The 109,914-nt window shown below is 64.4% G+C and carries 116 protein-coding genes, 1 tRNA gene and 1 pseudogene (1 of these 118 running past the window's edge); 68 read left to right on the top strand and 50 right to left on the bottom strand.

Going from position 1 to position 109,914, the window contains the following annotated elements:
• Window positions 1–92: 92 nt before the first annotated feature.
• A complete protein-coding gene (locus tag ACVMB1_RS15450) occupies window positions 93–1,067 on the bottom strand; it encodes an IS481 family transposase (protein WP_456814455.1) in 975 nt (324 codons plus the stop codon).
• 237 nt (window positions 1,068–1,304) lie between these two features.
• Entirely contained in the window at window positions 1,305–1,781 is a 477-nt protein-coding gene (locus ACVMB1_RS15445; RefSeq protein WP_057020794.1) for a winged helix-turn-helix transcriptional regulator, read from the bottom strand.
• A 109-nt stretch (window positions 1,782–1,890) separates the two neighbouring features.
• Between ACVMB1_RS15445 and ACVMB1_RS15440 the strand changes: the two genes are divergently transcribed.
• Window positions 1,891–2,664: an SDR family NAD(P)-dependent oxidoreductase gene (locus ACVMB1_RS15440; RefSeq protein WP_229163205.1), complete on the top strand. Its 774-nt coding sequence runs from the start codon at window positions 1,891–1,893 to the stop codon at window positions 2,662–2,664.
• A gap of 254 nt (window positions 2,665–2,918) precedes the next feature.
• Window positions 2,919–3,077 (top strand): hypothetical protein, encoded by a 159-nt coding sequence (locus tag ACVMB1_RS15435; protein WP_092078167.1) that lies wholly within the window; start codon window positions 2,919–2,921, stop codon window positions 3,075–3,077.
• 57 nt (window positions 3,078–3,134) lie between these two features.
• On the opposite strand, the gene ACVMB1_RS15430 is transcribed toward ACVMB1_RS15435, so the two are convergent.
• Window positions 3,135–3,743 (bottom strand): FMN-dependent NADH-azoreductase, encoded by a 609-nt coding sequence (locus ACVMB1_RS15430; protein WP_076834471.1) that lies wholly within the window; start codon window positions 3,741–3,743, stop codon window positions 3,135–3,137.
• A 99-nt stretch (window positions 3,744–3,842) separates the two neighbouring features.
• On the opposite strand from ACVMB1_RS15430, the gene ACVMB1_RS15425 reads away from it, so the two are divergent.
• Window positions 3,843–4,253, top strand: coding sequence for a winged helix-turn-helix transcriptional regulator (locus tag ACVMB1_RS15425; protein ID WP_038380388.1), 411 nt, complete (start codon window positions 3,843–3,845; stop codon window positions 4,251–4,253).
• A gap of 167 nt (window positions 4,254–4,420) precedes the next feature.
• Here ACVMB1_RS15425 and dprA read toward each other — a convergent pair whose 3' ends face one another.
• Both dprA and ACVMB1_RS15415 read right to left on the bottom strand, forming a co-directional pair.
• Window positions 4,421–5,512 carry a DNA-processing protein DprA gene (dprA, locus tag ACVMB1_RS15420; protein WP_310885943.1) on the bottom strand — a complete coding sequence of 364 codons (1,092 nt, stop codon included), beginning with the start codon at window positions 5,510–5,512 and terminating at the stop codon, window positions 4,421–4,423.
• A gap of 41 nt (window positions 5,513–5,553) precedes the next feature.
• Window positions 5,554–6,471, bottom strand: a complete 918-nt coding sequence (locus ACVMB1_RS15415) for a hypothetical protein (protein ID WP_456848738.1) — start codon at window positions 6,469–6,471, stop codon at window positions 5,554–5,556.
• 188 nt (window positions 6,472–6,659) lie between these two features.
• On the opposite strand from ACVMB1_RS15415, the gene ACVMB1_RS15410 reads away from it, so the two are divergent.
• The gene (locus ACVMB1_RS15410) at window positions 6,660–7,640 is read left to right on the top strand and encodes an IS1595 family transposase (protein WP_310885864.1); all 981 of its coding nucleotides are present in this window, start codon (window positions 6,660–6,662) and stop codon (window positions 7,638–7,640) included.
• Here the strand turns inward: ACVMB1_RS15410 and ACVMB1_RS15405 are convergent, their stop codons facing one another.
• The 3 genes from ACVMB1_RS15405 to ACVMB1_RS15395 all read right to left on the bottom strand — a co-directional run bounded on the left by ACVMB1_RS15405 (window position 7,641) and on the right by ACVMB1_RS15395 (window position 8,960).
• A complete protein-coding gene (locus ACVMB1_RS15405; protein ID WP_310885865.1) occupies window positions 7,641–8,138 on the bottom strand; it encodes a hypothetical protein in 498 nt (165 codons plus the stop codon).
• A 2-nt stretch (window positions 8,139–8,140) separates the two neighbouring features.
• On the bottom strand, window positions 8,141–8,440 hold the full coding sequence (locus ACVMB1_RS15400) for a hypothetical protein (RefSeq protein WP_456814454.1): 300 nt from the start codon (window positions 8,438–8,440) through the stop codon (window positions 8,141–8,143).
• Between the two features lie 67 nt (window positions 8,441–8,507).
• A complete protein-coding gene (locus ACVMB1_RS15395; protein WP_310885867.1) occupies window positions 8,508–8,960 on the bottom strand; it encodes a hypothetical protein in 453 nt (150 codons plus the stop codon).
• Between the two features lie 105 nt (window positions 8,961–9,065).
• Between ACVMB1_RS15395 and ACVMB1_RS15390 the strand changes: the two genes are divergently transcribed.
• Complete coding sequence (locus ACVMB1_RS15390) at window positions 9,066–9,308, top strand: DUF6471 domain-containing protein (RefSeq protein ID WP_310885868.1); 243 nt, start codon at window positions 9,066–9,068, stop codon at window positions 9,306–9,308.
• Between the two features lie 96 nt (window positions 9,309–9,404).
• Here the strand turns inward: ACVMB1_RS15390 and ACVMB1_RS15385 are convergent, their stop codons facing one another.
• Window positions 9,405–9,530, bottom strand: coding sequence for a hypothetical protein (locus ACVMB1_RS15385; RefSeq protein ID WP_375167150.1), 126 nt, complete (start codon window positions 9,528–9,530; stop codon window positions 9,405–9,407).
• Between the two features lie 125 nt (window positions 9,531–9,655).
• On the opposite strand from ACVMB1_RS15385, the gene ACVMB1_RS15380 reads away from it, so the two are divergent.
• A complete protein-coding gene (locus ACVMB1_RS15380; protein WP_141341915.1) occupies window positions 9,656–10,894 on the top strand; it encodes an amidase in 1,239 nt (412 codons plus the stop codon).
• Between the two features lie 125 nt (window positions 10,895–11,019).
• Here ACVMB1_RS15380 and plsY read toward each other — a convergent pair whose 3' ends face one another.
• The 3 genes from plsY to ACVMB1_RS15365 form a co-directional block, all read right to left on the bottom strand.
• Entirely contained in the window at window positions 11,020–11,616 is a 597-nt protein-coding gene (gene plsY, locus ACVMB1_RS15375) for a glycerol-3-phosphate 1-O-acyltransferase PlsY (RefSeq protein WP_310885869.1), read from the bottom strand.
• 220 nt (window positions 11,617–11,836) lie between these two features.
• Window positions 11,837–13,138, bottom strand: coding sequence for a dihydroorotase (locus ACVMB1_RS15370; protein ID WP_141341912.1), 1,302 nt, complete (start codon window positions 13,136–13,138; stop codon window positions 11,837–11,839).
• A 5-nt stretch (window positions 13,139–13,143) separates the two neighbouring features.
• Window positions 13,144–14,097 carry an aspartate carbamoyltransferase catalytic subunit gene (locus tag ACVMB1_RS15365; protein WP_026192854.1) on the bottom strand — a complete coding sequence of 318 codons (954 nt, stop codon included), beginning with the start codon at window positions 14,095–14,097 and terminating at the stop codon, window positions 13,144–13,146.
• Between the two features lie 268 nt (window positions 14,098–14,365).
• On the opposite strand from ACVMB1_RS15365, the gene ACVMB1_RS15360 reads away from it, so the two are divergent.
• From ACVMB1_RS15360 to ACVMB1_RS15350, 3 genes are all read left to right on the top strand, one after another.
• A complete protein-coding gene (locus ACVMB1_RS15360) occupies window positions 14,366–15,100 on the top strand; it encodes a M15 family metallopeptidase (protein WP_076834461.1) in 735 nt (244 codons plus the stop codon).
• A gap of 227 nt (window positions 15,101–15,327) precedes the next feature.
• Complete coding sequence (locus ACVMB1_RS15355; protein WP_456848736.1) at window positions 15,328–15,741, top strand: hypothetical protein; 414 nt, start codon at window positions 15,328–15,330, stop codon at window positions 15,739–15,741.
• Between the two features lie 32 nt (window positions 15,742–15,773).
• Window positions 15,774–16,226 (top strand): hypothetical protein, encoded by a 453-nt coding sequence (locus ACVMB1_RS15350; RefSeq protein ID WP_168858162.1) that lies wholly within the window; start codon window positions 15,774–15,776, stop codon window positions 16,224–16,226.
• Between the two features lie 28 nt (window positions 16,227–16,254).
• On the opposite strand, the gene ACVMB1_RS15345 is transcribed toward ACVMB1_RS15350, so the two are convergent.
• Genes ACVMB1_RS15345 through ACVMB1_RS15335 form a run of 3 tightly spaced genes read right to left on the bottom strand, consistent with a single transcriptional unit; the run spans window position 16,255 to window position 20,779 of the window.
• Window positions 16,255–18,180, bottom strand: coding sequence for a glycosyltransferase (locus ACVMB1_RS15345; RefSeq protein WP_456848734.1), 1,926 nt, complete (start codon window positions 18,178–18,180; stop codon window positions 16,255–16,257).
• The gene (locus ACVMB1_RS15340) at window positions 18,180–19,403 is read right to left on the bottom strand and encodes a hypothetical protein (protein WP_456848732.1); all 1,224 of its coding nucleotides are present in this window, start codon (window positions 19,401–19,403) and stop codon (window positions 18,180–18,182) included. The genes ACVMB1_RS15345 and ACVMB1_RS15340 overlap by 1 nt, the downstream gene beginning before the upstream one ends.
• On the bottom strand, window positions 19,400–20,779 hold the full coding sequence (locus ACVMB1_RS15335; protein WP_456848730.1) for an HlyD family efflux transporter periplasmic adaptor subunit: 1,380 nt from the start codon (window positions 20,777–20,779) through the stop codon (window positions 19,400–19,402). The genes ACVMB1_RS15340 and ACVMB1_RS15335 overlap by 4 nt, the downstream gene beginning before the upstream one ends.
• A 553-nt stretch (window positions 20,780–21,332) precedes the next feature.
• Between ACVMB1_RS15335 and ACVMB1_RS15330 the strand changes: the two genes are divergently transcribed.
• From ACVMB1_RS15330 to ACVMB1_RS15315, 4 genes are all read left to right on the top strand, one after another.
• Complete coding sequence (locus ACVMB1_RS15330; RefSeq protein ID WP_456848728.1) at window positions 21,333–22,976, top strand: acyl-CoA dehydrogenase family protein; 1,644 nt, start codon at window positions 21,333–21,335, stop codon at window positions 22,974–22,976.
• Window positions 22,977–23,104: 128 nt separating this feature from the next.
• Window positions 23,105–23,875, top strand: coding sequence for a CPBP family intramembrane glutamic endopeptidase (locus ACVMB1_RS15325; protein WP_141341898.1), 771 nt, complete (start codon window positions 23,105–23,107; stop codon window positions 23,873–23,875).
• A 66-nt stretch (window positions 23,876–23,941) separates the two neighbouring features.
• The gene (locus ACVMB1_RS15320) at window positions 23,942–24,685 is read left to right on the top strand and encodes a CPBP family intramembrane glutamic endopeptidase (RefSeq protein ID WP_456848726.1); all 744 of its coding nucleotides are present in this window, start codon (window positions 23,942–23,944) and stop codon (window positions 24,683–24,685) included.
• Between the two features lie 214 nt (window positions 24,686–24,899).
• Window positions 24,900–26,111, top strand: a complete 1,212-nt coding sequence (locus ACVMB1_RS15315; RefSeq protein WP_456848724.1) for an ABC transporter substrate-binding protein — start codon at window positions 24,900–24,902, stop codon at window positions 26,109–26,111.
• A 272-nt stretch (window positions 26,112–26,383) separates the two neighbouring features.
• Here ACVMB1_RS15315 and ACVMB1_RS15310 read toward each other — a convergent pair whose 3' ends face one another.
• Window positions 26,384–26,767 (bottom strand): hypothetical protein, encoded by a 384-nt coding sequence (locus ACVMB1_RS15310; RefSeq protein WP_456785106.1) that lies wholly within the window; start codon window positions 26,765–26,767, stop codon window positions 26,384–26,386.
• A gap of 18 nt (window positions 26,768–26,785) precedes the next feature.
• On the opposite strand from ACVMB1_RS15310, the gene ACVMB1_RS15305 reads away from it, so the two are divergent.
• Window positions 26,786–27,580: a GNAT family N-acetyltransferase gene (locus ACVMB1_RS15305; RefSeq protein WP_307720416.1), complete on the top strand. Its 795-nt coding sequence runs from the start codon at window positions 26,786–26,788 to the stop codon at window positions 27,578–27,580.
• A gap of 44 nt (window positions 27,581–27,624) precedes the next feature.
• Here the strand turns inward: ACVMB1_RS15305 and ACVMB1_RS15300 are convergent, their stop codons facing one another.
• The 3 genes from ACVMB1_RS15300 to ACVMB1_RS15290 form a co-directional block, all read right to left on the bottom strand.
• Window positions 27,625–28,551: an AEC family transporter gene (locus ACVMB1_RS15300; RefSeq protein ID WP_456848722.1), complete on the bottom strand. Its 927-nt coding sequence runs from the start codon at window positions 28,549–28,551 to the stop codon at window positions 27,625–27,627.
• 2 nt (window positions 28,552–28,553) lie between these two features.
• Window positions 28,554–29,036 carry a Holliday junction resolvase RuvX gene (gene ruvX / locus ACVMB1_RS15295; protein ID WP_028341005.1) on the bottom strand — a complete coding sequence of 161 codons (483 nt, stop codon included), beginning with the start codon at window positions 29,034–29,036 and terminating at the stop codon, window positions 28,554–28,556.
• A 76-nt stretch (window positions 29,037–29,112) separates the two neighbouring features.
• Window positions 29,113–30,003, bottom strand: coding sequence for a LysR substrate-binding domain-containing protein (locus ACVMB1_RS15290; protein ID WP_456848720.1), 891 nt, complete (start codon window positions 30,001–30,003; stop codon window positions 29,113–29,115).
• Here ACVMB1_RS15290 and ACVMB1_RS15285 point away from each other — a divergent pair.
• The 10 genes from ACVMB1_RS15285 to ACVMB1_RS15240 all read left to right on the top strand — a co-directional run bounded on the left by ACVMB1_RS15285 (window position 29,972) and on the right by ACVMB1_RS15240 (window position 40,008).
• Window positions 29,972–31,108: an NAD(P)H-dependent flavin oxidoreductase gene (locus ACVMB1_RS15285; RefSeq protein WP_456848718.1), complete on the top strand. Its 1,137-nt coding sequence runs from the start codon at window positions 29,972–29,974 to the stop codon at window positions 31,106–31,108. The genes ACVMB1_RS15290 and ACVMB1_RS15285 overlap by 32 nt on opposite strands.
• Before the next feature lie 151 nt (window positions 31,109–31,259).
• Window positions 31,260–32,339, top strand: coding sequence for an NAD(P)H-dependent flavin oxidoreductase (locus ACVMB1_RS15280; protein ID WP_076834440.1), 1,080 nt, complete (start codon window positions 31,260–31,262; stop codon window positions 32,337–32,339).
• A gap of 360 nt (window positions 32,340–32,699) precedes the next feature.
• The gene (gene gatC / locus ACVMB1_RS15275) at window positions 32,700–32,987 is read left to right on the top strand and encodes an Asp-tRNA(Asn)/Glu-tRNA(Gln) amidotransferase subunit GatC (RefSeq protein ID WP_057020773.1); all 288 of its coding nucleotides are present in this window, start codon (window positions 32,700–32,702) and stop codon (window positions 32,985–32,987) included.
• 78 nt (window positions 32,988–33,065) lie between these two features.
• Window positions 33,066–33,296 carry a hypothetical protein gene (locus ACVMB1_RS15270; RefSeq protein ID WP_456848716.1) on the top strand — a complete coding sequence of 77 codons (231 nt, stop codon included), beginning with the start codon at window positions 33,066–33,068 and terminating at the stop codon, window positions 33,294–33,296.
• Window positions 33,293–34,768 (top strand): Asp-tRNA(Asn)/Glu-tRNA(Gln) amidotransferase subunit GatA, encoded by a 1,476-nt coding sequence (gene gatA, locus ACVMB1_RS15265; protein WP_076834438.1) that lies wholly within the window; start codon window positions 33,293–33,295, stop codon window positions 34,766–34,768. Before ACVMB1_RS15270 ends, gatA begins: the two co-directional genes overlap by 4 nt.
• Before the next feature lie 3 nt (window positions 34,769–34,771).
• Complete coding sequence (locus tag ACVMB1_RS15260; protein ID WP_253590054.1) at window positions 34,772–35,062, top strand: hypothetical protein; 291 nt, start codon at window positions 34,772–34,774, stop codon at window positions 35,060–35,062.
• Between the two features lie 156 nt (window positions 35,063–35,218).
• A complete protein-coding gene (locus tag ACVMB1_RS15255) occupies window positions 35,219–36,580 on the top strand; it encodes a patatin-like phospholipase family protein (protein WP_168858152.1) in 1,362 nt (453 codons plus the stop codon).
• A 116-nt stretch (window positions 36,581–36,696) separates the two neighbouring features.
• Entirely contained in the window at window positions 36,697–38,184 is a 1,488-nt protein-coding gene (gene gatB, locus ACVMB1_RS15250) for an Asp-tRNA(Asn)/Glu-tRNA(Gln) amidotransferase subunit GatB (RefSeq protein ID WP_057020769.1), read from the top strand.
• A 30-nt stretch (window positions 38,185–38,214) separates the two neighbouring features.
• Window positions 38,215–38,637 carry a hypothetical protein gene (locus ACVMB1_RS15245; RefSeq protein ID WP_141341872.1) on the top strand — a complete coding sequence of 141 codons (423 nt, stop codon included), beginning with the start codon at window positions 38,215–38,217 and terminating at the stop codon, window positions 38,635–38,637.
• A gap of 1,104 nt (window positions 38,638–39,741) precedes the next feature.
• Window positions 39,742–40,008, top strand: coding sequence for a hypothetical protein (locus ACVMB1_RS15240; protein ID WP_057020768.1), 267 nt, complete (start codon window positions 39,742–39,744; stop codon window positions 40,006–40,008).
• Window positions 40,009–40,048: 40 nt separating this feature from the next.
• On the opposite strand, the gene ACVMB1_RS15235 is transcribed toward ACVMB1_RS15240, so the two are convergent.
• From ACVMB1_RS15235 to ACVMB1_RS15220, 4 genes are all read right to left on the bottom strand, one after another.
• Entirely contained in the window at window positions 40,049–40,813 is a 765-nt protein-coding gene (locus ACVMB1_RS15235; protein ID WP_456848714.1) for a sulfite exporter TauE/SafE family protein, read from the bottom strand.
• A 72-nt stretch (window positions 40,814–40,885) separates the two neighbouring features.
• Window positions 40,886–41,608 (bottom strand): helix-turn-helix domain-containing protein, encoded by a 723-nt coding sequence (locus ACVMB1_RS15230; protein WP_253623792.1) that lies wholly within the window; start codon window positions 41,606–41,608, stop codon window positions 40,886–40,888.
• Window positions 41,609–41,677: 69 nt separating this feature from the next.
• Window positions 41,678–42,940, bottom strand: a complete 1,263-nt coding sequence (locus ACVMB1_RS15225; RefSeq protein WP_456848712.1) for an MFS transporter — start codon at window positions 42,938–42,940, stop codon at window positions 41,678–41,680.
• Window positions 42,937–43,443: a PaaI family thioesterase gene (locus ACVMB1_RS15220; protein ID WP_082654056.1), complete on the bottom strand. Its 507-nt coding sequence runs from the start codon at window positions 43,441–43,443 to the stop codon at window positions 42,937–42,939. Before ACVMB1_RS15220 ends, ACVMB1_RS15225 begins: the two co-directional genes overlap by 4 nt.
• Before the next feature lie 185 nt (window positions 43,444–43,628).
• Between ACVMB1_RS15220 and gcvA the strand changes: the two genes are divergently transcribed.
• Window positions 43,629–44,528, top strand: coding sequence for a transcriptional regulator GcvA (gene gcvA, locus ACVMB1_RS15215; protein ID WP_057020764.1), 900 nt, complete (start codon window positions 43,629–43,631; stop codon window positions 44,526–44,528).
• A 215-nt stretch (window positions 44,529–44,743) separates the two neighbouring features.
• Here the strand turns inward: gcvA and ACVMB1_RS15210 are convergent, their stop codons facing one another.
• A complete protein-coding gene (locus ACVMB1_RS15210) occupies window positions 44,744–45,532 on the bottom strand; it encodes an AraC family transcriptional regulator (RefSeq protein WP_057020763.1) in 789 nt (262 codons plus the stop codon).
• A gap of 96 nt (window positions 45,533–45,628) precedes the next feature.
• Between ACVMB1_RS15210 and ACVMB1_RS15205 the strand changes: the two genes are divergently transcribed.
• Window positions 45,629–46,534, top strand: coding sequence for a DMT family transporter (locus ACVMB1_RS15205; protein WP_456848709.1), 906 nt, complete (start codon window positions 45,629–45,631; stop codon window positions 46,532–46,534).
• A gap of 426 nt (window positions 46,535–46,960) precedes the next feature.
• On the opposite strand, the gene ACVMB1_RS15200 is transcribed toward ACVMB1_RS15205, so the two are convergent.
• Together ACVMB1_RS15200 and ACVMB1_RS15195 are read right to left on the bottom strand one after the other, a co-directional pair.
• Complete coding sequence (locus tag ACVMB1_RS15200; protein WP_141341851.1) at window positions 46,961–47,242, bottom strand: hypothetical protein; 282 nt, start codon at window positions 47,240–47,242, stop codon at window positions 46,961–46,963.
• A gap of 163 nt (window positions 47,243–47,405) precedes the next feature.
• Entirely contained in the window at window positions 47,406–48,080 is a 675-nt protein-coding gene (locus ACVMB1_RS15195) for a hypothetical protein (RefSeq protein ID WP_456848707.1), read from the bottom strand.
• A gap of 749 nt (window positions 48,081–48,829) precedes the next feature.
• Here ACVMB1_RS15195 and ACVMB1_RS15190 point away from each other — a divergent pair.
• Together ACVMB1_RS15190 and ACVMB1_RS15185 are read left to right on the top strand one after the other, a co-directional pair.
• Entirely contained in the window at window positions 48,830–49,087 is a 258-nt protein-coding gene (locus tag ACVMB1_RS15190) for a hypothetical protein (RefSeq protein WP_456848705.1), read from the top strand.
• A 239-nt stretch (window positions 49,088–49,326) separates the two neighbouring features.
• Complete coding sequence (locus ACVMB1_RS15185; protein ID WP_210262909.1) at window positions 49,327–49,635, top strand: hypothetical protein; 309 nt, start codon at window positions 49,327–49,329, stop codon at window positions 49,633–49,635.
• Window positions 49,636–49,876: 241 nt separating this feature from the next.
• On the opposite strand, the gene ACVMB1_RS15180 is transcribed toward ACVMB1_RS15185, so the two are convergent.
• Both ACVMB1_RS15180 and ACVMB1_RS15175 read right to left on the bottom strand, forming a co-directional pair.
• Window positions 49,877–49,970, bottom strand: a tRNA-Ser gene (locus ACVMB1_RS15180).
• A gap of 239 nt (window positions 49,971–50,209) precedes the next feature.
• On the bottom strand, window positions 50,210–52,690 hold the full coding sequence (locus tag ACVMB1_RS15175; RefSeq protein WP_456849906.1) for a transglycosylase SLT domain-containing protein: 2,481 nt from the start codon (window positions 52,688–52,690) through the stop codon (window positions 50,210–50,212).
• Window positions 52,691–53,021: 331 nt separating this feature from the next.
• On the opposite strand from ACVMB1_RS15175, the gene dapA reads away from it, so the two are divergent.
• From dapA to ACVMB1_RS15155, 4 genes are all read left to right on the top strand, one after another.
• Window positions 53,022–53,912, top strand: a complete 891-nt coding sequence (gene dapA / locus ACVMB1_RS15170; protein ID WP_076834417.1) for a 4-hydroxy-tetrahydrodipicolinate synthase — start codon at window positions 53,022–53,024, stop codon at window positions 53,910–53,912.
• A 59-nt stretch (window positions 53,913–53,971) separates the two neighbouring features.
• Complete coding sequence (gene mscL, locus ACVMB1_RS15165; protein ID WP_057020874.1) at window positions 53,972–54,388, top strand: large conductance mechanosensitive channel protein MscL; 417 nt, start codon at window positions 53,972–53,974, stop codon at window positions 54,386–54,388.
• Between the two features lies 1 nt (window position 54,389).
• Entirely contained in the window at window positions 54,390–54,863 is a 474-nt protein-coding gene (smpB, locus tag ACVMB1_RS15160; RefSeq protein WP_076834415.1) for an SsrA-binding protein SmpB, read from the top strand.
• A 113-nt stretch (window positions 54,864–54,976) separates the two neighbouring features.
• Window positions 54,977–55,558 carry a peroxiredoxin gene (locus tag ACVMB1_RS15155; protein ID WP_456848703.1) on the top strand — a complete coding sequence of 194 codons (582 nt, stop codon included), beginning with the start codon at window positions 54,977–54,979 and terminating at the stop codon, window positions 55,556–55,558.
• Between the two features lie 211 nt (window positions 55,559–55,769).
• On the opposite strand, the gene ACVMB1_RS15150 is transcribed toward ACVMB1_RS15155, so the two are convergent.
• A complete protein-coding gene (locus ACVMB1_RS15150; protein WP_456848701.1) occupies window positions 55,770–56,429 on the bottom strand; it encodes a uracil-DNA glycosylase in 660 nt (219 codons plus the stop codon).
• On the bottom strand, window positions 56,410–57,042 hold the full coding sequence (locus ACVMB1_RS15145; protein ID WP_016844002.1) for a LabA-like NYN domain-containing protein: 633 nt from the start codon (window positions 57,040–57,042) through the stop codon (window positions 56,410–56,412). Before ACVMB1_RS15145 ends, ACVMB1_RS15150 begins: the two co-directional genes overlap by 20 nt.
• Before the next feature lie 361 nt (window positions 57,043–57,403).
• On the opposite strand from ACVMB1_RS15145, the gene rpoZ reads away from it, so the two are divergent.
• From rpoZ to ACVMB1_RS15085, 12 genes are all read left to right on the top strand, one after another.
• On the top strand, window positions 57,404–57,796 hold the full coding sequence (rpoZ, locus tag ACVMB1_RS15140) for a DNA-directed RNA polymerase subunit omega (protein ID WP_016844003.1): 393 nt from the start codon (window positions 57,404–57,406) through the stop codon (window positions 57,794–57,796).
• Window positions 57,797–58,006: 210 nt separating this feature from the next.
• Window positions 58,007–60,298, top strand: a complete 2,292-nt coding sequence (locus ACVMB1_RS15135) for a RelA/SpoT family protein (RefSeq protein ID WP_057020754.1) — start codon at window positions 58,007–58,009, stop codon at window positions 60,296–60,298.
• Between the two features lie 101 nt (window positions 60,299–60,399).
• Window positions 60,400–61,173, top strand: a complete 774-nt coding sequence (locus ACVMB1_RS15130; RefSeq protein ID WP_141342645.1) for a pyridoxine 5'-phosphate synthase — start codon at window positions 60,400–60,402, stop codon at window positions 61,171–61,173.
• On the top strand, window positions 61,170–61,586 hold the full coding sequence (gene acpS, locus ACVMB1_RS15125; RefSeq protein ID WP_021078359.1) for a holo-ACP synthase: 417 nt from the start codon (window positions 61,170–61,172) through the stop codon (window positions 61,584–61,586). The genes ACVMB1_RS15130 and acpS overlap by 4 nt, the downstream gene beginning before the upstream one ends.
• A 283-nt stretch (window positions 61,587–61,869) precedes the next feature.
• A complete protein-coding gene (lepB, locus tag ACVMB1_RS15120) occupies window positions 61,870–62,631 on the top strand; it encodes a signal peptidase I (protein ID WP_028333840.1) in 762 nt (253 codons plus the stop codon).
• Window positions 62,628–63,449 (top strand): ribonuclease III, encoded by an 822-nt coding sequence (rnc, locus tag ACVMB1_RS15115; protein ID WP_057020752.1) that lies wholly within the window; start codon window positions 62,628–62,630, stop codon window positions 63,447–63,449. Before lepB ends, rnc begins: the two co-directional genes overlap by 4 nt.
• A complete protein-coding gene (era, locus tag ACVMB1_RS15110; protein ID WP_057020751.1) occupies window positions 63,442–64,365 on the top strand; it encodes a GTPase Era in 924 nt (307 codons plus the stop codon). The genes rnc and era overlap by 8 nt, the downstream gene beginning before the upstream one ends.
• 14 nt (window positions 64,366–64,379) lie before the next feature.
• Window positions 64,380–64,760: a hypothetical protein gene (locus ACVMB1_RS15105; protein ID WP_057020750.1), complete on the top strand. Its 381-nt coding sequence runs from the start codon at window positions 64,380–64,382 to the stop codon at window positions 64,758–64,760.
• A gap of 56 nt (window positions 64,761–64,816) precedes the next feature.
• A complete protein-coding gene (gene recO / locus ACVMB1_RS15100) occupies window positions 64,817–65,566 on the top strand; it encodes a DNA repair protein RecO (RefSeq protein ID WP_456848698.1) in 750 nt (249 codons plus the stop codon).
• Window positions 65,567–65,638: 72 nt separating this feature from the next.
• Window positions 65,639–67,894 carry a DNA topoisomerase IV subunit A gene (gene parC, locus ACVMB1_RS15095; protein WP_076834399.1) on the top strand — a complete coding sequence of 752 codons (2,256 nt, stop codon included), beginning with the start codon at window positions 65,639–65,641 and terminating at the stop codon, window positions 67,892–67,894.
• A 172-nt stretch (window positions 67,895–68,066) separates the two neighbouring features.
• Complete coding sequence (locus ACVMB1_RS15090) at window positions 68,067–69,017, top strand: cation diffusion facilitator family transporter (RefSeq protein ID WP_456848696.1); 951 nt, start codon at window positions 68,067–68,069, stop codon at window positions 69,015–69,017.
• Window positions 69,018–69,166: 149 nt separating this feature from the next.
• Window positions 69,167–69,973, top strand: coding sequence for an N-acyl homoserine lactonase family protein (locus tag ACVMB1_RS15085; protein WP_456849904.1), 807 nt, complete (start codon window positions 69,167–69,169; stop codon window positions 69,971–69,973).
• On the opposite strand, the gene ACVMB1_RS15080 is transcribed toward ACVMB1_RS15085, so the two are convergent.
• Window positions 69,964–70,782 carry a helix-turn-helix domain-containing protein gene (locus tag ACVMB1_RS15080; RefSeq protein WP_456848694.1) on the bottom strand — a complete coding sequence of 273 codons (819 nt, stop codon included), beginning with the start codon at window positions 70,780–70,782 and terminating at the stop codon, window positions 69,964–69,966. The two genes, ACVMB1_RS15085 and ACVMB1_RS15080, sit on opposite strands and share 10 nt — an antisense overlap.
• A gap of 79 nt (window positions 70,783–70,861) precedes the next feature.
• On the opposite strand from ACVMB1_RS15080, the pseudogene ACVMB1_RS15075 reads away from it, so the two are divergent.
• Window positions 70,862–71,740: pseudogene (locus ACVMB1_RS15075) on the top strand (DMT family transporter).
• On the opposite strand, the gene ACVMB1_RS15070 reads toward ACVMB1_RS15075, so the two are convergent.
• Window positions 71,741–71,932, bottom strand: a complete 192-nt coding sequence (locus ACVMB1_RS15070; protein WP_057020744.1) for a hypothetical protein — start codon at window positions 71,930–71,932, stop codon at window positions 71,741–71,743.
• 174 nt (window positions 71,933–72,106) lie between these two features.
• Between ACVMB1_RS15070 and ACVMB1_RS15065 the strand changes: the two genes are divergently transcribed.
• Window positions 72,107–73,363 carry an adenylate/guanylate cyclase domain-containing protein gene (locus ACVMB1_RS15065; RefSeq protein ID WP_456848692.1) on the top strand — a complete coding sequence of 419 codons (1,257 nt, stop codon included), beginning with the start codon at window positions 72,107–72,109 and terminating at the stop codon, window positions 73,361–73,363.
• 180 nt (window positions 73,364–73,543) lie between these two features.
• On the opposite strand, the gene ACVMB1_RS15060 is transcribed toward ACVMB1_RS15065, so the two are convergent.
• The 4 genes from ACVMB1_RS15060 to ACVMB1_RS15045 form a co-directional block, all read right to left on the bottom strand.
• Entirely contained in the window at window positions 73,544–74,785 is a 1,242-nt protein-coding gene (locus ACVMB1_RS15060; protein WP_456848690.1) for an MFS transporter, read from the bottom strand.
• 143 nt (window positions 74,786–74,928) lie between these two features.
• On the bottom strand, window positions 74,929–76,683 hold the full coding sequence (locus ACVMB1_RS15055; RefSeq protein ID WP_456848688.1) for a flotillin family protein: 1,755 nt from the start codon (window positions 76,681–76,683) through the stop codon (window positions 74,929–74,931).
• Window positions 76,684–76,686: 3 nt separating this feature from the next.
• Complete coding sequence (locus ACVMB1_RS15050) at window positions 76,687–77,349, bottom strand: OB-fold-containig protein (protein ID WP_456848686.1); 663 nt, start codon at window positions 77,347–77,349, stop codon at window positions 76,687–76,689.
• Window positions 77,346–78,476 (bottom strand): PspA/IM30 family protein, encoded by a 1,131-nt coding sequence (locus ACVMB1_RS15045; RefSeq protein WP_253590074.1) that lies wholly within the window; start codon window positions 78,474–78,476, stop codon window positions 77,346–77,348. The genes ACVMB1_RS15050 and ACVMB1_RS15045 overlap by 4 nt, the downstream gene beginning before the upstream one ends.
• A 120-nt stretch (window positions 78,477–78,596) precedes the next feature.
• Here ACVMB1_RS15045 and ACVMB1_RS15040 point away from each other — a divergent pair, with 120 nt between their 5' ends.
• Window positions 78,597–79,970: an Nramp family divalent metal transporter gene (locus tag ACVMB1_RS15040; protein WP_076834384.1), complete on the top strand. Its 1,374-nt coding sequence runs from the start codon at window positions 78,597–78,599 to the stop codon at window positions 79,968–79,970.
• On the opposite strand, the gene ACVMB1_RS15035 is transcribed toward ACVMB1_RS15040, so the two are convergent.
• The 3 genes from ACVMB1_RS15035 to hemB form a co-directional block, all read right to left on the bottom strand.
• Window positions 79,967–80,743 (bottom strand): arginyltransferase, encoded by a 777-nt coding sequence (locus ACVMB1_RS15035; RefSeq protein WP_076834382.1) that lies wholly within the window; start codon window positions 80,741–80,743, stop codon window positions 79,967–79,969. The two genes, ACVMB1_RS15040 and ACVMB1_RS15035, sit on opposite strands and share 4 nt — an antisense overlap.
• A gap of 86 nt (window positions 80,744–80,829) precedes the next feature.
• Window positions 80,830–81,387, bottom strand: a complete 558-nt coding sequence (locus ACVMB1_RS15030) for an RDD family protein (RefSeq protein ID WP_057020739.1) — start codon at window positions 81,385–81,387, stop codon at window positions 80,830–80,832.
• 186 nt (window positions 81,388–81,573) lie between these two features.
• Window positions 81,574–82,638: a porphobilinogen synthase gene (gene hemB / locus ACVMB1_RS15025; RefSeq protein ID WP_076834380.1), complete on the bottom strand. Its 1,065-nt coding sequence runs from the start codon at window positions 82,636–82,638 to the stop codon at window positions 81,574–81,576.
• Window positions 82,639–82,850: 212 nt separating this feature from the next.
• Between hemB and ACVMB1_RS15020 the strand changes: the two genes are divergently transcribed.
• The 4 genes from ACVMB1_RS15020 to ACVMB1_RS15005 all read left to right on the top strand — a co-directional run bounded on the left by ACVMB1_RS15020 (window position 82,851) and on the right by ACVMB1_RS15005 (window position 85,186).
• Complete coding sequence (locus ACVMB1_RS15020) at window positions 82,851–83,312, top strand: DUF6163 family protein (RefSeq protein ID WP_016845013.1); 462 nt, start codon at window positions 82,851–82,853, stop codon at window positions 83,310–83,312.
• A gap of 663 nt (window positions 83,313–83,975) precedes the next feature.
• Window positions 83,976–84,494 carry a transcriptional regulator LdtR gene (gene ldtR, locus ACVMB1_RS15015; protein WP_018271925.1) on the top strand — a complete coding sequence of 173 codons (519 nt, stop codon included), beginning with the start codon at window positions 83,976–83,978 and terminating at the stop codon, window positions 84,492–84,494.
• A gap of 219 nt (window positions 84,495–84,713) precedes the next feature.
• The gene (locus ACVMB1_RS15010; protein ID WP_141342653.1) at window positions 84,714–84,944 is read left to right on the top strand and encodes a hypothetical protein; all 231 of its coding nucleotides are present in this window, start codon (window positions 84,714–84,716) and stop codon (window positions 84,942–84,944) included.
• A gap of 20 nt (window positions 84,945–84,964) precedes the next feature.
• Window positions 84,965–85,186, top strand: coding sequence for a hypothetical protein (locus ACVMB1_RS15005; RefSeq protein WP_016845010.1), 222 nt, complete (start codon window positions 84,965–84,967; stop codon window positions 85,184–85,186).
• Window positions 85,187–85,431: 245 nt separating this feature from the next.
• Here the strand turns inward: ACVMB1_RS15005 and ACVMB1_RS15000 are convergent, their stop codons facing one another.
• Window positions 85,432–85,812: a hypothetical protein gene (locus ACVMB1_RS15000; protein ID WP_141341081.1), complete on the bottom strand. Its 381-nt coding sequence runs from the start codon at window positions 85,810–85,812 to the stop codon at window positions 85,432–85,434.
• Window positions 85,813–85,998: 186 nt separating this feature from the next.
• Between ACVMB1_RS15000 and ACVMB1_RS14995 the strand changes: the two genes are divergently transcribed.
• Window positions 85,999–86,256, top strand: coding sequence for a DUF3551 domain-containing protein (locus ACVMB1_RS14995; RefSeq protein WP_141341080.1), 258 nt, complete (start codon window positions 85,999–86,001; stop codon window positions 86,254–86,256).
• A gap of 330 nt (window positions 86,257–86,586) precedes the next feature.
• On the opposite strand, the gene ACVMB1_RS14990 is transcribed toward ACVMB1_RS14995, so the two are convergent.
• From ACVMB1_RS14990 to ACVMB1_RS14960, 7 genes are all read right to left on the bottom strand, one after another.
• The gene (locus ACVMB1_RS14990) at window positions 86,587–86,760 is read right to left on the bottom strand and encodes a hypothetical protein (protein ID WP_225158918.1); all 174 of its coding nucleotides are present in this window, start codon (window positions 86,758–86,760) and stop codon (window positions 86,587–86,589) included.
• 767 nt (window positions 86,761–87,527) lie between these two features.
• A complete protein-coding gene (locus ACVMB1_RS14985; RefSeq protein WP_057020734.1) occupies window positions 87,528–87,710 on the bottom strand; it encodes a hypothetical protein in 183 nt (60 codons plus the stop codon).
• Window positions 87,707–88,012 carry a hypothetical protein gene (locus ACVMB1_RS14980; protein WP_229192341.1) on the bottom strand — a complete coding sequence of 102 codons (306 nt, stop codon included), beginning with the start codon at window positions 88,010–88,012 and terminating at the stop codon, window positions 87,707–87,709. Before ACVMB1_RS14980 ends, ACVMB1_RS14985 begins: the two co-directional genes overlap by 4 nt.
• Window positions 88,013–88,021: 9 nt before the next feature.
• Entirely contained in the window at window positions 88,022–88,345 is a 324-nt protein-coding gene (locus ACVMB1_RS14975; protein ID WP_456814444.1) for a hypothetical protein, read from the bottom strand.
• A gap of 88 nt (window positions 88,346–88,433) precedes the next feature.
• A complete protein-coding gene (locus tag ACVMB1_RS14970) occupies window positions 88,434–88,889 on the bottom strand; it encodes an Hsp20 family protein (RefSeq protein WP_057020733.1) in 456 nt (151 codons plus the stop codon).
• A 510-nt stretch (window positions 88,890–89,399) separates the two neighbouring features.
• Window positions 89,400–89,789, bottom strand: a complete 390-nt coding sequence (locus tag ACVMB1_RS14965; protein ID WP_057020732.1) for a PRC-barrel domain-containing protein — start codon at window positions 89,787–89,789, stop codon at window positions 89,400–89,402.
• Window positions 89,790–89,899: 110 nt separating this feature from the next.
• Window positions 89,900–90,133 (bottom strand): hypothetical protein, encoded by a 234-nt coding sequence (locus tag ACVMB1_RS14960; RefSeq protein WP_057020731.1) that lies wholly within the window; start codon window positions 90,131–90,133, stop codon window positions 89,900–89,902.
• Between the two features lie 331 nt (window positions 90,134–90,464).
• On the opposite strand from ACVMB1_RS14960, the gene ACVMB1_RS14955 reads away from it, so the two are divergent.
• The 3 genes from ACVMB1_RS14955 to ACVMB1_RS14945 are packed head-to-tail and all read left to right on the top strand — an operon-like array spanning window position 90,465 to window position 93,429.
• Window positions 90,465–91,433, top strand: coding sequence for a Bug family tripartite tricarboxylate transporter substrate binding protein (locus ACVMB1_RS14955; protein ID WP_057020730.1), 969 nt, complete (start codon window positions 90,465–90,467; stop codon window positions 91,431–91,433).
• Window positions 91,430–91,930, top strand: coding sequence for a tripartite tricarboxylate transporter TctB family protein (locus tag ACVMB1_RS14950; RefSeq protein ID WP_456814443.1), 501 nt, complete (start codon window positions 91,430–91,432; stop codon window positions 91,928–91,930). The genes ACVMB1_RS14955 and ACVMB1_RS14950 overlap by 4 nt, the downstream gene beginning before the upstream one ends.
• Window positions 91,930–93,429 carry a tripartite tricarboxylate transporter permease gene (locus ACVMB1_RS14945; RefSeq protein WP_057020728.1) on the top strand — a complete coding sequence of 500 codons (1,500 nt, stop codon included), beginning with the start codon at window positions 91,930–91,932 and terminating at the stop codon, window positions 93,427–93,429. Before ACVMB1_RS14950 ends, ACVMB1_RS14945 begins: the two co-directional genes overlap by 1 nt.
• Before the next feature lie 191 nt (window positions 93,430–93,620).
• On the opposite strand, the gene ACVMB1_RS14940 is transcribed toward ACVMB1_RS14945, so the two are convergent.
• Window positions 93,621–95,897 (bottom strand): TonB-dependent siderophore receptor, encoded by a 2,277-nt coding sequence (locus ACVMB1_RS14940; protein WP_456827565.1) that lies wholly within the window; start codon window positions 95,895–95,897, stop codon window positions 93,621–93,623.
• A gap of 607 nt (window positions 95,898–96,504) precedes the next feature.
• Here ACVMB1_RS14940 and glyA point away from each other — a divergent pair.
• The 9 genes from glyA to ACVMB1_RS14895 all read left to right on the top strand — a co-directional run bounded on the left by glyA (window position 96,505) and on the right by ACVMB1_RS14895 (window position 105,216).
• On the top strand, window positions 96,505–97,806 hold the full coding sequence (gene glyA, locus ACVMB1_RS14935) for a serine hydroxymethyltransferase (RefSeq protein ID WP_057020726.1): 1,302 nt from the start codon (window positions 96,505–96,507) through the stop codon (window positions 97,804–97,806).
• 26 nt (window positions 97,807–97,832) lie between these two features.
• The gene (gene nrdR / locus ACVMB1_RS14930; protein WP_016844999.1) at window positions 97,833–98,315 is read left to right on the top strand and encodes a transcriptional regulator NrdR; all 483 of its coding nucleotides are present in this window, start codon (window positions 97,833–97,835) and stop codon (window positions 98,313–98,315) included.
• Window positions 98,312–99,472 carry a bifunctional diaminohydroxyphosphoribosylaminopyrimidine deaminase/5-amino-6-(5-phosphoribosylamino)uracil reductase RibD gene (gene ribD / locus ACVMB1_RS14925; protein ID WP_253623803.1) on the top strand — a complete coding sequence of 387 codons (1,161 nt, stop codon included), beginning with the start codon at window positions 98,312–98,314 and terminating at the stop codon, window positions 99,470–99,472. The genes nrdR and ribD overlap by 4 nt, the downstream gene beginning before the upstream one ends.
• Before the next feature lie 110 nt (window positions 99,473–99,582).
• Window positions 99,583–100,191, top strand: coding sequence for a riboflavin synthase (locus tag ACVMB1_RS14920; protein ID WP_168855964.1), 609 nt, complete (start codon window positions 99,583–99,585; stop codon window positions 100,189–100,191).
• A gap of 234 nt (window positions 100,192–100,425) precedes the next feature.
• On the top strand, window positions 100,426–100,917 hold the full coding sequence (gene ribH / locus ACVMB1_RS14915) for a 6,7-dimethyl-8-ribityllumazine synthase (RefSeq protein ID WP_076834363.1): 492 nt from the start codon (window positions 100,426–100,428) through the stop codon (window positions 100,915–100,917).
• 2 nt (window positions 100,918–100,919) lie between these two features.
• Entirely contained in the window at window positions 100,920–101,414 is a 495-nt protein-coding gene (nusB, locus tag ACVMB1_RS14910; RefSeq protein ID WP_016844994.1) for a transcription antitermination factor NusB, read from the top strand.
• A gap of 150 nt (window positions 101,415–101,564) precedes the next feature.
• On the top strand, window positions 101,565–102,566 hold the full coding sequence (gene thiL / locus ACVMB1_RS14905; protein WP_168855937.1) for a thiamine-phosphate kinase: 1,002 nt from the start codon (window positions 101,565–101,567) through the stop codon (window positions 102,564–102,566).
• A 285-nt stretch (window positions 102,567–102,851) separates the two neighbouring features.
• A complete protein-coding gene (locus ACVMB1_RS14900; protein ID WP_076834360.1) occupies window positions 102,852–104,972 on the top strand; it encodes a sodium-translocating pyrophosphatase in 2,121 nt (706 codons plus the stop codon).
• Between the two features lie 88 nt (window positions 104,973–105,060).
• Window positions 105,061–105,216: a hypothetical protein gene (locus ACVMB1_RS14895; protein WP_167350400.1), complete on the top strand. Its 156-nt coding sequence runs from the start codon at window positions 105,061–105,063 to the stop codon at window positions 105,214–105,216.
• A gap of 42 nt (window positions 105,217–105,258) precedes the next feature.
• On the opposite strand, the gene ACVMB1_RS14890 is transcribed toward ACVMB1_RS14895, so the two are convergent.
• Together ACVMB1_RS14890 and ACVMB1_RS14885 are read right to left on the bottom strand one after the other, a co-directional pair.
• Window positions 105,259–106,266, bottom strand: coding sequence for a Bug family tripartite tricarboxylate transporter substrate binding protein (locus ACVMB1_RS14890; RefSeq protein ID WP_141341073.1), 1,008 nt, complete (start codon window positions 106,264–106,266; stop codon window positions 105,259–105,261).
• Between the two features lie 157 nt (window positions 106,267–106,423).
• A complete protein-coding gene (locus tag ACVMB1_RS14885; protein ID WP_018271914.1) occupies window positions 106,424–106,900 on the bottom strand; it encodes an outer membrane protein assembly factor BamE in 477 nt (158 codons plus the stop codon).
• 137 nt (window positions 106,901–107,037) lie between these two features.
• Here ACVMB1_RS14885 and ACVMB1_RS14880 point away from each other — a divergent pair, with 137 nt between their 5' ends.
• The 4 genes from ACVMB1_RS14880 to ACVMB1_RS14865 all read left to right on the top strand — a co-directional run.
• Window positions 107,038–107,589: a ubiquinol-cytochrome C chaperone family protein gene (locus ACVMB1_RS14880; RefSeq protein ID WP_141341072.1), complete on the top strand. Its 552-nt coding sequence runs from the start codon at window positions 107,038–107,040 to the stop codon at window positions 107,587–107,589.
• Window positions 107,586–108,179: a YceD family protein gene (locus tag ACVMB1_RS14875; RefSeq protein ID WP_456848684.1), complete on the top strand. Its 594-nt coding sequence runs from the start codon at window positions 107,586–107,588 to the stop codon at window positions 108,177–108,179. Before ACVMB1_RS14880 ends, ACVMB1_RS14875 begins: the two co-directional genes overlap by 4 nt.
• A gap of 309 nt (window positions 108,180–108,488) precedes the next feature.
• The gene (gene plsX, locus ACVMB1_RS14870; protein ID WP_076834353.1) at window positions 108,489–109,550 is read left to right on the top strand and encodes a phosphate acyltransferase PlsX; all 1,062 of its coding nucleotides are present in this window, start codon (window positions 108,489–108,491) and stop codon (window positions 109,548–109,550) included.
• Window positions 109,547–109,914: the start of a beta-ketoacyl-ACP synthase III gene (locus ACVMB1_RS14865; RefSeq protein ID WP_057020717.1), read on the top strand. Its footprint extends 610 nt past the window's final position; the window shows 368 of its 978 coding nt (coding positions 1–368); it begins with the start codon at window positions 109,547–109,549; its stop codon lies off the right edge, out of view. Before plsX ends, ACVMB1_RS14865 begins: the two co-directional genes overlap by 4 nt.

The following is a 109,914-nucleotide window of genomic DNA, read 5'->3' as shown; positions in this document are numbered from 1 at the left end:
TCGCGCCACATCCACCGCCGTCGTCCCGGCGAAGGCCGGGACCCATACGCCGCGGCGGGTGTTGAGAACGGGACTCGTCGTCCCAGCATCGTTCAACAATCCGCATTTGTGGTTATGGTCCCTGCTTTCGTGTTCGGTCCCGTGTGATTGGCGAGGGCCTGGATTGGCGCCAGGTAGCCGAGGCATTTGAGGCGGGTCCGATTGTAGTCGTGGACGAACTTGGCGATGAAGGCGTCGCGGTCGGCGTGGTTGACAAAGGTACGGCGGGCGCTGCCCCGTTTGTGTTCGCGGCCAATGGCTTCGGCGATGCGCCGGTTGAAGCGTTCGACGAGGCCGTTGGTCTGCGGGTGGTAGGGCTTGGTCAGGCGATGCTGGATGGCGCGCTGCTTGCAGAGCCGATCAAAGGGGTGGTCACCGGAAGGCTTCCCGACCGGTTTGTTCTTCTTGTCGACGGCGAAGCGGTCGGTGAACTCGGCTCCGTTGTCGGTCAGGATGGTGTGAACACCGTGCGGAAAGTCGGCCAGGAAGCGCTTAAGGAAACCGGTCGCGGTCGCTCCGTCCCGCCTGGAATGGACCTCGACAAAGACGTAGCGGGTGGCGCGATCGATCGCGACAAAGGCATAGCTGGTGCGGCGTTGCAGCGCGGGCAGATACTTCACGTCGATATGAATGAAGCCGATGCTGGCGCTTTCGAAGACGCCGGCCCTGGGCTTGTCAGGCTTGGCAAGCCGGCTGATGCCGTTGCGCTGCAGGCAGCGGTGGATCGCGCTGCGGGACAGCTTGGCATTGATGCACCGCTGCATCACCTCGACGATATCGTCCAGCGGCAGCTGCAGCGATGTCCGCAGCTCACACACTGCCCGTTCCTCAAGGGCGGACAGGCTGGTCGTGAGGTGCTTCGGCCGATGCGAGCGATCCTCGACCGTGCTGCGACCGCGCCAGCGATAGATTGTGGTCTCGCTGACCCCCAGCTCGGCCGCCAATTGGGCGACCGACTTCCTGCTGCGCTGGATGTAGGCACGCGTCTTCGGTGTCGTCGTGGCGTTCGCATGCAGGCTCAGTTCCATGACGCGAAGCGCTCCATGATAAAAGCCACGCCTCGTTCTACACCGATTCCATCCAACCAATCAGCAGGGACCAAACACGAACGCAGGGACGACACCCAATATGGGTCGTCGTATGTGAGTCATACATCCGCATCCTCGCGACGCGAGGCGTATTCGGATAAAGCGAAATATTTTCGCGGGCGAGGATTGACAAGTTTTTGGTGAGTTGCCCGTCGTGTCGTACCAGCAACACCCGTCCTACGCACTCACGAGGCGCCGCGCGCGCTTCGCTGCAGGCCGCGGCTTCAGCGTCGTATCCGCGGCACCCAGCACGCGTCCATCCTGCGAATAGAGCGCGAGCTTCTTCACCGGCTTGCCCTTGTCGCGGTCGACCAGGATGGTCGCGATCTCGTCCGGATGCTCGTCGAATTCCTCGGTCCATTGCCGCAACGCGACCAGGATCGGAAAGATGCCGTGGCCCTTCGGCGTCAGGACATATTCCTGATAGGCGCTGCCGTCGGAGGCGGGGACCGTCTTCAGGATGCCGCGTTCGACCAGCGTGCGCAGCCGTGTGGCAAGGATGTTTTTGGCAAGCCCGAGGCTCGCCTGGAATTCGCCGAAGCGGCGCCGGCCGAGGCTGGCGTCGCGGATGATCAGGAGCGACCACCAGTCGCCGAACACGTCGAGCGCGCGTGCGACAGGACAGCTGTCGCCTGCAAGGCTGGTTCGTTTCACCGGCTGTCTCCAGGAGTTTGGGCCATCACGACCTTGTGTGGTTGCAATATTAAACCGTATGCCTTAGCTAGGCAAAGAAGTTTAATAATGCAACCAACTGGAGGCGGACATGAGACTGGCGAACAAGACGGCGTTGATCACCGGCGGCAACAGCGGCATCGGGCTCGCGACAGCGAAGCTGTTCGTGGCGGAGGGCGCCAAGGTCGTCATCACCGGGCGCAACAAGGAGACGCTTGCGGCGGCATCCAGGGAGCTCGGGCCGAACGCGCTCGCAGTGGTGGCTGATGCCACCGACGTCGCGGCGCTGGAAGCCGCGGTGAAGCAGGGCGCCGAGAAGTTCGGCAAGTATGACGTTCTGTTCGCCAATGCCGGCATTCCCGGCCAGACGCCGGTGGGCGGCACCACGCTGGCCGCATTCGAGAATGTGATCCGGACCAATCTCACCGGCGTGTTCTTCACGGTGCAGGCGGTCGCGCCGTACCTCAACGACGGCGCATCGATCATTCTCAACGGCTCGGTGATCTCCGTGCTCGGCAATCCCGGCTACTCGGCCTATGCCGCGAGCAAGGCCGGCGTGCGCGCGATGGCGCGGGTGATGGCGTCAGAATTCTCGCCGCGCAACATCCGCGTCAACGTGGTGGCGCCGGGCGCGGTGCGCACGCCGATCTGGGGCGCGGCGATCGCGACGCCCGAGGCCGAGAAGATCTTCGAGCAGCGGATCGGCAAGACCACGCCGCTCGGGCGGATCGGCGAGCCCGATCACATTTCAAAGACCGTGCTGTTCCTGGCGTCCGACGACGCCGCGCATGTGCAGGGGCAGGAGCTGTTCATCGATGGCGGTGCAACGGCATCACCGGCGGGCGCGCCGATCTATCGCGGATAGAGCCTTTCCGTTCCGATTAAATCGGAACGCGGCTCTGGTTTTATTCTGACGCGTTTTCTTCACGCGAACCGGTATCCACTTCGCTCGAAAACGCTCTGGTTTGTTTCTCATTGTATCGAACGGCCGGTGTGAAGCGTTTCATACCGGCCGGTTTGGCTTGCGACTATCATCGCGCGCATTGAACCTTTGACGTACTGCCCGGACTCCTGAATGGGCGGGGAATTTTTCACCACGGAATCATTTGGAGTGCCGCCATGCCGAAAGCAGCCCGCATTTCGACGTCGATCCCGGTTTCGCCCGCATCCGAAAGTTCAGATACGACGCAGTTTGTGACGGTCGCGCTGTTCTCCGGCATCGGCCTGTTGATTTCGCTGGTCGCCGTCATCCTCGGCATACAGGGCGTCTGGTTCTGAGTTCGTCCACCTGAACGGCCTGCCGCCGCCAGGCGACGGCAGGCACTTTGAATCACATCAGGCTGCGTTCAGGCTGCCGGCGGCCTGCAGCGCGCCCGCAACCGCCTTTTCGCGATGCTCGGGGCCGACCTGGATGCCGTCGGCGGGGATAAACTCGACATTCCTGACGCCGATGAAGCCGAACACGCCGCGCAGGTAGGTCTCGAGGTGCTCGAGCGCGGCCATCGGCGTGTCGGCGCCGTAATAGCCGCCGCGCGAGATCGCGATGATGACGCGCTTGTTGCCGGCCAATCCCTCGACGCCGCCGGTGCCATACTTGAAGGTCTTGCCCGCGACCAGGATGCGGTCGATCCAGGCCTTGAGCTGGCTCGGAATCGTGAAATTGTACATGGGCGCGCCGATCACGACGATGTCGGCGGCGAGGAACTCGTCCAGCACCGCCTGGCCGGTCGCGATGTCGTCGCGTACCGACGGGTCCGGCGCCGCGCCCTGGCTGGCGGCGAGGTGCAGGCCGGAGAGGTGGGCGAGCGGCGTCTGGCTGAGGTCGCGGTAGCTGACGACGAGGCCCGGATTGGCCTGGCGCAGCCGCTCGACGGCAGCGGCCGAGACCTGGCGGCTGACGGAGTGGGGGCCGAGGACCGAGGAATCGATGTGCAGAAGTTTCATGGCTGGGGTCACCTTTGGTATAGGTTTGTAACTGGCGCTATATGAGTCACCGCCCTAAATCTCCGCAAGAACGCACATTTTTGAAACCCGAGCACACCAATGGAACCCGAGCACATCGATGTAACCGCCGAAACCGGCCTGCCGCGTGGTCCCGGGACGCATCAGGACTGCCGCGGCGTGGCCTCGGTGCTGTCGCGGGTCGGCGACAAATGGAGCGTGCTGGTCATCATGCTGCTGCGCGATGGACCGCGCCGCTTCAACGAGCTGAAGAGGATGATCAACGGCATCTCGCAGCGCATGCTGACCTTGACGCTGCGCGGCCTGGAGCGCGATGGCCTGGTGACGCGCACGGTGTTTCCGACCATTCCGCCGCGGGTCGACTACGAGCTGACCGATCTCGGGCGCGGACTGGCGGTGCCTGTGATGGCGCTCGGCGAATGGGCGTTCGCGCATCTGCCAGAAATCGAGGGCGCGCGGAACGATTTCGACGCGCGGAATGGCGAAGGCTGAGTTCGGAGCCTTCGCGTTCGGACAAGCAGACCCGTCATCCTGAGAGCCTGCGTAGCAGGCGTCTCGAAGGATGCACGGCCACCAGTCGAGCCGTCGATCCTTCGAGACGCGCTGCGCGCTCCTCAGGATGACGGACAGGCGTTTGCGCGAGCGAGATATTCAGCTCGTCAAATCATCGACACCAGCCCGCCGCCGTGGCGTTCGAGCCTGCCGGCGAGCTCGAGCTCGAGCAGCACGGCGCGGACAACGGCCGGCGACACGTCAGCCATCCGGATCAGATCGTCGATGCTGATCGGGCTCGGCCCGAGCAGGTCGATGATGCGCGCGCGATCGCCGCTATCAGTGGCAAAGTCCAGCGGCTCGTCGTCCTCGCGCGCGCCAAGCATCACCGGCCGCTCCATGATCGGCGTCACCGCGCTGATGACGTCGGCGGCTTCGGTGACCAAGGTGGCGCCTTGCTTGATCAGATCGTTGGCGCCGGCGGCGCGCGGATCGATCGGCGAACCCGGCACGGCGAACACCTCGCGGCCCTGTTCGGCCGCCATCCGCGCCGTGATCAGCGAGCCCGAGCGATGCGCGGCCTCGACGATCACGACGCCGAGCGAGGCGCCCGAGATCAAACGGTTGCGACGGGGAAAGTCGCGCGCCCGCGGCACATGGCCGAGCGGCATCTCCGAGATCGCCGCGCCGCGCTCGAGCAGGGCGGCCAGCAGATCCTCGTGCTCCGGCGGATAGATCCTGTCGTGGCCGCCGGCGAGCACGGCGACCGTGCCGCTGGCAACGGTGGCGCGGTGCGCTGCCTGATCGATGCCGCGGGCGAGGCCCGAGATCACGACAAAGCCGGCATCGCCAAGATCGCGCGCCAGGGTGCCTGCAAATTTCAACCCGGCGCCGGAGGCATTGCGGGAGCCGACGATCGCGATCATCGGCCGCGTCAGGGTATCGCGCGCGCCGCGCACGGCAAGCAGCGGCGGCGCGTCGTCGATAGTGGCAAGCCGCGCCGGATAGTGCGCTTCCTCCGGCGCGACGAGATCGATGCCGAATTTGCGGCAGGCCGCGAGCTCGGCGGCGGCGTCGGCCTCGCTGCAGATCCGCCCGGGGCCGGAGGCGCCGCCGCGGCGCGCGAGGTCAGGCAGGCGCTCCAGCGCGTGCGCCGCATCGCCAAAATGGCGGAGCAGCGATGCAAAGGTGCGCGGGCCCGGTATTATGGCGCAAACGCCACAAGGGCACGCGCCTAATGCCGTCCATTTGAAAGGAATGGACGATGCGCGGCGCACGAGCGGCTTGGGCCGCAATGTTTTTAGGTACCGTCGTTTCCGGTGGGGTACTGTTCTGGAATCATAGTTGCGGCATCGGGTCCGTAGGACACATAAACGAAGTCAGTGTGCCACTCGTTATTGAAGATGTCCCTGTAATAGACGCGACCGCCTACGCACAACCTGCTTGCTCCCGAGAGAACGGCGTCTATTTCCTGCTGACTGAATGTCCGATCAGCGTTTTTATCAACTTTGATCTCATTGGCGAAATAGGAGTTTCTAGAATTTGGCTCGCTTCTGAGCTGGTCGGACGTTGGCTTGTCAAACGCGGGGATATATCCGCGAGGTACTACTATGACTCCAGTACCCATGATGACCCCGTGGGGAGGCGTTTGGCCGACGTTACGGATGCTAAAGTGACCCAAAGTAGTCTTTCCCGCCTCGAAATTCGAGAACGGCAAAGCTTCAACAACGAGATAGGCCCGCAATTGGCGCTGGGCCGTGTCCCGCATGGATTCCAAAGTGGCCTTGGCGACATCTGCCGACTCCTTCGCCGTGTCGGCAGATTTTCGAGTCAGTTCGAGCTGCCGTTCGCCCGCCTCATACAATTTGAAGGTGGCCTCTCTCAGCCCAGCGGTCTCCTTAAACAGGCCGGCCGTTTTGACCGCCAAGACAACAGTGAAAAGCGCAATGATCGCGTCCGAGAGCTTAATATTGAGAAATTCAAGTGCGTGCTCGGCCGCCTGTGCCTGTTTCTCTTTGCGCTTGGTTGCCTGTTCGGAGGCATGAGACTCATCGAGGGTGGCCGGCGCAACCTCGGCACCTCGCTTTGCACCCTCGGCCCTATTGTGCTGTTGCTCGCTTGGAATTTGCTGTGAGGCCGTAAGCGCTTCGAATCCTAGCGGTAAGGCTACGGCGAAGAACAACAATATCCAGACAGCATTCCAAAATGACTTTGGCACCATTTGCCCCAAGTGCGGTGCGAATATCCCTCAATACTACCTGTTGGGGTCCAGCGGGCGCAATACACCTAAAGGGTACTACTGCGTTTCACCTAACGAATTCGTGACCTAACGGAAACGATAGATTTCTTGACCCAAACAAAAAACCTATCATATTCGTTACCTATCGTATTCGTTAGGTAACGGCTGTGTCTCAACACTTCCTCCTCAGCAAAGCGGCAAAGACCCTGAGCCTAGCTCAGGTCTTCCGCATGTCTGACGCGGAAGCCGAGATGGCCTTCAAGGCTATCCGTTGGGCTTCGACCGCTGGCGCTCCGATTTGCCCTTCCTGCGGCTCCGTAGAGGCTTACGAAGCCCGCCGTCCGAACGGCTCCCTGCGCTTCCGCTGCAAGGGCTGCAAGAAGGACTTCACCATTACCAGCGGCACCCTGTTCGCAAGCCACAAGCTGCCTCTGCGCGGCTATCTGGCGGCCATCGCAGTGTTCTGCAACGAGGTGAAGGGCAAGTCCGCGCTGGCGCTCAGCCGTGACCTGGGCCTCTCCTACAAGTCCGCTTTCGTCCTCCTACACAAGCTGCGCGAGGCAATGGCGGAAGAAATGAAGGGGCGCGTCATCGGCGGCGAGGGCAAAACGGCTGAAGTAGATGGCGGCTATTTTGGAGGTTATGTAAAACCAGCAAACCAGAAAGAATATCGCCGCGACCGCCGATATGCCCGCAATCAAAATGGGAAACGGAAGGTCGTCGTCGTCGTCCGTGAGCGCGGCGGCAATTCTGTGCCAGCGGTTTTTGGCTCTGAAAGCCAAGCCGCCGCTTTCATTCGTGCCCGCATTGCGAAGGGGACTGTCGTTCATGCCGACGAAGCCGCTTCTTGGGATGGATTACACGAACGTTTTGAAATGAAACGAATCAACCACCAAGAAGCTTACTCCTTCGACGGCGCCTGCACTAATCAGGCTGAGGAGTATTTCAGCCGTTTGCGTCGGGCGGAGATCGGTATCCACCATCATATTGCTGGCGCGTACCTGCTTCGTTATGCGCAGGAGTCCTCATGGCGCGAGGACAATCGCCGGGTCTCGAACGGGGATCAGGTGAATCGGATTGCCGCGCTTGCATTGAAACGCGGCAAGTCGGTGGACTTCACCGGCTACCGGCAGCGGCACGCGCGCTAGCTATGTAGCTTTGGCACCATGCGCGCCGCCGCCATTTTGATCTCCAGCCAAACAAGAGGAGATGGCTGCGATAGAGGCGGAGAAAGCAAGCGCAATCAAAACTAGCGTGGCAAACAGAAGCGCCGCAGCCGGGCTATTGCCTACCGTCGCGATCATCCAGTTAATGATAAACCGCGCAAAGTCCTTTTGGAATTGATGCGGGATGCCGTCTCGGACGACTGGCATACGGGGACGACGAAACGGAAGCGTGAGCGCCACCTCAAACATCCAAAACGTCAGCTTCCACGCTTGCCAGTTGCTGTAAACTTCATCCAAGCGACGGTCGAGTTGGGCCTTGCGCGCCTCACTCACTTGCGACGAATGAAAGAGCCTTTCGGCAATATCCAAGGCCTTCTGGCGGCTTGGCTCGGTTGCCCTAAAAAGTCCGCGCGACAAAAGTGCGTAAAACAAAACGCCGCCAAGGATAAACAGGGCGGCACGAATAAGATCGTAATCCATCGTTACCTCCTCAGCTTAAGACGCCGCTCGCCGTACTTACGTTTGGACTTTGCCTTCGGTTCCACAACTATAAGTGCCCAAATGAAAGCCGCAAGTGCGCATAAGATCGCATAGCCCGGCCAGTATTCGGCCAGAAGATACATTAAATAATTGAGGGAATTGACTAACTTTTCGTGAGATGCGGGGTATTTGGTGGCAAAACCCGTCTTATTGGCCGCTTCGAGCAATGCAAAAATGCTGCCCGTGGCGCCGGGAACTGCCGCCAAAAAGACGGCCCAATAAGTCAACCAACTACGCAACATTCCAAAATCGTCCCGACAATCTGAGGTTTATTACTCAAGATTCGCTCGGAACGGAAGAAAGTTCCCTTTAGCCCTTTAGTCGCCACCTCGCCGGACTGCTCTCGCCAACCCGCTCCACGGCTTTCCCCTCATGGTTCTTGAGGCTGTGTTGGATACCCAGCGCGATGCCCTGCACGTCGTCGCCGGTAGCGTCCTGCACGCCATGGGCGGCAAGAACGGCCTTCGCCAGTTCCGTCGTCGTCATTGGCTCCGTGGCCGTCCTGAGCACGTCCAGCGCCCTCCTATAGAGGGTGCCGCGCTTGAACCACGGGTTGGGCTTCCGCCGCTTCACCGCGATCCGCCCCAGGTTGTAGCTGGGGTCCAGCATCTTAATGACGGCCTCGACGTGCCGCATCTGCTCGCTGAGCGCGTCGTGCTGTTGCCGGTTGGCGAGTATCTGCCCGCCTAGCTCCATATGGAGCCGTTCAAGGGTGTTGATGGCCGGTCGGGTGTGAGGGTCTTTCGTCGGTCTGCCGCGCATCGCCGCATCCTATCGAATATGATAGCTAACGGATATGAAGGGTTTGACCGGAAGTCAAGGCCGGTCTATCATATTTGTTAGCTCACGAAATCGATAGGAGATGCCATGGTCCTACCCAAGGCGGAAGAGGAATGGGGCCAGCGAGCCAGTGCCTTCCTCAAGGCGGAAATGAAGAAGGCTGACGTGACCTATGCCGAGTTGGTCAAGCGGCTAAAGAAGCACGGCCTCAAAGACGAGACAGAGGCAGGGATCACCATGAAGCTCAAGCGGGGGTCGTTTTCGGCGATCTTCTTTCTTGCGTGTGTTGCAGCGCTAGAGCTTGAACAGGTGGCACTGGAAGAGATTTAGACTGGCACAAACTGCGCATATCAAACTTCTTTATGAGAACACTAAGTTGTTCTCGTCCGGAGAACTCCGGATGCAGTTTGTGCCATAAGCTATTCGTTAATTGGCTTGTGGCGTTTGCGCCATAATACCGCGCGGGCCGACATTGTCGGAGCGGATCAGCCGCAGGCGGTTGAGCCGTTCGGTGTCGGTGAGTTTTGGAGGGCTGGGCGAGCGGTCATGCATACGGGGCCTAGCTTCGCCCAACCTGAGATTGTGATCAACTGCGACATTGGCGCAGCCGCGCGCGACGCGCTAAAAGCGCTTGGCAAGAAGCCGCCAAAAACCGTCAAGAAACAGGAAGTCCGCCGATGATTTCGCTTGCCGATCTCCAACGCCGCATCGCCTCCGGCGAATTGTCCACCGATGTCGCCATCACGCAGACGCGGGACGCCATCGCGGCGCAGGACAAGACCATCGGCGCCTTCGTCCGCCTCGACGAGACGGCGCGTGGGCAACAGGCCGGGCCGCTGCGTGGAATTGCAGTCGGCATCAAGGACATCATCGATACCGCTGACCTCCCGACCGAGATGGGCGCCGCGATCTATCGCGGGCATCAGCCGCGCGCCGACGCGCCGGTCGTGATGGCGCTGAAGCAGGCCGGCGCCACCATCATCGGCAAGACCACGACAACGGCATTCGCGGCGAACGATCCGACCGCAACGCTCAATCCGCACAATCACGCGCACACGCCGGGCGGATCGTCGTCGGGCTCGGCCGCCGCGGTCGCCGCCGGGATGATCCCGCTGGCGCTCGGCACGCAGACCGGCGGCTCGGTGATCCGGCCGGCCTCGTTCTGCGGCGTCGCCGCGATCAAGCCGAGCTACCGGCTGCTGCCGACCGTCGGCGTGAAATGCTTCTCCTGGACGCTTGACACGGTGGGGCTGTTCGGCGCCGGCGTGCGCGATGTCGCGCTGGGGCTCGCTGCGATGACCAGGCGACCTGAACTGGTGGTGCCGTCGAAGGTTTCCGCGCCGCGCATCGGCGTCGTGACGCAGGCCTTCGCCGGTTCGCCTGAACCTTCCGGCGCGGAGGCGTTGCAGAAGGCCGCGCGTGCGGCGGAGCAGGCCGGAGCGACCGTGCACGAGTTCGCTGTGCCCGAGATCATCGCCGAGGCGTGGCGGATCCATCCGGTGGTGCAGGAGTTCGAGGCGCATCAGTCGTTCGCCTGGGAATACGGCCGGAACTACGATGCGATGCCGCCGCTGCTGCGCGGCCGGCTCGACGAGAGCAGGGGTGGCACGCCGGCCGAATACGACGCAGCGATAGACGTCACGCTGCGCGCACGGCTGGCGCTGGCCACGATCCTCACCGAGGTCGACGTGCTGCTGACGCTGTCGGCACCGGGCGCGGCACCCGAGGGTTTGGCGTCGACCGGCGATCCCCGTTACAACCGGCTCTGGACCTTGATGGGCGTGCCCTGCGTCAACGTGCCGACACTGACCGCCGAGGGCGGATTGCCGGTCGGCGTCACCGTGATCGCGGGGTTTGGCGATGATGCCAAAGCGCTGGCGGCCGCGAGCTTTGTCGAGGACGCGCTGAAGCGGTAGGCCTAGTCATTCCGGGGCGATGCGCCGCATCGAATCCGGAATCTCGCGCCACAACCTCTGGATTCCCCGGTGCGCAATTGCGCACCTGAGGTTCATCGCTGCACGATGCCCCGGAATGACATACGTCACTTCCGCTCGCCGATCTTGCCCTCGGTACCGGCCTGCAGGCGCTGGATGTTCTCGCGGTGCATGTAGAACAGCAGCAGCGTCAGCACGGCGAACAGCGAGGCGAGCGCGTTATGGCCGAACCACCACAGGAACAGCGGCGTCACGAACGCGGCGATCAGCGCCGACAGCGACGAGTAGCGCGTGGTGTAGGCGGTGCCGAGCCAGATCACGGCGAAGATCAGCGCCGCCGGCCAGAACAGGCCGAGCAGCACGCCGAGATAGGTCGCGACACCCTTGCCGCCGCGAAACTTGAGCCAGACCGGGAAGAGGTGGCCGAGGAAAGCCCCCAGCGCCGCCAGCATCGCCGCGTTCGGGCCTTCGATGGTGCCGGCGATGATGACGGCGACGGTGCCCTTCAACATGTCGCCGAGCAGCGTCGCCGCGGCGAGGCCCTTGCGGCCGGTGCGCAGCACATTGGTGGCGCCGATATTGCCCGAGCCGACCGTGCGCAGATCCTGCGTGCCGGCCATCCTGGTCAGCACCATGCCGAACGGGATCGAGCCCAGCAGGTAGCCGATCAGGAAGGCGAGCGGCAGCAGCCCATCAGCAGACATCGCAGTGGTTCCCTGGAGCGGTCCGGCCCGAACGGGGCAGTGCCGTCAATGAAATATTAACCATAAATCCGCACCATGGCCTTGGGAGGGAGCTTATCATGGCTTCTGTTCGCAGGCGGCTGGAGCAGTTTTTCTTTGTCGTTTACGTCGCGGCCATCGTCGTTGGCACAACGATGGAAGCGATGTCGCAACTCGCGTCGCGCTAAGTTCCACCCCAGTTTCAGACGTGCTCGTAAACGGTCCGTCCGCCGACGATCGTCCGCGTCACGCGGCCCGAGAAGCGGGCGTCGTCGAACGGCGTGTTCTTGCACAGTGATTTGAGATCGTCGCGGTCGAGGACCCAGGGCGTGTCGGCGTCGATCACGATGACGTCGGCCGGCGCGCCCGCGCGCAGCGTGCCGCCGGGCAGGCCGAGCAGCTCCGCCGGCCGTGTCGACATCGCCCGGATCAGCGTCTTGAAGTCCATCTCGCCATTGTGGATCAGCCGCAGCGCCGCCGGCAGCATGGTCTGCAGGCCGACTGCGCCGCTCGCCGCTTCCGCGAACGGCAGCCGCTTGACCTCGACGTCCTGCGGATTGTGGTCGCTCATCACGACGTCGATCAGCCCGGAGGCCAGCGCCGCGACCAGCGCCTTGCGGTCCTCCTCGGTGCGCAGCGGCGGGGCCAGCTTGAGGAAGGTGCGGTAGGGGCCGATGTCGTTCTCGTTCAGCGTCACGTGATTGATCGAGACCGAGGCCGAGACATTGTGGCCGGCGTCGCGGGCGCGCTTGAGGATCTCCAGCGACTCGATCGAGGTCAGCGAGGCTGCGTGATAGCGCCCGCCGGTCAAGCCTGCGAGCCGCATGTCGCGTTCGAGCATGATCGACTCGGCCGCGGTGGGAATGCCGGCGAGGCCGAGCCTTGTGGCGAATTCGCCCTCGTTCATCACGCCTTCGCCCACCAGATTCGGATCCTCGGTGTGATGCACGATCAGCGCGTCGAAATCGCGGGCATAGGTCAGCGCGCGCCGCATCACCTGGGCGTTGGTGACGCTGCGGTCGCCGTCGGTGAAGGCGACGGCGCCGGCGGCCTTGAGCAGGCCGATCTCGGTCATCTCCTGGCCCTGCATGCCCTTGGTCAGCGCCGCCATCGGATGGATGTTGACGATCGCGGTGTCGCGGGCCCGGCGCAGCACGAAGTCGACGGTCGCCGAATTGTCGATCACCGGCGAGGTGTCGGGCTGGCAGATGATGGTGGTGATGCCGCCGGCCGCGGCGGCCTGGCTGGCGGAGGCGAAAGTCTCGCGATGGCTGGCGCCGGGCTCGCCGACAAAGGCGCGCATGTCGATCAGGCCGGGGGCCACGATCTTGCCGGCGCAATTGACGATGTCGGTGCCTTCGGGGACGCCGGCGGCGCCGATGCCGCGCTTGGCGTCACGGATCACGCCGTCGGCAATCAGGACATCGCCCGGACCGTCGAAATCGCGCGACGGATCGATGACGCGGGCGTTGGCGAGCAGGATGGGGCGGCGGTCGGTCAGCATCGGTCTCACGCGTTCGGCAGGTTGCGGGCGAGCGCTTCCAGCACCGCCATGCGCACTGCCACACCCATTTCAACTTGTTCACGGATCAGCGACTGCGCGCCGTCGGCGACGAAGGTGTCGATCTCGACACCGCGGTTCATCGGGCCGGGATGCATCACCAGCGCATCCGGCTTGGCATAGCCGAGCTTCTTCTGGTCGAGGCCGAAATAGTGGAAATACTCGCCCGACGACGGCACGAAGGAGCCGTTCATGCGCTCGCGCTGCAGCCGCAGCATCATCACGATGTCGGCGCCGTTCAGCCCCTCGCGCATGTCGCGCGCGACCTCGACGCCCATCCGCTCGATGCCGGGCGGCAGCAGCGTGGAGGGGGCCACCACGCGGACGCGCGCGCCCATGGTGTTGAGCAGGAAGATGTTGGAGCGCGCCACGCGCGAATGCAGCACGTCGCCGCAGATCGCGATCGTCAGCCCCTCGAGCCGGCCCTTGTTGCGGCGGATCGTCAGGGCGTCGAGCAGCGCCTGGGTCGGGTGCTCGTGGCTGCCGTCGCCGGCGTTGATCACGGAACCGTCAACCTTGCGCGCCAGAAGCTCGACCGCGCCGGAGGCGTGGTGGCGCACCACCAGGATGTCCGGGTGCATCGCGTTCAGTGTCACCGCGGTGTCCATCAGGGTCTCGCCCTTGCGGGTCGACATCGATGACACCGACATGTTCATGACGTCGGCGCCCAGGCGTTTTCCGGCGATCTCGAACGAGGACTGGGTCCGGGTCGAGGCCTCGAAGAACAGATTGACCTGGGTACGGCCGCGCAGGCTGGCGCGCTTCTTGTCGACCTGGCGGTTGAGCTCGACATACTCCTCGGAGAGGTCGAGCAGGCCCGTGATGTCGTCAGCGGAAAGGCCCTCGATGCCCAGCAGATGCCGGTGACCGAGGACAAAAGTCGATTTCAATGATGGGGTCATTAAAGCGAGAGCTATAGGCGCGGATGGCCGGTGGGGCAAGCGCGAAGAGGGCTCGCGGGAGTTTTCCCCGAGTAAGATATCGCCGCCTTCCCGGCGGTCCTGCCGGGGCTCGCCGCGGGACATCCGCGCCTTGCTTTTGCGGGGGTTTCCGGAACAAGACGTGGATGGCGGGGCACAGGCGGAGCGGCAGCGACGCCGTCCTCCTGACGGGCTATACCCGGCCGTGACGCCGGAGCGAGACCTCGTGAAAATTGTCGTGATCGCATGGATGGCCATCGCATTGATCCCGGGGGCGATCTCGCCTGCCTTCGCTCAGAACTTGCCCGGCGACTTCGCGTTCCTTCGCGACATCGATCCGACCATCATCCAGGACATCCGCTACGCCGGCGCGAACAATTTCATGGGGCGGCCGATCGCGGGCTATGGCGCGGCGGAATGCGTGGTGAAGCGGGAGGTCGGGCTCAGGCTCAAGGCCGTGCAACAGGAACTGGCCCGGCAAAGACTGTCGCTGAAGATGTTCGATTGCTACCGGCCGGCCCGCGCTGTCGCCGACATGGTGGCGTGGTCGAAGAACGGCACCGAGACCGCCGCCGAGCGGCGCTACAACCCGGCCTTTTCGAAGGCGGACCTGTTCCGCCTCGGCTACATCGCCACCCATTCGGGCCATTCGACAGGGGCCGCGGTCGATCTCACGCTGGTCGATCTTGGCGCCGACAATTCGCGCAAGTTCGATCCGGCCAGGGACTATGCCGACTGCACCGCGCCAGCCGCCACGCGCGCTCCGGAGGGCAGCGTCGACATGGGCACCGGTTACGATTGTTCCGACCTGAAGGCCCACACCGCGACGGGCTCGATCACGCCTGCGCAGAGGCGCTGGCGCGCCATGCTGGTCGCGGCGATGGCCCGGCAAGGGTTCGCGAACTATGCCAAGGAATGGTGGCACTTTTCGCTGCCGCGGGCAGGCGGGCCGGCCTACGACTTCCCGATCGTCCGGGCGCGGTAGCGCGTTTTCGAGAAGTGGACGCCGGTTCGCGTGAAGAAAACGCCTCAGAACAAGAGACTGGAGCTTCGATTCTGTTTCAATCAGAGCCGAAACTCTAGGGCAGGATTTTCCTCAAATCCGAAGTATTTTCGCAAGACGACGCTTGCCATCGCAAAAGTAGCTGAGCGACCTTTCAACACTCCTTAATTGTGGCCGTATGAAGTGCCGGCAACACGGGAGCATGCAGCATGCGTTTCGCAGCCATTGCAATTGTTGTCGTCGGCGTCGCCGGCGTCTTGATCTATGATCGACACGACAAGAGCGCGAATTATCAGCGCGTCGATGCCCGCATCAGCGGCGTCAGCGAGCAATGCTATCTGGAAAAGGTCGAGCGCGGGGTCATCACCAAGACGACATCGACCTCCGATCTGACCCGCTGCGAGATTGCCGAGCTGCTGCGCAAGGAGCATCCCAAGTGGCAGGGCTATGACGTGAAGCACAAGATCGAGGTGAAGGTCGTCTATGTCTCGCCGGTCGACGGAGCCACCCACCAGTCGAGCCTGCAGATGTCCTATTTCCCCAATGACAAGCCGCTGCGCGCCGGGGACGTGTTTCCTGTCCTCGCCTCCAAGACCAAGGCGGACAAGACGCGTTCGATCTGACCGCCGCGGTTCGACAGGACGGAAGCACAACCATGCGCCTTGGCCTCTACGCTATGATCGCTGTCGCCGTCGCGAGCTTCTATGTCTATAGCGAGCTCGACAAGCGGCTGAACTTCCGGCCGATCGACGCGCGCGTCAGCAGCGTCAAGGAACAATGCTACATGGAGAAGACCGAGGGGTCGCGGAGCTCGACCTCCGATCTGTTGCCGTGCGAGCTTACCGAGCTGCTGGCACGCCATCATCCGAAATGGCAGGGCGCCGACATCAAGCACAAGATCGAGATCCGGTTTGCCTACATCTCGCCGGTGGACGGCGCCGCGCATGAGTCCAACCTGCAGTTGGCGGCCTATCCCGATAACCGGCAATTGAGCAGCGGCGACATTTTTCCTGTCCAGGCTTCCAGGAAGGAGGCGAACCGGACCCGCGTCAATGACTGGGTCGACCGCTGGCTCGGCCGCCATGCGCCCAAGCATGGCAGCATCTGAACGCGATGAGCTTGGGCGCAGGCTGGTCCTACGCGCCGATAAACCCGCGGCGCAGCAATCCGCCCAGCACACCGCGAAGACTGGCGACGGCGGCGATGTTGCCGTGCGACGCGCTGAACAGCCACACCACCAGACGCTGATACTGTTCGGCGCTCGGCTCAAGCCGCGCCAGCACGGTTTGGCGGGATCGCGAGACCATGGAAATGTCGGTCCACCCCAGCTCCTCCAGGTGAATTCTGTAGCGCCAGCCGGCAAGCTCAAGCGCCTCGCCCGACCGACCCGAGAGCCGCACCGAGTCCGGTGATATCGCGAGCAGGCGGCACGACAGGATTTTTCCTTCGCCGAAGAGCCAGACCAGTTCGTCCGTCTCGAACATGTGACCGGAGCGAGGCAGCTCGAAGCAGACCAGGAACGCGATGAAGGCGATCAGCATCGCGATCGCCGCCCACAGCATGTTGAAGAAATCGAGCGAGGAAATCTCGCTGGCGCCGTACGGGGAGACGTACGCCCACACGATGCTTGCGGCGGAGCTTGCCGCGATCAATCCGAAAATGGCGGCGAGTTTCCAATGGATGCGCGGCGCCGATCGATCACCTCCCTTGTCGGTGATCTTGAAGGGACGTCCGAACGGCTTGACGATGGCGCTGAGCAGCGTTGCGGTCACCGCAAAGCAGGTGACGGCGTGGGTGGCCTCCATGAACAAGGGCAGCGTCCGCGCGCGCGATATCCAGCTCATGTAGATAATCTGTCCGAGCAGCGCCGGCATGCCATAGCGCAGGAAGGAATGATAATCGGCTTCGAACGCGGGCAGCCCGCCGAACCAATAGATCGTCGGTGCGATCAATAGCAGCACCATGAAGGGTTTGGAGAGCCAGTTCAGCACGCCGTGCACATAGTGCCAGCGCTCGGTGAAGCTGAAGCCGCGGCCGAACAGCGGTCCGTTGCGCAGCAGGGCAACCTGTATGGTGCCAAGGCACCAGCGAGCGCGCTGAGTGACATATTCCGGGCGATAGCCGCGCGCCAGCATGGTGTAAGTGAGGTTGATATCCTCCGAGATCGCCGGTTCGGGAAAGCCGCCGATCTCGTCGAGCCGGTCGCGGCGAACGACGAAGGAGGTGCCGACGCAGAACGCGCAGCCCCACGCATCCTTGGCGGGTTGAAAGACGTCGAAGAAGAAGCGTTGATCGTCGACCCAGCTCTTCTCAGCCAGGAGATTATGCTGGATCGGATCGGCGTTGTAGTAAAACTGCGGGGTCTGCACGATCGCAACCTCCGGATCGGACAGCAGCAGGCCGACCGTGCGTTTCAAGAAGTCACGCCGCGGCGCGAAATCCGCATCGAGCACCAGAATGACCGGCGCGGCGGTCGCACGGCCAGCCGCGGCCAACCCGTTGTTGAGGTTGCCGGCCTTGGCACCCCTGTTGTCAGGCCGCGTCAGATGGCGTGCGCCGACCCGCTCGCAATAGTCCCGCAGCCAGTCGCGTCGCGTGTCATCGAGAACCCACACCGTCACATTGGCATAGTCGAGCGCCAGCGCGCCCAGGATCGAGCGCTGGAGGATTTCGAGCGGCTCGTCATAGGTGCAGATGAAGACGTCGACGGCGGGATCGCGATTGTCCGCGGCCAAAAGCTGCTGGGCGGCGTCGGCCTGCGCGGTGCGGTCGGTGCTGCGGAACAGGATGACGATCGAGATCAGCGTGTAGAGGATCGCGAGCAACTCGAACGCAATGAAGAGCCGCGGCCAAAGACTTTGCGCCGATAACTCGAACGGCGGCAGCGTATCGCTCCATCGCCACAGCGCATACATGACGAGAAGGGCCGCCGTGGTCGTCCCGAACAGCGTACGGTGGCTGGCATGCGACGGCTCCAACAGCCGAGCCATGACCAGAAGCCCGAGCAAAATGCCGACGTCGATGGTCAGGACTGACACGATATCCGCGGCGGATGGGAACATTAGCGTATCCTTTTGCCGGTGAACGGATTCCAGCCGGTTTCGGCCAGCGCGGCCCACGCCGTCGCGCCGAGATGCGGGCGGCGGTAGTAGAAAAAGTCGGGATCGCCGCCGCTGGTCGGATCGATCGATAATCCCGTCGTCAGCCGCGCCGGCCGTGACGCATTGAGCAGGCCGGACGACGTCTGGTCCGCCTTCAGGTCTGCCAGCAGTCGATCGCTCTCGTGTAGGTCGCCGCTGATCCGGTAGGCCAAGGCCGCCTGCGCGGTGCCCTCCACCCAGAGGCCGTCGCGATCGCCGTTGAAATCGAAACCGCCGTCGACCCCGAGCCGCGCTTTTGCGAAGCCGAGCGCGCTCTTCCATGCTGCGGGCGATTCAGGCATCGCCATCCACGGCCAAAGCTGCGCGTCGAGCGCGAGCAGGCCCTCGTCCGCGAGGCTGCCGTCAGGCTTCGTCCCAAGCAGGAAGTGATCGCCGCGAAAGGCGCGATCGAGCAGCCGCCGCGCCTGTCCTGCCGCGCTGTCGTATTTCCGTTCGCCAGTCAGGCGGAACAGCCAGCGAGCGGCGGCGTGAACGTCGGCGTTGTGCTCGGTCGACATCCAGGTGAGCCTGACCTGCTTCGGATCGTAGCCGTGAAAGCCGCCGTAAAAGCCATTTTCGGAAGCGGTTGCGCCGATCATCCAATCGACCAGGCGCTCCGCGTCGGCGAGATATCGAGGATCGTGGGTTGCCTGATGCAGCGTCAGCAGTGCCAAGGCAGCCCAGGCGACGTTTCCGGTCGAGGTGCCGTCCTGCGCCGGATCCTCCGCCCAGACCCTGGCATGTCCGTCCCACCAACCCGGTAGATCGGGAATAGGCTGGTTCACCGCGCCGGCATGATAGGCATTGCGCACACGGCCGTCATCGAAGCTCCGGTCGTTGCCTGCGGCGCGGCTGAGCGCGTTGCTGATTGGCCTTGCATCCGACACGTTGCCGCAGGCAACAAGCGCAATGACGGCGAGCGCATTGTCGTAGACGAACGCCGTCGTGGCGAGACCCGTGGGAAGGGCCGCTTCATCCTCGCCGGGCTCATAGCTGCGGACGAAGACCGCGTCGGCCGCGCTGCTGTGCGGCGCGACCGCCTTTTTCAGCCCGGCGCAGAACGTGCTTGCGGTTTGCGCCGTGTGGCCTGCCGCCGGCGCGCCCACGATCGCCGCGCACAGCATCATCGCGATGGCCGATTTCATTGCGATACGAGGGCACGAGTTCCGGATGGTGGTTCGTTGTCGTCGGCCTTCGGCTGCGGCGGCTCCGAGGCATGGAAAGCGTCATGCAGACGAGCGATACCGGCGCGCCGGGCATCCGCATCCGGCGGCGTCTTCTGCGCGGTATCGGCGGTGCCTGCGTCGCCGCCGATCCACGACGCAACGTAGTGGCCGAGCCGGTGCCAAGTGACCGACATCGAGGGGACCACACCATTCTCGCGCGTCACCGTCACCCATTGGCCGACCGGACAGGCGGACGCGTCGGCGGTCCCCGCTTGCTGCACCGGTCCGCCGTCGCCTGCCTGGTCCGGCGTGATGATGGCGTAGAGTTCGCGCCGCTCGGTTTGCGGGAACGGAACGGCAAAGCGCTCATCGGCTTTGTCGCTGGTCTTCGGTACGACCGCAGTGACGACGCCGGACCGCAACGAACTCCCGTCGATGCGAACGCGGGTGCCGGGCATCATGCTCTGGCCCTGCCGGTAGGAAAAGATGGCGACGACAAAGCGCTTGTCGCAGTCGATGACGGAGCTGATAGTATCACCGGCGCTGACATGCCGCCCCATCGCGGCGCCGACGCTCGAGACCTTGCCCTGGCCGCGCGCGACGACATCGGCATCCGCCAGCGTCGCCAGCCTGCGCGTTTCGGCGTCGATCAGGTGCTCGAGATCGGCAAGCACTGCGGCTTGCTGCTTTTGCTCGATTTTCATCCGCGTGGCGTCGAGATCGATGTCCCTGCGCTTCTGGGCCAGATTGTTGAGAGCAACCAGTTCCTCGCCGACATAGATACCCCTGCTCAGGGCGTTGAGCTGTGCCATCTTCTGATTCAGCTTGGCGGCCTCTGCGTCCGCACCATGTATGGTCGCGGCATATTGCTGAGTTGTCGGCCGGAGCATGTCGTTACTCGCGGCATTGCGTGTCACCATATTGGTCTGGCGGTCGACCAGGGCCTTCTTTTCACCGCTCGCGGCGTTGGATTGAGCGACACGGGCGCGAAGCTCCTCGATCCGCGACTGTAACTGACCCTTGAGCTGGCTGGTCTGGTCAGCAATCTCGCCATCGAGGGACGAAACATAGTTGAAGTCCGATTCGTGCTTTGCGCGCGTCGCATCGAGCTTCTGCCGTGCGTCGGACGCCTTTTCCTGCAACGCGATCAGCGTCCCGCGATCGATCCTTGGATTGCTGATCCGCGCCAGCGTTTCGCCATCGCGGACGTCCCGGCCCGGAAGCACCGTCAACAGGCCGACTTCGCCGCTGATCGGCGCGGTCAAAAGCGTAACGGGGGCGTTGACCACGGCACGATCGGATTGATCTGCAACGATCGGCGGCGTCACCGCGGTGAGCATCAGGACAGAGAGCAATCCGGCGACGCCGATGGCGGATATTCTCAGTATTCCGGGATGTTTCCGCACAGTACCGCGCGTTTCAGATCTATCAATCATCAGTTCTCTCTCGGTTGGGAGGGCCTAAAAGAGCGCGTCTTGGTGATTGGTTGCCTGTTTTTCCCTGCGCATGGCTAGGACTGCAACAACGCAGAGCGCATTTGGTTGCTGCAGAAACCGAGCGGAAAACCTGCAGCAGGAGCGGCGGACGCACGGAGGAACGGGTGAACGGCAGCCCGGATCGCCGGTTCCGGCCGTACGGCGGCGGCTGATGATAGCGGACAGCCCAAGGGGCGTCCGTTGATGGGCCCTGCTGCGATATCGCCCCGCGATCGGAGCGGACATCGGCTGCGCGGACCCCGATAACCCCCGATTCACCAGCACGCGGCCGAATGCGCATTTTTCGCTGCCCGGCACCGGCTCACGGGCTTATGATCCTCCGATTCCATTGCGCCGCGGCTGGCCCGTGATCCCGGCCGGAAGAGGCCGGTTGTCCAGGCCGCATGCGTGCAGACCAGTTGCCGAGGAGACCATGACGCAGGCTCCGTTTGCCACCCACGACGTCTTCAACCAATCGCCGCCGTTCGAAAATGTCGACCTGTCCACGGTGGATGCGCCGCTCGCCGCGGCGGTCGCTGCCAATGGCGGGGCGGCGGCAACGGCTGAGCTGTCCGATTTCGGCAAGCATTGGGGATCCGCTGCCATGGCGGAGCGCGGCCGCATCGCCAACGAGAACACGCCGAAGCTGCGGCTGTTCGATGCCAAGGGCAATCGCCGCGACGAGGTCGAGTTTCACCCGGCTTATCACGAGCTGATGGCGCACTCCGCGCATGCCGGCGTGCACAACTCGACCTGGAGCGCCGACGGCAAGCCGGCCGGCGGAGCGGCCGAGGTGGTGCGTGCGGCAAAGTTCTACATCGCTTCCCAGGTCGAGACCGGCCATCTCTGCCCGATCACGATGACGCGCGCCTCGGTCGCGGCGCTGGCCTCGCAGCCGGATATTCTGGCCAAGACGATGCCGGTGATAGGAACGCGCGCCTACGATCCCACCTTTGCGCCGTGGTGGAGCAAGCGCGGCATGACCCTCGGCATGGGCATGACGGAAAAGCAGGGCGGCACGGATGTGCGCGCCAACATGACGCGCGCCGAGCGCGACGGCGGGGCCTGGCGCATCACCGGGCACAAATGGTTCATGTCGGCGCCGATGTGCGACGCCTTCCTGGTGCTGGCGCAGACCATGAATGGGCTGAGCTGCTTCTTCATGCCGCGCTTTGCGTCCGACGGCACGGTCAACGCGATCCACTTCCAGCGCCTGAAGGACAAGCTCGGCAACCGCTCCAATGCCTCGTCGGAGGTCGAATTCCACGGCGCTTATGCCGAGCTGATCGGCGAGGAGGGCAAGGGCATCCGCACCATCATCCAGATGGTGCAGCTGACGCGGCAGGATTGCGCGATCGCATCCGCCGGGCTGATGCGATCGGGGCTGGCGCATGCGCTCCATCACGCGCGGCACCGCAGCGTGTTCCAGAAGCATCTCGCCGACCAGCCGCTGATGCAGGCGGTGCTGTCGGACATGGCGCTGCATGTCGAGGCGTCGATCGCGCTGGTGATGCGGCTCTGCCGTGCCTTCGATCGCGCGCCGGCCGATGCGGGCGAGGCCGCCTATATGCGGCTGCTGACGCCGGCGATCAAATACTGGACCTGCAAGAGCGCGCCCGGCTTCCTCTATGAGGCGATGGAGTGCCTCGGCGGCAATGGCTATGTCGAGGAAGGCATTTTGGCGCGCCATTACCGGGAGTCGCCGGTCAACGCGATCTGGGAGGGTTCCGGCAACGTGATGTGCCTCGACGTGCTGCGCGCGCTCGGCCGCGAGGCTGACGCCGCACTCGCGGTGCTGCGCGCGCTTGCCGAGGAGACCAAGGGCCTGCCGGGCGCCGCCGAGGCCGTTGCCTCGATCGGGCAGTCGTTCCGCCGGCCGGACAGCGAGCGCGTCGCGCGACTTGCGGTCGAGCAGCTGGCGCTCCTGGCGGCAACCGCGGCGCTCAACCAGGTCTCGCCGAAAAACGCCGAGCTGTTTGCGACGACACGGCTTGCCGAACGCCACGCCGGCATGTACGGCGCGGTGGACTTATCCGATGCCAATCAGCGCGCGCTGCTGGCGCGGGCGCTGCCATGACCACATTGACCACCGTCATGCCCGGCCTTGTGCCGGGCATCCACGTCTTTGCTTCGACAGGGCAAGGAAAGACGTGGATGGCCGGGACAAGCCCGGCCATGACGAATTGATAGAGCCGAGGTTCGCTGATGGATTCTCTCACGCCGCAAGACGCGACTGCCGCGATCGAACCGCCGCCGCTCCCCCCGCGGGTCTGGAAATTCTGGGGCACCGCGCTGTGGGGCCTGTTGATCTTCGCCGCGATGTTCGTCGGCCAGGTCACGGTCATCGTCTGGCGCATCGTCGCGCAGGGCGGCGAGGTGTCGACGGCCGGCATCACCCATGTGGTCGCCGACGGCCTGACGATCTCGCTCTCGGTCCTCGCCGGCCTGCCGATGGTGCTGCTGGTGCTGTGGTTCGCGATCCGCCGGACCCGGATCCCGTTCGCCGATTACCTCGGGCTGCGCGGGACGTCGTGGAAGAACGTGATCATCGGCATCGTCGCGCTCGTCGTGCTGGTCGGAGCCTGGGACATGGTGTCCCGCGCCGCCGGCCGCGAGGTGTCGCCGGGCTTCATGGGCGACGTGCTGAAATCGGCGCAGGAGCACAGCGCGCTGTGGCTCCTGGTGATCGCCTTCGCCGTGGCCGCGCCGCTCTGGGAGGAACTGTTCGCACGCGGCTGGCTCTACCGCGGCTGGTCGGAATCCGCGCTCGGACCCTATGGCGCGATCCTGCTGTCGTCGATCGTCTGGACGGTGATGCACCTGCAGTACGACTGGTTCTTCCTCTGCCAGGTGCTGACGATCGGCCTCCTGTTCGGCTATTTGCGCTTCCGCACCGGCTCGACCTGGCTGACCATCCTGCTGCACGGGCTGAACAATTTCGCGGCGACGATCCAGACCTGGTGGCTGGCGGGCTGAGAGTTCCCTATGCTAGGTTGAAGCTAGGCCCACCTTCGCTGCAACGTTGTTGCAGAAGAATCCCATATGTCGAACTTCGAGAATGCCAACGCGCCGGTACCGGCTTCGGCGAAATCGCCGCGGGTATGGGATTTCCTGGAGACGACGCTTGTTGGCCTTCTCGCCTACGGCGCGTTTCTTCTGACGGGAGGGCTTGGTGTTCTTGTCCTTATGCACGCGCAGTATGGGACAATCCCGATTGCTCAGGCCGGGCTCGAGGGACGCTGGCAGGGTGCAGGTCTGGTGCTCGGAAGTCCAGCCGCTGTTGCGGTGCTTTGGGTCGCCGTCCGCAAGCTCGATCGGGGCTTTTTCGAGTACCTTGCGCTCAATTGGCCCAGTTCAAGAGAGCTTTTTCTCGCATTGGCCATCGCGGCAGTTCTGCTGATTGTGGAGAGCTGTTTTCTAGCTTTCGTAGGAGCAGACACGAGTTGGGCCGCTCCCAATCTGAACGTGCAGGGGCGGGTTGGCTTGCTCACCTTCCTGATCGGCTGCTGCTTGGCCGCGCCGATCATGGAGGAGTTTGTCTTCCGCGGCTTTTTGTTTCGAGGATGGTCGCAGTCCTTCCTCGGACCAGTCGGTGCCATCGTCTTGACATCACTGGTTTGGGCTCTCAACCACACGCAGTACGATTGGTCCTATCGTTTTTGTCTATTCATTTTCGGCCTCGCTCTGGGCTACTTTCGTTGGCGCAGTAATTCGACCTGGCTGACTGTGATCGTTCACTCGGCCTTGAACATAGTCAGCTGCTTCATGATAGGCCCTTACGCTTAACGCCCCATCGCGACGACACGATCGGCAACGTGATGGCCGCCGGAGCCGTCTGCAGCGCGATGATCCGGAACAAGCAGTGGCGCATCGCCGCCCATCGGAAGGTTGACGAAGGGGATGCCAGCATCCCGTCCGAGTGCTATGATCTGGATCAATGAATGAGCGCGGGCCGGACTGAAACCAGGCAGCGGCGGCTGCCGTCGTGCGAGCTCTTCTCATGGCTATCTTGATCCGAGCAATCCTGGCCAGCATCGTTGCGCTGGCGTCTCTCGGCGCCATCACGCAGCAGGTGCGCGACCAGGGCGTTACCGACACCGAAATCCGGATCGGCAATGTCATGCCGTATAGCGGCGCGCTGGAGATTTTCGGCCAGATCGGCAAGGCGGAAGCCGCCTATTTCGAGATGATCAACGAACGCGGCGGCATCAATGGCCGCAAGATCCGCTTCATGTCCTATGACGATCTGTCGGATCCCGCCAACGCCATGGATCTCACGCGCATTCTGGTCGAAACCGACAATGTGCTCTTGATGTTCGGTTCGTTCGGCACGCCGGGGAATCTCGCGGTGCGGAAGTATCTCAACGAACGGAAGATCCCCCAGCTTTTCGTTGCTTCCGGCGATCACGAGCTCAGCGAGCCGTCGCTCTATCCGTGGACCATGGGCTGGCAGCCTTCGTATCGCGAGGAAGGGCGCATCTACGCCAACTACATCCAGGCGTTCTATCCCGGCAAGAAAATCGTGGCGCTTTGGGAGAATGACCAGTTCGGGCGCGAATTGTTCAAGGGACTGGTGCAAGGGCTGGGCGACGTCGCCCACAACATCAGGGTCGACATCGCCTATGATGTCGACGATCAGCACCTGGACGGCCACGTCTCGATCCTGAAGCAATCGGGTGCCGAGGTCTTTGTGTTTGCCGGAGTGCCGGAAAATGCCGCCAAGGTGATCCGCGCGGCGGCTGACCACGGCTGGCGGCCGGTGTTCGTCGTGAACCAGATGGCGTCATCGATCGAGACGGTGCTCAAGCGGGCCGGCACGGAGAATGCGACCGGCGTCATCACCGCCGCGTTCCTGAAGGATGCGAGCGATCCGGCCTGGAGAGCGGAGCAGGGCGCCTGGTACAGCTTCCTGGACAAGTACACCAAAGCCGGCGGCAAGGATGACGCGGCCGCAGTCTACGGCTATGCCGCCGCCGAAACGATGGTCGAGGTGCTCAGGCAATGCGGCAACGACCTGTCGCGCGAGAACGTCATGAAGCAGGCTGCGGCGCTCAGGGATTATCAGGCGTCCGCCTTGCTCCCCGGCATCAAGATCAACACCGCTCAGTTCCGACCGGTCGAGCAATTGCGGTTGCTTCAGTTCGATGGCCGTAGCTGGCAGCCGATCGGGGATGTGCTCGATACGGCGTTCGCCGGTTCGACCGGGAAATAGCGGCGATCAACATAAGCCTACGAGCCGCGCGCAATTGTTGCGGGCCTTCGCTCTTGCTGAAGCGCAAGGGCGAGTTGTGGTGCTACGTCGCTGGGACCGGCGGGCCGGTCTATTGCGGGAGGGCGCGCCGCTCGGCGCCGACGGGGCCTCGAAAGAGACGCAACTTCGAAAGTAATGACTTGTTGCGCGGATGGCACAGGAGGCCGCGGCCAAATCAGGTACATTGATACTGTATTGAAAGACTTTTCATCACCCGGAGCATTGCGTTGGCGTCAGACGCAGTCAGTCTGGCTGATACAACAAGCGTAGCGGACGCGGCGGCTGCTACAGCGCCGTTTCGCGTAAAGATCGTGACGCGCGACGAAATCGCCGGTTGTCCCGCTTGGGAGGCCAGTTTCGCCGACCTGCGCAAGGATCACCGCTACTACGAAATCCTGGAGGATACGCTCCGCGAGCGTGTCGAGTACCGGTACTTCGCGATCATCGACCGGGCAGGCTGTCTCCATGCCGTCCAGCCGTTTTTTCTTCTCGACCAGGACGTTCTCGAAGGACTTGGAGCGCAATGGCAGCCGCTGCTGGCGCGCATCCGAGGCTTCATTCCCGGGTTTCTCAAAATGCGAACCCTGATGATCGGATGCTTCGCCGGTGAAGGGCATCTTGCCGGATCAAGCACGGTGCCGTCCGGCAAGATCGCCGAGATTCTTTGCGGCGAAATCGTCACGCTCGCCCGATCGTGCGGGGCGCAACTCATCGTCCTGAAGGAATTCCCTGCGCGCTACCGGCCGGTGCTGGATTGCTTTGTCCGGCGCGGCTTCGCCCGTGCGCCGAGCATGCCGATGACGGCGCTCAATATAGAGCACGACGACTTCGATGCCTACATGCAAAATGCGCTGCCGCGATCGGCACGCTGGCAGCTCCGCAAGAAATTCAAGGCAACCGACGGCGAAACCATAGCTCTTACTGTCACCGACGACGCAAGGGATGCCGTCGACGAGATCTATCCGCTCTACCTGCAGGTCTTCGATCGCTCGAAATTCCGTTTCGAGAAACTGACAGCCGACTATCTCCGCCGGCTCGGCAGCGACATGAAGGACAAGGTTCGCTTCTTCATCTGGCGCCGTGGCGGCAAGGTGATCGCCTTCAGCCTTTGCATGGTCGAAGGCGACAGTCTGTTCTGGGAGTATGTCGGCCTCGACTATGCTGTCGCGCTCGACCTTCATCTTTATTACTACACCATTCGCGACATGATGAATTGGGCGATCGCCAACGGTTACAGATGGCTTCGAAGCACGGGTCTCAGCTACGAACCGAAATTCCGGATGCGGCATGATCTCGATCCGCTCGACCTCTATGTGCGGCTTCGCTCTCCGCTTCCGAACGCGATCTTCAGGCTCCTGTTGCCCTGGATCGTACCGGCCCGCTATGACAAGATCTTGCGCAAATTCGCGAACTATCGCGAAGTCTGGTAGCGACCGATTGCGCGGCGATATTCAAGGCCGATCGGGTACGCCTTCTAAAGCCCCACCGCGGCAATCACGATCGGCATCGTGATCGCGGCCAGAATTGTCTGCAGCGTGATGATCTGGGCGAGCAGCGGCGCGTCGCCGCCCATCTGGCGCGCCAGCACATAGGCTGACGGCGAGGTCGGCACCGCGGCGCAGGCCGCGACGATGGCGAGATTGGAGCCGGTGACGCCGAACCACATCGCGAGCGCGACCGTCAGCACCGGCATCAGCACGAGTTTCAGCACCAATGCCGCGCAGGCGGCGAGGCTGGGCCGGAAGATGCCTTCCAGATGCAGCCCGGCTCCGGTGACGAGCAGGCCGATCGCCAGCGACGAGCCGCCGAGCGCGTCGGCGACGTCATACCAGATCTGTGGCAGCGGGATGTGCGCGACATTGATGACGAGCCCGATGACGCAGGCCCAGATCAGCGGGTTCTGCACGACAGTCATCACGATGGCGCCGGTCGAACGCTTCTCGGACGAGGCATATTTCGCCAGCACGGCGACGCTGAAGACATTGACCAGCGGGATGATCGCGACCATCGCGACCGAAGCCAGGGCAAGGCCTGTGCTGCCATAGAGGTTGCGCGACACCGACAGCGCGACATAGGTCTGCCAGCGGGTCGCGCCCTGGAAGATCGAGGTGAAGGCGGGGCCGTCGACGCCGGCGCGCGCCAGCGGGCCGCGCAGCGCCAGGCAGAGCAGGCACATCACCAGCGCCGCGAGCAGCAGCGCGCCGCCGACGCCCGCGACCGGCACTTTTGTCAGATCGGCCTTCACCAGTGTCTGCACCAGCAGCACCGGGAACAGCACGTAATAGGTGAGCTGCTCAAGCCCGTGCCATTGGCTGTCGAGCGGCATCAGCGTGCGCTTCAGGACGACGCCCAGCACGATCAAGAGGAACACCGGCAGCAGCGCCGCGACCACCACCGCCATGGTCAGCGCTCCCCGCGCAGCTTCGCGAGCCGGTCCAGCGCGCCCTGCAGAATGAAGATCGCGGCGTGCTCGTCGATCACCTCGGCGCGCCGGGCGCGGCTGACGTCCATCCCGATCAGCTCGCGCTCGACCGCCGCGGTCGAGAGCCGCTCGTCCCACAGCCCGATCGCAAGCGCGGTGAGGCCGGCGAGGTTGCGGGCAAACGCCCGGGTCGATTGCGCGCGCGGGCCTTCGCTGCCGTCCATGTTGATCGGCAGGCCGAGCACGAAGCCGACGGCGTTGCGTTCGGCGGCGATCGCGAGCAGCCGCGCCGCGTCGACCTTGAACTGCTTGCGCTGGATGGTCTCGACGCCGGTCGCCAGCCGCCGGTCCGGATCGGAGGCGGCAACGCCGATGGTCTTGGTGCCGAGGTCGAGGCCGACAAGCGCGCCGCGCTCGGGCCAGTGCGGCGCAGCTTCGATCAGGGGAAGGATGGGGGCGGGCATGGCGCTAGCGCTTAGCACGCGCCCGCGCGCCGAGGCAAAGCCCGGCACTGCCGTGGCGTCCATGCGAAAAAGCCGGTCAGGCGGCGATCACCCGCTCGTCGCCACCGAGGCACGCGGCCAACCCCTGCAACGCGCTGTACTGATGCGCGGTGCGGCGCTGGATGAACAGCGTCTCGACATGCGCATGCTGCGGATTGAGCTTGTGGATGTTGATGTCGCGCTGGACATGGTCGCGTTCGACGACGGCGCGCGGCAGCAGGGTGACGCCCATGTCGGCGGCGACGCAGCCGACCATGCCGTCGAGCGTGCCCAACTCGAAGCGCGCGGCCGACGGCCAGCCGAATTCCGTGAACACCTGTTCCAGGCGTTGCCGGTAGGTGCAGCCGGTGCGGAACACCAGCGCGGTCGGGCCCGACTCCGGCGTGCCGGCGCGCAGGGCGGCAAGCGATTTCCAGCGCTGCGCGGTGACGAGCACCAGTTCCTCGGTGAAGGCTGACGTCGCGATGAGTTCGGCATGCTCGATCGGGCCGGCGACGAATGCGCCGTCGAGCGAGCCGTCGAGCACGGCGGCGACGAGATCGGCGGTCGGCGCGGTGCGCAAGGTCAGGCGCACCGCCGGATAACGGCGATGAAACTCGGCGAGCAGCGTCGGCAGCCGCACCGCAGCGGTCGTCTCCATCGAGCCGATCGACAGCGGTCCTTTCGGCTCGCCATCGTCGCGCGCGGCGAACACGGCTTCGCGCGACAGCGCCGCCATGCGCTGCGCATAGGGCAACAGGCGGCGGCCGGCGCCGGTCAGCGACATGCCGCGGCTGTGGCGCTCGAACAGCGCGGTGCCGATCTCGGCCTCCAGCGCCTTGATGCGCTGGGTGACGTTCGACTGCACCGTGTTCAGCTCGTCGGCGGCCCGGGTGATGCCGCCGAGCCGCGCGACCGTGGAAAAGGTGAGCAGGTCGGTCAATTCCATCTGGGATCACCGTTCTGATTTAGAGATGGTAGCGTTCTCTAGTATTCATTTTCACAGAATGTTAGCCCGACCTAGTCTGGTTGTCCACAAACCCCGGAGGAACGCCATGTCGATCGACACGCCGCTGACTGCGCTTTTGGGAATCCGACAACCGATCTTGCTCGCACCGATGGATGTGGTCGCGGGCGCGAGGCTCGTGACTGCGGTCAGCGCCGCCGGCGGCCTTGGCATTCTCGGCGGGGGCTATGGCGACCGGCCTTGGCTCGAGCAGGAGACGGCGAAGCTCCGGAAATCGACGACCCCGTTCGGCATCGGCTTCATCACCTGGAGCATGGCGAAGCAGCCGGAGGTGTTGGACGTCGCGCTTGCAGCACAACCGCGCGCGATCATGCTGTCGTTCGGTGATCCGAAGCCGTTCGGACCGCGGATCAAGCAAGCCGGTGCGCGCCTCATTTGCCAGGTGCAGGACGAAGAGATGGCGCAGGACGCACTGGATGCCGGCGCCGACGTCCTCGTCGCGCAGGGGACCGAGGCCGGCGGTCATGGCGCGTCGCGAACCACTCTTGATGTCGTGCCGGCGATCGTTGATCTCGCCGCGGGGCGTGTCCCGGTGGTTGCCGCCGGCGGCATCGCGGACGGCCGCGGTCTTGCCGCCATGCTGATGCTCGGCGCCTCCGGTGTGCTGCTCGGCACACGATTCTACGCGAGCCAGGAAGCCGAGATCGCTGACGAAGCGAAGCGGCGGGTCTGTGCCGCCAAGAGCGGTGAGACGGTGCGTGGCATCGTCTTCGATCTGTCACGCAACAATGTCTGGCCGGCTCCGTTCAACGGGCGCTGTCTCGTCAACGATCATGTCCAGCGCTGGACGGGACGTGAGGTCGAATTGCTCCAGAATGTGAAGAAGGTTGCCGCCGACTATGCGGAGGCCAAGGCGCGCGGCGATTTCGACGTCGCCGCCGTCATCGCGGGCGAAGCGGTTGGGCTGATCCACGACGTTCCGCCGGCGGCCGAGATTGTCGACAGGATCACGTTGGAGGCCGAACAGATTCTGCGTGGACGTCGCAACTCCGTGCTCAACCCTGCGCAGGCGCCGGCTCCTGCCTGAAAAGGCGTGAATCGGAACGCGCATCGCATAAGAGACTTGAATCCGTAGCGATCGGTGATAGTTCCGCTCGCTGGCTTTCTTATCGAACCGACCCTCTCCTTTTTGCGGAGAGGGTTCAAAACCAACAACAACCAGTTCAAGAGCAAGAAGAATGTGGCCTGATCGACGTCTAACTGATCTCTTCAAAACCGAATTCCCGATCGTACTGGCGCCGATGGCGGGCGTGATGGATGCGGAGCTTGTCATCGCAGCCGCAGAGGGTGGCGCACTCGGCTCATTGCCATGCGCGATGCTATCGGCCGAGAAGACACGCGAGCAGGTCAATATCATCCGTCAGCGCATTTCGGCGCCCGTCAACATGAACTTCTTCTGCCACACGCCGGTCGAGACCGATCGCGCGCATGAAGCGACATGGCGGCAGCTGCTCGCGCCTTACTATCACGAGCTCGGCCTCGATCCGGATGCGCCGATCAACGCGGCGAACCGCGCGCCGTTCGACGCGGCGTTTTGCGCCGTGGTCGAGGAGCTGAAGCCCGAGGTGGTCAGCTTCCATTTCGGCCTGCCGGAGCCGAAGCTGTTGCAGCGGGTGAAGGCGGCCGGCGCGATCGTGATGTCGTCGGCGACCACGGTGAAGGAGGCGATCTGGCTGGAAGAGAACGGCGCCGATGTCGTCATCGCGCAGGGCGCCGACGCCGGCGGCCATCGCGCCATGTTCCTGACCGAGAATATTTCCGAGCAGCCCGGGACGTTCTCGCTGTTGCCGCAGGTGGTCGATGCGGTGAAGGTGCCGGTGGTCGCGGCCGGCGGTATCGCTGACGGGCGCGGGATCGCGGCGGCATTCGCGCTCGGCGCCGCGGCCGTTCAGATCGGCTCGGCCTATCTGCGCTGCCCGGAATCCAAGGTAACCCCGCAGGGCCGTGTCGCGCTGGCGCAAGCGAGCGACGAATCGACCGTCATCACCAATGTGATGACCGGACGCCCGGCGCGCGGCGTCGCCAACCGCGTGATGCGCGAGGTCGGGCCGATCTCGCCGGACGCGCCGGCGTTCCCGCACGCAGCAACCGCCCTCGGACCGCTGAAGGCGGCTGCCGAAAAACAGGGCAAGGTCGATTTCACCAATCTGTGGGCCGGGCAGGCGGTGCGGATGGGCAAGGAAATGCCGGCGGCCGAATTGACCCGCGCGCTCGCCGGCGCCGCGCTGGCGCGGATGGCGGCTCTGTCTCAGGCCTGACGCGCGGCCTCGTTCAGACCAGGCAGGCCACGTAGAGGATCGCGACCCCCAGCGCCGTGCCGATCGACCAGAGGGCGGGGTCCCAGCCCTCCGGGCGGGGGCTGCCGTTGAGCATTGACATGACGCGCTCCGAACTTTTCTGTTTGGTGGAGTAGGCGCCGTGAATGTTTCGAGACGACGTCGCGGTGGCCGCGAACTGGTTTCGTCGTGCGTTTCGCAGCCGGAATGCGTGGCAGGGTGTCTTGCCCGGTCGCCGGATGGGCGCAAAGCCCCGTTGGGCGGGCAAATTCGCGCGGTTGCGGCGCAAAACCGGCCTCTGCTATACGGCAGGCTGACCTTTCAGCCCCGAGGCCCTATATAATGTCCGTAGACGCCACGACCGTCCGCCGCATCGCGCACCTGGCGCGGATCGCGGTCAGCGACGCCGAAGTTCCCCATCTCCAGGGCGAGCTGAACGCGATGCTGGCCTTTGTGGAGCAGCTGTCGGAAGTGAATATCGACGGCGTCGAGCCGATGACCTCGGTGACGCCGATGGAGATGAAGAAGCGCGCCGACGTGGTCAATGACGGCGAGATCGCCGACGTCATTGTCCGCAACGCGCCCGACACCGTGAACGACTTCTTCCTGGTGCCGAAGGTGGTCGAGTAACGCAAGCATCGCGTTTTCGAGCGAAGTGGATACCGGTTCGCGTGAAGAAAACGCGTCAAACAAAAGCGACAAAGTTCAATGTGTCTGCTGTGCGACGATGAGAAGGCCTACAAGGTCTATATGGACTTCCTCGATGCCATGGAGCGCAAGGGGAAGGTCGCCGATCCCAACGCGGCGATGGACGCCGTGCTCGACCATCTCGAGGCGCTTGACGCCGCCCGCGCCAAGGAAAATGCCAAAGCCCGGCATGACGACCCCGCCAACGACAAGACCCTGTCTCCGTTCTTCTGCAGCCCGATCAATAAATGACTGATTTGACATCGCTGACGATCGCCGAGGCCCGCGAGGGCCTGGCGAGCAAGTCTTTCACAGCCGTTGAGCTGACCGACGCACATCTCGCCGCGATCGAAGCCGCGCGCGTACTCAATGCCTATGTGCTCGAGACGCCCGACCGCGCCCGCGAGATGGCCAAGGCCGCCGACGCGAAAATTGCAAAAGGCGAGGGCGGACCGCTCGCCGGCATCCCGCTCGGCATCAAGGACCTGTTCGCGACCCGCGACATCAGGACCACTGCGTGCTCGAATATCCTCGGCAATTTCATTCCGCCCTACGAGTCGACGGTGACCTCGCAGTTGTGGCGCGACGGTGCAGTGCTGCTCGGCAAACTCAACAATGACGAATTCGCGATGGGCTCGTCGAACGAGACCTCGTGCTTCGGCCCGGTCACCAACCCGTGGCGGCGCGAGGGCTCCAACACCACGCTGGTGCCGGGCGGCTCGTCCGGCGGCTCGGCTTCGGCGGTGGCGGCTGCTCTCTGCATGGGCGCGACCGCGACCGACACCGGCGGCTCGATCCGCCAGCCCGCCGCGTTCACCGCAACCGTCGGCATCAAGCCGACCTATGGCCGCTGCTCGCGCTGGGGCATCGTCGCGTTTGCATCCTCGCTCGACCAGGCCGGCCCGATCGCGCGCTCGACGCGCGATGCCGCGATCCTGATGCGCTCGATGGCGGGGCACGATCCCAAGGACACCACGTCGGTCGACATCGCCGTGCCGGACTACGAGGCCGCGATCGGCAAGTCCGTGAAGGGCATGAAGATCGGCATCCCCAGGGAATATCGGCTCGACGGCATGCCGGCCGAGATCGAAAAGCTCTGGAGCGAGGGCGCGCAGTGGCTGAAGGCCGCCGGCGCCGAACTCGTCGAGGTGTCGCTGCCGCACACCAAATATGCGCTGCCGGCCTATTACATCGTGGCGCCGGCGGAGGCCTCGTCGAACCTCGCGCGCTACGACGGCGTGCGCTACGGGCTGCGCGAACCGGGCAGGAACATCATCGAGATGTACGAGAACACCCGCGCCGATGGTTTTGGCGACGAGGTGCGCCGCCGCGTGCTGATCGGCACCTATGTGCTGTCGGCCGGCTACTACGACGCCTATTATCTGCGCGCGCAAAAGGTCCGGACGCTGATCAAGAAGGACTTCGAGGACTGCTTCGCCAAGGGTGTCAACGCAATCCTGACGCCGGCGACGCCGTCGGCGGCGTTCGGCATCGGCGAGAAGGGCGGCGCCGATCCGGTCGAGATGTATCTCAACGACATCTTCACGGTGACCGTGAACATGGCGGGCCTGCCGGGCATCGCCGTGCCCGCCGGCAAGGACTCGCAAGGCCTGCCGCTCGGCCTGCAACTGATCGGCCGTCCGTTCGATGAGGAGACGCTGTTCTCGCTCGGCGAGGTGATCGAGCAGGCGGCCGGCCGGTTCACGGCGCCTAGATGGTGGTGAGCGATGGCGGATTTCCGCGCCAGTCTCGCTGACACCGCGCCCGATGCGGCGCTGTCGCCGCCGCTCGCCGCGTTGTGGTGGGCGAAGAAGGGCGATTGGGACCAGGCGCACCGCATCGTGCAGGATGAGGGCGACGCCAATTCGGCCTGGGTGCATGCCCATCTGCATCGCGTCGAAGGCGATCTTGGCAATGCCGGCTACTGGTATCGCCAGGCCGGCCAGCCGGCCGCAAAGGACACGCTCGAGGCCGAGTGGGAGCGGATCGTTGCCGCGCTGCTGGCGCAGCGCGGCTAAAGGACGCCGGTGCGGAGGCACCGCGAGCATTAACCCTGTTTCGGCCGCCATGCCGCCGCCCAGATTGGCCGTGATAGGCTAGTGGAACCGGGCGGGGGCCAGCGGCAAAAGAGAGTATTCGTGCGTGGGTCGGGCATAGGGGGATGGCTGTCAGCAATGCTGGTGGCCGTGGTGGCGGCGGGCCTTGCCGGCTGCGCCTCCGTCTACAATCTGCCCGGCAATGTGCCGCTCGGCGCCGCGCTCGCCGACAACAGCAGCGCTCGCGACATTCCGGCCTACGAAGATGATCTGCTGCTCGCGCTGTCGTTCTCCGGCGGCGGCACCCGCGCGGCGGCGTTTTCCTTCGGCGTGCTGGAGGAGCTTGACCACACGCGTTCGAGTGCGGCGGGCACCAAGACGCTGCTCGACCGCGTCGACTTCGTCTCCGGCGTCTCCGGCGGATCGGTCACCGCCGCCTATTTCGGATTGAAGCGCCGCGCGGCGCTCGACGATTTTCGCCAGCGCTTCCTGCTGCGCAACGCCGAGGAGGGACTGAAGACCCGGATCTCGCTCGGCAATATCGGGCGCGCGCTCGGCGGCGGCGTCAACGACAGCCAGTTCACCGACTGGCTCGATCAGAATTTGTTCGACGGCGCGCGGTTCGACGCACTGGCCGACGATCGCCGGCCGCGGGTCTGGATCAACGCGTCTGACATCTACAACCGCACGCCGTTCGTGTTCGGCAAGACGTCGTTCGATGCCTTGTGCAGCGACATCAGATCGTATCGTGTCGCCGAAGCGGTGGCGGCATCGGCCGCGGTGCCGCTGGCATTCGCCCCGATCGTGCTGCAAACCTATCCCGGCGGTTGCGCCGCGCCGCTGCCGGCCTGGCTCGAGCGGGTGCGCAACGATCCGAACGCACAGCCGTTGCTGCGCGCCTACGCCGAGGCCCAGGCACATTACCGCGACGGCTCGATGCGCTACGTCAAGCTGCTCGATGGCGGCCTCGTCGACAATTACGGTCTGTCGGGGCTGAGCATCGGCTTGCTCGCCGCGCAGCGTCCCTACGAGCCGCTGAACGAACGGCAGGCGGCCAAGCTGAAGCGCATTCTGTTCCTGGTGGTCGACGCCGGCCGCGGCATCTCAGGCGACTTCGTGCAGACGCTCGAAGGGCCGAGCGGCGTCGAACTGGTGTCCGCGGCCGCCGACACCGCGATCGATGCCAGCGTGCGCTCCAGCTACGCCGCCTTCACGGCGCTCGCCGAGGACTGGTCCGGCAAGCTGAAGCGCTGGCGCTGCGGGCTGTCGGCGGCGGAGCGCAGCCGGCTCGGCGTCGGCGCCGGCTGGAAATGCGGCGACGTCGCGATCTATGTCGAGCGGCTCGGCTTCGATCGGCTCGGACCGGACCGCGCCGGCATCCTGAACGCCATCCCGACGCGGTTGTCGCTGCCGCCGGAGCAGGTCGACCAACTGATCGCGGGCGGCGCCGACGCGCTGCGCTCGAGCAAGGCCTACCAGCAGTTCCGGCGCGGGCTCTGATCCGCCGCAGGCGACGGCGGCGGGCTGCAAGGGGACTGTAAGGCGGCTTGACTGGCGCGATCGGTTGCGCGAAGCCCAATCCATCCCAGATATCCTTTATCCGGAAACCGAGATCCATGACCGCATCTGCCGCCCCGCACAAACTGATCAAGAGCGCCACCGGCGATTGGGAGGTCGTGATCGGCATGGAGATCCATGCCCAGGTCACCTCGAACGCGAAGCTGTTCTCCGGCGCATCGACCGCGTTCGGCGGCGAGCCCAATTCACATGTCTCGCTCGTCGATGCCGCGATGCCGGGCATGTTGCCCGTGATCAATGAGGAATGCGTCCGCCAGGCGGTGCGCACCGGTCTCGGGCTGAATGCGCAGATCAACCTGCGCTCGGTGTTCGACCGCAAGAACTATTTCTATCCGGACTCGCCGCAGGGCTACCAGATCAGCCAGTACAAGTCGCCGATCGTGGGCGAGGGCGAGGTGTCGCTCGAGCTCGACGGCGGCCGCAGCGTCACGATCGGGATCGAGCGGCTGCACCTGGAGCAGGACGCCGGCAAGTTGCTGCACGATCAGTCGCCGACGATGTCCTATGTCGACCTCAACCGTTGCGGCGTTGCGCTGATGGAGATCGTCTCCAAGCCCGACATCCGCGACGCCGAGCAGGCCAAGGCCTACGTCACCAAGCTGCGCTCGATCCTGCGCTACCTCGGCACCTGCGACGGCGACATGGAGAAGGGCAATCTGCGCGCCGACGTCAACGTCTCGGTGCGCCGTTACGGCGAGACCGCGTTCGGCACCCGCTGCGAAATCAAGAACATGAACTCGGTCAACTTCATCGGCCAGGCGATCGAGTACGAGGCGCGGCGTCAGATCGAGATCATCGAGGACGGCGGCTCGATCGACCAGGAAACCCGGCTGTTCGACCCGAACAAGGGCGAGACCCGCTCGATGCGCTCCAAGGAAGAGGCGCACGACTACCGGTACTTCCCCGATCCCGATCTGTTGCCGCTCGAGTTCAGCCAGGCCTTCGTCGACGATCTCAAGGCGCAGCTGCCGGAACTGCCGGACGAGAAGAAGTCCCGTTTTATTACGGGCTTCGGCCTGTCGCCCTATGATGCGAGCGTGCTGGTCGCCGAGCGCGAGAGCGCGGAGTTCTACGAGACGGTGCTGTCGGGCCTTGCCGACAAGGCACGCGACGGCAAGCTCGCCGCCAACTGGGTGATCAACGAATTGTTCGGTCGTCTCAACAAGGAAGGCGTCGAGATCGCAGCCTCGCCGGTGTCGGCGGAGCAGCTCGCCGCGATCGTCGACCTGATCGGCGAGGGAACGATTTCCGGCAAGATCGCCAAGGACTTGTTCGAGATCGTCTGGCAGGAAGGCGGCGATCCGCGCGCGCTTGTCGAGGCGCGCGGCATGAAGCAGGTCACCGACCTCGGCGCGATCGAGAAGGTGGTCGACGACATCATCGCGGCCAATCCCGACAAGGTCGAGCAAGCGAAGGCGAAGCCGCAATTGGTCGGCTGGTTCGTCGGTCAGGTGATGAAGTCGTCGGGCGGCAAGGCGAACCCGCAGGCGGTCAACGACCTCTTGAAGTCGAAGCTCGGCATCTGAACAACAGGACAATGATGTTGTCCTTGGAGCATGATCCAGCCGGATCATGCTCCCTTGCATGCTCCTTTGCCGTCACCTTCGGTGTCGTCGCGCGCGCGTGAACGTGGCGTGATCCTGCCTCACACCCTCCGTTCGTGGCGCGCCGGCGCCACCGGCGCCGAATCGCAGAAGCCGCGATTCGTTCGCAAATCCGGTTCGGATGACCTCAAACGAGGCAAAAGCCGTCTTTCCCACGAAAATTTTTTCGTTGCCAAAAATTACGACTCGGCGTCGGCGACGTGCCGCTTTTCGTCTTCGCTCGCGACTCAGCGCAACGACGATCTCGCGTCGATCGCTTCAATGCGAATTCAAGAAAAGCCTACAACAGAAGGCATTTCCTGCAACGTTGACAAATGCCGATGTCGGCGGCTGTTGCACTTCTTGCATCGTCGCGTGAATGAAGTGTCGATTTGAACGGCGGCGCGCGCGGTGCGCGTTGCCACCGCTGCGTCAACACTTCCTTAAGCGGGACACTGTTTTTTTCGGTCTGTTGGTGTATTCGGGAAGTAGTGCATATCGATTCCCGAGTGCACGCAGCGAAGTAGAGCCATCTCACATACTGGAGGGCAACATGGCTAAGAAGGCAAAGAAGGCGAAGAAGGCGAAGAAGGCGAAGAGCGCAGTGAAGAAGACTGCGAAGAAGACCCGCAAGGTCGCCAAGAAGAAGTAAGCCTCTCGCCTCGAGAGGATTGCCGGCGGCTTGACGCCGGCACGTCGCGAGAGCCAGCGGACGGACTGCTGAGAGGCATATCCCACCCCCAAGGCTCTGGCTGACGAAAGAGGGTGTCGGCGAGACATCAGGTCAAACGGCTGGATCGAGTTTCGGAGAGGGCAACCTTCCCAAAGCCGGTCCGGCAGAAGAAACAGAGATTTCTTCGTTCGGTGCGGAGCCCGCTTGGTTCCGCAATTTCACCGGCGAGAATGCCGAGCTGAAATCTGGTCCTGACGTGTTCGCCGACCCCCTCGTTCCGGCGGCCCGCGCAGTCCGCGCCCGGCAGCCACTTTCCCCATCCATCCCCGTTCCGGATCGACGCTGGGCCTGACGGCCTCGCGTTGCTTTTGTCTGTGCACCCGACCGCACGCCGCTCCGCGGCTCGTCCATGGTCGCGCCGCCCCTCCGTCAATTTCGAAACTGATTGCCTGGTGGGACCCGCCGGCGCCGCGGCCAATGTCCGCCATGGTTATCGTTGTCCCAAACACCAGGGTAAACCGGCGTTCACGAATGCAAGGAAGTGCCTGCGGCACAGGCACTTCTGCGATTCCTCGATGCGCCCTCGGCGACGCCGATTTACATCCCGTTCATCGCGATACTTAAACCGCTCTTCAAATTTGATGGGCCATGATCATCCCAACAAGCCGGCAAACGGCACGCGGTGATCCCGAGGATCAGCGCGGGGCATGATCAAGAGATCAGCCCGGGCATGATCAAAGATCAGCCAGGGAATGACAGGGTAGTTTCAACAGTGGACGGGGGCCGCGCTCGGGGGAGGGCGGCCAGCAACAAAAAGGGGAATGAGAATGTTTCAGGGGGTCATCGATCAGGAAAGCGCTGTCCCGGTTGCCGCAACGGCGATCCAGGACGTGCTGTTCGAACGTGGTATGTATTGGGCGAGCGGCCGCTCCGGTGTGGTCAACCTCGTCGCGGCGCACAAATGGTTCAACCTGGCGGCGCTCAAGGGACGTACTGACGCGATCGCGCACCGTCGCGAAGTCGCCGAGCAGATGTCCGATGTCGAGATCGCGGTCGCCCAGCGTGAAGCCCGCGCCTGGATGACGACGCACTAAGCCAACCGATATCGATGGAGCCTCGGCTCCCTCGCTCCACCTAGAACCAGTATCGCGCCGCGTAGACCACCGTCATCAGCGCTCCGGCCACGATGACGAATTGCCGGACGGTGTGGCCGGGAAGGATCCGGATCAGGAAGCCTCCGGCATAGCCGCCGATCATGGCGCCGAGCAGCATCGCCAGGGTCTCTGGCCACCGCACCGCTCCCTGCAAGATAAAGATCAATGTGGCAGCGAGCGACACGCAGGTCGCGAGCAGGTTCTTCAACGCCTTGATCGCCCTGATGTCGCTGGGCTCGGTGATCGACAGCACCGCGGTCAGGATGACGCCGAGACCGGCGCCGAAGAAGCCTCCATAGATGCACGACAATCCCAGGACAGCACCGCTCGCGCTGGTCGAGGGCAAGGCCGCGGCCTTGTGGCGCTCGACGGTCCACCCCTGGATCTGCGGCGCGAAGCCGAACAACAGCGTTGCAAATGCGATCAAGGCCGGCACCGGCAGCAGGAACAGCCGCTCGGAAAGCAGCGACAGCACGCTGGCGCCGACCGCGCCGCCCACCGTGGCGATCACGACGAAGCTGATCGTGCGCCGCGTCGGCGGCGGCAGCTTGCCGCGATCGGCGAGCGCCGCGATCAAATGCCCCGGCGAGATCGCCACCGCATTCGACGCGTTGGCGATGACGGCCGGCAGGCCCGCAGCGAGCATCGCCGGAAAGGTGATGAGTGTGGCGCCGCCCGCCAGTGCATTGATGATCCCTCCGGCGACCCCGGCCGCCAGCAGCAGAAGACTTGTCTGGGTATCCATCCTTCACCCTCTTGAGGGTGAGGAGGCTAGCGGGCGGCGCGCCAATCGGTCTGGAACGTCTGTGACGTCACTTCAGCCGCGCCAGTAGACGCCCGGCGTCGTGCCAAAGGTGCGGCGGAACAGCCGGGTGAGGTGGCTCTGGTCAGAAAAGCCCGCATCGGCCGCGATTGCTGCGATTGGGGCGCCGGCGCGCAGCAATTGCCGGGCAAGATTGAGCCGGGCCAGCAGACGGAAGGTATGCGGCGGGATGCCGAGCTCGCGGCTGACCATGCGGCTGAAGCCTTCGCGGCTTCGCCCGAAGCCGGCGGCAATCGCTCCGATCGGCGCGACGCTCTCGGTCAGCGTGATGCCGAGCTTCGTCTTGTCGGTGCACCCGGCGGGGTGGGACGGCGCGCACGACAGGATGTCGTCGGCGATCTCGCTGACGTGCCCAGGCGAGATCTCGTCGACGTTCCGCCAACGCTGCCCGAAACGGATGATCCGCACCGATGAGCAGACGCGGCCGGCAGGAACGTAGGCGTTCAGGCAGACCGTTTCCTCGTCCGACATCGTCATCGGCGCATGCAGCATTCCGGCCGGAATCAGCGCGGCATGGCCGGCGGGCACGGTGACGGTCGCGCCGCCAATGCGAAAGGCGCGCGACCCTGACAGCACCAGCACGATCTGGTTCTCGTCATGGAAGTGCGGCTTGAGGCCAAGCGAGCCGGCGCCGCGCCACGATGCCAGCTCAACGATGTCTTCCCTGTCGGCTCGCCGATAAGTCCAGGCATTGGTCATGGCGAGGCGAGCGATCACGGAGGTCTCGAAACGATGGGGCGGTGATCTCCGAGCGTAGCACGGGGGTCACCGACCGTCATGAGGGCCTCACGCCTGCTCAACCGAGGCGATCGGCGAGGCCGTTCGCATGGTCGCCATTGCGATGAGGGCGGCGACGAGGTTGGCGGCTGCACTGATCGCCACCGGAATGAAGTAGCTGTGGCTGATGTCGTAGGCGAAGCCGGCGGCGCTCGGGCCGAGCAGCGTGCCAACCGCGACGCTGGTGTAGAGGATGCCGATGATGCCGCCGACATTGCGGCCGCCGAAATGGTCGGTGACGACAGCGGGCAGGATCGCGACCCAGCCGCCATAGAACAGGCCGAACAGCAGCGCGAAGACCGTGAGCGACCAGAAGGTGCCGGCGATCGCCCAAATCGCCAGCGAGACGGCCATGCCGAGATACATCGCGACCAGGAATGCATCGCGGCCGACGCGGTCGGCGATGCCGCCGAGGAAGAACCGGCCGGCCGTGCTGCCAACCCCGATCATCCCGAGCAACAGCACGGCCAGCGTCGGCGCCACCTGATGATCGACCGCAAACGGCACGAGGTGCACGAAGGGCACGAATACGCCGAACGCGCTGATCAGGCAGGCGGCATAGAGCCCGGCGAAGCGCGCGCTCCGTACCGCAGCGCGGATCGAGACGCCCTGGCGGAGCGGCGCGCCCGATACCGTCTCGAGCGGATCGCCGTCCGGTCCGGTGCCGTAGCGGCGCGGATCGTCCGCGATCAGCAGGGATGCACCGATCCCGGCGACGGCGGCGACAACGCCCAGCACGACATAGGCATCGCGCCAGCCGAGGCTCGTGATCAGCCAGGTCGCGAGCGGCGGCATCACCAGTGTGCCGACCCCGATCCCGCTGACGGCGAGGCCCGACGCAAAACCGCGCCGCCTGACGAACCAGCGCTGCACGGCGCCCAAGGTCGGCACGTAGGCGCAACCGACACCGGCGCCGATCCCGATGCTGTAGGCGGCATAGACCTGGAGGATGGTCTGGGCCTGTCCCGCCAGCACCATGCCGAGACCGACCAGCGCCATTCCGAGGCCAGCGAGCCTGCGTGCGCCCCAGCGATCGGCAAGCGGACCGGAGATCATCCCCAGGCCGAAATACAGGAAGCCAGCGAAGGAGAACACCAGCGATACCGAGCCGCGCGAGGCGCCGAACTCCCGCTGCAGGGACTCGACGAAGGACGAGAATGTGTAGGCGCTGCCGAAGCCGATCAGCGTCACGACGAAGGCTGCTGCGACGACGTACCGGCCGTAGAACGGCTTGGCGCGTTGATAACCGGCGTGCATGACGGCATTCCTCATGATCGTTCTCCCTGTGCCGCATGACCACCGGCCTTGCTCGGCGGGTAGAGCAGCATCTGTGTGCAGCGAAACAGCGCGATGGTCTTGCCCGTCGCCTCGGTGCGGATCTCGGCGTCCCACACCTGGGTGGTGCGCCCGGCGTGAACGAGGCGCGCCTCGCAGCTCATGCCGCCTTCGCGCGCGGCGCCGATGAAGTTGGTCTTCAACTCTCCGGTGGCGAAGCCGATGGCGCCGTCCGGCAACGACGCGAGGCAGCCGAACCCGCATGCGGTATCGGCCAATGCGACGATGCTTGCGCCGTGCAGCAGCCCGTGCGGCGAGAAGTGTTTTGCGGCAATCTCGAAGCGGCCGCGGATGTGGCCACGTCCGGCTTCGAGCCACTGAAAGTCCAGCAGGCCGGGCAGGCTGCCGGCTTGCGACGCGTTGATGCGCTCGACGAGCGGGCCGGTCTGGCCGCCGGCAGCGATCTCGCGGAGGCCGAGCTTGCTTGCGACCTCAGTCACGGCTTGGCTCCATCAAGAAACGAAGCCGTCGGGAGCGGCAAAGAAAGTTAGAAAATCTAAGTTCCATGGTTCGACTTTCTCTGCGTTGACGCAGCTTTCAGCATCGGATTAAGCTGATAGGGCGCCCCGAATGTCGAGTTGGCAAACCAGATTTGCTGGGCAATTCAGATTAGAAAATCTAAATCATGGAAAGCCGGCTTCCACCCCTGAACGCGCTCAAGGCGTTTGAATCCGCTGCTCGCCATCTCTCGGTGAAGCTCGCGGCCGAGGAGCTATGCGTGACGCCGGGCGCGGTCAGTCAGATGCTCAAGACGCTCGAAGCCGATCTCGGCGTGAAGCTGTTCGAGCGGGTTCCGCGCGGCATCTATCTCACCGACGCCGGCCGCGACTATCTGCCGTCGATCCGCAACGCGTTTCGCCAGATCGCGGATGCCTCGCGCCGCGTCGCGGCATCGGTCGATGTCGGTACGCTCACGGTGAGCGTCACGCCGTTCTTTGCGTCGGCCTGGCTGGTGCCCCGCATGGCCTCGTTCCAGGATGCGCATCCCGAGATCGATCTGCAGATCGTCACCAGCAACACAGTGGTCGATTTCTCGCGCAGCGGCGTTGACGTCGCGGTGCGCCACGGCCTTGGCCGCTATCCGGGGCTGCGCAGCGACCGCGTCGTCACCGTGGAGATGGTGGCGGTGGCATCGCCGTCGCTGGTTGAGCGACTTGGCCGGCCGGCATCTCCGGGCGAACTCGCGGGCTGGCCGCAGGTGCATGACGCCGATCGCAAGGGGTGGAGCCTGTGGTTTCAGGCCAACGGCATCGCGGAGGTTCGCACGCCGCGCGGACCCTCGTTCGATGACAGCGGCCTTCTGCTGAAGGCCGTGCTGACGGGGCAGGGCGCGGGCCTGCTGCCGGCCGCGATGGTCGCAAATGAGATCGCGAGCGGCGAACTGGTCCAGCTGCTCGAGACCGCGCATCTGGAGGAGTTCGCCTACTATCTCGTCTGTCCCGACAACCGGCAGTCGCTTCCGAAGATCGCGGCGTTCAGGGAATGGATCCTGGGACCGGAGGCTCAGTCGGCGGCGGAGCACTAAAGCGCGACGAAATTATGCCAGGCCGAGCAACGGACTCTGCTTCACCTCGCCCCGTGTGCGGGGAGAGGCCGGATCGCATGGAGCGAAGCGCAATGCGATCCGGGTGAGGGGGAATCTCCGCGAGTCTAACTCGAAGTTGTTTTGCGGATGCAGCCCCTCACCCCAACCCTCTCCCCGTAAGAACGGGGAGAGGGAGCACAGCGGCAGTGGACGGCTCACCGATAGAACGCGTTGGGCGGCACGCCAAAATGCTTGCGGAACATCGCGGTGAAGGCGCTCTGGCTGGCATAGCCGGCATCGAGCGCGACATCGATCACGCGGGCGCCGCGCGCGAGGCGTTCGAGCGCGAACAGCAGGCGGGCCTGCTGACGCCATTCGCCGAACGTCATGCCGGTTTCCCTGGCGAACAGACGATGGATGGTCTTCGACGTCAGCTTCAGCCGGCGCGCCCATTGCTCCGCCGTGGAGCCATCGTCCGGGTGGGCCACCAGCGCGGCGCAGATCCGCGCGAGCCTTTCGTCGCGCGGCATCGGCAAGTGCAGCGGCAGCACATCGACTTCGCGCAGCTGGTCGAGCAGCACGCGCATCAGGCGCTCATCGGAGGTCGCGGGCGCATAGTCCAGCGGGACGCGCATCGCGGCGACGAACAATTCGCGCAGCAGCGGCGAGACCGCGAACACGCAGCTGGCCCCCGGCAGATCGGGAGCCGCGTCGGCGTCCACGAACACGGTGCGGATCTTGACCGCGCCGCACATCCGGACCTCGTGCGCGAGATCGGCCACCAGCCACACCGCACGGTTGGGCGGCACCACCCAAGTGCCTTCAGCGCAGCGAACGACCATCACGCCTTCGATCGCATAGAGCAGCTGGCCGCGCGGATGCGCGTGCAGGCCGGTCGACGCGCCGCTCGGATAGTCGATCTCCATCGCCGCCATCGGCCGCGCCGTGGCGTGATAGTCGAGGTGCCGTGTGGTCAGCTCGTCCAACACGTCTTCATCTCGCATGTCCCAATCTCACTAGGTGAGGTCATTCTAGCGTGAGACGGACGTTAGCGCGACAGGTAGTTGCTGGAGCGTCCTTCACCAACGCGCTGCCGGGTCATGTTCAAGCAGAAAGTCGCACTTCTCTATCCCTTCGTTGCCATCGTGCTGTGGGCGGGCAACGTCATCGTCTCTCGCCTCTCGGCGCACACGATCGGTCCGCAGGCGATCACCTTCTATCGCCTGCTGGTCGCGATGCTCTTGATGTCTCCGTTTGTGGCGCGCGGCGCCTGGCGCAATCGCCGTGCGATCTGGCCGCATCTCGGTCCGCTCGCGATCCTCGGCTTCCTTGCGATGTGCCTGTTCCAGAGCCTGTCGTATCTGGCGGCCGAAACCGCCACCGCGACCAACATGGCTGTCTTCACCGCGCTGACGCCGCTGTTGACGGTCGCCCTCAGTGCCGCGCTGCTCGGCGAACCGCCGACGCTTGGCATGATCTGGGGCGCACCGCTGTCATTTGCGGGCCTCGTCTACCTCGTCAGCGGCGGCGACTTGTCGTCGCTGTTGCAGAACGGCGTGCATGCGGGCGACGCGCTGATGCTGCTGGCCGCGATCGTCTATGCGCTGTACGGCGTGCTGCTGAAACGCTGGAATCTCCCGATCACTGGATGGCAATCCACCTACATGCAGGCGCTGTGCGCGCTGGCCGTGATGTTTCCCGCGTTCCTCGCGACGCCGGCGCCGCTGCGTCAGGTCAACGCCGAGACTTTGCCGCTGATCGTCTATGCCGGCGCGCTCGCGTCGGTGGTGCTGCCGTTCCTCTGGATCCGCGGCGTCGCGCAGCTCGGCCCGAACCGCTGCGCGATCTTCATGAATCTCTTGCCGGTGCTGACGGCCGCGGCCGCGATCGTGATGCTCGGCGAGCCGGTCAGGCCGTTCCACGTCATCGGCGGCGGCCTCGCGCTGCTCGGTGTCGCCAGCGCGCAAGCCTTGCCGCGGCCGCTAAAGATCACGATCGGTGCGTGATAACGAAGTGACGGATCGCCGATCTCGCTGTTTTGATCGCATGTGAGAAGCCAGGGCAGAATACAGCGCTACGCTCGGCGATCACCTGTTCGGTGAAACGGAGTGATCGTGATGCGTGTTGCCTTGCGTGTTTGCTTGCCTGTTGCCTTAGCCCTGACGTTGCCCCTTGTGGTCCTGTGGAGTGCGGATGCTGACGCCGCAAAGGCGCATCATCGTCGCGGGCGACAGCACCTCATCATCCGTCCAAGTGAACAGGTCGTGTCTCCGGACCGGTACGTATATCCGGGCTTTGGCCCGATCCCGCCCGGCGAGAACCGAAACCTCGATCCATCCACCCGCGGCAGCGGCTGACGTCGTCGCCGCCGCACTGATGCTTCATCGCATCGATCGCTCTGCCCGCGTGCAAGGAGCTGGTCAAAGACCGAGCTATGCTGCGTCGGTCACCAGCTTGTGCTGAGATCTCTCGGCGACGCGCTTTTCGAGCGTGGCAATCGTTCCCTTGAGATTGGCGTGCCGCTCATTGAGCGACCTTGCCAAAATCGGATACCTCGCGTCCGATCGGTCATAAATTCCCACGCGCGCTTCTTCGGTCGCGATGTCGGCTTCGATCTGCCGGCAGGCCAGGACGAGATCGGACAGCATCTTGCTGACCGTCGACTCGCGTCCGCTACGTCCGCCAGCTGTCTCAAAACGATGATGCATGTTCATTTGCGTGCTCCGAATGTCTGAGTTCGGCACACCGAGAACAGCTGGCGCCGAACTATTCACGGATACATCGCAAGTTCCCTGCCAGTTGGGGGTCCGTAAGAATACTGTCGGGGCGGTGCGGCGCGGCGTGTGCCGCCGGCTGGCGACAGTCTGATGGCTCGGACTATTCTCGCCGCCACGCCGGAACGCAAGCACCTAGCGTGACGCGCTTGTAGTCTCGCGCGGCGTCCTGATCTCCTGCCTGTTCGGCAAACCTGACCGCTGCTTCCATGTCTTGAGCGGCGGACGCGCTGTCGCAGAATTGGCTGCCAATTTCAGCCCGGTATCGATATGCCCTGTAGTTCATCGGGTTGTACCGAAGCGCAAGGTTGTAGCTGTTTTGCTCCTCAGTGGCGCCTCGGCGTGCTTCATCCGACTGACTGCCGAAATTGGTTTGGCGATTGAGCGCCTGGAGTGTCCCGAGCTCCGTGTAACGCAGAGACATCGCGCCGAAACTGGCAGGAAGTGCGTCACCCGACGAAGAAGGTTGCCTCGCCGAGGTGCGTTCAATTTCGATCTTCTTGTACTTGATGGCGTTGCCGTAGTCCCGCAAGCCTTGGAAGGTGCTCGATATTTCGCCGGTGATCGACGCAAGATAAGCGGTCGAGAGGCGTCGATCGCTCAGCAGGTTGAGACACGCCCGTATCTTTGCCTGCGCAGGCAAGACGTCGCGACATTCCTTGTCAACCACACGCCACTCGTCCCGCGAATGCAGCGTCGGCGGCGTCTGCGCAGCAGGCAGAACGAGAACCAGCGCGAAACAGATCGCTAACCTGAGACCGCGACTTGGGCCATCCATCTATTTCTTCGCCTTCAGCTCGATCTCGACCGGCCGACGGATTCTTCGCGCGGGCGCCTTGATCATTTGATGCCAAATAATCAGGCCGAGGGAAAGCTGACGCGGTTCATGGATGGGCCTAAAAGTGGGGCCGTTCGTGACTGGGAAAGACCGAACGACCCCAGCCGGCCCGTAGTGCCAAAATGGAAGAAATAGGCCGGCGCTCCAGTTACGGAGTCGCCGGACAAATGGTTTCACCAGAGCCAATTGACGTCGCTACCGTACGTCCCCAATGCGGCTGCTTGCTATGAACGGGCGGGGTCGGCTTGACGGCAGGTCGTCAGGACAAACGCTGCCTTGCTACATTGCCACTCGCTGCCAAGCGCAGCGCTCGAGACCGGCCGCGGGGCAGCAGCGATCGCCAGCACAACAACCATGCAAGCCAGCGAAGTTGCGACCACGAGCCTGCCTGCCTTGGATGAGAAGCGCTGCCGTAACCAGGGACCCAAGTCGGCGGATCGGCGAAGCTGGGCGTTACGCAGAACCTGGTCGGTATCCTGGAAGTGGATGCCACTGTCTTGCTGCATGGCTTTACCCCGGAAATATTCAGGTGAAATAAACAATGCGGGGATGGTGGGCGCGGTTTGTTGCGTGCTCGCTTCGCGGAGCCGGGAATGATGTTTCATTCACGCGGAGGTGACAACCGGTCCAGGCCACGGGCCGATGCCGGCATTCCTCCAGGACGACCCTCTTAGGACCGCCGCTCAAGAGTGAGTAAAGGGCTGCTTTTTCTGCGGCTTATGGACAATACCGGGCGAACAAGAGAACTGGAAAATACTTTCGAAGTCACAGTCAGCGGTCGCACGCCAATACCGTTTTGGATGTGGGCGATTGCCTCGGCGGTCCCCCATTTCGGATGGAGCAACGGCGAAGGCATCAAAGGTGCGGCGCTCGCCGTGTTGTTCGCTGGCCTGCTCGATAGGCCGCTTCCGGATCGTCTGCCCGGCTGGGCAACCGACTGGATCTGATCAAATCCCCAAAAAGTACGCCGCCGGTCTCAAAAATACACGCCCGGCGGCGTTTCCTTCCTGAACTGGGACACTGAAATCCCCAGCACGGTCCAGAGTGCAGGCACTATGCCATCGCGGTTCGCGCCGGGGCGGCTAAGTACCCGTGTCGCGTCGCTGGATTGCTTGACCTAGATCAAACCCCACGACCGAAACACAGCCTCGCATGCGCTCCTCCTGTAATTTCAATGGAGGGTAGCATGGCAGTAGTCGTGCAGTACGTGGTCAAGCCGAATCCAGGCGGTGACCTCGCAGGAATACTCGAATTGGCAAAGGAGAGTGCCGCGCTTTGGCGCAAGCATGGTGGCAAACCAAGGTTCTGGTCTGTCGCCGTCGGTGAAGCCGGCAATTTCGTTTTCTCAGTAAATTTTGAGACGTTTTCGGCTTATGGCGCGGCGGTTGACAAGCTGAACGCCGATCCAGCTTTCCAGACCTGGCAAGCGAAGAGATTGAAAGCGGGCTTGACCACCCTTGTGCGCGCGAACATGGCAATCGAGATTGAACTTTAAGGGAGCGCCGTGCAGCACGCCAAAAGTACGCCGCCGGGCTCGAAATGGCATTGCCCCGGCGGCGCTTCTTTATCCAGCCTTGGTCATATTTGCAGTAACGGTCGAACTGATCGCCGTCTCAAGTTTCGGAAAATCGGTACGATTCTGAGAGATGAATTTGACCATGCTCTCGCACGAGGTTGTCACCCATGTCTTAGGTACGACCTGTTACCCATGTCTCCGGGCTGGACAAATAGTTGGCTGGCGGAGACGGAGGGATTCGAACCCTCGATAGGCCTTTACAAGCCTATAACGGTTTAGCAAACCGCCGCCTTCAGCCACTCGGCCACGTCTCCAATGGCGCCGATATGCCCGAGAGGGCGCTGAGCCGCAAGCGGCAGATTCAGATTGCGCCAAGGTGATTTGAGGGCAGCTCGGCCGCCGGCCGTCCCCAAGCCTTTATAAACCGCGCCGATCGGCTCGTATCGGAGCGCGCGGTTGCTTAAAATGCAAGATATAACAATAGATTAGCTGGATCTTTGGTCGAGGCTGGAAGCTGCGGTCGCCCAGCCTGTTGAAAACCCGTTGCGCCGGCTCATTCCACGCTGGCGCCGCGTCGCAAATCGGCCTCGATCTGCAATTTGGTGCCGCCGCCGAACCGGGCGCGATAGACCTGCAGGTTTTCCATGATCCGCTGGACGTAGTTCCGCGTCTCCGAGAACGGAATCAGCTCGACCCAGTCGACCGCGTCGACCTTGGGATCGCGCGGATCGCCATAGCGCTCGATCCACTTCCGCACGCTGCCGCGGCCGGCATTGTAGGCGGCGAAGGTCAGGATGTAGGAGCCGCGATAGTCCTCGAGCAGGCCGCCGAGCTCGGCGGCGCCGAGCATCGCGTTGTAGACCGGATCGGTCTTCATCCGGTTGAGGTCGAAGCCGATGCCGGCGCGCTTGCAGACGTAACGTCCGGCGTCCGGCGTCACCTGCATCAGGCCGTAGGCCTGGGCCGGCGACACCACCGCAGGATTGAACGCGCTCTCCTGGCGCGCGATCGCGTAGACGACGCTTTGCTCGACCTCCGGCCCGACCTGGCGGAACGAGGGGATGCCGTTGACCGGATAGGCGTAATGGTCGAACGGCAGTCCGCGGTTGAGCGCGGCCTTGCCCATCAGCAGCATGCCGCGGGCATCGCCGTGGCGCGCGGTGAGCTCGCCGAGGCCGGCAAGGGCTTCCGGATCGCCATTGTCGCCCATGTCGCCGAAGATCGGGATCGCGAGCTCGCGCGCGTCGATTTCGTAGAGCAGCGCTACCGCGCGTACGATCTCCAGCCGCTCGGCGCCGCGGCCGCGCGGCGCGCTGTTCAGCTCGATCTGCGGCAGGCCGAGCTTGGCGCGCGCGAGCTGGCCGTAATAGCTGGTGGACTGCTCGGCCGCGCGTCCGTAGGCGGCGCGCGCCTCCTGGCCGCGGCCGGCGGCTTCCGCGGCGCGGCCCTGCCAATAGCCGGCACGCGCCAGCGCGGTCGGGTTGGCGCTGCCGACGCCGATCCGCGCGAAATGCTGGGCGGCGAGGGCGGGATCGTTGAGGAAGCGCAGCGCGATCCAGCCCGAGGTGAATTCCTGCTCGGTCTTGTAGATGTCGCGGGCCGGCAGCGCCGCGTCGCGCGCGATCAAATAGGCGGTACGAAACTCGTTGGTGTCGATCATCTTGCGCGCCAGCAGCCGGCGCTCGATCCACCATTCGTCGACATTGTAGAGGCGGGAGGCTTCCTTCGGTGCGCTCAGCATCAGCCGCGCGGCCTCGGAGAATTTCTCCTCGCGGCGGAGCAACTGGATCCTGGCGAACAAGTAGCCGGTGTCGCCGGAGAGTTCGCTCGGCACGGCTTCCAGCAGCGCGCGCAGGTTCGAACCCTTGCGGGTGGCGGCGATGCGTGCTTTCGCGAGCGCCACGTAGCCGGAGCCAAGGCGTTTGGCTTCGCGCATGCCGGCGGCCTCGTTGTCGGTGCCGTACAGCATGGTGTCCATGCGTGCCTTGTGGTCGCCGGCAGTCAGGAAGGAGCCGAACAGCTCAAGCGCGGTGTTTTCGGTGTCCTCGCTCATCCCGTCGTTGCGCCAGGCCTCGCGGACCAGGCGCTCGGCATTGCCGCGGTCGCCGCGTCCGATCATCACCTTGGCGAGCGAGAGCCGGCCCTTGGCCGAGACCGGCGATTCATTCTGGAACCAGGCCCAGACCGCGGAGTCGTCGCGGTGGTCGTCCCACAGCGAAGCCTCGATGCGGCGACGCAGGAAGGTCTGCGACGGCCAGCTCGGATTGGCATCGAGGAAGGCGCGGTAGCGCTCGACCGAGGCGCCGTTGTCCTCGCTGCGCAGGATCAGCCATTCGGCAAGCTTGCGCGCGACCGGATCTGAGATCGAGGCCTCGGCCTCGGTGGCGTCCGCCGGCTTGCGCTTGCGCAGCAGCTCGACGACGCTTGCAAGCGCTTCCTTGTCCGACTGCGACGTCGAGGATGTCGCGGCCACGGCCGCAGGCAGCACCGGCTTGCGCGCGATCGGCGCGGCATGCTGGCGGGTTGCCGGAACCAGTGCGGGCGCGGGCACCGACCTGTTCGATACAGTTCCCGTTGCAACCGGAGCGGCGGGCTTGTTCGCGGTGGTCTTGGATGTGTTGGTCTTGGACGTGGTGCCCTTGGATTCCGTGGGCTTCGGAGCCGTTGCCTTGTGAGCTTCGGTCTTGGCAGGAGCGGCCTTGGCTCCGTCCGTCTTGACCGCGCCGGACATGGACGACGTTGCCTTGTGAGTGTCAGTCTTTCCAGCGCTGGTCTTGGCAGCGTCAGTCTTGGCCGCGTCAGTCTTGGCGGCGCCGGGTTTGGTTGCCGCTGGCTTTGACGCCGCCGCCTTCGGAGCCGTGGACTTCGGCGCGGTCTTGGAGGCGGCGCTCTTGGAAGCTTGGGCAGCGGGCTTTGCGGTTGGAGCATCCTCGGCGGCCCAGGCATCTGCCGTGATGGCGGCAAGGCCGACAACGAGCGCCAGGCTCGTCGCCAGCGCCGTCGACCGCAATGTGCCTGCACGAACGGAACGGATCACAGAAGTCCTCTGCGGCCCCGAATCATCTGGTCGTTTGGGCCATGGGTTCTTATTTGATTGAAAACGTACACAAAATACTAAGAAGCCTGCCGGTGCGGCTGTTTGCGCCAGCACAACGGCAAAATCGCGGCTGGAAACGATTTCGCGCTCCGCAGATTACCGCTGGGAATAGGTACGGTACGGCCCTTTCGCCTGTCCGCCAGACCCGATATGAATTGCCTTTCATGGCGTTTCGCAACAACCGGGTGCCGGTCGCACGGACGTGAAGCGCGCCAACAACAAAGGTCCGTCGACCTAGCCTTTAGCCTGAAGCGTTTGGAGGAAGTCCATGGCAGCCAAGACAAAATTCCGGGGATCATTCACTGCCTTGGTGACGCCCTTCAAAAACGGCTCGGTGGACGAAGCCGCCTTCCGCGGCCTCGTTAACTGGCAGATCGCCGAGGGCACCCACGGCCTGGTGCCGGTCGGCACCACCGGCGAGAGCCCGACGCTGAGCCACGACGAGCACAAGCGGGTGGTCGAGTGGTGCATCGAGGAGGCCAAGGGCCGGGTGCCCGTGATCGCCGGCGCCGGCTCGAATTCGACCAAGGAGGCGATCGAGCTCGCCGAGCACGCCGAGAAGGCCGGCGCCACCGCGGTGCTGGTCGTGACGCCGTACTACAACAAGCCGACGCAGGAAGGCATGTATCAGCACTTCAAGGCGATCAACGATGCGATCGGCATTCCGATCATCATCTACAACATCCCGCCGCGCTCGGTGATCGACATGTCGGTCGACACCATGAAGCGGCTGTTCGAGCTGAAGAACATCGCCGGCGTCAAGGACGCCACCGCGAGCATGGTGCGGGTCTCGCAGCAGCGCGCCGCGATGGGCGAGGATTTCAACCAGCTCTCCGGCGAGGACGCCACCATCATCGGCTACATGGCCCATGGCGGCCACGGCTGCATCTCGGTGACCTCGAACGTCGCGCCGCGGCTGTGCTCGGAGTTCCAGACCGCCTGGCAGAAGGGCGACGTCACCACGGCACTGAAGATCCATGACAAGCTGATGCCGTTGCACACCAACCTGTTCATCGAGAGCAATCCGGCGCCGGTGAAGTACGCGATGTCCCTGCTCGGCAAGCTCGACGAGAAGCTGCGCCTGCCGATGGTGCCGGTCACCGAAGCGACCCGCCAGGCGGTCCGCAGCGCGATGGTGCACGCCGGCCTGATCAACTAAGCCGGACCGCGACCGCCGTGAACAGTGCCGTGCGCAATGTCGAGCAGAAGGGGATGGGCATGCTGAAGGAATTCCGCGAATTCGCCATGAAGGGCAACGTCGTCGACCTCGCCGTCGCCGTCATCATCGGTGCAGCCTTCGGCGCGATCGTCACCTCGCTGGTCGGCGACATCATCATGCCGATCATCGGCGCGATCACGGGCGGACTCGACTTCTCCAACTATTTCACCGGGCTTTCCAAGGCCGTGAACGCGACCAACCTCGCCGACGCCAAGAAGCAGGGCGCGGTGCTGGCCTGGGGCAGCTTCCTGACGCTGACGCTCAATTTCCTGATCGTCGCTTTCGTGCTGTTCATGGTCGTCCGCTTCATGAATCAGTTCAAACGCAAGGATGAGGCCAAGCCCGCCGAACCGCCGAAGCCGTCCGACGAAGTCGTGCTGCTGACGGAAATCCGCGACCTCCTCAAGAAGAGCTAAAGTGGCCGAGAAGAACGAACGCCCGATCAAGGTTGTTGCCGAAAACCGAAAGGCCCGCTTCAACTACGCAATCGAGGACACGATCGAGGCCGGCATTTCGCTGACCGGCACCGAGGTGAAATCAATCCGCAACGGCAAGAGCACGATCGCGGAATCCTATGCGGATTCCAAGAACGGCGAGATCTGGCTGATCAACGCCAATATTCCTGAATATCTGCAGGCCAACCGCTTCAACCACGAGCCGAAGCGGCCGCGGAAGCTGCTGCTGCATCGCAAGCAGATCAACAAGCTGCTCGGCGCGGTCGACCGCGAGGGCATGACGCTCATTCCGCTGAAGCTGTATTTCAACGAGCGCGGCCGTGCCAAACTGCTGCTTGCGGTCGCCAAGGGCAAGAAGCTGCACGACAAGCGCGAGACCGAGAAGAAGCGCGACTGGAGCCGCGAGAAGGGCCGCCTGATGCGGGCGCGGGGATAGCGTTCAAGTCGTCATTGCGAGGAGCGAAGCGACGAAGCAATCCATCTGTCCAGTGCGCGTCTCTATGGATTGCTTCGCTTCGCTCGCAATGACGACCGAGGGAGATTTGGGTCATGAGCCAATCGAGCCTTACTGACGTCGACTGGAGCAAGATTCCGGCGCCGACGGATGACGGCGGCGCGGGGCATCTGACCGGCATGACGATCCCGCCGGTCAGGCTGCGCGCCACCGACGACACCGCGGTGGCGCTGTCGGCGCTCAAGGGCCGCACCGTGGTGTTCGCCTATCCGCGAACCGGCGAGCCCGGCAAGATCGGGCTGGTCGACGAATGGGACTTGATCCCCGGCGCCCGCGGCTGCACGCCGCAGACCTGCGCATTCCGCGACCTGTTCGCCGAGCTGAAGGCGGCCGGCGCCGCCCAGGTGTTCGGGCTGTCGACGCAAAGCAATGCGTACCAGGCCGAGATGGCGTCGCGCCTGCATCTGCCGTTCCCGGTGCTGTCCGACGAAGCGCTGGAACTGACGCACACGCTGAAGTTGCCGACGATGTCGGTGGCGGGGCTGATCCTGATCAAGCGGCTCGCGCTGGTCATCGACGATGCGCGCATCAGCCACGTGTTCTATCCGGTGTTCCCGCCGGACCGGAACGCCGGAGACGTGCTGGAATGGCTGAGGGCCAATCCGCGGACGGACTAGAGCAATACGAAGTCATGGGTCGTCGCAGGGGGCGCTGCCAAAATATCGAGAACAACCCCATGCAAAGCAGCCGGCGGCGGCCGGCCTTCACCAGGCAACTTGACACGTCGGGCAACTCAGGGATACTTTTCTATTATTCCGAAGTCGCGCGAGTGGGTACCCTTTGGCAGGCTTTGGATAGCCGTTCGCAATGCGGATACCGGAAGGGGCGCTAGCCGAGTTCCTTGCGCACGGTCGCGAACACCTTGCGGAACATATCGGTCGTCAACACGCCGGTGTTCGTGTTGTAGCGCGAGCAATGGTAGCTGTCGTAGAGCTTGAATTCGCCCGCGCTATGCACGGCACCGTGCACAAAGGGCGCGGCCGCCAAGCGAACATCCAATGCCTTGAGAGTCGATTCGTGCGCGATTCGTCCGAGCATCACGATCGCGCGCAGCTTCGGCATCGCCGCGATGGTGGCGCGGAGGAATTGCCGGCAGGTGTTGATCTCGGCCGGCAGCGGCTTGTTCTGCGGCGGCACGCAGCGCACCGCATTGCTGATCCGGGCGTCGACCAGCTTCAGGCCGTCGTCCGGCCGCGCCTGATAGACGCCGCTGGCAAAACCATATTCGAGCAAGGTCGCGTAGAGCAGATCACCGGCGTAGTCGCCGGTGAAGGGACGGCCGGTGCGGTTGGCGCCCTGCATGCCCGGCGCGAGGCCCACGATCAACAACCGCGCATTCGGATCGCCGAACGATTCCACCGGCGAGTTGAACCAGTCCGGATGCAGTGCGCGCGCCTGCGCGCGGAAGTCGGCCAGCCTGACACAAAGCTGACAGTTGCTGTCGGGGCGCGTAGCAGCAGCGACGAGATTACTCGTCGAAATCGTCATCGGCTCCCCGTGGGGCCATGGTGGTCGCGCGCTGCAGGAATTGCGGGGAGTGGTGACGCGGTTCGCGCGGGGCCGGACGTTCCGACGGATCGCGGCCGAGCTTGGATTGCAGCTCGACGAGGTCGGTGAAGACGTCGGCCTGCCGGCGCAGCTCGTCGGCGATCATCGGCGGCTGGCTGGCGATGGTGGAGATGACCGTGACGCGAACGCCGCGGCGCTGCACGGCCTCCACCAGCGATCGGAAGTCGCCGTCGCCGGAAAACAGAATCATCTGGTCGATGTGCTCGGCGAGTTCCATGGCATCGACGGCGAGCTCGATGTCCATGTTGCCCTTCACCTTGCGGCGGCCGCTGGCGTCGATGAATTCCTTGGTCGCCTTGGTGACCACGGTGTAGCCGTTGTAATCGAGCCAATCGATCAACGGGCGGATCGACGAATACTCCTGATCCTCGATGATCGCCGTGTAGTAGAACGCACGGAGCAGGGTGCCGCGACTCTGGAACTCCTTGAGGAGGCGCTTGTAGTCGATGTCGAAGCCCAGCGTCTTTGCGGTGGCGTAAAGATTCGCTCCGTCGATGAAGAGCGCGATCTTGTTGGAAACAGGTGACGACATCAAAGTGTTCTCGCGTGGTTGTTAGTGTTCTTAGCGCGGCGGTGATCAACCGCGCGCAATTTCCGGCGTTGCTGCCTAAAGTTCTGTGAATCTTTCCCCGCGACAGTCACCACCGCAATTATGGTGAGGCGAGGGCAAAAAGCCTAGACCCTTGACATTGCAATGAAGAGATTTACTCGCCTGGGACAGCAACCTGGCCATGTCGTCAGACGCTCCGGCCCTTCTGGCCCCCGTCAGACCGGGTTATCAGAGCCTGTTCGGAAGGCAAATCACAAATTTTACCTTGCGAAACCGGGGCTAGGCCTATAACTAACCCTCATAACCTACATGTTCGGTCCCTTTTACCACGGAGCGCCTCGAGATGGCTCGCGTCACCGTCGAAGATTGCATTGACAAGGTCGACAATCGTTTCGACCTCGTCCTGTTGGCCGCGCATCGCGCCCGGATGATCTCCTCGGGGTCGCAACTCACGGTTGATCGCGACAACGACAAGAATCCGGTCGTCTCGCTGCGCGAGATTGCCGATTCGACGATCTCGCCGGAAGACCTGAAAGAGGAACTCGTTCACTCCCTGCAGAAGTTCGTCGAGGTCGACGAGCCCGAGCCCGACACCGTGCCGCTGATCGGTTCCGCCGGTGCCAGCGTCGACGCCGACGACACCGAGGTGGCGGTCGAGCGGATGACCGAGGAAGAGCTGCTGAAGGGCCTTGAGGGTCTGGCGCCCCCGGAGGAGCAGCCCGAGGAAGACGAGTAAGCTCGCCGTCGTTTCGAACAGATTTGCCGAAGGCCCGGACATTGCTCCGGGCCTTTGCTTTTGTTGACAATTTTGCTGTTACGGTGCGTCCTACGCGGACGCGGGAAATTGAATGGTTCCGGGGCCCGCGCGGGGTGCTGCTTCATTGGAAAGCGCACTAGATTGAGGAAAGGTGGGACGTTCCGGTCCCGCGCGAGAGGCAGCGAGTTCATGGCGTATCGACGCCGCAGTTCCATCCAGATGCAGGCTGCAACCGAAACGGTCGCGGTGGCGCCGACGTCGTCCACGGCGGAGAGGCCGGCCAAGCCGCGGACGCGAATGATGCGACAATATGACCTTGTCGAGCGCGTCCGCTCCTACAACCCCGACACCAACGAAGACCTGCTCAACCGCGCCTATGTCTACGCCATGAAGGCGCACGGCACGCAGACCCGTGCTTCCGGCGATCCCTATTTCTCGCATCCGCTCGAGGTCGCCGCGATCCTCACCAACCTCAAGCTCGACGACGCCACGATCGTGGCGGCGCTGCTGCACGACACGATCGAGGATACCGAGGCGACGCGGGCCGAGATCGACAATGTGTTCGGTCACGAGATCGGCGCGCTGGTCGAAGGCCTGACCAAGCTGAAGCGGCTGGAACTGGTGTCGCGCGAGGCCAAGCAGGCCGAGAATTTGCGCAAGCTGCTGCTTGCGATCGCCGACGACGTCCGCGTGCTGCTGATCAAGCTCGCCGACCGGCTGCACAACATGCGCACGCTGGAATTCGTGCCGCCGGCCTCGCGCCGGCGCATCGCCGAGGAGACGCTGGATATCTATGCGCCGCTGGCCGGCCGCATGGGTATGCACGAGATGCGCGAGGAGCTCGAGGACCTGTCGTTCTTCGTGCTCGATCCCGAGGCCTATGCGGTGGTCAAGCAGCGGCTGGACTCGTTGGCCGAGCGCAACCGCAATTTGATCGGCGAGATCGAAACCCAGCTCTCCAAGAACCTGCAGAAGAACGGCATCACCGCGCGGGTGTTCGGCCGCCGCAAGCAGCCGTTTTCGATCTGGACCAAGATGGAGCGCAAGTCGGTCGGCTTCGAGCAGCTGTCCGATATCTACGGCTTCCGCATCATCCTCGACGATGTCGGCGCCTGCTACCGCGCGCTCGGCATCGTCCACACCACCTGGCCGGTGGTGCCGGGCCGCTTCAAGGACTACATCTCGACCCCGAAGCAGAACGACTACCGCTCGATCCACACCACGGTGATCGGGCCGGGCAAGCAGCGCGTCGAGTTGCAGATCCGCACCGAGGACATGAACCAGATCGCCGAGTTCGGTATCGCCGCGCATGCCTTCTACAAGGAGGGCGCGGGCTCGCCGCACGAGCGGCTGAAGCACGAGTCCAACGCCTTCGCCTGGCTGCGCCACACCATCGGCATCCTCTCGGAAAGCGCCAATCCGGAAGAATTCCTCGAGCACACCAAGCTCGAGCTGTTCCACGACCAGGTGTTCTGCTTCACGCCGAAGGGCAAGCTGATCGCGCTGCCGCGCAACGCCAACGTGATCGATTTCGCCTATGCCGTTCACACCGGTGTCGGCAACAGCGCGGTCGGCTGCAAGATCAACGGCAAGTTCGCGCCGCTGTCCTCCGAGCTGCAGAACGGCGACGAGGTCGAGGTGCTGACCTCGAAGGCACAGTCGGCGCCGCCGTCGGCCTGGGAGGCGCTCGCCCGCACCGGCAAGGCGCGGGCCGCGATCCGCCGTGCCACCCGCGACGCGGTGCGCGACCAGTATGCCGGCCTCGGCCGCCGCATCGTCGACCGCCTGTTTGCCCGCGCCAAGATCGAATACGCCGACGACAAGCTGAAGGGCGCGTTGCCGCGGCTCGCGCGCGGCTCGATCGAGGACGTGATGGCCTCGGTCGGGCGCGGCGAGATCAAGGCCTCCGACGTCGCGCGCGCGATGTATCCCGATTACAAGGAAGAGCGGCTGGTGCGCTACGGCGCCAAGAAGGGTCTCGCCGCCAAGCTGAAGACGCAGAACCCGCCGCATCCGGCGCGCGCCACCTCGGTGATCCCGGTGCGCGGCATCAATTCCGACCTGCCGGTGAAGTTCGCGCCGAACGGCGGTGCCGTGCCGGGCGATCGGATTGTCGGCATCGTCACGCCGGGCGAGGGGATCACGATCTATCCGATCCAGTCGCCGGCGCTGAAAGATTTCGAGGAGGAGCCGGAGCGCTGGCTCGACGTGCGCTGGGATATCGACGAGACCATGCCGCAGCGCTTCCCGGCCCGTATCCTGGTCCACAATGTCAACGAGCCCGGCAGCCTCGCCCAGATCGCGACCGTGATCGCCGAGCACGACGGCAATATCGACAACATCCACATGTCGCGCCAATCGCCCGATTTCACGGAGCTGACCATCGATCTTGAGGTCTATGACCTCAAGCATCTCAGCGCTATCATCGCCCAGTTGCGCGCCAAGGCCGTCGTCGCTCGGGTCGAGCGCGTCAATGGGTAACGTCTCGTCGTTGCCGGGCTTGACCCGGCAACCCATCTTTCCAAAAGGATGGATGCGCGGGTCAAGCCCGCGCATGACGGGCTAGATTGCAGGTCAAAGAGATGTCCAAAACTCCGCCGCTGCGTCTCGGTATCAATGTTGATCACGTCGCCACCCTGCGCAACGCCCGGGGCGGAGCGCGGCCCGATCCGGTGCGGCTGGCGCTTGCCGCGATCGCGGCCGGCGCCGACGGCATCACCGCGCATTTGCGCGAGGATCGCCGCCACATCCGCGATGAGGACATGGCGCGGCTCAAGGCCGAGATCTCCAAGCCGCTGAATTTCGAGATGGCGGCGACCGACGACATGCTGCGGATCTCGCTCGCCACCAAGCCGCACGCGGTTTGCCTGGTGCCGGAACGGCGCCAGGAGCTCACCACCGAAGGCGGCCTCGACGTGGTCGGCCAGCACAACGCACTGGCGCCGTTCATCGCGCGGCTGGGTGACGCCGGCATCCGCGTCTCGCTGTTCATTGCCGCCGATCCCAGGCAGATCGAGATGGCCGCGAAGCTGAAGGCGCCCGTGATCGAGATCCACACCGGCGGCTGGTGCGACGCTGTGGTCGACGGCCACCAGGACAAGGCGGAGGCCGAATGGAAGCGCATCGTTGCCGGCGCCAAGCTCGCGCAGGCGGCCGGGCTCGAGGTCCATGCCGGCCACGGGCTCGACTATGACACCGCGGAGACGATTTCCGCGCTGCCCGAAATCCGGGAGTTGAACATCGGTTATTTCATGATGGGCGAGGCACTGTTCGCCGGCATCGCCGGGACGGTGCGCGAGATGCGTGCGGCGATGGACCGCGGCCGCGCCAGGGCGCAGGGTGGCGTCAGCGCATGATCATCGGCATCGGCTCCGACCTGATCGACATCACCCGGGTGGCCAAGGTGATCGAGCGCCATGGCGAGCGCTTTCTCGACCGCATCTTCACCGACGCCGAGCGCGCCAAGGCGATGCGCCGCGCCAACAACGAGAAGATGGTGGTCGCAACCTACGCCAAGCGCTTTGCCGCCAAGGAAGCTTGCTCCAAGGCGCTCGGCACCGGTATCCGGCGCGGGGTGTGGTGGAAGGACATGGGCGTCGTGAACCTGCCGGGCGGGCGGCCGTCGATGCGGCTGACCGGCGGGGCGCTGGCCCGGCTGCAGGAACTGACGCCCGAGGGCATGCAGGCGCAGATCGACCTTTCGATCACCGACGATTGGCCGTTGGCCCAGGCCTTCGTCATAATTTCGGCGGTTGCCCCCGCCAGATGATCCCGCGGTGCCGGATTCTGCCGGAAAACTTCAGCAAACTAAAAAATCATTGATATTTCAATGAATTGCGAAGTTTTGAGGCGGCGATTGATTGCGCCCCTGCGAACAACCGTCTAAAACGCCGCAGGGTTATATCGAGCGAGACGCTGATTCCGGGTTTAGGCCGGAATTTGCCCTCAAGATCAGAATCAAGGCCATTTTCCTCACGCGAAGGCCGAACGCTTCGCGCGAAGAGAACGTTCTGCCACCGCGTGGACATCAGTCCACGGGAATTGGGAAAGCAATGAGCGTGACCACCGGGACCAAATCTGAAAGCGGCTTGGGCGAGACCATCCGCGTCGTCATCCATGCTCTTCTGATCGCGCTCGTCATCCGCACCTTCCTGTTCCAGCCGTTCAACATCCCCTCCGGGTCGATGAAGGCGACGCTCCTGGTCGGCGACTACCTGTTCGTCTCGAAATATTCCTATGGTTACAGCCACTATTCGATCCCGTTCTCGCCGAACATTTTCTCGGGCCGCATCTTCGGCTCGGAGCCGAACCGCGGCGACATCGTGGTGTTTCGGCTGCCGCGGGATGACTCCACCGACTACATCAAGCGCGTCATCGGGCTGCCCGGCGACCGCATCGAGGTGAAGAGCGGGCTGCTCTACATCAACGATGAGCCGATCAAGCGGGAGCGGCTGAGCGATTTCGTCGGCGAGGATCCCTGCGGCTCGGCGGATGCGACCGCCCGCGTCAAGCGCTGGAAGGAGACGCTGCCGAACGGCGTCAGCTATGAGACGCTGGACTGCACCGACAACAGCTACATGGACAACACCATCGTCTACACCGTTCCGCCCGGGCATTTCTTCATGATGGGCGACAACCGCGACAACTCCACCGACAGCCGCTTCCTGTCGCAGGTCGGCTACGTGCCGTTCGAGAACATCATCGGGCGAGCCCAGATGATCTTCTTCTCGATCGCCGAGGGCGAGCAGGCCTGGATGATCTGGCGCTGGCCGCTTGCCGTGCGGTGGAATCGCCTATTCTCTATCGTGCGATGAACGACGATACCGCATCCATCAACGATCCAGCGCCGACCGGCGAGCCGAGCCAGACGCCTGCCGCCGACGGCACAGCCGCGCCGAAGAAGCGGCGCAGCAAGGCGGCCAAGGCCGCTGAGGAGAAGGCCGCGATCGCCGGCACCGAGGCGCGGATCGGGTACACGTTCCAGGATCCCGCGCTGCTGACCACCGCGTTCACCCACGTCTCCGCGCTGAAGCCCGCCACGCGCAACCGCGCCGACAGCTACCAGCGGCTGGAGTTCCTCGGCGACCACGTGCTCGGGCTGATCGTGTCGGACATGCTGTTCCGGTCGTTCCCCAAGGCCGACGAGGGCGAATTGTCGAAGCGTCTCGCCGACCTCGTGCGCAAGGAGAGCTGCGCCGACGTCGCCAAGGCGCTCGGGCTGCTCGAGGACATCAAGCTCGGCATGGTGAAGGCGGTCGAGGGCGCCCGGCTGCGCAAGTCCGTGCTCGGCGATATCTGCGAAGCGGTGATCGGGGCGATCTTCCTCGACGGCGGCTACGAGGCCGCGCGCCAGTTCGTCGAGCGCAACTGGACCGAACGGATGCACAAGCTGCGCCGGCCGCTGCGCGATCCCAAGACCGTGTTGCAGGAATGGGCCCAGGGCAAGGGGCTGCCGACGCCGGTCTATCGCGAGGTCGAACGCACCGGTCCGCATCACGATCCACAATTCCGCGTTGCGGTCGACCTGCCGGGCCTGGCCTCCGCCGAGGGCCTCGGTGGCAACAAGCGCGCGGCCGAGAAGGCGGCGGCATCCGCGATGATCGAGCGCGAAGGCGTCGGCACCAATGACTGACGAGGCCAAAGGGCAAGGGGACGCGACGCGCTGTGGCTTCGTCGCGCTGATCGGTGCGCCCAATGTCGGCAAGTCGACGCTGGTCAACGCGCTGGTGGGCTCCAAGGTCACGATCGTCTCGCGCAAGGTGCAGACCACGCGCGCGCTGATCCGCGGCATCGTGATCGAGGGCAACGCGCAGATCATCCTGGTCGACACGCCCGGCATCTTCGCGCCGCGGCGCCGGCTTGACCGCGCCATGGTGTCGACCGCCTGGAGCGGCGCGCACGACGCCGATCTCGTCTGCGTGCTGCTCGATGCGAAGTCGGGCCTCGACGAAGAGGCCAACGCGATCCTGACCAAGCTCGAAACCGTCGCGCATCCGAAGATCCTGGTGCTGAACAAGGTCGATCTCGTGCAGCGCGAGAAGCTGCTGGCGCTGGCGCAGGCCGCCAACGAGCGGATGCGCTTCGAGCACACCTTCATGATTTCGGCGCTGTCCGGCGACGGCGTTGCCGATTTGCGCCAGACGCTCGCCAAGCTGGTGCCGGCGGGGCCGTTCCTCTATCCCGAGGACCAGATGTCGGATGCGCCGATGCGGCATCTGGCGGCCGAGATCACGCGCGAGAAGATCTACAGCCATCTGCATCAGGAACTGCCGTACCAGTCGACGGTCGAGACCGACAGCTGGACCGACCGCAAGGACAAGTCGATCCGCATCGAGCAGACGATTTTTGTCGAGCGCGAGAGCCAGCGCAAGATCGTGCTCGGCAAGGGCGGCGCCACCATCAAGTCGATCGGCGCGCAGGCGCGTGCCGAGATCGCCGAGATCATGGGCGTCCCCGTGCATCTGTTCCTGTTCGTCAAGGTGCGCGAGAACTGGGGTGACGATCCCGACCGCTACAAGGAAATGGGACTGGAATTCCCCAAGGAATAAGAGTCGACGCTTGCATGAACGTGCCCAGAAATGTGCTGTGGTTTGAGGTTCTGCTCTATCTGTCGCTGACGCTGGATGCGCTGTCGGTGGCGTTTCAGGACCGCACGCCGACTGTCCTGAAGACCGAGCAGGTGATCATGGGTGAGACCCTGACGGCCGGCTGCATGATCCTGCTCCTGATGTATTTCGTCCGGCTTGCCGCGCAGCACCGCAAGAACTGGCCGCGCTGGGCGCTGCTCGCGGTGCTCGTCTTGTCGTTGATGTCCCTGGTGCAGGTCATCGGCGCAAGGGGCATGGAGATCGACAGCGCCATCGAGGTGGTGTCATGCATTCTGACCACGGCCGGGCTGTATTATTCCTTCACCGGCGACGCGCGGGGCTGGTTCAACGCGTAGCGAATGACGCGTGCGGAAAGCTGCGTTCATCCGCGGAATCCTGCTAGACTCCGCACATGGAATGGACCGACGAAGGCATCGTGCTGGGCGTGCGGCGGCATGGCGAATCCTCCGCCATCGTCGAGCTGTTGACGCGCGAGCACGGCCGCCATCTCGGCCTGGTGCGCGGCGGCGCCAGCTCGCGGATGCGGCCGCTGCTGCAGCCCGGCAACAGCGTCACCGCGGTGTGGCGGGCGCGGCTCGACGAGCATCTCGGCATGTACGCGCTGGAGGGCACGCGGCTGCGCGCGGCGACGCTGCTCGGCTCGTCGCATGCGGTCTATGGTGTCACGCATCTGGCGGCGCTGGCCCGGCTGCTGCCCGAGCGCGATCCGCATGAGGACATCTACGAGATGCTGGAGGGGACGCTCGACGATTTCGAGGACGCAGGCGTTGCCGCCGTGCACCTGATCCGGTTCGAGCTCGCGATGCTGACCGAGCTCGGCTTCGGACTCGACCTGGAAAACTGCGCAGCCACCGGGGAGACCACCGACCTGATCTACGTGTCGCCGAAATCCGGCGGCGCGGTGTCGCGCGCCGCCGGCGAGCCATGGCGCGACCGGCTGTTGCCGCTGCCGGCGTTCCTGCGCGAAGGCGCGGGCGGCGCCAACAGCTGGTCGGACCAGGACCTGCTCGACGGCTTCCAGATCACCGGCCTGTTCCTGCTCCGCCACGTGCTGGAGCCCCGCGGCCAGGGCCATTCCGACGCCCGCGACGGATTTATCAACGCCGTGACGCGGCGGCGGGGCCGGAGCGCGGTTCCGTAAGGCCGATTCGGGCCTTAAATTCCCGCTGATTCGCGGCTTGCCCGATTCAGCGCCAAGGTTTAACGCCTCCCCATGGGAAAACGACAGATACCGCCGGAAGAGCCGGCCGAAATTCACGAGGTGCCGCTGCGTGATGCGCTCGAGGAGCGCTATCTCGCCTATGCGCTCTCGACCATCATGCATCGCGCGCTGCCGGACGCCCGCGACGGGTTGAAGCCGGTGCATCGGCGCATCCTCTACGGCATGGACCTGCTCGGGCTCGACCCGCGCGCCGCGTTCAAGAAGTCGGCCAAGATCGTCGGCGACGTGATGGGCTCGTTCCATCCTCACGGCGACCAGGCGATCTACGACGCCATGGTGCGCCTGGCGCAGGATTTCTCCTCGCGCTACCCGCTGGTCGACGGCCAGGGCAATTTCGGCAATATCGACGGCGACAACCCGGCCGCCTACCGCTACACCGAAGCGCGCATGACCGAGGTCGCGCGCCTCTTGCTCGAAGGCATTGACGAGGACGGCGTCGAGTTTCGTCTCAACTATGACGGCCAGTCGAAAGAGCCGGTGGTGCTGCCGGGCGGCTTCCCGAACCTGCTCGCCAACGGCGCGCAGGGCATCGCGGTCGGCATGGCGACCTCGATTCCGCCGCACAACGCCGCCGAGCTCTGCGACGCCGCGCTGCATCTGATCGAGAAGCCCGACGCCAAGTCGAAGGCGCTGCTGAAATGGGTCAAGGGCCCGGACTTCCCGACCGGCGGCATCGTGGTCGATTCCAAGGAAGCGATCGTCGAGGCCTACACCACGGGGCGCGGCTCGTTCCGCACCCGTTCGCGCTGGACCCAGGAGGAAGGCGCCCGCGGCACCTGGGTGGTCGTCGTCACCGAGATCCCGTGGCTGGTGCAGAAGTCGCGGATCGTCGAGAAGATCGCCGAGCTCATCAACGAGAAGAAGCTGCCACTGGTCGCCGACGTCCGCGACGAGTCGGCCGAGGACGTCCGGCTCGTGATCGAGCCGAAATCGCGCACCGTCGATCCGGCGCTGATGATGGAGTCGCTGTTCCGGCTGACCGAGCTGGAAAGCAAGATCTCGCTGAACCTCAACGTGCTGATCAAGGGCCGCATCCCCAAGGTGGTCGGCCTTGCCGAGTGCCTGCGTGAATGGCTCGACCACCTGCGCGACGTGCTGGTCCGGCGGACCAAATTCCGCAAGACCCAGATCGAGCACCGCCTGGAAGTGCTGGGCGGCCACCTCGTCGCCTATCTGAACCTCGACAAGGTGATCAAGATCATCCGGACCGAGGACGAGCCGAAGCCGGTCTTGATGAAGACCTTCAAGCTCACGGAGATCCAAGCCGATGCCATCCTCAACATGCGCCTGCGCAATCTGCGCCGCCTGGAGGAGATGGAGATCCGCACCGAGGACAAAGATCTTCGCAAGGAGCTGAAGGGCATCGAGGGCCTGCTCGGTTCCGAGACGGAGCAATGGGCCAAGGTCAGCGATCAGGTGCGCAAGGTCCGCGATATCTTCGGGCCGAAGACGCCGCTCGGCAAGCGCCGCACCACCTTCGCCGATGCGCCCGAGCATGACCTCGCCGCGATCGAGGAAGCGCTGGTCGAGCGCGAGCCGTGCACCGTCGTGATCTCAGAGAAGGGCTGGGTACGGACGCTGAAGGGCCATGTCGAGGATCTCTCCGGCCTTGCCTTCAAGACCGACGACAAGCTCGAGCACTCGTTCTTCGCCGAGACCACCTCGAAGCTGTTGCTGTTCGCGACCAACGGCAAGTTCTATTCGCTCGACGTGGCAAAACTGCCGGGCGGCCGCGGCCATGGCGAGCCGATCCGCATGTTCATCGACCTCGAGCAGGACGCCGCGATCATCTCGCTGTTCGTCAACAAGGGCGAGCGCAAGTTCCTGATCGCGAGCAGCGAGGGGCAGGGTTTTGTCGTCAAGGAAGAGGACTGCGTCGGCAACACCCGCAAGGGCAAGCAGGTGCTCAATGTCGAGATGCCGAACGAGGCCCGCGCGATCACGACCGTGAACGGCGACACCGTTGCGGTGATCGGCACCAACCACAAGATGGTGCTGTTCGGCCTCGACCAGGTGCCGGAGATGGCGCGCGGCCGCGGCGTGCGCCTGCAGAAATACACCAGCGCGTCGCTGTCTGACGTTGCGGTGTTCGACGCCAAGGCCGGCTTGAGCTGGAAGGATTCCGCCGGCCGCGAGCACAGCATGACCATGAAGGAACTGGCCGACTGGCGCGGCAACCGCGCCGACGCCGGCCGGCTCGCCCACGGCCTGCCGAAGTCGAATAAGTTCAATCGCGGCGTGGAGTAACGGTGTTGTAGCCCGGATGAAGCGAAGCGAAATCCGGGAGCTCGCGCCGGATCACCAGTGATCCGGATTGCGCTGCGCTCCATCCGGGCTACGGGGGCTCAGTGCGCGGTGTGATAGTATCCACATTTCACCGCGCTATAACCGTCGCCGACGACATCGGGCGACGGTTGCCATGGCGCACAATCACGACCACGACCACAGCGGTCATTCTCACGGACATGCCGGGCATTCCCATGCCGGGCACAGCCACGCGCCTGACAGTTTCGGCACGGCCTTTGCGCTCGGCGCGTCGCTGAATACCGCCTTCGTCGTCGCGGAGCTGATCTTCGGCTATTCCGCCAACTCGTTGGCGCTGGTCTCCGACGCGGTTCACAATCTCTCCGACGTCATCGCGCTGCTGTTGGCCTGGGGCGGGGCATGGCTCGCCGGCAGGCGGCCGACCGATACCCACACCTATGGCTACCGTCGCGCCTCGATCCTGGCGGCGCTGTTCAATGCCGGGCTGCTCCTGATCGCGGTCGGCGGTATCGCGGTCGAGGCGATCAACCGCTTGCGCGAGCCGGCGGAGGTCGCAAGCTGGACCGTGGTCTGGGTCGCGGCGCTCGGCATCCTGATCAATGGCGGCACCGCGCTGCTGTTCATGCGCGGCCGCGACAGCGACCTCAATGTCCGCGGCGCCTATCTGCACATGGCGGCGGATGCCGGTGTCTCGCTCGGCGTCGTGATCGCCGCGCTCCTGATCATGGCGACCGGCTGGCAGTGGCTCGATCCGGCGATCAGCCTGGTGATCGCCGTGATGGTGCTGCTGAGTGGCTGGGAGCTCGCCCGCGACAGCGTCAACCTCGCGCTCGACGCGGTGCCGAGGGGGATCGACCTCAAACAGGTGAGGGATTATCTCGCAGCGCTCGAAGGCGTCACCGAGGTGCACGACCTGCACGTCTGGGCGATGAGCACGAGCGAGACCGCGCTGACCGCGCATCTGGTGCGGCCCGGCGGACACGACGACGTCTTCCTGCATCACGTCTGCGCCGAGCTCTCGGAGCGCTTCAGCATCCACCACGCGACGCTGCAGGTCGAGATCAGCAGCGAGACCTGCCGGCTGGCGCCGGCGGAAATGGTCTAGCCTAGGCAGCCGCGATCCACTCGCATTCAATTGATCGATCGACCCATGTCCACGTCTTCCACGGGCGGCGACGACACGGCACATTGCGGCCACGCGAATGGCTGGCGTGATCAACGGAGGGCGACGTGAAGAAGGCAATCGGTCTTGCAATGTTGTCCTTCGCCGTGGGCGCGCTGCCGCATGCGGACGACGCCGAGCCGGCGAAACCAGGCGTCGAGAAGCTCTACATCCTCAACTGCGGTGAAGGCGTTGCCGGCGACATTTCACGCTGGTCGCCCGGCGTCAACGAAGGCAAGTCGATGGACTTCGTCGACAATTGCTACCTGATCAAGCATGCCCGGGGCTGGTTCCTGTGGGACACCGGGATTCCCGACGCGGTGGCGGCGATGCCGAACGGCCTTGCGCCGGCCGATCCCAAGGCGGTCACCTGGCGGCGGCCGAAGACGCTCGCCGCGCAGCTCGACCAGCTCGGCGTCAAGCCGTCGGACATCAAGGCGATCGCCGTGTCGCACACCCATCCCGATCACATCGGCAATGTCGAGCTGTTCCCGGCCGCGATGCTGTATGTGCAGAAGGCGGAATATGAATGGCCCGGCGCCAACAACGCGCCGCGCTTCAAGCCCGAGCATCCCGTGACCAAGCTCGAAGGCGACCGCGACGTGTTCGGCGACGGCAGCGTCACCATCCTGTCGACGCCGGGCCACACGCCCGGCCACCAGTCGCTGCTGGTGAAGCTGCCGAAGACAGGTGCGATCGTGCTGACCGGCGATGCCGTTCACTTCAGGGATAATTGGGACAATCGGCGCGCGCCGAGCATGAACGCCAGCAAGGAGCAGACGCTGGCCTCGATGCAGAAGATCGCCGATACGCTGACGAAAGAGAAGGCGCAGCTCTGGATCAACCACGACAAGGCGCAGCGCGACGGGCTGAAGCTGTCGCCGGAATTCTACGACTGAGCCGCCGTGGCGGTGTTCGCTTTCGACCAGTTTCGAAAGATCTGCGCGGTCTTCTCGTCCATCGGAAAGAAGCTTTCGATGCGCAGCTCCTGCAGCGTGACGTCCTGCGGCGTCCCCAGCGTCGCGATCGTGGTGAACAGCTGCAGGCTGACGTCGCCCTTGCGGAACAGCATCGGCAGCACCGGTCCGGATGCGGGTCCGGTCGGCGCGGCCAACGCGGCCTCGACACCGTCATAGGCCAGCAGGCGCTTGAGCAATTCCGCCGTCGCGGTGGTGCCGTCGGCGGCGGCATCGGCCTCGACGCTGCGGACGAAGTGGCCGGCCACCTCGGTCCAGTTGGTGAGATAGGGGCGCAACACACCGGGCGCGACCAGCGCATCGGCGAGGTTGACCGCCGTGCCTGGCGCCAGCGGCCCGACCAGGAATTCCACCAGTTGGCTTGCGCCTGCATTGGCGAGCAGCAGATTCCAGTGCCGGTCGACCACGACCGCCGGGAAGGGCTCCTGCTGTGCCAGGATGAAATCGAGCGCGTAGCGGATCTGGGCGAGCTCCGGCGCGGCGAGGTCGGTTTGCCGCCAGACCGGCGCGAAGCCGGCCGCGACCAAGAGCGCGTTCTGCTGGCGCAACGGCACGTCGAGCGCCGCGGCAAGCCGGATCACCATGTCGCGGCTCGGCGCGGCGCGGCCGAGCTCGAGAAAGCTGAGATGGCGCTGGGAGATATCCGCGCGCCCGGCGAGCTCGAGTTGCGAGTGCCCCTTGCGCTGCCGCCACCAGCGCAGGCTGGCCGAAAAATCGCGCTGCTGCGACATGAATACCTGTGAAGTAGTTGCCGGAATGATCTTGCTGGGCAAGATGCCACAAGCGAACCGAAAACGCATGGGGATCGGAATGGGCGAGTGGATCGGCGTTGCGATTGCACTGGTCTCGAGCTGCCTCGGCGGCACCGCCGCGGCGATCACCCGTTACCTGGCGGGCAATGCCGACCCGATCACGCTGGCGATCCTGCGCTGGGTGATCGGCTTTCTCTGTGTGCTGCCCGCCGCGGTCCTGCTCGGGGCGAAGTGGCCGCGGCGTGACGACTTGCCGGCGGTCGCGGCGCTCGGCGTCGCCTTCTTCGGCGTGTTCTTCGTGCTCTATAATCTCGCGATGTCCTACACGACGGCGGCGCGCGCCAGCCTGGCGCTGGCGACCTTGCCGCTCTCGACGATGGTGGTCGGCGCCTTGCTCGGCTTCGAGCCGCTGACGATGCGCAAATCGATCGGGGTCTCGATCGCGGTGCTCGGCGTTGGCGGCGGCGCTGGCATCCGGGCTGGCGGCGGCGCCAGTGGGCGCATGGCGCGGCGAACTGATCATGGCCGCCGCAGTGCTCTGCATGGCCTTCTACAACGTGCTGTCGCGGCCGTTCATCCGCCGCTCCAGCGCGCTCGGCTTCCTTGCCGTCGGCATGGGCGCCGGCGCGGCCGCGCTGGTGGCGGTGGGATCGTTCACCGGCAGCCTGGCGACGCTGCGCGAGTTCGGCACGTCGCAATGGATCGCGGGGCTCTATCTCGGCATAGCCGGCGGCGCGCTGGCTTTCATCTGTGGGTGCTGGCGCTCGAGCGGGCCTCGCCGACCCGCGTCGCCAACACCATGACGGTCAATCCGATCGCCGCCGCGCTGCTTGCGAAGCAATTGGTCGGCGAGCCGATCACGGCCAATCTGGTCGTCGGCCTGATCGCGGTCTTCGCCGGGATCTGGATCGCGACGTCGGAAACCAAATCGGTCTGATCAGCCGCGCGGCGCGGCAGGCGCGGCCGCCGGCGGGGCAGGCGAGTGCGTCGGCTTCAGCGTGCCGGCGTAGAACGACAGGACGAACACCAGGATAAGGCCGACAAGATAGACCCCATAGGATTGCGGCGGGGTGATCGCCCATTGCATGAGGCGTCGGATCGGGTTTGGCGGGCCAGCGTCGTTGTCCATGCGCTGTTGTGCGCGAAGGCCCGGACAAAAGGAAGCGGAATCGGCGCCATTCGGCGGCCGTGTTCCGCGCGAAATGGTGAGGCGGGCGGCCTTGCAATGCCGCATTGGCGTTCGCATCTGTCACGCGACGACCAGCCCTTCCTCCCGCACCAATTGCCCGGCATAATCCAGCTTATGGAACTGACGCCCCGTTTGCGCATCATGAATTGGCTGGTCCGTCAGGGTCTGACGGGCCTGCCGGAAAACGACCTGCTGCGCGGTTTCTGCGAGCGCTGCCGGGCGGCCGGCATGCCGCTGTCGCGGGCGATCGTCTTCATCGATACACTGCATCCGATCTTCGAAGGACGCGGTTTCCGCTGGAACGACGGCGAGAGCAACGAGGCCGACATCTTCGAATACGGCTCGACCAGCACCGGCGAGGCCAGCCAGACCTGGCGGCGGTCGGCCTTCTATCACATGCTCGAAAACGGCCATGACGAGATAGTGATCGATCTCGCCGACACCTCGCACGATTTCTCCATGATCGGCGAGTTGGCCGAGAAGGGCCACAAGCATTTCGCCGCCTTCGTGCATCGCTTCGGCGAGGCCGGCACGATCGGCGAGATGGACTGCTTCTACTCCTACTACACCACCCGCCGCTCGGACGGGTTCGACGAGAACCACATGGCGGCGCTGCGCGACCTGGTGCCGGTGCTCGGGCTCGCGATCAAGTCGGCCGCGCAGGTCGAGATCGCCCGCACGCTCGGACGGGTCTATCTCGGCCGGGACACCGCGGAGCAGGTGCTGCGCGGACGCATGCAGCGCGGCATCACCGAGAAGATCAAGGCCGTGCTGTGGTACTCCGACGTGCGCGGCTCCACCGCGATCAGCGAGCGGATCGGCCCGGACGAGATCATTCCGTTCCTCAACGACTATGCGCAGGCATCGATCGACGCGATCCATGACGCCGGCGGCGAGGTGCTGAAGCTGATCGGCGACGGCGTGCTGGCGATGTTCACCGGAGAGAACGTGGCAGGCGCCAAGCGAGCGGCGCTGCGGGCCGAGCACAGATTCCGGCATAACATCCGCGTGCTGAACGATCGCCGCGAGAACGAGGGCCGGCCGACCACCACGGCCTATGTCGGGCTCCATGTCGGCCAGGTGTTCTACGGCAATATCGGCAGCGAGGACCGGCTGGATTTCACGGTGGTCGGGCCCGCCGTCAACGAGGTGAGCCGGATCGCATCGATGTGCGCCTCGGTCGACCGCGAACTATTGACCTCGACCGATTTCCGCACCGGGCTCGACGCCGCCGGCCGCAACTATCTGGTCTCCACCGGCCGTTTCGTGCTGCGCGGCATCGGCCATGCACAGGATCTATACACGCTGGATCCGGCGATTGCCGCCGACGAGGTCGTCGGCGGCAAATACGAGCGGTACCTGGCGAGCTAGCGTCTCTCCACCGTCGTTGCGAGAAGCTCGCGACAAAATTGCAGAGCAATTTTGCGCTGAAGCGACGAAGCAATCCATCGTCCCGCATATGCGGAAAAATGGATTGCTTCGTGGAGCCTGTCATCGGGCGCGCATTCGCGCGACCCGTTGGCTCGCAATGACGGCTGAGAAGACCCGGGATCAGCAGCGCGCGGGGTCGCCGACCATGTCGGGCTGCCGCGTCAGCGACACCGCGGGCGACATCAGGATCACCAGCGCCTGGGCGGCGAAGATCGCGGCCGCGAGATAGAGGCAGGCTTCGGCGCCGTAGAGGCCGCCGACGACCGCGCCGAGCGCGGAGCCGAGCGGGCGCGCGCCGTAGCTCATGATGTTGATCGCCGAGACGCGCCCGAGCAGCGAGGGCGGCGTCACCGACTGCCGCAGCGTGGTGGTCGAGATCACCCACAGGATTGGGCCGACGCCGAGCAGGAAGAAGCTGAGGCCCGCGAGCAGCGGCGTCGCAATCCAGGTCGTCAGCGCCATCACGGCCGCGGCGACGAAGCCGGTGACCGGGCCGAGCCCGATCACGGTGCCGAACGCCAGCCGCTTCATCACGCGGGTCGCGAACAGCGCACCGACCACCATGCCGACGCCGTACATCGCAAGCGTGGTGCCGACGCCGGTGGCGCTGAGCCCGAGATGGCGCACCGCATAGGGCACGAACACGGCGAGCAGCAGGAACGACGCGGTGTTGAAGATGAACTGGGTGATGAACACCGGCCGCAGCAAGGCGTGGTGCATCACGAAGGCCGCGCCTTCCTTTATGTCCTGCAACGGATGGCGCCGCGGGGCAGGCTGGCGCGCCGGCTCGTAGATGCCGGCGAGCAGCACGACCGCGATCGCCGACAATGCCGCGGCGAAGCCGAATGCGGGCGCGGCCCCGACCCAGCCGACCAGCACGCCGCCGAGCGCGGGGCCGCTGGCGAACGCGACGGTACGCGCGAGCTCGATGCGGGCGTTCGCCGCCGGCAATTGCTGTGACGTCACCAGCGAAGGGACCAGCGCCGGCGCAGCGACGCTGTAGGCGACCGTGCCGCAGACCGCGATGAAGCCGAGCAAAGCGAGCAGCGGCAGCGTCATCAGGCCGAGCCACAAGAGCAGCAGGATCGCGGCAAGCGCGGCCGCGCGCAGCGCTTCGGAGCCCGCCATCACCCAGCGCCGCGACACGCGGTCGGCGAGCAGGCCGGCGGGAATCGCAAACAGGATGAAGGGCAGCGTCAGTGCGGTCTGCAACAGGCCGGTCTGGCCTTCGCCGACGCCGAGCAGCAGCACAGCGACGATGGGCGCAGCCGCAAGCGCAATCTGTTCGGCGGATTGCGCGGCGAGATTGGACCAGGCCAGGCGGTTGAAGGTGGCCGGCAGGCGAGGCGTATCGGCGGACATGACGGAATCCTTGATCATTCGACTGCCCGGTAGTGTGTGGTTGGAAGAGGCCCGATCCCACCCGTTTCCCGATAACGCCAAAAGCAGAAGCCCGCCGAAGGGGATCGGCGGGCTCTTCCAGAGTCAGACTTGGCTGAAAGCTGTCACTGCGGTTTGGGAGCAGGCGCCAGTTGGCCCGTAATGCTGCCGACCAGCGCGGTTGGCGCGCTTTCGATGCCCACCGTCGGTGTTTCGGCGACCTCGGCCTTGCGCTGCGCCAGCGCGCTGGTCAGGCTGGTGAGTGCGTCGGAGCCGGCGGGGAAGCCGGCCTCCGAGAGGATCTTGTCGATCATCGGCTTGAATGCGGAGACCGACAGCAGCTGCGCGGCGAGCCCGTCGCCGAGCCCGAGGCCGCCATTGCCGTTGGCGTGGCCGTTGGCGCCGCCGCGACCGAGCATGCTGCCGGTGTCGAAGATCCGGATGTCGGAAATCTTCTCGATCGGCTTCACCGCCTCGGCGAGCGCGCTCGGGATCACGTTGATCCGCGCGAGGTTGAGATCGTAGGCGATCATGTCGGCGCTCAGTCTGTTGCGCGCCTCCGCCTTCATCGTCGCGACCTCGGCTTCGGCCTGGCCGAGCGCCTTGACGCCGGCAGCGCGGGTGGTGGCAGCCGCCGCATCGGCCTTGGCGAGCACGTTGGTGGCTTCCGCCTTGTTGGCGGCGGCCTGGCGTTCCGCCTCGGCCATCACCGTGATCGGCATCGCGTCGGTCTCGGCCGCCTTGCGCGCCGCGATCACGTTGATGATCTTGTCGCGCTCGGCGATCTCGGTGGCGCGGGCGGTGGTGACCTTTTCCTCGGCAGCGATCGCAACGGCACGCGCGGTCTCGGCGATGGTCTGGGCTTCCGACTGCTCCTTGCTCTTGGCCGCGACCGCGATCGCGCTTTCCTGCGCGACGATCTGAAGGTCGCGCTCCATCTCGGTGTTGCGGCGCTTGACCGCGAGATCGGCCTCGATCTTGCGCGTGTCGCGGGCCTGGTTGGCCTCGGTCTGCTTGTTGGCGACCGCGAGCTCCTGCTGGATGCGGTATTCGGCCTCGTTCTGCAGCGCGGTCTGTTCGACCTGCGCCGTCTGCGCGCGCATCGCGGCGGTCTTGTTGGCGATGTCGCGCTGCTGGGCGAGCTCGGCCTCGCGCTTGGTGCTTTCGATCGTCAGCGTGGTCTGCCGCGCCACCAGATCCTGCTGGGCGATGTTGACCTCGGTGGTGCGGACGATCTGGTTGCGCTCCTGCTCACGCTCCTTGGTGATCTTGGTCAGCGTGGTGAGACCATGCGCATCGAAGAAATTGCTCGGGTTGAAGTGCTTGATGTCGCTCTGGTCGAGCTTCGTCAGCGACACCGATTCAAGCTCGAGACCGTTGTTCTGGATGTCGGCGCCGACCGCGTCCTGCACCGCCTTGACGAAGGTGGCGCGCTGCTCCTGCAATTCCTCGAGGTTCATGGTCGCGGCGACCGAGCGCAGGCCGTCGACGAACTTGGCCTCGACCAGCTCGCGCAGCTCGGCCGCGTCATTGGTGCGGTTGCCGAGGGTCTGCGCCGCGAGCGCGATCGACGACGCGTCGGGTTTGACGCGCAGATAGAACTCGGCGCCGATGTCGACGCGCATGCGGTCCTTGGTGATCAGCGAGTCCGGGCCGCCGCGCGCGACCTCGAGCCGTAGCGTTTTCAAGTTCACCGCGGCGGTGGAGTGGAAGATCGGCAGCACGAGCGAGCCGCCGTCGAGCACCACCTTCTGGCCGCCGAGGCCGGTGCGGACATAGGCCTCATCGCGCGTCGAGCGCTTGTAGAGCTTTGCGAACAGGAGACCGATAACGAGGATGACGATGACGCCAATAACGACGGGTACAGCAAGTTCCCACATGTGTTATGCCCTGTTGGAAGATCGTTGTTGTTCGACGAGGTCGGCTGGAGCGGCAATCGCGATGAAGCCCTTGGCATCGCGATCGACCAGCAGCACGCTGGCGCCGACCGGCAATGCCTCGGACTCCGCGCTGGCACGCGCCGACACGGTGTGCCAGTTGCCGAAGACATCCTTGAGACGGACCCGGCCGGGCAGGCCCTGATCGAGCGGGCCGACCGACACGGTTGCGACCTTGCCGACAAAGTCGCTGTCGTTGACCGCATAGCTCTCGTCGCGCGGAATGACGCGGGCGAGGCCGCGGCTGGTATTTCTGATCACGGGGATGCTGCCTGCGGCAGCAACCACCGCGGCAAGCGAGACCGGGATGGCGGTGCCTGCGGCATGCGCCAGTCCCTGAAGCAGGAAGCCTCCGATCGAGAAGATGCCGAGGATCAGGATGATCAGGATCAGGAGGGGAAGCCGTCCGGCGTTGATCCAGAGAAACAGGCCACTGAGAGCATTGTGGCTCTCGGCCTCGACCGCGAAATCCTTGCCGATCAATTCGCTGATCGAAAGTCCGATCATGGTGCTGAACAGTTCGATACCGCCAAGTGCCACCATGATCGCAGCCGCGACCGCGAAGGGCCGCACGTCGGGGGCGAGCAGAATGTCGCCAACTGCACTCATTTTTCTGACTTGATCCTTTCAAGCCGCGCCGCGATTTCCTTTTCGCGATGCAGGCGATCGAGTTCGTCAAGCTCCTTGTCGCCGAGCACGCTGGAGGCGGGAACGCCGGTGACCCGGGCGATCGCCGCCATGGCGCGCTCAGCACTCAATGTATTGGTCGTCGATGGGCCCCGGCTGGTTTCGTCCTGGGCCTCGCGGATCAGGCTTTGTTCGAGATCGGCCAAACGCGTCTCCGCCTCGCGGCGCGCGCCGAGCATGGCCTGCAGCGCCTTGGTCTGCTCGTCGATTTCGAGCTCGATGAAATCCATCGCGCGTTCCAGCGCGATCACCTGCGACTCCAGATCAATTTGCCGTGCGACGCCGGCACGCGCGAGATCCTCGCGATTTTCCGCAAGTGCGAGACGAATCTTTTCGTTCAGATTGGTCGTTTCGGTATCCAGTTCTTCGCGCCGCTTCTTCAGGCGGAATTCTTCGGCGCGCGACTTGCCGAGCGCGTAGCGCGCTTCGTCGGCGCCGGCGTCGATCTCGCGGATCGCCTGTTTGACCAGCGCGACCTTGTTGTTGTTCTCGACATTGTCGATGGTCTGGCTCGCGATGGCGGCAAGAAGCCGGCCCATGCGCGCAAGGATGCCTTCGTGAAGCATGGTCTTCTCCTCCGGTTGTGCTGATTTCGATTTGACGGCGATGTGGATTTCGTAGCCGCGTCCATCCGAGATCAAATGCGCCGGGAAGGGGCTTTCCCAGCCTGAGACATATCCCGGCACATCGAACGGCACCAAGACGCGTCCGCTAACAGTGCTAATGGTCAGTGAAGTTGGGCCCTTGATCGCAAACAACTTGTCGTCGAGCGGTATCCGGCGGACGGCGGCGCCTGCGATGTAATTGGCACGGTCGCGCAGGCCGAGCGTCACCAGCCGTGCGGGGAGGCCGGTCTCCTTGCGGATCTTCTCGTAGGCCTGGGCGTGCAGCGAGACGAGGTTGGCGCCGACGGGGGCGACCTCGGCGAGGATCGCCATCATCCGGTCATAGGCCGCAAAGGTCGCCTCGATCGCCTCGATGCCTGAAGGGTCAGGGGCGAGGGCGTAACGCAGGGTTGCGGTGGGCGTCTCGACGGGCAGCTTAATCATGCATCTAACGTAAAGCGCTTCCTTAGTGCTTTACAAGGAGGGCGGTGGTATCATTTTCGTGAGCCTAGATGCAGTTGCAAATGAGTTGCAATAACGGGACAGATCGGCCATCCTTGTCGGATGGATGCTCGGACCCCTGAACTGTCTTCCGTTTCGGTTCCCAATGCCGTGCCAAGTGGCTGGCGGGGCGATGCCGGACATGTGCGCAGCCTGCCTGAGGTGAACGCGACCGTCGCGGTGCCGTCAGGCGGCCTGTGGTGGCGGCGGCTGCTGGCCTTCGCCGGGCCGGGCTATCTGGTTTCGGTCGGCTATATGGACCCCGGCAACTGGGCCACCGACCTCGCGGGCGGATCGAAGTTTGGCTACACGTTGCTGTCGGTCATCCTGCTCTCCAACCTGATGGCGATCCTGCTGCAGGCGCTTGCCGCGCGGCTTGGCATCGCCACCGACCGCGACCTGGCGCAGGCCTGCCGCGCGACCTACTCGCGCCCGGTGAATTTGCTGCTGTGGCTCGCCTGCGAGGCCGCGATCATCGCCTGCGACCTCGCCGAGGTGATCGGCACCGCGATCGCGCTCAAGCTGCTGTTCGGCATTCCCCTGATCGGCGGCGCGCTGCTGGCGGCGCTGGATGCGTTCCTGCTGCTGCTCCTGATGAATCGCGGCTTCCGCTTCCTCGAGGCCTTCGTCATCGCGCTCTTGATCGTCATCGCGGTCTGCTTCGTCGTCCAGATCGCGGCCGCCGCGCCGCCGGTGGCCGCCGTGCTCGGCGGCTTCATCCCGTCGCGCGAGATCGTCACCAATCCGGAGATGCTGTACATCGCGATCGGCATCATCGGCGCCACCGTGATGCCGCATAATCTCTATCTGCACTCCTCGATCGTGCAGACCCGCGCCTACCCGCGCACCGAGGAGGGACGGCGCGACGCGATCAAATGGGCGACCACCGATTCCACCATCGCGCTGATGCTGGCGCTGTTCGTCAATGCCGCGATCCTGGTGCTGGCGGCCGCGACCTTTCACAAGAGCGGCCATTCCGATGTCGCCGAGATCGACCAGGCGTTCGAACTGCTGTCGCCGCTGCTCGGCCTCGGCATCGCCTCGACGCTGTTTGCCGTGGCGCTGCTCGCCTCCGGCCTCAACTCGACGGTGACGGCGACGCTGGCCGGCCAGATCGTGATGCAGGGCTTCCTCGACCTCAAGCTGCCCGACTGGCTGCAGCGGCTGGTGACCCGCGGCATCGCGATCGTCCCTGTCATCGTGGTCGCCGCGCTCTATGGCGAGAGCGGCACGGCGCAGCTGCTGGTGTTCAGCCAGGTCGTGCTGTCGATGCAGCTGCCGTTCGCGGTGATCCCGCTGGTGCGGTTCGTGTCCGACAAACGCAAGATGGGCGCGTTCGCGATCTCACGCCCCGTCGCGGTGGCGGCGTGGATCGTCGCAGGGTTGATCGTGATCCTGAACGTGAAGCTGCTGATCGATACGTTCTTCGGCAGCTAGTCCTGCGGCTCGGCGAGCACCTCGCCTGATGCGTCGACGCGCAGCCAGCCCGACGGCGCGAGCCGCTGCTGCGGCAGGAAGCGGCCCTTGTAGTCCATCTTCTTGGAGCCCTCGATCCAGTACCCGAGATAGACGTAAGGAAGGCCCTGCCGGCGGGCGCGGGCGATGTGGTCGAGGATCATGAAGGTACCGAGCGAGCGGGCCTCCAGCCCGGGCTCGAAGAACGAATAAACCATCGACAGCCCGTCGCTGAGCACGTCGGTCAGCGCCACCGCCATCAGCTCGTCGCCGCGGCCGGTGATGGCGCTGTCGCCATTGCGCTTGCGGTACTCGATGATCCGGGTCTCGACATGGCTGTCCTCGACCATCATGGCGTAGTCGAGCACGGTCATGTCGGCCATCCCGCCATTGCGGTGGCGGCGGTCGAGATAGGCGCGGAAGACCGAATATTGCTCCGAGGTCGGCACCGCGGTGCGCTGCTCGCCGATGATGTCGGCGTTGCGGGCCAGCACCTTGCGGAAGTTGCGGGAGGGGCGGAATTCGTTGGCGATCACCCGGACCGAGACGCAGGCCCGGCACTGGTCGCAGGCTGGGCGGTAGGCGATCGACTGGCTGCGGCGGAAGCCGCCATGGGTCAGCAAGTCGTTGAGATCGCCCGCTTTGTCGCCGACCAGGTGCGTGAAAACCTTCCGCTCATGTCGGCCCGGCAAATACGGGCAAGGCGAGGGCGCCGTCAAATAGAACTGGGGAGTATCACGCGAATGCTGGGTCACGTCAGATCGTCGGGCTCCACAAACAATACAGGCAGCCGAGTGAGCATCGCCCCCCTGAGGCTAACGGTCAATTGGTTTAGGCGGGCCTAATAGGAGGTCCGCGCGGCCGGGGCGACGGGGGTCCGGACCGAGCTGTTGATAATGACGGTTCCGAGGACGATGTCGTGCAGCAGCCGGCGGCGGCCGTTGAGCAGCCCGATCAGGAGCACTAGCGGCGACAGGAACGAGATCGTCACCCAGAACAGCACCGCATGGGTGGCGCCGAGCACGAAATAGCCGCGCGCACCGTACCAGGTCCGCAGTTCCAGATCCATCATGCGCATGCCGATGGTGGCCGAGTGCTGCCCGCCGATCGAGGCGCCGTAGTAGACGATCGCCCAGACGATCGAGGCCGGCGAGACCAGCCAGAACAGCGCCCAGCCGAGACCGAGCGTGACGAGGCCGAACACCGCGATGAAAATCACCGCCAGGATCACCGGCACCGACAGCACGAACAGGTCGATCAGGAACGCAAAGACACGTCGCGTCAGCACGCCGCGGAACAGGTCCGGCTGCATCATTGGGTCGAACGCATGCGGAGGAACGCCGCCGTCGTTGCGCCAGGCCTCGTTGCGCCAGGTGCCGCCGTCATTGCCGTAAGACATGACCAACCTCCGATGAAAGTCCCGCGCAGGACATGGGAACAGGAGGCGCATTCGCCAAGCCTGCGCGAACATTAACTAGCCGAAATAATCCGGCGATTCGGGGGCTGGATTGAGCGGTTCTACCTTCACGCCGTCATTGCGAGCGGAGCGAAGCGATCCACTTGTCGCAATAACGGGCGGCGGCCGTCAGCTCTCCGCCTTGATCTTTTCGGCGGCCTTCGGCGCGAAATAGGTGAGGATGCCGTCGGCGCCGGCGCGCTTGAAGCCGACCAGGCTCTCCATCATCGCGCGCTCGCCGTCGATCCAGCCATTGGCGGCGGCGCCCGCGATCATCGCGTACTCGCCGGACACCTGGTACACGAAGGTCGGCATCGCGAAATGGTCCTTCACGCGGCGGACGATGTCGAGATAGGGCATGCCCGGCTTCACCATCACCATGTCGGCGCCCTCGGCGATGTCGAGCTCGACCTCGCGCAGCGCCTCGTCGGAATTGGCGCTGTCCATCTGGTAGGTGCGCTTGTCGCCGGTCAGCGTCTTGGCCGAGCCGATCGCGTCGCGGAACGGGCCGTAGAAGGCGGAGGCGTATTTCGCCGCATAGGACATGATCTGCACGTCGCCGAAGCCGTTGTCGTCGAGCGCCTCGCGGATCGCGCCGATCCGGCCGTCCATCATGTCCGACGGCGCGATCACGTCGCAGCCGGCCTCGGCCTGGGTCAGCGCCTGCTTCACCAGCACCGCGACTGTCTCGTCGTTGAGGATCCTGCCGTCCTCGATCAGCCCGTCATGGCCATGGCTGGTGAAGGGATCGAGCGCGACGTCGCAGAGCACGCCGATGTCGGGAAACTCCTTCTTGATCGCGCGCACCGCCTGGCAGACCAGATTGTCGGGGTTGAGCGCCTCCGAGCCCTGCTCGTCGCGCAGCGACGGCTCGGTGAACGGGAAAAGCGCGATGCAGGGAATGTTGAGCCTTGCCGCGCGCTCGGCGTCGCGGACGATCTGGTCGACGGTGAGCCGGTCGACGCCGGGCATCGAGGCCACCGGCGTGCGGGTGTTGTGGCCATCGACCACGAACATCGGCCAGATCAGGTCATTGCTGGTCAGCACGTTCTCGCGCACCAGGCGTCGGGCCCATTCCGACTTGCGGTTGCGCCGCATCCGGATCGTGAGGTCGAGCGAGGGGGAGGCGAGGGCATCGCTCTGCCGCCGGGGCGCATCACGCAGTTCAATCGGGCGCCCGAATTTGATCGCCATGTCTTCTTCTCCTCGACGGACGGCATTCTGGACCTGATAAGGTCTGGACCTGATATAAGTCCGTTTCTAGCACCTGTCAGGGCCGCCGTCATTGCGCCGCTATTGCATCCGTGGCGCCCTTGATTTGCCGCAACGGCAATTGATTTTGCGTCCCCGGCGGGCCAAGACTGCGCCCATGAACCCCATTTTGCAGCCGCTATGCGGCGATTCGGATGTCTGACACCTCTGCACGCGATCAGGCGCGGGACAATGCCATCTCGGTGAGCGCGATCTCGTCCGACCGGATCGAGCCGGACGACAATGCGTGGACGCGGCGCCTCGTCATCTTCCTGCGCATCATGGCCGTCGTCTCGGTCGCCAAGGGCCTCTATCACTGGGCCCAGGTGACCGGCTTCGTCGGCGGCGAGGAGGAGGCCTTCGAGAACCAGTCGATGGCCTGGCAGACCGCCACGATCTATTTCGCCGTCATCGAGCTCGTCGCCGCCGTCGGGCTCTGGCTCGCGACGCCCTGGGGCGCCGTGGTGTGGCTGACCACCGTGGTGTCGATGGCGGTCATCGAGCTGATGTTTCCCGGCATCTATGGCGGCAGTCTCACCGTGGTCGGGCTCGAGGCGCTGATGCTCGCCGCCTATCTCGCGCTGGCCTGGATGTCGGCGCGCGAACGCCCGCCATAGGCCGGCGTGCAGCGATGGCCTGATGCACTGTTGCCCCGTGGCGACAGCGCCACGAATAGCCGGCCGCGGCCGGCAATATTTGCCAGCCGTGCGCGCAACGAGAAGACAGCTCTGCTGGTTCTGATAGGTGGGTGCCGACAGATCGCATCCGTTTGAGACACTCCCTTGCGGGACCGTCTCTACGGGACCTGCCGTCGGGGCCCATTTCACCGGACCTCGGCGCGTGTGCCGGCCGGCTTTGCGCGGGCCGACGGCGGAACCGGTCTGGCCCCCACAACAGATCGGCACCGCTTGCGCGCATCGCGTGCACGTCCCGCCGCTGCACTCCGGTAAAATTTTCAAAGAATTTTCCGGTAACCAATCGGTCACCGTAAAGGGTTCCCTCATACCCGTTACGCCACCGTTTCGAATTCAGACGATGCTGTTTCCGAATGTGACAGGGCAGGCAGACGAAGCGTGAACAAGGGTCCGCCACCGTCAATGAAAAGTTGCGAAAAGCCTTTGATCCATGGGCTTAATCCACGATTCACTGTCTTAAATTCATGATCTCTTTATTCTCTTATTTAAGCGGATATTCAAACGGCCCCCTTACGTTGGACCTATCAGGCGGGACACAAGTTTCGTCGAATAAAGTCGATAAAAACGACAAACAGGGGAAGTGTCATGATGAAAGCCGTTGCGACAACGGCGGCGGATGCCGCTGATCGCGCTACCGGTCAAGCTCCGGTGCAGCCGCTCTATCTCGAAGCCCTGACTTTGGTGGAGCGGCTGCATCGCCGGCTCCTCGACGTCATCAAGGACGAATTCGATCGTCGTGGCCGCGCCGACATCAACTCGGTGCAGGCGCTGCTCCTGTACAACATCGGCGACAAGGAGTTGACCGCCGGCGAGCTGCGCACCCGCGGCTACTATCTCGGCTCCAACGTCTCCTACAATCTGAAGAAGCTCGTCGAGCTCGGCTTCCTCGATCATCAGCGCTCGCGCGTCGATCGCCGCTCGGTCCGCATCCGGCTGACCCCGCAGGGCCAGGAGGTCCGCAAGATCGTCGACGCACTCTATCAGAAGCACGTCAAGACGGTGGAGCAGGTCGGCGGCATCTCGAACGAGGAGTTCGCGAGCCTCAACAAGTCGCTGCATCGCCTCGAGCGGTTCTGGACCGACCAGATCCTGTATCGCCTCTGAGCCTTCCCGTTTTCGCCTGATGGCCAAGCCGGCCGCGCGAGAAGACCGGCAGCCTTCCTTCAGTCCAGCCTTGCTCCGGTCCAACCTTGCTCCAGTCAACGCATCGGTCATGCCCGGCCGATGCGTTTTTCATGCTGCACCTGCGAAAATAAATGGGCCCCGGCGAGGAACCAAGGCGTTCCCTGCGGCTTATCCGTTAGCCAACGGAGAGGCAGGGATATGTTGCTCGAACGCGGGATTGAGGTGCTGAATGTCGAGGTCGTCGGTGACGCCTACGCGATCGCCTCGAACTATCTGCGCAAATCCGGCGCCATCGCCGACAATTTCGCCACCAATGAGCGCCTGCTCGGCATCATCGTGAAGCTGTTCCAGCGCGGTGAGATGAACCGCCTCCGCCTCGCCAACAAGGCGATCGCGAAGTTCGAGGCCGAGACGCTGGTGGTCGCCTGAGCGTCAACCCGGAGACTTCAATGGAAGCCGCTATCGATCGGATCATGCAGACGTATGATCTGCTGCTCAACCGCACGCCCGCTGCGAGCGACGAAGCGCGGGCGAAGGTGACAGAGTACGTGCAGACGCTGTTCGACGCCGGCGAGCGCGATCCGCATCGGTTGACGGTGTGCGGGCTGACCTATCTGCGCCAGCTCGACGGTAGTACCGACCACGTGAAGGCCGGCTATACCGGGCTGTAGCGGCGCGCCTGGCTTCGCGGTCTGATTCCGCGTCGTCGGCAAGGCTTCCTCGGCGGCGATTTGCTTTGCTCGCAACGACGCGATGACGGTGCAGGTTCCTCGCGCACGATCGTCGTCCTGAAAGCAGGACCTATAACCACCGCATTTGGCGATGAGCGGGATCGCGGCCCCAGCATCGCGCAACAATAGTGATTTGGGGTAATGGGTCCTGGCTTTCGCCAGGACGACACTGAGTTTGTCGTAACTCAAAACTGAAATGGAGCAACCGAAACCGCCAACTTTCCGTCGCTCGATTTCTGCACGGTGAATTCGACTTCCTTGGAAGCCTTGATGTCGCCCACGGAAACCGAGATGCCGCCGCTGCATTGCAATGTTCGCTTGTCCTCACTTGCCGAGGTCGTGACGATCTTTTCACCGAGGAGGTATTGTGGATTTGCGTTTTCCGCAGTGGGCTTCGCCGTCGATTCCCTGGCGGCGAAATTGACAAGCGGATTGCGGTGATCGTTGGAGATGGTCTGGAGCACGGCCTTCCGGGTTTCGATTGAATCGCACTCGAGTTGATCGCCGCAACCACCCAGAACTACCAGAACCGGAAACCCTAAAAACCAAAGCAGTCGTGACGGCATGCCGATTGACTTTGTGTGGGATGGATGGTTTCCAACAACCGACCCAACGGAGCATGGTTCCTGCGCTCGCGCTCGGCGCGGCCGCTCCGGCTGCGGCTTGCGATCTTGCTAACCGGCCGGCCACTATCGAAGGGAACGCTAATCTTGCCGCTCCGTTGGTCCTCGATTGCTTGCGAGGACCCGATCATGCGCGCAACCGTCCTGTTCGCTGTCCTGGAGCTCGTCCTGGCGTTCGGCGTTGCAGGACTGGCAAGTGTGAGCCCAGCCAGCGCCCGGGATTATCGCTGGTGCGTGCAGGGGCGCGGCGTCGGCTATCCCGGCGATTGCATGTACCAAACCCGCGCCCAGTGTCTCGCGTCAGCTTCCGGAAGGAACGTGACCTGCGGGATCAATCCTCGTGCCGCATATGGGCAGCAGCGGCGGGGATATCGCGACCGCTATTGATTGTCGCGCCGATGGCGCGCGCGAGGCGGTTGGGGAAGGGCGCACCCTAAGGGTGATGCGGTTAGCCGGGGCCGCTTTTTGAGCCTGCCGTTTTGAAACCTCTCCTGCCCTATGGAATCTCTCCTGCCCTATGGATAGGTGTGGCCTTTCTGAGCAACGCGCACAGCCAGTGGCGTGCGGGGAAGATCCCCAAACTCGGACGAGTCGTAGTCTCGGCCTTCAGGTGTCACGATGTGGATGTCGTAACACTGCGACCGTGAAAGCTCTTTTGCCTTGCGTAGAGCTGCTTCGGCCGTGCCACGACGGTGCACGATCTCTCCAAACTTGCACCTAGCTTTTACGGTGAAGCTCATCTTTCTTCTTTTTCTTGTTTCGTTTGACGACCTCGGCCTGAGCCCGGAACGCTTGGGCGAGGCTCTTCATTTGCTCGGCCGCGAATTCGTCAGCCGTCCGCACCGCCGCCTGCTCGGCGGTCTTGGCCTGTTTCTTCAGGTCCTTGGCCATGCCCATGCCCTGTAACGTCCATGCCGTTTCGCCAGTTCCATCCGTCTGATCTCATTGACGCGAAGCTGGCAGGAACTTTTTAGGCTTCCCGGGCTTTTTGATTTTGCTTTTGGGGCAGCCAAACGTCAGCGTTGGAGAGAGGAGCCATGAAGCGACGACGCCGGGTTAGGCAGATTTTCCCTCTTGAAAAACGCCTCGCCCAAGAAGCCGAACGGCTACGTCAACGGGCCAAGAACCTTCCTCCCTGTCGAGAGCGAGAGACCCTGTTGAGGCAGGCGCGGCATGACGAAACCACCGCCAATTTGGCGGCGTGGCTACTGTCTCAAGGTCCGCGGGCACCCATCTAGGAGGACGCTCAATGCATACAAACCACCACCATATCGACGGTGTGGAGATTGCCTTTGTCAGCGCTGCGACCGTGTCGCTTGTGGCTCTCATCGCCTCCATGGCCTGGCTTTTGCTAGGGTGAAATTCCGAACCAGGGCTCCGATCCGAGACCTTCGATCGGGATCGTTAGGCGGAACCCATGGAATGAAAGATCTTCTCCAGCGTGACCAATGAGCCAAAGACTGCGCCGGTCACAGCGAGGAAGACAGCGAAATAGTAGATCAGATACATAAGGCAACGTCTCCCGGATGCGTAGCAAGCCTCCGGATAACGGACGCGTCCTTTGATGGTTCGAAGGCACGCGGGTGGCTTTGCGGCCTTCGCGCGAGGCGAGCGGCGGGCATCACGAGCGGATTTGCTCTCCCGCCGCCATGAATCGCTCACGCCGCGCGTGACGACCGATCGGAATCGTCGAGCAACCGGCCTAGTATCCGGCGTTCTTCCTCGATCCTCCGTCGATAGCGTTCGCGCTCTTGTTCCGAGGTCGCGCTATCCAGCAGGAATTGATAGTGACCGATGACTTTTTCGCTGCCTCTTATGAGCAGTTGTTGCAGCCCATTCATGGCGTGATCTCCTCGCAAGCTGCGCGATCGAACGAGGAGGGAAGGGATGGAATGTCGGCCGCGAGGCCTTGCATTGCCGTGGTTTCTTCGGACAGCCGTCTTTCGATGAATTCGCGCTCGAGGTCGGAGAGCTGGGTCTGCAGCAATCGCCGATACCGATGAATATTGTTGCGATGAGCGCGCAACTGTTCAAGCCGGTGGTCGAACAGTTCTGAGCTCCGGCGCCTTGCCTGTCCAAATCTTGACCGCCAGCGTCCCTCGAGGCGGTCGATGACCTGCTTCGGTAGCCTGATGTCTGTCATCTCGCGCTCCTATGCAGCCAGGCAGCGGTCGACGGAGCGCAGGCGGGCAGGCCGGCCGCCTGGCGGATGGTGCGGATCGCTGTCGAGCGCGCGAAGCGCTTCGAGGATGTCGCTGACAGGAACGGGCGCTTTGAGCCCCTTGGGTGCGCGCAAAGCGGGATTGGACGCTACAGCGCTGGCGTCCGAGGCCCAGGATGCCAGGAGAGCGCGTTTCTCGGCCAGGCTCAGGCGAGAATCCCGCACCACATCGTGCGGGACCTCATATTGGTGGTGATCGCCAATCGGCAGATGAAAGGCAATAACGTTATGAGCAGGCGCGGTCGTCGGCCGCATGGATACCTCCGTTCGAAAGACGAGTTGCTGAGAAGAGTGAGAAGACGAAGCCGCGACCTGTTCGTCGGACGCGGCTTCGCCGGTTCAATCAGGCGGCGACGTTTTCGAGCTGTCGGGGCGCCGTGTTCGATGCCGCGTTGATCGCGATGCGTCGCGGCTTCATCGCCTCCGGCACTTCGCGCGCCAGCTCGATCCTGAGAAGCCCGTTGTCGAACGCCGCGCTCTTGACCTCGACGTAGTCGGCCAGGCTGAACTGGCGCTTGAATCTGCGCGTCGAGATGCCCTGATAGATGTATTCGCGCTCGGCCTTCTCGACCTTGACGCCTTCGACAGTCAGAACGTTCTGCTCTGCCGTGACGGAAATCTCATCCGGCGCAAAACCGGCGATCGCGAGCACGATCTGATAGCTGTCTTCGGACAGCCGTTCGATGTTGTAGGGCGGGTAGTGATCTTCGCCGGCCCGGTGGGCTGCTTCGGCAAGATCAAAGAGCCGGTCGAATCCGATGGTCGACCGGAACAGGGGAGAGAAGTCGTATGTGCGCATAGCCAAATCCTCCATAGAGCAAGATGGATATGAACGGCACCGGACACGACCGGTGCCCGTCTCGCCTGGCCCCGAGGGGCGACCAGGCCCCAGCCACCGCGTTGGGGGCTGGCGCGAAAGAAAATAAAAACCGGAGATATCGTGTCAAGAACCCGGCCGAAAAATTTTTGCGGTTGATTCTCCGCGTCAGAACCGCGGCTGAAGCGGCGGCGGATCAGCGCCGCTCGAGGGAGGCCTGTTGCAGACAAGACATGCCGGTGGAAAATTAGGTCGCCGATTTACATAGGCTAATGCCGGAACCGCGGGGGCGTTGATCGATTGGACTGCCTGGCTCCAACAGCTCGGCCCCGGATCAGGCAACCGGCCCCAGCACCGGCCTCCAGGCCCCCAAAGGTGCTGGGGCCGTTTCGTTGCGCGACCCTGGTCCGTTCCGGCGAGCTTGGATAGGGCCGCCATCACTTGCGTGAATAGCGCCCCGTCTGCTCTGAGCGAGCAGACGGGGCGTCGATGCTACTTATTCTCCGGCTTCCAAGTCGTGCTGGCGCGATCGTATTTGAAACCAGGTGCGGCCTTCAGGCTGTCCTTGGTCTCGTCGAGCGTAAGCCACCACTTGTCGTCTTTCTTTTGAGACTTGACGGCCGTGAACGGCACGATCACGTCCTTTTCGCCGGCGCCGAGGAAGCCGCCGACACCGACGACGAGACCGGTCACCTTGCCGGACTTGTCGACAAGCACGTCGTCGATCGTCCCGATCTTGGATTCCTTCGGGTCGTAGACATTCTGCTTGTAGTAATTGGTGATGGTCGAACTGTCCGCCGGCGCGGCGGGCATGGTGGTTGCGGCATGCGCGGCGGTAGCGAACGCTGCGGCCATGATGCAGCCGATAGCTAAGTACTTCATAAGTGAAACTCCTCGCCTTCAGTGAAGATGGCCGAACAGGTAGATACCGCCGCCGATGACGATGATCGCCGGCACGGCCCAAAGAATGATGACTGGCATGCGATCGCCTCCTAGTCCGAGGTACAGACCTTGACGCTCTTCATGCCGGTCTCGGCCTCGGAGCGCGTCTTGTAGACAGTGCCTGACGGGCTGACGACGGTGGTCGTCGTGTCGACGGGCTTCTTGTCGACGATCGTGCACTTCTTCGTCTTCACATCCTGGACGACGTAGAATTCATCCGCTGCGAATGCCGGCGAGACGAAAGCGGCAAGCAAAGATGCCGCGACAATGGTCTTAAACTTCATGTTCTCTCCTCCAATAGCCGTACCAATCGGCGGAGGTGGAACGGGAGAAAATGGCGAAGGTTCCTAGAACCGAACTTGCGTTGGCGAGCCGTGCCGAATCAAAGCAAGCGAAAAATGACCGGAGATGGTGCGGCGATTTGCAGCACTGGCTAGCTGCGCCCTCCGGCTTGCCGAAGGCTGTGGCGAATGGTCGCTAGGGACACGCAGACGCGAGATCGGCGAGCGATTCCTGACCCGAAGGGACCGCGCTTTCCGAGTGGCGATGCGATCACGTGACCGGATGCAGCCGGCGATCCGCAGGCTGCTTTCCGAAAATTCAGGAGGAAGCCCCATGATCTCGTCCCACATGCGCCTGTTCGGCGCGGTCGTCGCGCTGTTGCTCGGGGCGAGCGGTCCGGCGCCCGCGCAGCAGCTCGAGCTCAAGCTGATGGCGCCGGCGGCGCCGGGCGGCGGCTGGGATCAGACCGCGCGTTCGATGCAGCAGGCGCTGGTCGCGGCCGGCATCGCGCGCAGCGTCCAGGTCACCAACGTTCCTGGCGCCGGCGGCAGCGTCGGCATCGCGCAGTTCGTCAACGGCGCCAAGGGCGACAGCAACCAGATGATGGTGAACGGCTTCGTCATGGTGGGCGCACTCGCCATGAACAAGTCGCCGGTGACGCTGGATCAGGTGACGCCGATTGCGCGCCTCACCGAGGAGACCCAGGTCATCGTGGTGCCGGCGAACTCGCCGATCAAGACGGCGCAGGATCTTGCCGCCGCGGTGAAGGCCGATATCGCCAAGGTGACCTTTGCCGGCGGCTCGGCCGGCGGTGTCGACCATGTGATGGCGGCGCTGTTCGCGGGCACGGTCGGCGCCGACGCCAAGAAGATCAACTACATTCCGTTCTCGGGCGGCGGCGAGTCGCTTGCAGCCATTCTCGGCGGCAAGGTCACGGCCGGCATTTCCGGCCTCAGCGAATATGAAGGCCAGATCAAGGCCGGCAAGTTGCGCGCGCTCGGCGTGACGTCGGCGCAGCGTCTGCCCGGCGTCGACATCCCGACCTTCAAGGAGCAGGGCATCGATCTCGTGCTGGCCAATTGGCGCTCGGTGGTCGCTCCGCCCGGCATCACGCCAGAGCAGCGCAAGGTGCTGAGCGATGCGGTCGAGAAGATGGTGAAGTCCGATTCCTGGAAGGAGATCCTGAAGCAGAAGGGCTGGGATGACGCCTATCTCGGCGGCGACGCCTTCGCGGATTTCCTGAAGAAGGAGATCACGCGCGTGACCGAGGTGCTGAAGTCCGTCGGCCTCGTGAAGTCATGACGCCGGACGCGGCGTCTGAAAACCTCCGGCCGGCGCCGGCGCGCCGCGTCGATCGCGCCGGCGTGGTCATCGCGGCCGCGCTTGCCGGGCTTGCTGCGGTGCTGGTGTGGGACGCCAGCAAGCTGCCGTCGACCACGATGTACGGCATGGGGCCGGAGGCGATGCCGGTCGTCATCGCGATCGGCCTTGTCATCCTCGCGGTCGGCAATCTGATCGACGCGCTGCGCGGCAAGCTGCCGCCGCGCGAGAGCATGGATCCGAAACCGGTGTGGCTGATCATCGGGGGCCTGGCGCTCCTGATCGCCATCATCGGCTTTGGCGGCGGCTTCATCCTCGCCACCTCGGCGCTGTTCGTCACCACGTCGGCGGCGTTCGGCCGCCGCGCCGTCCTGGCCGACACCGCCATCGCGCTCGTGATCACGACGCTGATTTATCTCGCGTTCGACAAGCTGTTGACGCTGACCCTTCCCGCCGGCCCGCTGGAGCGACTGCTGTGATGGACACTTTCGCCGCGCTGGCGCACGGCATGGCGGTCGCCATGCAGCCGATGAACCTGCTCTACGCCCTGATCGGCGTGTTCCTGGGCACCGCGGTCGGCGTGTTGCCGGGCATCGGACCGGCGCTGACGGTCGCGCTGCTGCTGCCGGTGACCTACAAGCTCGATCCCGGCGGCTCGCTGATCATGTTCGCCGGCATCTATTATGGCGGCATGTATGGCGGATCGACCACCGCGATCCTGATCAATACGCCGGGCGAGAGCGCGTCGATGGCGACCGCGCTCGAGGGCAACAAGATGGCCAAGGCCGGCCGCGGCGGCCCGGCGCTGGCGACCTCGGCGATCGGCTCGTTCGTGGCCGGCACCATCGCCACCATCGGCCTCGCATTCCTCGCGCCATGGCTGGTCGATTTCGCCGTGCGCTTCGGGCCGGAGGATTACTTCGCGCTGATGTGCGTCGCCTTCGTCACTGTGTCGGCGACCTTCGGCGACTCGCCGGTCCGCGGCCTCACCAGCCTGTTCATCGGCCTCACGCTCGGGCTGGTCGGCATCGACAAGCTGACCGGTCAGGCGCGGCTTGCCTTCGGCATCCCCGAACTGCTCGACGGCGTCGAGGTGACGACGCTCGCGGTCGGCCTGTTCGCGGTCGGCGAGGCGCTCTATGTCGCCTCGCGCCGGCATCACGCCGAGGAGAAGCTCGAGCCGGTGCGCGGCTCGCTGTGGATGACGCGGGAGGACTGGCGGCGGTCGTGGAAGCCGTGGCTGCGTGGCACGCTGTTCGGTTTTCCGATCGGGGCGCTGCCGGCCGGCGGGGCGGAGATCCCGACATTCCTGTCCTATTCCACCGAGCGGCGGCTGACCAAACATCCGGAGGAGTTCGGCAAGGGCGCGATCGAAGGCGTCGCAGGGCCGGAAGCGGCGAACAACGCGTCCGCCGCCGGCACGCTGGTGCCACTTTTGACGCTCGGGCTGCCGACCTCGGCAACGGCTGCAATGATGCTGGCGGGCTTCCAGCAATACGGCCTCAACCCGGGGCCGCTGTTGTTCGCGGAGCGGCCCGACCTGGTGTGGGGCCTGATCGCGAGCCTGTTCATCGCCAACGGCATGCTGCTGGTGCTCAATCTGCCGCTGGTCGGCCTTTGGGTGCGGCTGCTGGCGATCCCGCAGCCCTGGCTCTATGCCGGCATCCTGGTGTTCGCCACCATGGGCACGATCGCGGCGAAGCCGTCGGTCGTCGAGCTGTCGATGCTGGCGGCGTTCGGCGTCATGGGCTTTCTGATGCGCCGGTTCGACTTCCCGATCGCGCCCGTCGTGATCGGGCTGATCCTCGGGCCGATCGCCGAAAGCCAGTTGCGCCGCGCGCTGGCGATCAGCCTCGGCGATCCCATGGTGCTGCTGCAAAGCCCGATGTCGGCGACGCTGCTTGGCATAGCGCTGATCGCGCTGCTGGCGCCGTTCGTGCTCAAGGGATTGGGGCGATTCAAGGCGAACGAGGATTAGGACGCGACCAGACCGTAAAAGGCCCGCTCCGGGGCTCGCATTTCGGAGCGGGCCAGTCTGGGCACGGCAAATATCGCCGCGACGCGAAACCTAGCGTGACAAGCTGACACCACCCTGACGACAGCGAAAAAAGAGAGGCGGCCGAATGCCGCCTCTCGGTCACATGATTTTCCGTGAACTGAAAGTTCAGCTCACCATTTGTAGGCGAGGCTCGCCGTGATGCGGCGGCGATCGCCGTAGTAGCAGGAGCTGATGGTCGCGCAGCTCGCGACATAAACCTTGTCAGTGACGTTCACGACGTTGAGCGCCGCGCGCCAGTTGTTGTCCCATTCGTAATGCAAGGCGAGATCGCCCAGCACGACCCCCGGGACGCGTGCGGTGTTCGCGGTGTCGGCAAAGGACGAGCCGACATAGCGCACGCCGCCGCCGAAGCCGAAGCCCGTGAGCGGCCCGTCGCGGAAGGTGTAGTCGGTCCACGCCGATGCGAGCTGACGCGGCGCGTTGGTCGGCACGGTGCCGATCAGCGCGGGATTGAGGTCCTTGCTGACGAACAGCTCGTAATTGGTGTAGCTCGCCACCAGCTTGAAATCGCGCGTGATGTTCGCGACCGCCTCGAGCTCGACGCCGCGCGAGGTGACTTCGCCGTTCTGGGTCTGGAACAGCGGGTTGTTGGGATCGGTGGTCAGCGCGTTCTTGCGCTTGAGGTCGAAATACGCGACGCCGAACCGTGCGTTGAGCCCGACCGGCTCGTACTTGACGCCGACCTCGGTCTGCTCGGAGGTTTCCGGCAGCAGCAATTGGCCGGACGCGGTGGTGCCGATGACCGGGTTGTAGCCCGTCATGTAGGAGACGTAGGGCGCAACGCCGCTGTCGAAATTGTAGATCGCGCCGACACGGCCGGAGAACTTGCTGTCGTCGCGGCCCTGGGAGGCGCCGATCCGGTTGTTGTTGGTGAGATCGACCCAATCCTGGCGGCCGGACAGCACCACAGTCAGGCGGTCGAGCTTGACCTGATCCTGCAGGTAGAGCCCGGCCATGCCCTGGGCGAGATAGCCGTTCTGATAGAGCGGGCCGCTATACGGCAGGTTGGTGCCATAAACCGGATTGAGCACGTTGAGATTGGTGCCCATGCCAAAACCCTGGCGGTCGTCGATGCCGTAATATTTCAGATCGACGCCGACCAGCGCGGTGTGCTGCAGCGCGCCGGTGGCGAAGCGGTATTCGAGCTGATTGTCGAGGTTGAGCTGGGTGGCGATGCCGCGGGTGTAGAAATTGCCGCGGGTGATGTCGGCGGCGGCCGGCGTCGTCGCATAGCCGAGCCCGTAGAGGCCGGCATAATAGACGTCGACATGCGCCATGCGCGCGTTCTGGCGGAAATCGACGCTGTCGGTCACGCTCTTCTGGAACTGGTAGCCGACCATCTGCTGGTCGCGGCGGAACTGGTCGGCGCTGGGATCGCCGACAAACAGGCTGGTCGGAATCCGGCCGAACGGCGCGTTGGTGACGGTGCCGACATAGGGCAGGAAGTTCAGCGCGCGGGTGTTGCTGTGCGAGGCCATGCCGAACACGGTGAGGCTGGTGTCGGCATCGGGCCGCCAGGTCACCGACGGGGCGAAGAAGAAATTGTTGTCGTAGACATAGTCGGTCTGGGTGCCGCCGCCCTGGGCCTGGCCGACGAGGCGGTACTGCACCTGGCCGTTGCCGGGCTGCGCCGTCGCGCCGCCGATGTCGAACTGGGTATAGGCGTTGCCGAAATTATTGACGCCGGTCTCGATGTAGCGAACGGGCTCGGCCTGCGGCAGCTTGCTCACCGCGTTGACGAGGCCGCCCGGCGCCGAGCCGCCATACAGGATGCCGGACGGACCGCGCAGCACCTCGACGCGCTCGAGATTGAAGGGCTGCAGCTTCCAGCTCGCATAGGAGGTGTAGAACAGCTGCAGGCCGTCGAGGAACAGCGACTCGTTCTGCGCCGGGAAGCCGCGGATCATGAACCAGTCGTTGCGGAAATCGGTGCCATAGGTGCCGCCGATGACGCCCGGCGTGTAGCGCAGCACCTCGTCGAACTTGCTGACGATCTTCTGGTCGCGGATCTGCTCGGCGCTGATGACCGACACCGATTGCGGCGTCTGGATGATCGGCGTGCTGGTCTTGGTGCCGCTGGCGCTCAGCCGCGCCAGATAGCCGGTGACCGGGCCGTTGGCGCGTTCGTGCCCGCCGCTGGCGCCCGCGGGCTGCTGAGCGGTCTGTGGCTGCGCGCCCACCGGGGCGGCCGTCGCGCGGCGCGAGGCGCTGCGTGCGCGCGTGGACCGTTGCGAAGGCTGCTGCGATCGCGCCGCTTGCCGCTGCGGCGCCTCGACTGTCACGGACGGCAATTGCGTCTGGGCGAAGACATCGTCCGCACCAACAACCGAAAACACAACGACAGCCGAAGCAGCAAACCGCTGCGGCCGAATCCACCTGCACGACATTTATTCCACGCTCCGTAAAAAAAATCTTGAGCGAGTCGTTATCACGGTGATTTTCGCGAGCAGCCTGCACGGGGTTAGAAGCTGTCGAAGTTGCACGCAAAGCTTGGCTGTGTGACCGGGAGACAACGGCGTATGACGCGCAATTGCACGCATCGCGTGAGAGCCTTGAATCGATCCGGTGTTGAACGATTCAAAAATCGAACGATTCAAAAATTGGCTCGTCATCTCGTGGGTCGATGCATCGCGATCGCGCGCGACATGATCAAGCGAGTCCGATGTCGCGCGGTTGCGCGAGCAACGCGTTGAAACCTCGAGGCGATAGTTGTCTCGTCCGCGGTCCCCGCGCGGTCGGGAAGGGGAGTGAGTTCCACTCGGCGGCTGCCACAGCCCTGCTGGCCGCGCGGCGGGAACCGGGTGGCGGGGGCGGCCGTCCGGCCGGCTGGCAATCCCCGCCATCCCCACCATATCTGGCATAATTGACCGGCAGGGACCGCAACCGCTTGGCCATTTTGGGGCGATGTGATAACGCTCTGAAACCAGCTTCGACCGCCACTCGTGACCGTCCGCATCCTGCCTAAAGGCTTGCGGCGGTGGAGATATTTCGCCGATGACCTCGTCCAGCAAGACCGCTTCCGCGCCCGATTCCTTCTTCACCGCAACCCTCGCCCAGGCCGATCCCGAGATCGCCGCCGCGATCAAGGGCGAGCTCGGCCGGCAGCGTCATGAGATCGAGCTGATCGCCTCGGAAAACATCGTCAGCCGCGCCGTGCTAGAGGCGCAGGGCTCGGTGATGACTAACAAATATGCGGAGGGTTATCCGGGCGCGCGCTACTACGGCGGTTGCGAGTGGGTCGACGTCGCCGAGACGCTGGCGATCGAGCGCGCCAAGAAGCTGTTCGGCGCCGGCTTCGCCAACGTCCAGCCGAACTCCGGCAGCCAGATGAATCAGGCGGCGTTTCTGGCGCTGCTGCAACCAGGCGACACCTTCATGGGCCTCGACCTCGCGGCCGGCGGCCATCTCACCCATGGTTCGCCGGTCAACATGTCAGGCAAGTGGTTCAAGGCCGCGCACTACACCGTGCGCCGCGAGGACCAGATCATCGACATGGACGAGGTGCAGAAGCTGGCCGAGCAGGTCAAGCCGAAGCTGATCATCGCGGGCGGCTCGGCCTATTCGCGCGCCTGGGACTTCAAGCGCTTCCGCGAGATCGCGGATTCCGTCGGCGCGTATCTGCTGGTCGACATGGCGCATTTCGCGGGCCTCGTCGCCGGCGGCGTGCATGCCTCGCCGGTGCCGCACGCCCACGTCACCACTACGACGACGCACAAGTCGTTGCGCGGCCCGCGCGGCGGCCTGATCCTCACCAATGACGAGACGCTGGCCAAGAAGCTGAACTCGGCGATCTTCCCGGGCCTGCAGGGCGGTCCGCTGATGCACGTCATCGCCGCCAAGGCGGTGGCGTTCGCAGAAGCGCTGCGGCCGGACTTCAAGGTCTACGCCAAGAACGTGGTCGAGAACGCCAAGGCGCTGGCGGAGACGCTGCGCGGCCATGGCCTCGACATCGTCTCGGGCGGCACCGACAACCATCTGATGCTGGTCGACCTCAGGCCGAAGGGCCTGAAGGGCAACATCTCCGAGAAGGCGCTGGTGCGCGCCGCCATCACCTGCAACAAGAACGGTATCCCGTTCGATCCCGAAAAGCCGTTCGTCACCTCCGGCCTGCGGCTCGGTACGCCGGCGGCGACCACGCGCGGCTTCGGCGTCGCCGAGTTCAAGCAGGTCGGCGGCATGATCGCGGAAGTGCTGAACGCGCTGGCGCAGTCGCCGGACGGCAAGGCGCCGCTGGTCGAGGCCGCGATCAAGGAGCGCGTCAAGGCGCTGACCGATCGCTTCCCGATCTATCAGTAAAAGGTCGTTGCTAGAGGTCCCGTCGGATGCGCTGCCCGAGCTGCAATTCTCTCGACACGCAGGTCAAGGACTCGCGTCCGACCGAGGACTCCGCGGTCATTCGCAGGCGTCGCGTCTGCATGGCCTGCAACTTCCGCTTCACGACCTTCGAGCGGGTGCAGCTGCGCGAACTGACCGTCATCAAGCGCAACGGCCGCCGCGTGCCGTTCGACCGCGACAAGCTGGTGCGCTCGCTGCAGATCTCCTTGCGCAAGCGCCCGGTGGAATCCGAGCGGGTGGAGAAGATGGTGTCCACCATCGTGCGCGAGCTCGAAAGCGGCGGCGAGGCCGAGGTCTCCTCTGAGGCGATCGGCGAGATCGTGATGGAGCATCTGCGCCAGCTCGACGACGTCGCCTATGTGCGCTTCGCCTCGGTCTACCGCAATTTCCGCGAGGCCAAGGACTTCGAGGCCGTGCTCGACGAATTGACCGGCGAAGAGGACCCGCGGCTCGCGACGCTACGCAAATGATCTTCCGCATTCTGGAAGACCAGTTCGCGCAGAAGGCCAAAGAGGCCAAGGAAGCGGCAAAGGCGGCCGATCTGCGCTTCATGCAGCTGGCGCTGGCGCTTGGCCGGCGCGGGCTCGGGCGCACCTGGCCCAATCCGGCGGTCGGCGCCGTCATCATCAAGGACGGCGTGATCGTCGGCCGCGGCTGGACGCAAGCAGGCGGCCGGCCGCATGCCGAGGTCGAGGCACTCAGGCGCGCCGGCGATGCCGCGCGCGGCGCCACGCTCTACGTGACGCTCGAACCCTGCTCGCATTTCGGCCGCTCGCCGCCTTGTGCGGACGCCGTGGTGGCGGCCGGGCTCGCCCGCGTCGTCTCGGCGATCGAGGATCCCAATCCGGAAGTCGCGGGGCAGGGGCACGCCAGGCTGCGTGCCGCAGGCATCGCGGTCGATGTCGGGCTGTGCGCGGAAGAGGCCGCGCGCGACCATGCCGGGCACTTCCGCCGTATCCGCGACAAGCGCCCGCATGTGATCCTCAAGCTCGCGGTGTCCGCCGACGACAAGATCGCTGCCAGCGGCCATAAGCCGGTTACGATCACCGGAGAGGCCGCGCGGACCCGGGTGCATCTGCTGCGCGCGCAGAGCGATGCGATCCTGGTCGGCATCGGCACGGTCAAGGCCGACGATCCGCTCTTGACCTGCCGGTTACCGGGGATGGCGGCGCGCTCGCCAGTGCGCCTGGTGCTGGACCGCGCGCTGCGGATTTCTGGCGACAGCCGCCTGGTGCATTCGGCGCGCGAGACGCCGCTCTGGGTGATGACCTCCGACATGGCGGAGGCGCCTGCCGCGGTGAAGCTCGGCGCCGCCGGCGCGCAGGTGATCCGCATCGCCGCCAGCGCGCCTGATGGTCTCGATCTGCCGTCCGTCCTGCATGCGCTGGCGGAGAGGGGGATTTCGCGGCTGCTGGTCGAGGGCGGATCGCGCGTGGCAAATTCTTTCGTGGCAGCCGGCCTTGTCGACGAGATCTGGCTGTTGCGCGGACCCGATGCGATCGGTGCCGGTGGTGTTCCCGCGCTGGACGCAATGCCGCTCGACGCAATCACGCAGTCGCCCGCCTTCCGGCTTCGTGCTAGCGAAGCCTTGGCCAAAGATGTTTTGACTATCTACGATCGATCCTAAGTCGTCATGCCCGGGCTTGACCCGGGCATCCACGTCTTGGTCGCCAGCAGTGAAGTAAGTCGTGGATGGCCGGGTGAAGCCCGGCCATGACGAAGAGTAAGAGGTTTGTTGTGTTCACGGGAATTGTCACCGATATCGGTGAGATCACCAGCCTGAAGCAGGTGGCGCAGGGGCAACTGCATCGCATGCGGATTGCCTGCGACTACGACCAGACCACGATCGCCAACGGCGCCTCGATCGCCTGCAACGGCGTCTGCCTCACCGTCGTCGCCTCCGGCACCGCCGATGGCAAGACCTGGTTCGATGTCGATGCGGCGGCCGAGACGCTCGGCATGACCACCGCCAAGCATTGGGCGCAGGGCGGCCGGCTCAATCTCGAGCGCGCGCTCAAGATCGGCGACGAACTCGGCGGTCACATCGTGGCCGGGCATGCCGATGGCATCGCCACCATCGTCAAGCGCGACGACCTGCCCGACATGGCGCGCTTCGAGCTGCGAACCAGCCGCGAACTGGCGCGTTTCATCGCGGCGAAGGGATCGGTCACGCTGGACGGCGTGTCGCTGACCGTGAATACGGTCGGCGACGTCAGCTTTTCGGTGCTGATCATCCCGCACACGCTTTCCGTGACGACCCTGAGCGCCTGGAAGGCCGGCAGCGAGGTCAATATCGAGGTCGATCTGATGGCCCGCTACGCGGCGCGGCTGTCGGAGATGAAATGACGGCATAGCCGTCAAGCGGCAGTCATTCCGGGGCGATGCGAAGCATCGAACCCGGAATCTCGAGATTCCCCGGTGCACTATTGTGCACCTGCGGTCTGGTCCTTCGGACCATCCCGGAATGACAGTGCCTGAGGCATTCGTGCTTGGCTTCAGTCGTCGGGGCGACTACAAACTCGCGAAACGTTGACATCCAACGTTATCGGTAAATGTCAACAATATGAAATGGATACGTAGATGGCTGACGCGCGGCGCGCACCCCTGAAGGACCAGACCGACATTACCGGCGCACGCGTGCTGATCGTCGAGGCGCGGTTCTATGACGACATCCAGGACGCGCTGCTGGAAGGCGCGTTGGCCGAGATCAAGGCCGCGGGTGCGACGCACGACGTGATCACGGTGCCGGGCGCGCTGGAGATTCCGGCGGCGATTGCGATCGCGATCGATGCGGCTGAAGCGAACGGCAAGCCGTATGACGCGGCGATCGCGCTCGGCTGCGTGGTGCGCGGCGACACCATCCATTTCGAGATCGTCTCGCAGGAGTCCTCGCGCGGATTGATGGATTTGGCCATCAGCCGGAAATTCCCGCTCGGCAACGGCATCCTCACCGTCAACACCGAGGCGCAGGCCTGGGCGCGGGCGCGCGCCAGCGAACTCAACAAGGGCGGCGACGCGGCGCGTGCGGCGCTGGCGATGCTGCGGATCAAACGCCGCCTGGCAAAGGCCTGACCATGGCAGACAACAAGAAGCCCGCGAAAGCCCCCGACAGAAAAGCCAACCGCCGCGGCGCGGCACGGCTCGCGGCGGTGCAGGCGCTCTATCAGATGGACATCGGCGGCGCCGGCATCAACGACATCTTCGCCGAGTTCGAGAGCCACTGGCTCGGCAACGAGGTCGAGGGCGAGAAATATTTGCCGGCGGAAGCCGCGTTCTTCCGCGACGTGGTCTCCGGCGTGGTGCGCGACCAGGCCCGGCTCGATCCTTTGATCGACGAGGCGCTGTCGAAGGGCTGGCCGCTGAAGCGGATCGACGCCATCCTGCGCGCGGTGCTGCGGGCAGGCTCCTACGAGCTCGAGCACCGCAAAGACGTGCCGGGCCGCGTGGTGGTCTCCGAATATGTCGACGTCGCGCATGCCTTCGTTGAGAAGGACGAAACCGGCATGGTCAACGCCGTGCTCGACCAGATCGCGCGCCAGTTCCGCGGCGACGAGTTTGTGCGGAGCTAGGTGCCGCGATGCCGCCCACCTCCGTAGCCGTCACCCTGAGGTGCCGTAGCGAAGCGGAGGCCTCGAAGGGCGACGGCGTGGCGCTACGGTCGCATCGGGGCCGTGCATCCTTCGAGGCTCGCTTTGCTCGCACCTCAGGATGACGGGTTGATGACCCAAGCAAGCAAACATACCTCCGGCGAAGACTCCCTGATCGCGCGCTATTTCAAGCCGCTCGCGACCGATCCGGGTGCGTTCGGGCTCGACGATGACGCCGCCGCGCTGAGGGCGGCCGGCGAGGACATCGTGGTCACCACGGACGCCATCGTCGAGGGCGTGCATTTCCTCGGCGATGATCCGCCCGACACGCTGGCGCGCAAGGCGCTGCGGGTGAACCTCTCCGACATCGCCGCCAAGGGCGCGGTGCCGGCGGGCTTCGTGCTGACGCTGGCGCTGCGCGGCGCCGAGGAGGCCTGGCTGAAGCCGTTTGCCCGGGCGCTCGGCGAGGACGCCGCGCATTTCGGCTGCCCGCTGCTCGGCGGCGACACGGTCTCGACACCGGGGCCGCTGATGATCTCGATCACTGCGTTCGGCCGGGTGCCGCAGGGCACGATGGTGCATCGCGCGGGAGCACAGGCGGGCGACTGTGTGTTCGTCACCGGCACGATCGGAGACGCCGCGCTCGGCCTCGATGTGCTCCGGGGTGGCCCGGTCGCCGCGGCTCTGGCGGACGATGTCGTCGGGCGGGATTTTCTTGCCGCCCGTTACCGTGTTCCGCAGCCGCGCAACGCCTTGGCCACGGCCGTCCGCACCCACGCCAGCGCCGCGATGGATGTGTCCGACGGTCTTGCCGGCGATCTGACCAAGCTTTGCGCAGCCAGTGGTGTGGCGGGCGTGATCAACGTGCCGAGCATCCCGTTGTCGTCCGCGGCCGCAGGGCTGCTCGCGCGCCGGGCGATCGGTATCGAGACCTTGGTGGCCGGCGGTGATGATTACGAGCTCTTGTGCGCGGTCCCGAGCGATCATGTCGACGCGTTTCTGCGCGACGCACGGCAGGCCAAGGTCGCGGTGACCGCAATCGGCGGCCTGATCGCAGGCTTGTCGCCACCAAGCTTCCTCGACGGGCAGGGGCGGGAACTGAAGCTGAGGCGGCTGTCCTACAGCCATTTCTAGAGCGTTTTCGAGCGAAGCGGGCACCGGTTCGCGTTAAGAAAACGCGTCGGAACGGAAGCAGCTCTGGACTTCCCGCGCCTGATCGCGCCGATTTTCCTTCTAAATAGCTGCCGATATCGGCGTTTTCGGCCACGGGTGGCGTTGCACAGCGGTAACGATTTTGGCAAGGTCGCGCCCGATTTGAGGCAATCCGTTTTTGGGGAGGATTGTCCTCGCAAAATAAGCGCCTGCCGCCCCCTAGCGGCACAAGAAGGCGCGGGGGTTACATCAAGGATCTGAGGCAACATGACAGCTTTATGGTTGATTGTGCTCTGCGGGGCGCTTTCCATCGTCTACGCGATCTGGGCGACGCAGTCGGTCTTGAACGCGGATGCGGGTAATCCGCGCATGCAGGAAATCGCGGCCGCGGTGCGCGAGGGCGCACAGGCCTATCTGCGGCGGCAGTACACCACGATCGGCATGGTCGGTATCGTGATCTTCGTGGTGCTGGCCTACTTCCTGGGCCTGCCGGTGGCGATCGGCTTTGCGATCGGCGCCATCCTGTCGGGGGCTGCCGGCTTCATCGGCATGAACGTCTCGGTGCGCGCCAACGTCCGCACCGCGCAGGCGGCAACCACCTCGCTCGCCGGCGGCCTCGAACTCGCCTTCAAGGCGGGCGCGATCACCGGCATGCTGGTTGCGGGGCTCGCGCTGCTCGGCGTCACCATCTATTTCATGATCCTGGTCAAGTTCATGGGTCTGGAAGCGGGCAGCCGCACCGTGGTCGACGCCATGGTGGCGCTCGGCTTCGGCGCCTCGCTGATCTCGATCTTCGCCCGTCTCGGCGGCGGCATCTTCACCAAGGGTGCGGACGTCGGCGGCGACCTCGTCGGCAAGGTCGAGGCCGGTATCCCCGAGGACGATCCGCGTAACCCGGCCACCATCGCCGACAATGTCGGCGACAATGTCGGCGACTGCGCCGGCATGGCGGCGGACCTGTTCGAGACCTATGCGGTGACCGCGGTCGCCACCATGGTGCTCGCGGCGATCTTCTTCGCCAAGACGCCGATCCTGGTGAACATGATGACGCTGCCGCTCGCGATCGGCGGCATCTGCATCATCACCTCGATCATCGGCACCTTCTTCGTCAAGCTCGGTGCCAGCCAGTCCATCATGGGCGCCCTCTACAAGGGCCTGATCGCCACCGGCATCCTGTCGCTGGTCGGCGTCGCGCTCGTGATCAATTGGCTGGTCGGCTTCGGCAAGCTCGACGGCGTCGACTATACCGGCATGGCGCTGTTCTGGTGTGGCGTGGTCGGTCTCGTCGTCACCGGCCTGATCATCTGGATCACCGAATACTACACCGGCACCGACTATCGCCCGGTGAAGTCGATCGCCTCGGCCTCGGTCACCGGTCACGGCACCAACGTGATCCAGGGCCTCGCGGTCTCGATGGAAGCGACCGCGCTGCCCGCGATCGTGATCATCGCCGGCATCCTCGTCACCTACAGCCTTGCCGGCCTGTTCGGCATCGCGATCGCGACCGCCACCATGCTGGCGCTGGCCGGCATGATCGTCGCGCTCGACGCCTTCGGCCCGGTTACCGACAACGCCGGCGGCATCGCCGAGATGGCGGGGCTGCCGAAGGAGGTGCGCAAGTCGACCGACGCGCTCGACGCGGTCGGCAACACCACCAAGGCGGTGACCAAAGGCTACGCGATCGGCTCCGCCGGTCTCGGTGCGCTGGTGCTGTTTGCGGCCTATAATCAGGACCTCAAATTCTTCATCAGCGACTCCAATGCCCATGCCTACTTCAAGGGCGTCAACCCGGACTTCTCCCTGAACAATCCTTACGTCGTGGTCGGCCTGCTGTTCGGCGGCCTGCTGCCATATCTGTTCGGTGCGATGGGTATGACCGCGGTCGGTCGCGCCGCCGGCGCGATCGTCGAGGAAGTGCGCCGTCAGTTCCGCGAGAAGCCCGGCATCATGCAGGGTACCGACAAGCCGGACTACGGCAAGGCGGTCGACCTGCTGACCCGGGCGGCGATCAAGGAGATGATCATCCCGTCGCTGCTGCCGGTTCTGTCGCCGATCGTGGTCTACTTCCTGATCTACGCGATCGCGGGCGGTGGCGCAGCCGGTAAGTCGGCCGCTTTCTCCGCGGTCGGCGCCATGTTGCTCGGCGTCATCGTCACCGGCCTGTTCGTCGCGATCTCGATGACCTCGGGCGGCGGCGCGTGGGACAACGCAAAGAAGTACATCGAGGACGGCCACTACGGCGGCAAGGGCTCTGACGCCCACAAGTCCGCGGTGACCGGCGATACCGTCGGCGATCCCTACAAGGATACGGCGGGCCCGGCGGTGAACCCGATGATCAAGATCACCAACATCGTGGCGCTGCTGCTGCTGGCGATCCTGGCGCACTGAGCGGCGGACACGACTGAAACGAGGCCCCGCGGTGAAAGCCGCGGGGTTTTATTTTTGAACCAGACGCGAACAACACGGAGATCAATCGATGTCGCTCTCATCCGCACGGAACTACGCGCTCCGCGCCTCCAAATCGCAGGATCAGAAGGAGGCCATCGAGCTGCTCTCGAAGGCGATCATGGAACTGGCGATGTCGATTGAAGCGACCGACGCCAAGGTCAAGAAGATCAACAAGTCTTCGTAGCGTTGGCCGCAACGTGCTCAGGAAACGTCGTGACGGCGGCTGTTACTTGACCTCCATCTGCAAGCCTTCCTTCTCGATGATCGCCGCGAACTTCTTCGTCTCGGCATCGACGAAATCGGAGAATTGCTGGGGCGTGCCGTAGTCGGCGCGCGCGCCCATGCCGGCGATGTTCTTCTTGACGTCGTCGCGCTCCAGCATCGCCTTGACTTGGCGGTTCAACTCGTCGAGCACCGGGGCGGGCGCGGTCTTCGGCAGGAACACGCCGAACCAGGACGAGACGTCGAACTTTGCCAGTTCCGGCGCGCCCTCGCGCATCGTCGGCAGGTTCGGTGCGGAATCGCTACGCTCCGGCGTGGTGACACAGAGGCCGTTGAGCTTGCCGTCCTGCACCTGCGGCAGCGACGGATAGAGATTGTCGAACAGGATCTGGATGTCGCCGGCGAGCCCGGCCTGCAATGCGGGACCGGCGCCGCGGAACGGCACGTGCGTCATCTTCAACCCGGTGAGTTGCAGGAACCAGGCGCCGGTGAGGTGAGGGCTCTGTCCGGTACCGGACGAGCCGTAGGTGAGCTTGTCCGGATTCTTCTTCAGAAAGGCGATCAATTCGGGGATCGACTTGAGGCCGGTCGACGGATGCGCCGACACGATGTTCGGGATCCGGATCATGTTGGAGACCGGCTGCAACTGGTCGGCCTTGTAGGTCAGGTTGCGGAAGATGCTGTAGGCGATCGCGTTGGGGCCGGGATTGCCGATCAGGATGGTGTGGCCGTCGCCCTTGGCGCGCGCGACCTCGGATGTGCCGATGGTGCCGCCGGCACCGGAGCGATTCTCGACCACCACCGACTGGCCCCAGAGCGGCTGCAAATGCGCCGCGAGCAGCCGCCCCATCACGTCGGTCGAGCCGCCGGCCGCCGCCGGCACGACGATGCGGACGGTCTCGGTCGGCCGCCAGTCACCGGCGCCGAGGCTCGCGCGCGGCAGGATCGCCGCGGCCGTCAATGCGGCCGTGCCCGACAATACCGTACGACGGGAAAATCTCTTGGCTGTCATGCGTTTACCCCCTGCTCAGGCTCTTGTTTGCGAGCAAACTAGGGGACCGCTTGCCCCTCGGGCAAGCGACAACTTGGCGCAGCGGCTTATGCTCTGGACTCCGGTTTGACGCGTTGTCTCACGCGAACCGGAGCCCCCCACTTCGCTCGAAAACGCTCTAGTTGAAGCTCAGCAGCTTGAAGAGCGGTGTCAGGTAGGACATTTCCTGGCCCGACGTCGGCGTGGACCGGCTGACGAAGTCGAAGATCTTGCCGTCCTTCAGGCCGTAATTGGCCAGTCGGCGCACCTGCCGGTTCTTGTCGAAATAGACCGCGATCACGCGCTGGTCGATCACCCGCTGATTCATGAAGGCGACCGGGCGGGAGGTCCGTTGCGAGATGTAATAAAACACCTCGCCGTCCAGCGTTGCGACCGTCGAGGGCGTGCCGAGCACGATGAGCACCTGGTCCTGGCTCGCGCCGATCGGGATCTGCTCGAGCGCCCCCTCCGGCAGGATGTAGCCCTTCTGGAATTGTTCCCCGGCGCAGCCGCCGAGTGCGGCGCAGACGAGGCCAATCGCCGCGACGGCGCGGAGACGCGAAAAGAACCCGCGCGCGGAAGCGGCGCGAGACTGTCGTGAAAGAGTGTGGTTCATCGGCGGAACTGATCCGTCCCCTTGCATCGGCCGAGGCATTGACGTACCGGGCAGCTCAATGGATTGCAATCATGCCGAGCTCCAATGGGCGACCTCTCAACAGGCGACCCTTTGGGGACCGGCAGCCGGAACCCGTCATGCTTTGGCCGTTCAATCACTTCAGAAGACCCCGGGTGCCCGCGCGCAGCACCATTGAGACCATCTATGGCATGATCGTGACGCAGGCGCGAGAACCGTTGTTTTACCGTGACTTGGGCGTTCCGGACACGGTTAACGGCCGTTTTGACCTGCTTCTCATGCATCTGTGGCTGGTGCTGCGGCGACTGAAATCCGTCGAGGGCGGCGTCGCGCTATCCCAGGCCCTGTTTGATCATTTCTGCATCGATATGGACGACAATCTGCGCGAAATGGGCGTCGGCGACCTCACGGTGCCGAAGCGCATGCAGGCGTTCGGTGAAGCCTTCTACGGCCGCACCGCGGCCTATGATCTGGCGCTGACCGACAGCGAGGCGGCCTTGGCCGAGTCGTTCTGCAAGAACATCCTCAACGGTCAGAACATCGACAAGGCCCGCGAGCTCGCCGCCTATGCCAGGGAGGCGATCGAAGAGATGGCGCGCGCCGATCTCGCGGCGTTGGCCAAGGGCGCGTGGCGCTTTCCGGTACCACAGCCTGCGGGGACGGCGGCATGAGCGGCGGCGGCACAGGGCAGCCCGATGCACGGCGCGACCGCGACCCCTGGCGGGTCCTGGTCAACATCGCGCAGATTCCGGAGACCGGCCTGCATCGCGAGATCGCGGCCGACGAGGCGGCGCGCAAGGCGATGGCCGAAGTTGCCGAGTTGCGGGAAGTCGTCTCCGCGCGTGCAGAGTTCGACCTGCAGCCCAAGCGCGACGGCAGCTACCACGTCACCGGCAGAGTTAAGGCCAGGATCGGGCAGACCTGCGTGGTGACGCTCGATCCGATCGAGAACGAGATCGATGAGCCGATCGATGTGGTGTTCGCGCCGCCCGAGCAGATCCCGCAAATGGCCGACCTGGTCGACGACGCCGACGACAGCGATGAGGAAACGCCGGACCCGCCGGAGCCGATCGTCGGCGGCTTCATCGATATCGGCCGGCTTGCCACCGATGCGCTGTTTCTCGGCATAGACCGGTATCCGCGCAAGGTGGATGCGGTCTTTGAACAGAAGGCTGAAGCGCCTGACCCGGAAAATCATCCTTTCGCGGCGCTGAAGGCGCTGACGGAAAAGCCGGACGGCAAGAAGCCCAAGGGAAGTTGAGGGCGCCTGGCGCCACATTTGCGGGGATGGCTTGCCTGCAAGCTTGCGCGAGCGGTGTTCCTAGTTACTTCAAATACGTGTCACAATACATTGAAATACAATGTATTTCTGGTATGCTCCGATGTGTTGCGTGACGGTTCGGCAGCTGCCTCATTTGCGGTCAAGAGGTTGTGTCGGACCGAGGACACGCTATTGTCGCGTCCCGGCCGGGACGCGAGTTGGTGTTTCGCCGCGCGCCGTTGACGGCGGTGACTTCAAGCTCGCGGTCTTCGTCTGAAGGCTGCGGGAAAGCAGGCTTCCGGGACGTTCATGCCTCAAAAGGTTCGAATAGCGCTTGACGCCATGGGGGGCGATGTCGGCGCTTCCGTCGTCATTCCCGGCGCCGCGATCTCGTTAAGCCGTCATCCCGACAGCGAATTCCTGCTGGTCGGGGACCGGGCCCAGATCGAGCCGGAGCTCGCCAAGCATCCGGCACTGAAGGCGGTATCGAAAGTGATCCATACCGACGTCGCCGTGAAGAACGATGAGAAGCCGAGCCAGGCGCTGCGGCGGACCCGAAGGGCGTCCTCGATGTGGCTCGCGATCGACGCCGTGAAGCATGGCGAGGCCGACGTTGCGGTCTCCGCCGGCAACAGCGGCGCGCTGATGGCGATGGGCAGCCTCAATCTGCGGACGCTCCCCGGTGTCGACCGCCCGGCGCTTGCGGCGGTGTGGCCGACGCTGCGCGGCGACTCTGTCGTGCTCGACCTCGGCGCCACGATCGGCGGCGACGCCCGCCATCTGGCGACGCTGGCGGTGATGGGCAGCGCCATGGCGAGCGTGCTGTTCAACCTCGAACGGCCGACCGTCGGCCTGCTCAACATCGGGTCCGAGGAGATGAAGGGGCACGGGGAAATCCGCGAGGCGGCGGAGATGCTGCGTGCGATGAACTCGACTCAGTTCAACTATATCGGCTTCGTCGAGGGCGACGCGATCGGCAAGGGCCTCGCCGACGTCATCGTGTCGGAAGGTTTCAGCGGCAACATTGCGCTCAAGGCCGCCGAAGGAACCGCGCGCCAGATGTTCACGCTGCTGCGCGAGGCCATGTCATCTAGCTGGCTAGCGCGGATCGGCTATTTGCTGGCCCGCGGCGCGTTCCAGAAGCTGCGCGACAAGCTCGATCCCAACAAGTCGAATGGCGGCCTGCTGCTCGGCCTGAAGGGCGTCGTGGTCAAGAGCCATGGCGGCACCAACGCGGAAGGCTTTGCCTATGCGGTGGATGTTGGCTATGAGATGGCCCACTTCGATCTCCTCACCAAGATCAATCAGATGCTTAATCGCGACGGCAGTGCGCTGGTGCAGGCGCAGACCGCGCAGGAGGCTGTCTCGTGACTGCTATACGTTCGGTAGTGCTCGGCTGCGGCTCATATTTGCCGGAGCGGGTTTTGACCAATGCCGAACTGGCCACCCGGATCGACACGTCGGATGACTGGATCGTGCAGCGCACCGGCATCAGCGAGCGCCACATCGCGGCCGACGACGAATTCACCTCGCATCTGGCGATCAAGGCGGCGCAGGCCGCGCTCGCCCACGCGCAAGTCGATGCGCAGTCGATCGACCTGATCGTGCTCGCGACCTCGACGCCCGACAACACCTTTCCCGCCACCGCGGTCGCCGTCCAGCACGGGCTCGGCATCAACCATGGCGTCGCCTTCGACCTGCAGGCGGTCTGCTCCGGCTTCGTCTTCGCGCTGGC

It is taken from the genome of Bradyrhizobium sp. USDA 4504, assembly GCF_054063995.1.
The sequence above is the reverse complement of the archived record's forward strand: the minus strand, read 5'-3'. Positions and strand labels throughout refer to the sequence as shown.

Bases quoted from the DNA above. Each gene is read 5' to 3' on its own strand.
- ACVMB1_RS15030 (WP_057020739.1), bottom strand. From the start codon at position 81,387: ATGTCTTACGGCAATGACGGCGGCACCTGGCGCAACGAGGCCTGGCGC.
- ACVMB1_RS14900 (WP_076834360.1), top strand. From the start codon at position 102,852: ATGACAGCTTTATGGTTGATTGTGCTCTGCGGGGCGCTTTCCATCGTC.
- mscL (WP_057020874.1), top strand. From the start codon at position 53,972: ATGCTGAAGGAATTCCGCGAATTCGCCATGAAGGGCAACGTCGTCGAC.
- ACVMB1_RS15000 (WP_141341081.1), bottom strand. From the start codon at position 85,812: ATGCCGTCACGACTGCTTTGGTTTTTAGGGTTTCCGGTTCTGGTAGTT.
- ACVMB1_RS14895 (WP_167350400.1), top strand. From the start codon at position 105,061: ATGTCGCTCTCATCCGCACGGAACTACGCGCTCCGCGCCTCCAAATCG.
- ACVMB1_RS15130 (WP_141342645.1), top strand. From the start codon at position 60,400: ATGTCCAAAACTCCGCCGCTGCGTCTCGGTATCAATGTTGATCACGTC.
- ACVMB1_RS14980 (WP_229192341.1), bottom strand. From the start codon at position 88,012: ATGACAGACATCAGGCTACCGAAGCAGGTCATCGACCGCCTCGAGGGA.
- hemB (WP_076834380.1), bottom strand. From the start codon at position 82,638: ATGGCGATCAAATTCGGGCGCCCGATTGAACTGCGTGATGCGCCCCGG.
- gatB (WP_057020769.1), top strand. From the start codon at position 36,697: ATGACCGCATCTGCCGCCCCGCACAAACTGATCAAGAGCGCCACCGGC.
- thiL (WP_168855937.1), top strand. From the start codon at position 101,565: ATGACCCAAGCAAGCAAACATACCTCCGGCGAAGACTCCCTGATCGCG.
- ACVMB1_RS15135 (WP_057020754.1), top strand. From the start codon at position 58,007: ATGGCGTATCGACGCCGCAGTTCCATCCAGATGCAGGCTGCAACCGAA.
- nusB (WP_016844994.1), top strand. From the start codon at position 100,920: ATGGCAGACAACAAGAAGCCCGCGAAAGCCCCCGACAGAAAAGCCAAC.
- ACVMB1_RS15385 (WP_375167150.1), bottom strand. From the start codon at position 9,530: ATGCATGACCGCTCGCCCAGCCCTCCAAAACTCACCGACACCGAACGG.
- nrdR (WP_016844999.1), top strand. From the start codon at position 97,833: ATGCGCTGCCCGAGCTGCAATTCTCTCGACACGCAGGTCAAGGACTCG.
- ACVMB1_RS14880 (WP_141341072.1), top strand. From the start codon at position 107,038: ATGCTTTGGCCGTTCAATCACTTCAGAAGACCCCGGGTGCCCGCGCGC.
- dapA (WP_076834417.1), top strand. From the start codon at position 53,022: ATGGCAGCCAAGACAAAATTCCGGGGATCATTCACTGCCTTGGTGACG.
- ACVMB1_RS15390 (WP_310885868.1), top strand. From the start codon at position 9,066: ATGGTCCTACCCAAGGCGGAAGAGGAATGGGGCCAGCGAGCCAGTGCC.
- ACVMB1_RS15020 (WP_016845013.1), top strand. From the start codon at position 82,851: ATGTCTGACACCTCTGCACGCGATCAGGCGCGGGACAATGCCATCTCG.
- plsY (WP_310885869.1), bottom strand. From the start codon at position 11,616: ATGTCTGCTGATGGGCTGCTGCCGCTCGCCTTCCTGATCGGCTACCTG.
- ACVMB1_RS15365 (WP_026192854.1), bottom strand. From the start codon at position 14,097: ATGACCCCATCATTGAAATCGACTTTTGTCCTCGGTCACCGGCATCTG.
- ACVMB1_RS15435 (WP_092078167.1), top strand. From the start codon at position 2,919: ATGCCGAAAGCAGCCCGCATTTCGACGTCGATCCCGGTTTCGCCCGCA.
- ACVMB1_RS15085 (WP_456849904.1), top strand. From the start codon at position 69,167: ATGTTGTCCTTCGCCGTGGGCGCGCTGCCGCATGCGGACGACGCCGAG.
- ACVMB1_RS14970 (WP_057020733.1), bottom strand. From the start codon at position 88,889: ATGCGCACATACGACTTCTCTCCCCTGTTCCGGTCGACCATCGGATTC.
- ACVMB1_RS15040 (WP_076834384.1), top strand. From the start codon at position 78,597: ATGGATGCTCGGACCCCTGAACTGTCTTCCGTTTCGGTTCCCAATGCC.
- ACVMB1_RS15245 (WP_141341872.1), top strand. From the start codon at position 38,215: ATGATCCAGCCGGATCATGCTCCCTTGCATGCTCCTTTGCCGTCACCT.
- ACVMB1_RS15425 (WP_038380388.1), top strand. From the start codon at position 3,843: ATGGAACCCGAGCACATCGATGTAACCGCCGAAACCGGCCTGCCGCGT.
- ACVMB1_RS15195 (WP_456848707.1), bottom strand. From the start codon at position 48,080: ATGGATGGCCCAAGTCGCGGTCTCAGGTTAGCGATCTGTTTCGCGCTG.
- ACVMB1_RS15380 (WP_141341915.1), top strand. From the start codon at position 9,656: ATGATTTCGCTTGCCGATCTCCAACGCCGCATCGCCTCCGGCGAATTG.
- gatA (WP_076834438.1), top strand. From the start codon at position 33,293: ATGACTGATTTGACATCGCTGACGATCGCCGAGGCCCGCGAGGGCCTG.
- ACVMB1_RS15065 (WP_456848692.1), top strand. From the start codon at position 72,107: ATGGAACTGACGCCCCGTTTGCGCATCATGAATTGGCTGGTCCGTCAG.
- ACVMB1_RS15340 (WP_456848732.1), bottom strand. From the start codon at position 19,403: ATGAAATCGGCCATCGCGATGATGCTGTGCGCGGCGATCGTGGGCGCG.
- ACVMB1_RS14945 (WP_057020728.1), top strand. From the start codon at position 91,930: ATGGACACTTTCGCCGCGCTGGCGCACGGCATGGCGGTCGCCATGCAG.
- ACVMB1_RS15440 (WP_229163205.1), top strand. From the start codon at position 1,891: ATGAGACTGGCGAACAAGACGGCGTTGATCACCGGCGGCAACAGCGGC.
- ACVMB1_RS15310 (WP_456785106.1), bottom strand. From the start codon at position 26,767: ATGCCCTTCACCGGCGAAGCATCCGATCATCAGGGTTCGCATTTTGAG.
- ACVMB1_RS14885 (WP_018271914.1), bottom strand. From the start codon at position 106,900: ATGAACCACACTCTTTCACGACAGTCTCGCGCCGCTTCCGCGCGCGGG.
- ACVMB1_RS15060 (WP_456848690.1), bottom strand. From the start codon at position 74,785: ATGTCCGCCGATACGCCTCGCCTGCCGGCCACCTTCAACCGCCTGGCC.
- ACVMB1_RS15050 (WP_456848686.1), bottom strand. From the start codon at position 77,349: ATGAGTGCAGTTGGCGACATTCTGCTCGCCCCCGACGTGCGGCCCTTC.
- ACVMB1_RS15235 (WP_456848714.1), bottom strand. From the start codon at position 40,813: ATGGATACCCAGACAAGTCTTCTGCTGCTGGCGGCCGGGGTCGCCGGA.
- ACVMB1_RS14955 (WP_057020730.1), top strand. From the start codon at position 90,465: ATGATCTCGTCCCACATGCGCCTGTTCGGCGCGGTCGTCGCGCTGTTG.
- lepB (WP_028333840.1), top strand. From the start codon at position 61,870: ATGAGCGTGACCACCGGGACCAAATCTGAAAGCGGCTTGGGCGAGACC.
- ruvX (WP_028341005.1), bottom strand. From the start codon at position 29,036: ATGCCCGCCCCCATCCTTCCCCTGATCGAAGCTGCGCCGCACTGGCCC.
- ACVMB1_RS15345 (WP_456848734.1), bottom strand. From the start codon at position 18,180: ATGTTCCCATCCGCCGCGGATATCGTGTCAGTCCTGACCATCGACGTC.
- ACVMB1_RS15150 (WP_456848701.1), bottom strand. From the start codon at position 56,429: ATGACGATTTCGACGAGTAATCTCGTCGCTGCTGCTACGCGCCCCGAC.
- ACVMB1_RS15105 (WP_057020750.1), top strand. From the start codon at position 64,380: ATGAACGTGCCCAGAAATGTGCTGTGGTTTGAGGTTCTGCTCTATCTG.
- ACVMB1_RS15200 (WP_141341851.1), bottom strand. From the start codon at position 47,242: ATGAACATGCATCATCGTTTTGAGACAGCTGGCGGACGTAGCGGACGC.
- ribD (WP_253623803.1), top strand. From the start codon at position 98,312: ATGATCTTCCGCATTCTGGAAGACCAGTTCGCGCAGAAGGCCAAAGAG.
- ACVMB1_RS15395 (WP_310885867.1), bottom strand. From the start codon at position 8,960: ATGCGCGGCAGACCGACGAAAGACCCTCACACCCGACCGGCCATCAAC.
- rpoZ (WP_016844003.1), top strand. From the start codon at position 57,404: ATGGCTCGCGTCACCGTCGAAGATTGCATTGACAAGGTCGACAATCGT.
- ACVMB1_RS15270 (WP_456848716.1), top strand. From the start codon at position 33,066: ATGTGTCTGCTGTGCGACGATGAGAAGGCCTACAAGGTCTATATGGAC.
- gatC (WP_057020773.1), top strand. From the start codon at position 32,700: ATGTCCGTAGACGCCACGACCGTCCGCCGCATCGCGCACCTGGCGCGG.
- ACVMB1_RS15185 (WP_210262909.1), top strand. From the start codon at position 49,327: ATGGCAGTAGTCGTGCAGTACGTGGTCAAGCCGAATCCAGGCGGTGAC.
- recO (WP_456848698.1), top strand. From the start codon at position 64,817: ATGGAATGGACCGACGAAGGCATCGTGCTGGGCGTGCGGCGGCATGGC.
- ACVMB1_RS15145 (WP_016844002.1), bottom strand. From the start codon at position 57,042: ATGTCGTCACCTGTTTCCAACAAGATCGCGCTCTTCATCGACGGAGCG.
- ACVMB1_RS15080 (WP_456848694.1), bottom strand. From the start codon at position 70,782: ATGTCGCAGCAGCGCGATTTTTCGGCCAGCCTGCGCTGGTGGCGGCAG.
- ACVMB1_RS15010 (WP_141342653.1), top strand. From the start codon at position 84,714: ATGTTGCTCGAACGCGGGATTGAGGTGCTGAATGTCGAGGTCGTCGGT.
- ACVMB1_RS15205 (WP_456848709.1), top strand. From the start codon at position 45,629: ATGTTCAAGCAGAAAGTCGCACTTCTCTATCCCTTCGTTGCCATCGTG.
- ACVMB1_RS14995 (WP_141341080.1), top strand. From the start codon at position 85,999: ATGCGCGCAACCGTCCTGTTCGCTGTCCTGGAGCTCGTCCTGGCGTTC.
- plsX (WP_076834353.1), top strand. From the start codon at position 108,489: ATGCCTCAAAAGGTTCGAATAGCGCTTGACGCCATGGGGGGCGATGTC.
- ACVMB1_RS15320 (WP_456848726.1), top strand. From the start codon at position 23,942: ATGTCGAACTTCGAGAATGCCAACGCGCCGGTACCGGCTTCGGCGAAA.
- ACVMB1_RS15280 (WP_076834440.1), top strand. From the start codon at position 31,260: ATGTGGCCTGATCGACGTCTAACTGATCTCTTCAAAACCGAATTCCCG.
- ACVMB1_RS14875 (WP_456848684.1), top strand. From the start codon at position 107,586: ATGAGCGGCGGCGGCACAGGGCAGCCCGATGCACGGCGCGACCGCGAC.
- ACVMB1_RS14960 (WP_057020731.1), bottom strand. From the start codon at position 90,133: ATGAAGTTTAAGACCATTGTCGCGGCATCTTTGCTTGCCGCTTTCGTC.
- ACVMB1_RS14890 (WP_141341073.1), bottom strand. From the start codon at position 106,266: ATGACAGCCAAGAGATTTTCCCGTCGTACGGTATTGTCGGGCACGGCC.
- ACVMB1_RS15210 (WP_057020763.1), bottom strand. From the start codon at position 45,532: ATGCGAGATGAAGACGTGTTGGACGAGCTGACCACACGGCACCTCGAC.
- ribH (WP_076834363.1), top strand. From the start codon at position 100,426: ATGGCTGACGCGCGGCGCGCACCCCTGAAGGACCAGACCGACATTACC.
- ACVMB1_RS15070 (WP_057020744.1), bottom strand. From the start codon at position 71,932: ATGGACAACGACGCTGGCCCGCCAAACCCGATCCGACGCCTCATGCAA.
- gcvA (WP_057020764.1), top strand. From the start codon at position 43,629: ATGGAAAGCCGGCTTCCACCCCTGAACGCGCTCAAGGCGTTTGAATCC.
- ACVMB1_RS15255 (WP_168858152.1), top strand. From the start codon at position 35,219: ATGCTGGTGGCCGTGGTGGCGGCGGGCCTTGCCGGCTGCGCCTCCGTC.
- ACVMB1_RS15225 (WP_456848712.1), bottom strand. From the start codon at position 42,940: ATGAGGAATGCCGTCATGCACGCCGGTTATCAACGCGCCAAGCCGTTC.
- ACVMB1_RS14975 (WP_456814444.1), bottom strand. From the start codon at position 88,345: ATGCGGCCGACGACCGCGCCTGCTCATAACGTTATTGCCTTTCATCTG.
- ACVMB1_RS15370 (WP_141341912.1), bottom strand. From the start codon at position 13,138: ATGCTGACCGACCGCCGCCCCATCCTGCTCGCCAACGCCCGCGTCATC.
- era (WP_057020751.1), top strand. From the start codon at position 63,442: ATGACTGACGAGGCCAAAGGGCAAGGGGACGCGACGCGCTGTGGCTTC.
- acpS (WP_021078359.1), top strand. From the start codon at position 61,170: ATGATCATCGGCATCGGCTCCGACCTGATCGACATCACCCGGGTGGCC.
- ACVMB1_RS15315 (WP_456848724.1), top strand. From the start codon at position 24,900: ATGGCTATCTTGATCCGAGCAATCCTGGCCAGCATCGTTGCGCTGGCG.
- ACVMB1_RS15355 (WP_456848736.1), top strand. From the start codon at position 15,328: ATGCGTTTCGCAGCCATTGCAATTGTTGTCGTCGGCGTCGCCGGCGTC.
- ACVMB1_RS15055 (WP_456848688.1), bottom strand. From the start codon at position 76,683: ATGTGGGAACTTGCTGTACCCGTCGTTATTGGCGTCATCGTCATCCTC.
- ACVMB1_RS15325 (WP_141341898.1), top strand. From the start codon at position 23,105: ATGGATTCTCTCACGCCGCAAGACGCGACTGCCGCGATCGAACCGCCG.
- parC (WP_076834399.1), top strand. From the start codon at position 65,639: ATGGGAAAACGACAGATACCGCCGGAAGAGCCGGCCGAAATTCACGAG.
- ACVMB1_RS15330 (WP_456848728.1), top strand. From the start codon at position 21,333: ATGACGCAGGCTCCGTTTGCCACCCACGACGTCTTCAACCAATCGCCG.
- ACVMB1_RS15430 (WP_076834471.1), bottom strand. From the start codon at position 3,743: ATGAAACTTCTGCACATCGATTCCTCGGTCCTCGGCCCCCACTCCGTC.
- ACVMB1_RS15240 (WP_057020768.1), top strand. From the start codon at position 39,742: ATGTTTCAGGGGGTCATCGATCAGGAAAGCGCTGTCCCGGTTGCCGCA.
- ACVMB1_RS15450 (WP_456814455.1), bottom strand. From the start codon at position 1,067: ATGGAACTGAGCCTGCATGCGAACGCCACGACGACACCGAAGACGCGT.
- ACVMB1_RS14940 (WP_456827565.1), bottom strand. From the start codon at position 95,897: ATGTCGTGCAGGTGGATTCGGCCGCAGCGGTTTGCTGCTTCGGCTGTC.
- ACVMB1_RS14965 (WP_057020732.1), bottom strand. From the start codon at position 89,789: ATGAAGTACTTAGCTATCGGCTGCATCATGGCCGCAGCGTTCGCTACC.
- ACVMB1_RS15290 (WP_456848720.1), bottom strand. From the start codon at position 30,003: ATGGAATTGACCGACCTGCTCACCTTTTCCACGGTCGCGCGGCTCGGC.
- ACVMB1_RS15360 (WP_076834461.1), top strand. From the start codon at position 14,366: ATGGCCATCGCATTGATCCCGGGGGCGATCTCGCCTGCCTTCGCTCAG.
- ACVMB1_RS15090 (WP_456848696.1), top strand. From the start codon at position 68,067: ATGGCGCACAATCACGACCACGACCACAGCGGTCATTCTCACGGACAT.
- ACVMB1_RS15300 (WP_456848722.1), bottom strand. From the start codon at position 28,551: ATGGCGGTGGTGGTCGCGGCGCTGCTGCCGGTGTTCCTCTTGATCGTG.
- ACVMB1_RS15350 (WP_168858162.1), top strand. From the start codon at position 15,774: ATGCGCCTTGGCCTCTACGCTATGATCGCTGTCGCCGTCGCGAGCTTC.
- ACVMB1_RS15045 (WP_253590074.1), bottom strand. From the start codon at position 78,476: ATGATTAAGCTGCCCGTCGAGACGCCCACCGCAACCCTGCGTTACGCC.
- ACVMB1_RS15400 (WP_456814454.1), bottom strand. From the start codon at position 8,440: ATGTTGCGTAGTTGGTTGACTTATTGGGCCGTCTTTTTGGCGGCAGTT.
- ACVMB1_RS14990 (WP_225158918.1), bottom strand. From the start codon at position 86,760: ATGGCCAAGGACCTGAAGAAACAGGCCAAGACCGCCGAGCAGGCGGCG.
- ACVMB1_RS15260 (WP_253590054.1), top strand. From the start codon at position 34,772: ATGGCGGATTTCCGCGCCAGTCTCGCTGACACCGCGCCCGATGCGGCG.
- ldtR (WP_018271925.1), top strand. From the start codon at position 83,976: ATGATGAAAGCCGTTGCGACAACGGCGGCGGATGCCGCTGATCGCGCT.
- ACVMB1_RS15005 (WP_016845010.1), top strand. From the start codon at position 84,965: ATGGAAGCCGCTATCGATCGGATCATGCAGACGTATGATCTGCTGCTC.
- ACVMB1_RS15405 (WP_310885865.1), bottom strand. From the start codon at position 8,138: ATGGATTACGATCTTATTCGTGCCGCCCTGTTTATCCTTGGCGGCGTT.
- glyA (WP_057020726.1), top strand. From the start codon at position 96,505: ATGACCTCGTCCAGCAAGACCGCTTCCGCGCCCGATTCCTTCTTCACC.
- ACVMB1_RS15155 (WP_456848703.1), top strand. From the start codon at position 54,977: ATGAGCCAATCGAGCCTTACTGACGTCGACTGGAGCAAGATTCCGGCG.
- rnc (WP_057020752.1), top strand. From the start codon at position 62,628: ATGAACGACGATACCGCATCCATCAACGATCCAGCGCCGACCGGCGAG.
- ACVMB1_RS14985 (WP_057020734.1), bottom strand. From the start codon at position 87,710: ATGAATGGGCTGCAACAACTGCTCATAAGAGGCAGCGAAAAAGTCATC.
- ACVMB1_RS14950 (WP_456814443.1), top strand. From the start codon at position 91,430: ATGACGCCGGACGCGGCGTCTGAAAACCTCCGGCCGGCGCCGGCGCGC.